This window comes from Bifidobacterium aesculapii (assembly GCF_001417815.1).
Taxonomy (GTDB): Bacteria; Actinomycetota; Actinomycetes; order Actinomycetales; family Bifidobacteriaceae; genus Bifidobacterium; species Bifidobacterium aesculapii.
On sequence record NZ_BCFK01000003.1, the window covers coordinates 1 to 115,343 of the forward strand.

Consider the following 115,343-nt stretch of genomic DNA (forward strand, 5'->3'; position numbering starts at 1 on the left):
TCAGACGGGCGTGCACGCGTGCGCGACGATCATGGGAAGCGAGCCGATTACGGACACGTCCCCGCTGCTGGAACGTACGGACGGTACGGTGACGACCACGTTCGAATACCATACGTGCGAGACGCTGGGCCTGGTGAAGATGGACTTCCTGGGTCTGTCCAACTTGACGGTGATCCAGGACACGCTCAGGAACATCGAGGCGAACGGCAAGCCGGCGATCGACTACACGAAGATCCCGCTGGACGACAAGGCCACGTACGAGCTGCTCTCGCGCGGCGACACGCTCGGCGTGTTCCAGCTTGATTCCGACGGCATGCGCAGCCTGCTCAAGATGCTCAAGCCCGACAACTTCAACGACATCTCCGCGCTTATCGCCCTGTACCGTCCGGGCCCGATGTCGATGGATTCGCACACGAACTACGCCAAGCGCAAGAACGGTCTGCAGAAGATCACGCCGATCCACCCCGAACTGGACGAACCGTTGAAGCAGGTGCTGGACGAGACGTACGGCCTGATCATCTACCAGGAGCAGGTGCAGTCGGCGGCGCGTATCCTCGCGGGCTACTCGCTGGGCAAGGCCGACGTGCTGCGGCGTGCGATGGGCAAGAAGAAGCCGGAGGTGCTGGCCAAGGAGAAGGTGCCGTTCTTCGCGGGCATGAAGGAGCACGGCTATTCCGAGGAGGCGTCGCAGGCCGTGTGGGACGTGCTGGTCCCGTTCTCCGGCTACGCGTTCAACAAGGCCCATTCGGCCGCATACGGTTTGATCTCGTATTGGACCGCATACCTGAAGACCCATTATCCGGTCGAGTTCATGGCCGCGCTGCTGCAGGGCACGAAGGACAACAAGGACAAGACCGCCCTGTATCTGGGCGAGGCGCGCCGCATGGGCATCCAGGTGCTTTCGCCGGACGTCAACGAGTCGCAGTTCGCGTATTCGGCCGTGGGCGACGTGGTGCGTTTCGGCCTGGGCGCCATCCGCAACGTGGGTGACAAGGCCGTGGCGGACATCGTCGCCGAACGTTCCGGCTCCCATGGCAAGTACGTGAACTTCATGGACTTCGTGCGCCGCGTGCCCCTGACGGCGTTGAACAAGCGCCTCGTGGAATCGCTGATCAAGGCGGGCGCGTTCGACTCCATCGACCCGAACCGCCGCGCCCTGTTCCAGATCCACGAGACCGCCATCGATTCGGTCGTCGGGTTGAAGCGCAAACAGGCGGAAGGCCAGTTCGACCTGTTCGCCGACGACGAGGACGGGGGAGCGGACGCCATGGGCGACGCCTCCGTCACCGTGCCCGACATCGAGGACTGGGACAAGAAGACCAAGCTCAACTTCGAACGCGAGATGCTCGGCCTGTACGTCTCCGATCACCCGCTCTCCGGCATGACCGCCGTGCTCGCCGGCCTGCGCGAGATGTCCATCGCGCACCTCATCGACCGTGCGAAGACGATGGGCGAGGGCCAGCAGGTCACCCTCGCCGGCATGATCACGAAGGTCGACCGCCGCGTGTCCAAGAAGGGCAACGCGTGGGCGATCGTCACCATCGAGGATCTGGAGAGCTCCATCCAGTGCCTGTTCTTCGGCAAGGTGTACGAGGCCGCCGCGCCGGACCTCAAACAGGACGACATCGTGCAGATCCGCGGCCAGGTCGAGCTGCGCGACGAGACCGTGTCGCTGCGGGCGACCGAGCTCGAGGTACCGTCGTTGGACGCGGAGGACGAACGCCCGGTCATCATCACGCTGCCCGAGGCGGCGTTGGGCCGTGACCATGTGATGCAGCTCGGCCAGGTGCTCACCAACCATCCCGGGTACTGCGAGGTGAAGCTCGCCATCGTCGGCGACGACGGCACGGCGGAGGTCCTGACGTTCGGTGACCGGTTCCGCGTGAAACGCGACACGTCGCTGTTCGCCGAACTCAAGATCCTGTTCGGGCCGGGCTGCCTGCCTGCGGCGTGAGTGCGGCTCCCCGTTGCGGGGAGCCGGAAGCGATGCGGTGCAGGCAGGCAGCCGATGCGATGCAGGCGTCAGCGGCGTAGCGGCTTGAGCTGGAAGACCTCGTCGGATTGGTCGGCGACGGCAGGCGAGTGCGTCACGATGATGACGCATTTGCCCTCCTCGTGCGCGAGCGAACGGAAGATCGCCATGATGTCGTCCTGCGTGGCCATGTCGAGGTTGCCGGTGGGCTCGTCCGCCAGCACGATGTCGGGATCGTAGCCGAGCGCGCGGGCGATGGCCACGCGTTGCTGTTCGCCGCCCGACAGGTGCAGGATGCGTTCGTTCGCGTATTCGGCGGGCAGACGCACCTTGGCGAGCAGGTCGACGACGAGTTCGTGCTTCGGTTTGCCGAACGGTTTGCCGGACGCCTCCATCGACAGGGTGATGTTCTCCTCGACCGTCAGCGACGGCAGCAGGTTGAAGCTTTGGAAGATCACGCCGATGTCATGGCTGCGGAACCGGTAGCGGTCCGCCTTCGCCAGGTCGTTCCCGTTGTAGAGCACGCGGCCGGCGGTGGGCGAGGTGAGGCCGGAGAGCAGTGAGAGCACGGTGGTCTTGCCAGCGCCGGACGGCCCCACGATGGCGATGACGCGTCCGGCGTGGAAGTCGTGGCTCAGGTCCTTGACGACCTGCTTGCCGCCTTTCGTGTACGCGTAGGAGACGTGGTCCATCGCGAGGACCGGACGGTCGCCCTGCGTGGTGTCGGAGGCTTGCGCCGTGCCGGCCGTTGCCGCAGGTGCGGCGGTCGTGGTGGTTTCGGTGGTGGTTTTTGTGGTGGTTTCGGTGGTCATGATGGTTTCCTCCTTCAGGTCGGGATGATTCAGGAGCGGTCGGCGAGAATCTGCAGCGGCTCGTAGCGGATGATCGCCACGATGCCGGCCAACGCGGAGACGAGCGTGAGCGCCAGTCCGATGAGCGCGAGCTGGCCGACGACCTTGAGGTCCACAGTCGCGTCGATCTCGCTGACGTAGTCGACCGCCTGCGAGAATCCGCCGCGCCCGCCCGAGGGTTGCGCACCGCCCGGAGCGGCGGGCGCACCCGAACCGGAGGCGTCGGATGAATCCGCCGAACCTCCGCCTGGCGCGCCGGGCATGTCGGCGTCGCGGCCGAACTGCGCCTGCCGGCTCGTCGCCTCGGACTGCTGCGAGGAGACCTGCTGGGCGAGCAGCTGGTTCGACACCGGCACCGACGCCGCCGCGCCGCCGGCCACGCCGAGCGCGATGCCGATCATCGTGACGATGAGCAGCTCGATGACGAACTGCGCGGCGACCTTCGACTTGCGGATGCCGATCGCGGTGAGCACGCCCACCTCGTATTTGCGCTCGCGCACGTTGAACAGGTTGATCACGATGAGCACCACCGCGCCTACCGCCAGCACGATGACGAGCAGCGTGAGCGCGAACTTCGCGAGATTGTCGAGCGGCACGAGACTCGATTCGTATTGTTCGACGTCCGCCGAGGAGACCGTGTAGCCGTCTTCGAGCCCCGCCTTCTCGACGTTCTTCGCGAACGTCTCGTAGTCGTCCTTGCCGTTCAGCACGTAGGTGAAGTCCAGCTGGGTGCGGGAGGCTGAGGTCTGCGTGGTGGCGGAATCATCGGAGGAGGCCGTGGAGTCGTCGTCCGTGGAATCCGATCCGGAGGCCAGGCCGAGCTTCTCCAGGGTGGCCACGGACGTGTAGATCGCGTTGTCCGGGTCGGACGAGGTGCCGCCCATCGGGCCGTTCATGCCGGTGTTGGACGAGGCCGAGTTCTTGTAGATGCCGACGATGGTCAGCTCGTACGTCGTGTCGTCGCCGGACAGGTCCGCCACGGTGATTTTGTCGCCCACCGCGAGACCGTTGAAGTCGGCGAGGGCCTTCGAGATGATCACGTCGCCTTCGGAGGATTCGTCGTAGCCGAACACCTCGCCGTCGCTCATCGTGAATGATCCGTTGGCCGCGGCCGCGACGGCCGAATCGGAGGAGAAGCCGACGAGTGAGAAGTCGCCGGAATCCATGCCCATCATGCCGCCGCCCTGGCCGCCCATGCCGCCGGGGCCGCCGCCCTGGCCGCCCTGCGCCGACTGGCCGTCGGAGGACGCCGACGAGTCGGACGAACCGGACGTGCCTGACGCCTCGTTCGACGTGGTCGACTCCACCGGCTGGAACGCGTCGGTGCCGTTGACCGACGTGGTCTGCGTGTAGTACGTGGATACCTCGACGCCGGCCGCCTTGGCGTACTTCTCGTAGTCGGCGAGCGTGAGCGCGTTCTGGTCGAGCGCGTCGCGCATCGTCTTGAAATCAGGCTGGTCCGACGAATCCGAAGAATCGGAGTCGTCTGATGACTGCGCCGCCTGCCGGGCGGCGCTCATCATCGCCTCGCGGTCCACGCCGATCGTCGCCGTCACGCTCGTCGAACTCAGACCGTCGGCGCGTGCGGTCTCGGCGGCGCCGCGTATGGCGAGGCCTATCGTCGCCGCGGCGGCGATGATCGCCACGATGATGACGATGAGGACGTTGCGCCCCTTGTTGCGCGTGACGGACCGCCACGCGTTCTTCAACACGAACATGGATGGTTGTTTCCTTTGCCGTTCCCGTGCGCGGGACCCTGCGCCCCGCGTCATGGCCCCAGCATGAGCCGCCAGCATGGAAGGAGACTTGCCGCACGCTGAAGAGGCCCCGGGGCGAACCGGCGATGAACCGGGGAGGTTCCTGAACGTGGTCTGAAAGCCGCGCGTCACTCGCCGACGCGTGAGATGCCGGTCCGCTCTCCTGGCGCGGTGCTCGTGTGGCCGGGCGGGTGTGAAAGCCTCCCTTCGTAGTATTGGGTCTCCTTGAGCTCGCCGCCTATCGTGTCGGCGAAATGCCGCTCATGCGTGATCATTGGTCTGCCTCCCAGATCGGAGGCGTTGCGGTAGGCCGCCTGATGGTATTTGAGCCAGTGGGTCATCTCCTTCGTCTCGGCGGGGTCGTCCACCACGGCGGCCGCATAGGGGCTGTCTCCCCATACGCCCGAATCGGCGGAGGGCGTGCAGGAGCCGTCGTCGTTGAGCGTGGGCGTTCCCGGACCCGCAGCCGGTTGGAGCGTGCCGCGCACCGTCAGCCAATGGTCGGTGGCCGGGTTCTCCGCGCCGTCCAACGCGGCCACGAGTTCGTCCTCGATCTCGATGCTCGTCACCCACGTGTGTTCCGGGATGGGATGGTTCGCCACCGGGGAGCCGGCCGTCACGATGTGCTGGATGTTGAACCGTTCCGACTCGTCGGAGGCGATCGCGGCCGCCACGATGCCACCCTGCGAGTGGCCGATCATCGCCACCGGCTCGTCCGGCCGGATGCCGGCCTGCTCCATCGCCTCGACCACCATGCGCGCGCCGTCCGCCCTGCGGCGGCGTTCCGGATCGTCGCTCATCAGTTCGATGTTCTGCTCCCATCCGAACGGCGAATCCCATTGGCCGTCCGTGCCGGGGATGGTGACGAGCCACGCGTTCGAGCCGTCCGGACGCTCGTAGCGCTGCACTGCGATCGTGCCGTATTCGAGCCCCGAATCCAGGTCGATCTTGCCGAGCCGCTCCTCGCCGAGCCGGCGCAGGTTCTCCAGCGACTGCCCGACCGACGTGGATGAACGCACCACTTCCGCCCGCGACTGGACCCGCCTGACGGTCAGCTCGTTGCCTTGGTAGATGTCCTTGATGGGGCCGGACCATTTGCCGATCTTGCCGGCGGCCTGGTTCACCTCGTCGGTATGCACCACGCCCTTGCCGAGTTCGATGTCGGTGAGCAGCGCTCCGATGCCGGACATGTAGCCCTCCTGGAACGGTGCGGTCGCCCAGGACGAGTAGCCGGGGGTGAACGCGCGTTCGGCCAATCCACCGTAGATGAGCCCTCCGAGGATGCCGCCGACCATGGCGGACGAGGCCCACAACGGATGCGATTGGGTCACCGCCTGCGTCAGTTCGGTCACGGCCCTGCGGCTGTCGCGTTCGGCCTGCGAGTACAACGCGTTCGCACGTGCGAGCATGTCCGCCATGCCGTGCAGTTTGGCGCTGGTGTCGTTGAGTTCCGCGGCATGCCGTTGGCATGCGGCGATGAGCTGCGCGTAGGGGAGCGTGACGTGTTCGCCGCCGGACGAGGATCGCGTTCCGGAGGAGAGCGTCGTGCACAGGGGCACGCTGGTGCGGTCCGCGGCGAGTTCCATCGCCGTGTCCGTCCATGTGCGCGCGTGGACGCCCAATTCGGTGGCGGCGTCCACAAGCGCGTCGTACGCGGCATGGAACTCCTCCACGGTGGCGGGTGCGGACTGGTGCCCGCCATGGACGCGCGCGACGATCTGCCAGTCGCTCATGGCGACATCACCGCCATACGCGTCACCGTCGCGGCTTCGTCGTCGTGCGCGTCCAACGGCGGACGCAGCGAGGTGAGTCTGTCTCGGAACAGGTTCGCGGCGTTGCCCTCCCAGTCGAGCGAGGCGCATGAGGCGAGGGCGGTGCGGGCCGCTCCGGTCACCCGCACGGTGCCTTGGGCGGCGGCGTCGATGCGTTCGCGGCTGGCCTGCACGGCCTCGTGGCATCGGCATCCGTCGTCTGCGAACATGGGTTTAGGCATCTGGCCGAAGGGGCGGGAGCCCGCGAACGGCGCATAGGTGCGCATCGTGCCGGGAATCGATCTGCGTGTGGTGCTCATGCACCCATTGAACGCGGATTCGAAGGGCGCCGTCCAGCCGGAACGGGGCATGTGGTCGGAGCCCCCGATATCCACATTCTGTAAACCGTCTTTACCAGGGTTTGGTGGACTGCGTCGAGGACTGGTCCTGCTGCGCGGTGTCCTCCTGCTTCGTGGTGGACTGCGACGGCGTGGACTGCTGGTTGGCCTTGAGCAGCTCCTCGACCTGCTGCCGCTGTTTGGCGGTGAGCCCGCCGCCCTTGCCGGACGAGCCCGAACCGGTGCCGGCTTCGGCGGCCTGCTGGTCGGCGTCGGTGGTCGTCTGCCCCTTCTGCTCCGCGATCTCCCGCGTGGTGCGCGTCGTCAGTTTTTTCGACACCTCCGCGTTACGGGAGATGGGCTCCCTGACTTGGGGGATGAGCAGGAAGGAGAGCGCCTGCGCGTCATCGAACTGCGCGTCGACCTGCTGTTGGCCCGCCCCCAACGCGTCGAGATCCACATCGTCGCGTTCCGCGTTCCTGAGGTTCTCGTTCAGCGTCATGGTGGCCTGGTTGAACCGCATGACCGCGACGAGGTTCACGCCGGCTATGCCGGCCACGCCGAGCGCGACCACCGCGATCACCGCGAGCAGCACGCGCACGCCCAGCGCGGCACGCGCCGCCGGGCGTGCCTCGCCGGACCGCTTCACACCGATGCTCATAGCAGCCTCCTTGACAATGCGAACTGCGCTCCGGCCTCCCAGGCCAGCAGCACGACGGCCGCCGCGGCGATCGGCCACACGACCGGCGCCACGCGCGTGCGCTCCTTGCGCGTGTTCGTCATCTTCCACTTGTCGCTCATCTTCGCGGACACGCCGTCGGCCATCGTCCGCGAGGCGTTCACCGGCAGATAGGTGCCGCCCATCTCGTCGGCGATGTCCTTGAGATTGGTCTCATCCATTTTCGAGACCCCCGGCTGGCCGGTGTCCGGGTCGGTGACCCATTCCTGCGTGCCGGCGTCCGCCTGCGCCGAAGCGCCGTCCGCGATCTTCGGGATGTTGCCGCCGGCGGTCGAGCCCACGCCCACCGTGAACGCGTCGTCGAGATAGCTGCGCAGCGACGAGAACGTGCGGCGCTTCTTCGGCGAGGTCTGTTCGCCGTCGGTGATCACGTACAGCACGATCGCGTCGTCAGGATGCCCGTCGCGCAGCTGCTTCAACGTGGTGACCAGCTGGTCGAGCGGCGCGTCCAGCGAGGATCCCGCGGACACGCTCGTCGCCTCGGGCGCCAGAGAGCCCGCCCAACTGCGGATTGCGGTCGTGTCCGGCGTCAACGGCACGTCGAGCGTGCCCGACGCGCCGAACCGCAACGCGGCGAAACTCGAATCCGGGTACAGTCCGGTCAGATCGTCGACGGCCCTGCGCGCCGCCTCGAGACGGGTGATCGCCGTGTCGTCGCCATAGGTCGCGTCCGAGACCGCCATCGAACCGGTCACATCGACTGCGACCACCACATCGGTGGCGTTCACCGCGCGCGACGTGGTTGACGTGACCATCGACGGCATGAGCACGGCAGCGGCCGCCAGCAGGCAGACCAGCACGCGCCGCACGCACGATCCCAGCGTCTCGTCGCCGGCCATGCCGCGCGCGTGACGCACGACGCCGACGACAGCGCACACCGCCAATGCCGCGGCGAGCGCGCCGCCCACCGGCCAGCCGAACACGGGGGAGAGCGTCCATGAACTCATCGCTTCAACCTCCAAACCACCAGCAGCCACAGCATGACGACCACGGCCAGGGCGAGCGCGAACCAACCCGGATCGTCCACCAGCGCCGCCTGCGTCGCCTTGCGGTTCTGCGCGGAACGCCGCCTGTCGATGTCACGCACCAGCTCGTCGACGCTCGCGCCGTTCGACTGCGTGAGGAACACGCCTCCATGCGATTCGATGAGCGTCTTCATCTCGGTGGTCGTCGCGTCGCCCTCGCTCTGCCTGGGGCCGGAGAACAGGCCGTCCACCGTGATCTTCGCCTCGCCGGTCAGGTCGAGCGCCTGCTCAAGCGTGTACGTCGGCGTGCCGGAGACCACGTTGTCGGTGGCGAGCACGATCGACGCGGCGCGCGTGGAACCGTCCGCCCCGGACGAACCGTATGCGAAACCGGGCAGCATGGCAGCGCAGGAGACCACGCCGTCGCCGATGAGCGATGTCGTGTCCTTGCGGTTCTGCGTGCCCTCCAGCCAATCGGAGATCCGCTGGTAGTCGGCGTCGCTCATCTTGTCGATGTCGTCCTGCGACTCCACGCCCTTCAACGCGCGCGAGGCGGCGTCGAGCTGTTCGGTGACCAGATCGTAGTCGTCGGTGAGCGGGAAGACCGTGCGCGACGTCGAATTGAAGATGCTCATGCCGATGCGCTCGCCCTCGAAGCGGGTGACGAGATCCCGGTACGTGTCGATCACCTGACGGTCGTACGGCAGCGTCGAACCGGACACGTCGAGGCACAGCACGATGTCGCGGCTCGACGAACGCTCCTCGCTGCGGTCCACCGTCGCCGGTCTGGCGAGCATCGCGACCGCCAGACCGATCGCGACGACCACGAGCGCCGCGGCGCACCGGTTGAGCAGACGCCAGCGGCGGAACAGCTTCGCGGCGCGTCCCGTGTTGAGATCGTCGTCCAGCGTGAACACGCGGACCGTCTCGATGCGATGCCGCCGCGACGAGAGCGCGACGACCAACGCGATCAGCGCCGCCGCGGCGAGCGCGCCGCCCACGGCCGCCCACGGCCATTGCCATGACAGCTGCATCAGCGTCCCCACCTTTCCACCAGATTCGACACCCAGCCGGCCGCCTCGGCGACATCCGCCTGACGGGCATGCGCGTTGACGGACTCGTCGGCGAACTCGGGCGGGTAGAGCGCCTCGATCGTCATGCGCAGCAGGTCGAGGCCCCGTCTGGACGACGGGTCGCGGCGCTCGCCTCGCAGGTCCGCCAGCGTATGCGTGCTCAGATCGCGCCCCGTCGCCTCCGAAGCGAAATCGCGGGCGATGGCCGCCAGCGCGAGGAACGCCTCCTCACGGTCGATGTCCCCGGCCGCGTGGCGGGACGTCACCTCGTCGATGCGCGCATGCCACGCCGCCTTGCCCGTGGACATGCTGTGCGCGCCGCGCGTGCGCTCCCGACGTGCGCGCGGCGGTCTCGACAGCAGCACCACGCATGCGATCAGCGCCGCCGCCAGCAGCAGGCACGCCGCCAGCGCCGCGACGAGCGGGCCGGTCATGTCGAGCTGCGCCACGGGCGTGAGGTCGTCGTTCTGCACCGCCCCGATCATGCCACACCTCCCCACGGTTCCAACGACGGCATGGACGGCGCGCGCAGCTGGTTCGGCGTATTGCCGGCCAGCGAGCGCGACACCAGACGCACGAACGCGTCGAACATCGCCTCGCTCGATGCGGCGTGCACCAGATGCCCGTGGGCGCGCGACAGTTCGCGCTCCAGCGCGGCCGCCATGAACGCGCGATGCGTGTCCACCTCGGCGGCGGCTCGCGGGTCGGCCAGGAACGCGGGGAGGCGACGCTGGCCCATGCCGTCGAGCACGCCCACGGTGCGGGCCGCGGAGAACGGGTTCACCGTCGCCACGTCGATGACCACCAGCGGGTGCGTGCGTCCGATGCGCCGCAACGCCTGCAGCTGGTCTTCGGTGAGGGCGTGCTCGTCCGTGGCGAGCACGATGAGCGCACGCCGGTCCTTGATGCGTCGGGCGTAGCCGAGCAGGGCGCCGATGTTGCGCGGCTGGGCCCAGTCACGGTCCAACGCCTCGTCCAACGTGCGCCCGAACTGGGCGAATCCGCCATGGAACGGCACGCGCGTGATGCTGGCCGCGTCGGCGAACACCAGCGACAGGTCGTCGAAACGGCGCAACGACAATGCGGCGAACATGCGCAGCGCGTTCGCCGCCACCTCATAGGCGCGTTCGCCGGATTCGCAGGCACCCGTCATCTCGCGGCCCACGTCCATGAGCATCCACACGTGCGAGGTGACGTCGCGCTCGCGCCGGGCCACCATCGGGCGACCCTGGCGCGCGCTTGTCTTCCATTCGATGAGACGCGCCTCGTCGCCGGGCTCGTAGACGCGCACGTCCATCAGATCGTCCGAACCTCCGGGCCTGTGCGAGGCGTGCTCGCCCTCGATCACGCCCAGGGCCTTGCGGACGGTGGGCAGGCTCAGCTGCGTGCCCAGCGCCTCGATCCTGGCCCGGATCGGATCGTCGGTCCTGTCGATCATGGAACGGGAACCGCCTGCACGATGCGGTCGATGACCTGGTCGGCGCCCACGCCGTCGGCCATCGCCTCGAACGTGAGCACGATGCGGTGGCGCATCACCTCATGCACCACCGACTTGACGTCCTCCGGCACCACGTAGTCGCGGCCCTTGAGCAGCGCGTTCGCCTGGCCGATGCGCACCAGCGCGATCGATGCGCGCGGCGAGGCGCCCAGACGCACCAGCGAACCCAATCCCTGCAGCGGGTGCGTGCCGGCGCCGCGCGACGTGGCCGCCAGATCGACCGCATAGCGCATGATCGCGTCGGAGACGTGCACGCGTCGCGCCGTCGCGCGCAGGAACTCGACGTCACGGATGGAGATCTGGTCGGCCGGCAGCTGCGTGGGGTCGAACACGTCCGAACCGCGGCGCGTGAGCAGCGCCAGCATGCGGGCCTCCTCGTCGGCCGTCGGGTAGGTCATCACGGCCTTCATCATGAAACGGTCCATCTGGGCTTCGGGCAGTGTGAACGTGCCCTCCTCCTCGACGGGGTTCTGCGTGGCGATGACCATGAACGGCTTCGGCAGCGCGATGCGCTCGCCGCCGATCGTGGTCGCGCCCTCGGCCATCGCCTCGAGCATCGCCGACTGCGTCTTCGCGTTGGAGCGGTTGATCTCGTCGAGCAGCACGAAGTTCGCGTGGATGGGTCCGATCTGCGTGGCGAACTTCTGCGTGGCGAAGTCGAACACCTGCGTGCCCACCAGATCGGAGGGCATGAGATCCGGCGTGCACTGCACGCGCTTGAACGTGCCGGAGACGGAGGTGGCGAGCGTCTGCGCGGCAGTGGTCTTGGCCAGGCCGGGCACGGATTCGATGAGGATGTGGCCGCCGGCCACCAGCGTGAGGATCAGCGACTCACGCAGGTTGGCCTGTCCGACCAGTGTGTGCGCGAAGCGGGAACGGACCCGTTCCGCCAGCGACGCGGCGAGTTTGACGTCGTCCGGAGCGATGGCGCCGGCCATCGCTCCGGGTCTCGTCTGGGCCGGTTGCGGGGGCATCTGTGGTTTCGGAGGGAAAATTGCCATGCGTTCCACTCTAACCGCGTTGGGTGACGGCTCCCTACGGCAGTCGCCAGTCGATCGGATCGGCTCCCATGGATGCGAGCGCCTGATTGGCGCGGGAGAACGGCCGTGAGCCGAAGAAGCCGCGGGAGGCGGACAGCGGCGAGGGATGTGGGGATTTGATGATGAACGCGTTGGTGAGCAGCGGCTCCAGCGTCTGGGCGTTGCGTCCCCACAGGATCGCGACGAGCGGGCGGGGGCGGCCGGTCGCGGGGTCGACGCGGGCGTTCAGCGCGCGTATCGCCGCCTCGGTGACCTCCTCCCAGCCTTTGCCCTGATGCGAATTCGGCCGGCCCACGCCCACGGTCAGGCACCTGTTGAGCAGCAGCACGCCCCGTTGCGTCCACGGCGTCAGGTCGCCGTTCGAGGGTTCGGGCACGCCCAGGTCGGAGACGAGCTCCTTATATATATTGACGAGGCTCTTCGGCAGCGGGCGCACGTCCGGCGCGACGCAGAAGCTCAAGCCCACCGGGTGCCCGGGCGTGGGGTACGGGTCCTGCCCGACGATGAGCACCTTGATGGAGTCGAAGGGGATGGTGAACGCGCGCAGGATGTTGTGCGCGGCGGGCAGCCAATGCCGGCCCGCGCGGTTCTCCTCGCGCAGGAACGCGCCCATGCGGTGGATCGTCGGTTCGACGTCGGCCAGCGCTTCGGCCCAGCCGGGTTCGACGAGTTCGCTCAACGGTTTGATTTCGCTCATGGCTTCACTCTACCGCCGTATGCGGCCGCGCACCTCGGCGGTCACATGCGGCGCCGGAGACACGGTGGCGTATTCCCATCGGGCGGCCATGACGTTACACTCGTGGGTTAGTGATGATTGGAGGCTCAGTATGGCCAGGAACGACAAGGAAGCAATCGACTCCTACGAGCCGGACTCGTTCGACGATCCGCCGAAGGGCCCTGCGGGCATGCACCGCGGGGCGAGGCCGGTGACGGCACGTCTCGTGCCGTTCGTCGTGGTCGTGCTCGTCGCGGCGCTGTGCGGCGTGGGGGCGTGGGGCGTCCTGTCGGGCGAGCTCGGCAAGGTGCGCATGCCGTGGTCGGCCTCCTCCACCGCGAATGCGTCCGGATCGTCCTCGGATTCCACGCAGAAGCAGAAGACGTCGGACAAGACGTCCGACGATCAGGCCGCCGCCGAGAAGAAGGCCGCCGAAGAGAAGGCCGCCCAGGAGAAGGCCGCGGCCGAGGAGCAGGCGAAGAAGGCCGCCGAGGAGCAGGCGGCCCAGGAGGCGGCCGCCCAGCAGGCCGCGCAGCCGGACAAGACCAAGGCGGTCACCGTCGTCAACGGCACCGGCGTCTCCGGGTATGCGGCAACCAAGCAGGGCGTGCTCAACAACGCCGGGTATACGAACGTCGTCGCCTCGAATCCGACGGGCGCCCTGCCGTCGGCCACCGTCGTGTGGTACGAGTCCGATGCGGACAAGGCCACCGCCGAGGACGTGGCCAATACGCTCGGCATCTCCAACGTGCAGCCGGCCAGTGGTCTGGGAGGCGGCATCGTCGTCGTCCTGATGAACTGACCGATTCGTATCGCGGGATGAAACGTGGTTATGGCCACGTTTCATCCCATTTTCCGGCCGCTGTTGTTGTCGTTGACATGGGGCACGTCTATACTGGCCCTTTAGTCGCGAGGCGGGGGGTGCGTGGTGTTGTGGTTGTTATTCCCTCCGTGTCGGGAGAGATTACAGCTCACACAGCTAAGGGAAGTGCAACATGGCGCAAGGAACCGTGAAGCTTTTCAGTAATGGCAAGGGGTATGGCTTCATCACCCCGGACGGCGGCGGCGACGACGTCTTCGTCCATTACTCGGTGATCTCCGGCGAGGGCTTCAAGACCCTCGACGAGGGGGACAAGGTCGAGTATGAGGCCGAAAAGGGCCCCAAGGGGATGCAGGCGACCAAGGTCACCAAGTTGTGAGCGCCCCGTCAGCCCATCCCAAGGTTCGTGAGGTTGAGGATTCGGACCCCTCAGGTTTGCCCCGGTCAGTACGACGGGGCTGTTTTCATGCCCTGACAGCGGGCGGCGAAGGCGCCGTTCATGCCGAAAGCGCAATCGCGCGGGATGATGTTGGCACTCGGCGGGGTGGAGTGCTAATCTCGTTGCTTAGCACTCGGAGGTCGAGAGTGATAACCGGCGGCTGACGGTCGGTGGTCATGTGCGGCCCGACGGGTGAGCATCGGTACACCAGCCATATGGAGGATGAACACAACCATGGCAAAGATCATTGCTTATGATGAGGAAGCCCGCCAGGGCATGCTGGAGGGCCTTGACAAGCTCGCCAACACCGTGAAGGTCACGCTGGGCCCGAAGGGCCGCAACGTCGTGCTCGACAAGTCCTACGGCGCGCCGACCATCACCAACGACGGCGTCTCCATCGCCAAGGAGATCGACCTCGAGGATCCGTACGAGCGCATCGGCGCCGAGCTGGTCAAGGAAGTCGCCAAGAAGACCGACGACGTCGCGGGCGACGGCACCACCACCGCCACCGTGCTGGCCCAGTCCCTCGTGCATGAGGGCCTGAAGAACGTGGTCGCCGGCTCCAATCCGATCGCGCTGCGCCGCGGCATCGAGAAGGCCGCCGACGCCATCGTCAAGGAGCTCGTCGCCGCCGCCAAGGACGTCGAGACCAAGGACCAGATCGCCGCGACCGCCACCATCTCCGCCGCCGATCCGGAAGTCGGCGAGAAGATCGCCGAGGCCCTGGACAAGGTCGGCCAGGACGGCGTCGTCACCGTCGAGGACAACAACCGCTTCGGCCTGGACCTCGAGTTCACCGAGGGCATGCGCTTCGACAAGGGCTACATCGCCCCGTACTTCGTCACCAACGCCGACGACCAGACCGCCGTGCTCGAAGATCCGTACATCCTCCTGACCTCCGGCAAGGTCTCCAGCCAGCAGGACGTCGTGCACGTGGCCGAGCTGGTCATGAAGACCGGCAAGCCGCTGCTGATCATCGCCGAGGACGTCGACGGCGAGGCGCTGCCGACCCTCATCCTCAACAACATCCGCGGCACCTTCAAGTCCTGCGCCGTCAAGGCCCCGGGCTTCGGCGACCGCCGCAAGGCCATGCTCCAGGACATGGCCATCCTCACCGGCGCTCAGGTCGTCTCCGACGAGCTCGGCCTCAAGCTCGACTCCGTCGACGTCTCCGTGCTCGGCCACGCGAAGAAGGTCATCGTCTCCAAGGACGAGACCACCATCGTGCAGGGCGCCGGCTCCAAGGAGGACATCGACGCCCGCGTCGCGCAGATCCGCGCCGAGATCGAGAACACCGACTCCGACTACGACCGTGAGAAGCTGCAGGAGCGTCTCGCCAAGCTGGCCGGCGGCGTCGCCGTCATCAAGGTCGGCGCTGCCACCGAGGTCGAGGCCAAGGAGCGCAAGCACCGCATCGAGGACGCCGTGCGCAACGCCAAGGCCGCCATCGAGGAGGGCCTGCTGCCCGGCGGTGGCGTCGCCCTTGTCCAGGCCGCCGCGAAGGCCGAGAAGGACGAGTCCGTCACCTCGCTGACCGGCGAGGAGGCCACCGGTGCCGCCATCGTGTTCCGCGCCATCGAGGCCCCGATCAAGCAGATCGCCGAGAACTCCGGTGTGTCCGGTGACGTCGTGATCAACAAGGTCCGCTCCCTGCCGGAGGGCGAGGGCTTCAACGCCGCCACCAACACCTACGAGAACCTGCTGGCCGCCGGTGTCACCGACCCGGTCAAGGTCACCCGTTCCGCCCTGCAGAACGCCGCCTCCATCGCCGGTCTGTTCCTGACCACCGAGGCCGTCGTCGCCAACAAGCCGGAGCCGAAGCCGGCCGCCCCGGCCGCCGGCGCCGACATGGGCTACTGATCGGCTTCGAGACCGATGACCGCCTGAACGGCTGAATCATAGGGGCCCGTCGCCCGGTGCAACCACCGGACGACGGGCCCCTTGCGTATTGCGGCGCCTACTGCGCGAACAGCCGTGCGGCGGCGGACTCGGCTTCGGCGTAGACCGTTGAGGCCTGCGTCAGGGCGTTCTGGATCGATTCCAGCGACGTCTCCATCTGCTGCTGCGCCGCGCGCCACTGTTCGGCCACCGTCGTGAACTGCGTGGCCGCCGTGCCGCGCCAGGCGTCCTGCAATGAGTTGAGGTTCGCGTACATGCCGGCCACGGCCTGCCTGATCTGGCCGACCGAGGCCTGCACCGCCGCGCTCGATGATTGGATCCTCTCGGAATCCACCTGATATTGGGGCATCGTCGTCTCCTTTGCGTCAAGGTATGTGGGTGTTGTCTGTTGGTGCAACCGGTCGCTAAGGTGGAGTCTATGATGTTTGCGCGAATGAGGAACGGAAAAACGGCTCCTGTGGTCGGAGCCCCCCTTCACGGCGTGTCGCCGATGGTGAAATGGCTTGTCTGCTTGGTTCTGGCCCTGATGTGCGCGATGTGGATAACTCCCGCGGCCCATGCCGAGGACTCGATCACCACCACCAACGACATCACCGATACGCAGAATCTGCTGGGCAGCAACGTGTCCGCGGTGAGCGACGCGATGAAGCGCACCGAACAGGAGACCGGCGTGCACGTGCGCCTGCTCTACGTCGATACGTTCGGCGTCAAGAAGGACGCCTCGGCATGGGCGTCGAGCGTGCTTGAATCCACCAGCCCCCAGCCGAACACCGTGCTGCTCGCCGTGGCCTCGGCGGACGGCAATCTCGTGGTGTGCGTCTCCAGCAACTCCGACGAGTGGCTCAACAACCAGAAGACCATCGACGCGTTGAGCGACGCGGCCATGCAGCCGCTCACCAAGCAGGGCGAACAGGATTGGTCCGGTGCCGCCACCGCGATGATGGACGAGATCGTGCAGCAGAAGAAGACCTCCACGAACACCGGCGCCATGACGATCGGCATCGTCGTGATGCTCATCGTGCTGGCCGTGCTGGTGGTCGTCATCGTCGTCGCCATCGTCATGCGCCGTCGCCGCGGAGCGAGGAAGAACGCCGCGCGCGCGGCCGTGGAACAAGACGGGAAGAAGGCCGCCGTCGCAGGGGACGCGGATGAGAAGGCCGCCGCCGCGCCGGACACGGGGGAGTCGGCGCGGGACGCCGAGCCCGAACGCCCGATGACCCGCCGCGAGTTGCGCGAGGCGCGCAAGCGCAGGCGCGGCCCGTTCTCCCGCTGAGAGATTCGACCGCCGGCGGCCCGCTCACGGCCGATACGGCAATAATCCCCAGTCCGCTTTCAGGAAACCCACAGACAGGCGGTACAAGCTGGGAGCCATGAGCAAGCCCATTGAAGCATCGATCGTCGTCGTCGACGACGAACCATCCATCCGAGAACTGCTGGTCGCGTCCCTGCACTTCGCGGGATTCGAGGTGAACACCGCCGCCTCCGGCTCCCAGGCGATCGAGGTCATCGAGAAGGTGCAGCCGGACCTCATCGTCCTCGACGTCATGCTGCCGGACATCGACGGGTTCACCGTCACCCGCCGCATCCGGCAGGAGGGCATCGACGCGCCGGTGCTGTTCCTCACCGCGCGCGACGACACCCAGGACAAGGTCATGGGGCTGACCGTCGGCGGCGACGACTACGTGACCAAGCCGTTCAGCCTCGAGGAGGTCGTGGCCCGCATCCGCGCGATCCTGCGCCGCACGCGCGAACAGGTCGAGGACGATCCGATCATCCGCGTCGGCGACCTGGAGATCAACGAGGATTCGCACGACGTCACCCGCGCCGGCCAGAGCGTCGATCTGAGCCCCACCGAATACAAGCTGCTGCGCTACCTCATGGACAACGCCGGGCGCGTCCTGTCCAAGGCGCAGATCCTCGACCACGTGTGGCAGTACGACTGGGGCGGCGACGCCGCCATCGTGGAAAGCTACATCTCCTACCTGCGCAAGAAGGTCGATGGCGTCATGGTCGAAGGCGAGGACGGTGAGAAGCACAAGGTCACGCCGCTCATCGAGACGAAGCGCGGCATCGGGTACATGATCCGCGAACCGAAGTCATGACCCCGCAGACCCCTCCGAAGGCCGGCACGCAGACCGTCCAGCCGCGCGTGCCCATCGGCAGGCCCCCCAAGGCGACCGGGTGGCGCCGCATCCCGCGGTTCTTCCTCGACCATCTCGACCGCGTGTCGTTGAGCGCCAAGCTCGTCGCCTGCACGCTCGTCGTGCTCATCGTCGGCACGGTGGGCATCTCCGCGTCCATCAGACAGCTCGTCAGCGCCTATCTGCTCGACAAGACCGACAAGCAGATAGCCGCGCAGCGCGACATCGTCATGACGGGCAGCGCGCTGCTCGACAAGACCGACAAGCAGATAGCCGCGCAGCGCGACATCGTCATGACGGGCAGCGCGCTGCTCGACAAGACCGACATGACCAACGGCGGATTGAGCACGTACTTCCTGCAGGTGCGGTATGCGAAGGACGGCAAACTGACCGGCGTCATCGACACGCGCCTCTACCCGGTGCTCGAGGGCAATGTGGTGTCCATCCCCCAGCTGCCCGCCAACAGCGAACTCACCAACGACATGCTCGGCCAGCCGTTCACGACGAGCGCCGTGGTCACCTCCGTGGCGCGTATGAACGCCGAATCGACGACGGGTTCATCCGACGCCTCCGGCGGCGCCGATGCCGGAGCCTCGTCGGACGGCTCGTCGTCGGCGGGCGCGTCGCCGCAATCCGGCACGCCCCCCGACCCCTCCGGCACGCAAGGTGACGGGCAGGCGCCGACCGTCGTGACCACGACGCCCAGCGGGAAGACGATCGCCGCGGCGAAGGCCCCCTGGCGGGTCACCGCGTTCCAGTGGATCGGCAACGACGGCAGCGTCAAAGGCGTCGTGTTCATCGGCCTCTCGCTCGGCGACCAGCGCGACATCATCGACACGCTGACCCGCTACTGCGCGTTCGTCGGCATCGCCATCGTGCTGCTCGGCGGATCCCTGGCCGCGCTCATCATCCAGCGCACGCTCGACCCTCTCAAACGCATCGAGAAGACCGCGGCGAAGATCGCCGCCGGCGACCTCACCCAGCGCGTGCCGTGGGCGCCCGAGAACACGGAACTCGGCTCGCTCGCCGTCTCGCTCAACACGATGCTCGCGCGCATCGAGAAGAGCTTCCACGAACAGGAGCAGACGACGGCGAAGATGAAACGCTTCGTTTCCGACGCGAGCCATGAGCTGCGCACGCCGCTCGCCGCCATCCACGGGTACGCCGAGCTGTACACGATGCAGCGTGGCATGCCCGGCGCATTGGAGCGCGCGGACGAATCGATCGCGCACATCGAACGCTCCAGCCAGCGCATGACCGTGCTCGTCGAGGATCTGCTCTCTCTCGCCCGGCTCGACGAGGGGCGGGGCATCGACATGACGCAGACCGTCTCGCTCACCGGCGTGGTGGGCGACGCGCTCGACGACCTGCATGCGCTCGACCCCGAACGCGAGGTGACGCGCGGCGCCGTCGTCTACCGGCCGGCGACCGACCTCGAGCATCCGGCGTCCGTCGCCATCGAGGACGGCGACATGACGGCGGTCACGCTCACCGGCGACGCCTCGCGCCTGCGTCAGGTGGTGACGAACATCGTCGGCAACATCCACCGGTACACTCCGGCCGATTCGCCCGCACGCGTCGGGCTGGGCGTCATGCCCGCCTCGATCGCCCCCGAACAGCTCGCCATGCTGCCGTCCACCGACGAATCCATGCGGCGGTTCCTCGACGCCGTCGAAGTGGGCCGTTCGATGCGCACCGGCACCAACTACGCCGTGCTGCGCTTCGAGGACCATGGGCCGGGCGTGCCCGAGGAATCACGCGATCAGATCTTCGAACGGTTCTACACCGCCGACCCCTCGCGCGCGAGGGAGAAGGGCGGCACCGGCCTCGGCCTCGCCATCGCGCAGTCCGTGGTCAAGGCGCATCACGGGCTCATCTGCGCCTCACCGACCGAAGGCGGCGGCCTCACGTTCACCATCGTGCTGCCGCTCGGCCCGGTGAACCCCGCGTCTGGGCAGGCTCCGGCGGGAGACGACGCGGACGACACCGTGCGTGTGCTGGTCTCGAAGGGAGCCACGGGCAAGGAACGCACGAAGACGCGCCGTCTGCCCTGGTTCGGCCGCTGACCCTCCGCACGGCCCCCGCCGCTACGCCGAAGGCGAGTGGCGGGGGAGTGCGGTAGAATGAATCGGCTTAGGTTGATTCAGTAGGAAAGCGAGAGTGTACGATGCCCACCGGTCGAGTTCGTTGGTTCGATGCCGCCAAGGGGTATGGCTTCATCACCAGTGATGAAGGCGGGGACGTGTTCCTGCCCGCGGCCGCGTTGCCCACCGGCGCCAACACATTGCGCAAGGGCGCGAAGGTCGAGTATTCCGTCGTGGAGGGGCGCAAGGGCCCGCAGGCGATGGACGTGACGCCGGTCGCCGCCGCCCCCTCGCTCGTCAAGGCCACCCGTCCCAAGCCGGACGACATGGCCGCCATCTGCGAGGACCTCATCAAACTGCTGGATTCCGCCGGCAACACATTGCGCCGCCACCGTTACCCGTCGGCGGCGGAAAGCCGTAAGCTCGCCACGCTGCTGCGCGCCGTGGCCGACAACTTCGATGTGGAGGACTGAGACCGTCCCATGACCGACACCATGCACAATCCCGAACAGTCCGGGCAGGCCGACGACACGGCGTCCGTGCCGGCCGTCGACCCGCGCGAGCTGGCGAAGGCCGTCGCCCGCGAGGTGGCGGAGGATCCCTCCCAGGTGGGCGACGTCGTCGACGCCATCGACCTGGGCGACGGCGTGACCGATTTCCGCATCGCCGCGGCCATCAAGGGCTACGAGGGGTGGCAGTGGTCGGTCACGCTCTACCATGACGCCGAAGTGGGCACGTGGACGGTGAACGAATCGTCGCTCATCCCCACCGACCAGGCGCTGATGCCGCCGGCGTGGATTCCGTGGAAGGACCGTCTCGAACCCACCGATCTGGCCCCCACGGACTCCATCGGCACCGATCCGGACGACCCGCGTCTCGAGGAGGGGTTCCGCCGGACCGAATCCGCCGTCGGGGTTGCGGGCGAGGACGGCGAAGGCGCGCAGGACGTGGGCGCCGCCGAAGAGCAAGCCGGTGCGGACGAATCGGACGCGGATGCCGCGGCGGAGACGACGGATGACGTGAATCCCCAAGGGGACGCCGTCGGCGATACGGCCGTCGCGGATACGTCCGTTGTCGACGATGCGGCCGCCGAGAACGATGACGTGGAGGAGGCCGTCGAGGAATTCGACCTGTCGCGCCGCCACGTGCTCTCCCCGCTCGGCCGCGCCCAGACGGCGCAACGCTGGTACGACGGGCCGCGTGGCCCGAAGGCGCTGTCCACGAAGACCGCCTCCGGCAACCTGTGCTCGACCTGCGGGTTCTTCGTGCCGCTGCAGGGCGAACTCAACCTGCTGTTCGGCGTATGCGCGAACAAGTGGAGTCCGGACGACGGCCGCGTCGTCTCCCTCGACCACGGCTGCGGCGAGCACTCCGAGATCGAGCCTCCCGAGCCGAGCCGCCTGTGGGTGCAGTCGAAGCCCGCCTTCGACGACCTGCACATCGACATCATCGCGCAGAAGCCCCGCGAGGAGAAGGCGCAGATCGAGATCCTCGAACAGGAGGAGCCCGAGAACGTGCCGGAGGATACGCCGGAAGACGCCGACGCGCCGGAAACCGACGAGGTCACGGAACGCGACATCGAGGAGAACACCGAGATCGACGCGGACTCGCCCGACGTGGAGGAGAACACCGTCGACCCCGGCGACGGGCCGGAACTCGAATCGGTCGTGGACCTGACCGAAGACGCGCCGGACGACGCCGGTACGACGGATGCCGACGACACGTCGGATACGGACGATGTGGACGTACCGGATATCGACGACGCGCCGGATACGGATGACGCGCAGGATACCGCCGACGCGCTGGAAACCGACGGTGTGCAGGAAACCGCCGACGCGCCGGATGCCGACGAGACGGACGATGCCGCGTCGGCATCCGGCGCGTCGGACGCGGCCGACCGTCAGTGAACCACGGTGACGTTGCACTCGGCGAAGTTCACGATCTGACGTGAGACCGAGCCGAGGAAATGCGCGTCCAAGCCGCTCAGACCGCGCGACCCGACCACCAGATGGCTCGCATAGCGCGACGCCGCGATAAGCCCCTTCGACGCGGGGATGTGGAACGCGTGCGTGCGGACCTCAAGCCCCTCGGGCAGCGCGGTGCCGGCCATCAGACCGGACAGGATCTCCTCGGCGCGGCGCTGTCCCACCTCGATCGGCGCGACCGCACGCTCATAGCCGGGCACCACGCCCAGATCCTTCAACTGCCAGCAGAACAGGACATGCAACGGCGAATCATGCAGCTGCGCCTCGCGCATCGCGAAGTCCAGCGCGTGGCGTGACGTCTCCGAACCGTCCACGCCCACGACCACCGGACGACGTGACTCCTCCACCACGCCCTCGCTCGGCACGTAGTGGACGGTCTCCTTCACCGGCGTCAGCGCGTTCGCGATGTCGTCGGTGACCGACTCGTCCTCGTTGCCGGCGACGCGCACCACCGTGACCGGCACCTCGGCCGACTCGGCGAGCGAGGCGGACAGCGAACCGAGGAACCAGCGCGCCACACGGCCCAGCGAACGCCGGCCGACGACGATCTGCTGCGCGTTCCTGCCGATCTGCAGCAGTGCCGTCGTGCCGGAGGCCTTCACCGAGGTGAGCTTGAGGCTGTCCGGGTCGAAGTCGACCCCCTCGGACGCCTTGTCCACCCATTCGCGCAGCTGTACGGCGATGTCGTGGCGCATGTTCGTCCACGCCTCCTCGCTGTTCGGCTCGGAACCCATGTCCCATGAATGCGTCCAACCGAACACGGCGTTGACGTGCTGTCCGGTCAGGGACGATTCGCGCATCGCCCACTTGAGCGCCGCGAACGACTCGTCGGAACCATCCACGCCGACGACGATATCGGCATCGGGCTGATATGCCATCATAAACCTCCTTGTTGCTCACGTACCGCTCCCAGCATATCGCCTTTCCATACGTCGAGAGCGGAAATGCGGGACGTGGCGGGGCAAACGTCACCGCGAATCGCTAAAGTGAACTCCAGTGTCACATGAGGAAGGACAATAATGTTCGAACGGTTCACAGACCGTGCGCGGCGCGTGATCGTGTTGGCGCAGGAGGAGGCCCGCTCTCTCCAGCACAACTACATCGGCACCGAACATCTTCTGCTCGGACTGATCCGCGAGGGTGAGGGCGTGGCCGCCAAGGCGCTCGCCGCGAAGGGCGTCGAGCTCGACGCCACCCGCAAGCAGGTCGAGGAGATGATCGGCAAGGGCAACGCGACGTCCAACGGCCACATACCCTTCACCACGCACGCCAAGCAGGTGCTGGAACTCAGCCTGCGCGAGGCGCTGCAGCTCGGCCACAGCTACATCGGCACCGAGCACATCCTGCTCGGACTGATCCGCGAGGGCGAGGGCGTGGGCACCCAGGTGCTCATCAAGATGGACGTCGATCTGGGCGAGCTGCGCTCCACCACGATCGACATGATCCGCGGCAACTCCGGCGACGGCAAGGGCAAGGGCGATCTGGCGAACGCCGGCGGCGTGGCCGACAAGACCAACAAGTCCGGTTCCGCCATCCTCGACCAGTTCGGCCGCAACCTCACCCAGGAGGCCGCCGAAGGCAAGCTCGACCCGGTGATCGGCCGCTCCCAGGAGATCGAGCGCGTCATGGTCGTGCTCTCCCGCCGCACCAAGAACAACCCGGTGCTGATCGGCGAGCCCGGCGTCGGCAAGACCGCCGTCGTCGAGGGCCTCGCGCAGAAGATCCAGGAAGGCGACGTGCCCGAGACCCTCAAGGGCAAGCAGGTCTACTCGCTGGACCTCGGCTCGATGGTGGCGGGCTCGCGCTACCGCGGCGACTTCGAGGAACGACTCAAGAAGGTCCTCAAGGAGATCAAGACCCGCGGCGACATCGTGCTGTTCATCGACGAGATCCACACGATCGTCGGCGCCGGCTCGGCCGACGGCGCGCTCGGCGCGTCCGACATGCTCAAGCCGATGCTCGCGCGCGGCGAACTCCAGACCATCGGCGCGACCACCACCGACGAGTACCGCAAGTACATCGAGAAGGACGCCGCGCTGGAACGCCGCTTCCAGCCGATCCAGGTGCACGAGCCGACCATCGCCGAGACCATCGAGATCCTCAAGGGACTGCGCTCGCGCTACGAGAACCACCACAAGGTGACCATCACAGACGGCGCGCTGCAGTCCGCTGCCGAGCTGTCCGCACGCTACATCCAGGACCGCAACCTGCCGGACAAGGCCATCGACCTGATCGACGAGGCCGGCGCGCGCCTGCGCATCAAGCGTCTCACCACGCCTCCGGAGCTCAAGGAGCTCGACCAGAAGGTCGCCAAGCTCTCCGCCGACAAGGAGCAGGCCGTCAAGGACCAGGACTTCGAGAAGGCCGCCGCGCTGCGCGACGACCTCGAGAAGATGCAGGCCGAGCTCAAGGCGAAGCAGAAGGCCTGGCACGAAGGCGAGTCCGACGTGAAGATGGTCGTGGACGAGGACGTGATCGCCGAGGTCATCTCCTCTACCACCGGCATCCCCGTGTTCAAGCTCACGCAGGCCGAATCCAAGAAGCTGCTCAACATGGAGAAGGAGCTGCACAAGCGCATCATCGGCCAGGACGAGGCGGTCTCCGCGCTGTCCCGTTCCATCCGCCGCACGCGCGTCGGCCTCAAGGACCCGAAGCGCCCCTCCGGTTCGTTCATCTTCGCCGGTCCCACCGGCGTCGGCAAGACCGAGCTGGCCAAGACGCTCGCCGAGTTCCTGTTCGACGACGAGGACGCGCTGATCCGCGTCGACATGTCCGAGTTCTCCGAGAAGTACGCCGCCTCGCGCCTGTTCGGCGCGCCCCCGGGGTACGTTGGCTACGAGGAGGGCGGCGAGCTCACCGAGAAGGTGCGCCGCAAGCCGTTCTCCGTCGTGCTGTTCGACGAGATCGAGAAGGCCCACCCGGACATCTTCAACACGCTGCTGCAGGTGCTCGACGACGGCCATCTCACCGACGGCCAGGGGCGCAAGGTGGACTTCAAGAACACCATCATCATCCTGACCACGAACCTCGGCACGCGCGACATCGCGAAGGCCGCCAACACGGGCTTCAACCTGGGCTCGAACACCGAGTCCAGCTACCAGCGCATGAAGGAGCAGGTGAGCGCCGAACTCAAGCAGCAGTTCCGCCCCGAGTTCCTCAACCGTCTGGACGACATCATCGTGTTCAAGCAGCTCACCGAGCCGCAGGTGCGCCAGATCGTCGACCTCGACGTCAAGCAGCTCAACGACCGTCTGTTCGACCGCCACATGTCGCTCGAACTGACCGACGCCGCCAAGGACCTGCTCGCGCAGAAGGGCTTCGACCCGCTGCTTGGTGCTCGCCCGCTGCGCCGCGTCATCCAGCGCGACATCGAGGACGCGATCTCCGAGCAGATCCTCATGGGCGAGCTCAAGGACGGCCAGCGCGTGGTCGTCGACGCGGAGGGCGAAGGCATCCTCGGCGAGTTCACGTTCAAGGGCGAGGACTTCGACGAGACCGACGGCACCGCCGCGACGGACGGCGAGGGCGGCAAGCCCGAACTCGTCGGCGCATCCGCCGCGTCGGGCGGTGACGCCGCCTCCACGGAAGGCGACGCGCCGGCGGCCGAGTGACGGCCGAGTGACCGCCTGCCGGCTGTTTCCCGGTTCATACGAGCCGTAACGGAGGGGCCGGTCCGTTCCATCTGGAACGGACCGGCCCCTCCGTCGTCGTCGGGGCCGTCGTCGTCGGGGCCGTCGTCGTCGGGGCCGTCGTCGTCGGGGCCGTCGTCGTCGGGGCCGTCGTCGTCGGGGCCGTCGTCGTCGGGGCCGTCGTCGTCGGGGCCGTCGTCGTCGGGGCCGTCGTCGTCCGCGCGCGGCGGCCTTCCGCGACCGCCGGCCGTCAGCCCGAGAAATCGACCTCGCCGAGCTTGGCGATGAGCTTCATGTTCTCCGAATAGTCGACCGGGCAGGCGATGATGTCGATGCCCGAACCGGAGCGGAGCGCCGCGCGCAACGTCGGGTAGAGCTCGTCGGCCGATTCGATGAGATGCCCCTTCGCGCCGAAGCTCATGCCGAGCGCCACCACGTCCGGATTGTTGAAGTCCACATACTCGTGCGCGCCGTCATGCAGGTCCATCTTCCATTTGATCAGGCCGTACGCCTCGTCCACCCACACGAGGATCACGATGCGCGCGCCCACGCGCACCGCCGTCTCGATCTCCTGCACGTTCATCATGAACGACCCGTCGCCCATCACCGCGAGCACCGGGCGGCCCGGATGCTCGAGCGAGGCCGCCACCGCGCCGGGCAGCGTCCACGCCATCGTCGACAGCGAATTGTCGATCACGCACGTGTTCGAGTAGTACGTGGGGTAGAGGCGCGCCATCCACATCTTCAACGCGCCCGTGTCAACCAACGCGATGTCGGTGTCCGTCTCCATCGCGCGGCGCGTGTCCGCGACGATGCGCTGCGGCTTCATCGGGAACGAGTCGTCGCGCGCGTACGACTCGTATTCGTGGGTGAGCAGCTCGTGGATCTTCGGATGGGACACGCCGAACGTGACGTTCCCCTCGCGCAACGCGGCGATCAGCTCCTCCAACGTGGCGCGGATGTCGCCCATGATGTTCAGCGCCGTCGAATAATGCGCGTCCGTGTCCTCGCTGAACGTGTTGATGTGGATGATCGTCTTGTCGTCATGCGGATTGATCTTCTTCGGGTCGAACTGCTGGATGGAGAATCCCACCGAGATGATGAGGTCCGCCTCGTCGAACGCGAAGTTCTCATAGTCGTGCCGCATGAACCCGACCACGCCGAGCGCGAGCGGGATGCGGTCGGAGATCACGCCCTTGCCTTCGAACGTGGTGGCGACCGGCACGTTGAGTTGTTCGGCCAACGCGAGCAGCTCGTTCTCCGCGTCGCCGCGCGCCACGCCGTTGCCGGCGAGGATGATCGGATGCTTCGACGCGCGGATGAGCCGTACCGCGCGGTCGATGGTGTCGCGCGTGGGCGCGAAACGCATGCGCTCCGGCAACGGCAGCGGACGCGCCTCGGCCGGGGCGGGCATGTCGGCCACATCCTCCGGCAGGATCAGGCAGGTGGCGCCCGGGCGGTTGCGCTGGGTGATGGAGAACGCCTTGCGCACCATCTCCGGCACCGACGCCGGTTCGACGATCATCGACGTCCATTGCGTCAACGGGCGGAACACCGAGACGAGGTCGATGATCTGATGCGACTCCTTGTACAGGCGGGTCACGTTGCCCTGCGCGCAGATCGCGACCAGCGGCGTGTTCGCCGTGTTCGCCTGCGCGACCGGCAACGTGAGATTCAGCGCGCCCGGGCCGAGCGTCGCCAGGCATACGCCCGGCTTGCCGGTGAGGCGGCCCTGCGTGGCGGCCATGAAACCGGCGCCCTGCTCGTGGCGGGTGAGGACGAACCGGATGCGCCCGTCGCGGGCGATGGCCTCCATGAGCGGGATGTTCTCCTCGCCGGGAATGCCGTACATCGTCTCGACGCCCTCGTTGACGAGGCATTCGACGAACAGGTCGGCGACGGTGCGCGTGCGCGGCGCGGATTGTTGGTGCTGTTGTTGCTGCTGGTGCTGCGATGCGGTGGTTGCTGCGTTCACGGTAGGGAAGTGTAACAGCGCGGGATTCCGTCTTGTGGAACGCGTATCGCATGTCGTCGCGCCGTCGCCCGGCCCGCGATCGGCCCGCGATCCGTGCGCGGGACCGTGCGCGGCGACGCGCCACCGACAATTCACTTGATGGACGATTCGCGGGCCGTGTCCGTTCAACCGGCCGCCATAGCGTGAAAACGTGAGCAGGATGAAGTGGAGCCGGCGCACGAATGCCGGCGGGCGGCGTGGGGCCGTCCTTGCAGGATTCGTCATTCTCGTGGCCGCGGCTCTGGCGGCTCCCAGCGCGTTCGCCGCAGGCGGGGCCGGACTCGCCTTCCCGAACCAGGCCGGGCAGGATGCGCGCACCGTCACCATCGCGGACATCACCGACTTCCACGGGCATATCGAACAGGGGGAGGCCAACGCCAACGCGTTCGACCTCGCCGAAGCATACAATCCGGGCAACATGGTGCCAGTCTCCGCCGGCGACCTGGTCGGAGGCAGCCCCTACGAATCCGCGTTCGAACAGGACGAGCCCACGCTGAAGATGGCCCAGGCGTGGGGATTGACCGTCTCCGCCGTCGGCAACCACGAATTCGACCGCGGCGTGAAGGACTTCAACACGCGCATCGCCGACCCGTCCAACGGCATCGAATGGCTGTGCGCGAACGTCTCCGCACGCAACAAGTCCGAGCACGGCGCACTCAGCCACGTCAAGGACTACACGATCAGGAACGTCAACGGCAGGCGGGTCGCGTTCGTCGGCGCGCTCACCGACGCGCTCGGCGCCGTCGCCACGCCCGCCATCACACGCGACGCCGAACTGACCGAACGCGCCGTGCACGCCATCAACCGCGTCGCCGACCGGCTCAGCGACGGCGACGAGGCGAACGGCGAAGCCGACGCCGTCGTCGCGCTGCTCCACGCCGATGCGAGCGCCGCCGCCGGAACCGGCGACGAGGCGCTCGACCGCAACGTCGACCTCGTCTACGCGGGCCACAGCCACGCCGTCAAACGACTGAAGACCGCCGCCGGCGCGCCCATCATCGAAGCGGGCAGCTTCGGGCGTGACATGGCCGTGCAGGACCTCGTCATCGAGGGGACCGGACGCGGCGCGCATGTCGACGTGCGCGACGTGGACCTCGGCAACGGCATCGTCGCCGCCGGCGTGCCCGGCGTGTACGATCTGAGCGGCATCGACGCCCGGGGCGGCGTCGGACAGGCCGCGTGGCGCAGCGCGGGGGAGACCTCCGCGAGGGTGCGCCGTGCCGCGGCCATCTACACGCAGGCCACGGCGAAGGCGAAACGCGTGGGCGGCAAGGTCGTCGGCACCATCGCCAAGGGCGCGTACTTCGGCAAGGTTGCCTCGCACGGCACCGAAAGCTCGCTCGGCATGCTCGTCGCCGATGCGCAGCGCGAGGCGGTTCGCCGCGAACTGTACGCGGGCGACCGCATTCCCGTCGTCGGGTTCTCGAACGACGGCAGCCTGCGCACGAACGACCTCGACCTCGACGGCGACGGACGCATCACCCTCAAGGAGGTCGACAGCATGATGGCGCTGCAGTTCCACGTGGCCAAGGTCACTTTGACCGGCAAGGAGCTCAAGGCAGTGCTCGCGCAGCAGTGGCGCGGCAAGGCGGGAAGACTCGCCGTCTCGAGGCTCGGCGTGTCGTCCAACGTGTCCTACCGGTACACGACCGACGGCAGGCAGCCGCTCGTGCCCGGCGAGCCCGTCGAGGACGCGGGCGACGTGACCATCGTGGATCTGAGGATCGACGGCAGGCCGATCGGCGACGACGATCTGGTGATCGCCGCGTCCAACTCGTTCCTGCTGCAGGGCGGGGACCGGTACACCGCATTCCGTTCCGGCACCAACTATCAGGAGTTCGACGAGAAGTACAACGAGGCGCTCGTGCAGTACCTCGGGCGGCACCCGGGCGTGGGCATCGCCGCGCCCGTCACCGGCGTCGTGCTCGTGTGAGCGATGGGCGGCCCCGCCCCGCGTGGCGGGCGTGTGGTCCGCGGCGTGGGCAACGGCGCCCGATAGGGGAGGCCCCCGGTTCCTTGAGGGAACCGGGGGCCTCCTGCGTATGTGACCGTATCAGTACGACCGGTAGACCGGTATCAGCGCGGTGCCGTCGTCACTTCACGGCGTTGAGCCACTGCTCCTTCGTGGCCTTCTCGGCCTCGAGCTTCGCCTTCTTCTTCGGGTCGGACTCGGCGGCGATCTTCTCGTCGAGCTCGGCGAGCTGCGCGTTGAGCTGCTCCTCGAAGCTGGACTTGCGGGCGTCGGCCTCCGGGTCGGACTGCTTCCAGGCGGCGTCCTCGACGGCCTTGATCTGCTTGTCGACCGCGTCCAGACGGCCCTCGATGCGGCGCATGTCGTCGCGCGGCACGTAGCCGATCTGATCCCACTCCTCCTGGATCTTCGCGAGCTCCTGACGGGCGCGCTTGGCGGCCTTCTCGTCGGCGACGGGCACCAGGGCCTCCGCCTTCTTGAGCAGCTCCTCCTTGGCGGCGAGGTTCTCCTTCTCCGAAGAGGAGATCTGGTCGCGGTCGGCCTGGCGCGCGTTGAAGAACGTGTCGGCGGCCTCGCGGAACTGCGCCCACAGGGCGTCGTCCTCGTTGCGGCCGGCGCGGCCCGCCTTCTTCCAGCGGTCCATCAGCTCGTTGAATCGGCGGGAGGTCTCGCCCCAGGCGGTGGAGTCCTTCAGCTCGTTCGCCTCGGCGATGATCTCCTCCTTGATGGTGCGGGCCTCCTTGCGCTCCGTGTCGCGGGCCTGCGCCCACTTGCGGCGGGACTGGTTGAACGTGGTGCGCGCGGCGGAGAAACGCTTCCACAGCTCGTCCGCGTCCTTCTTGTCGATGCGCACGTTGTTGCGCTGGTGCTCCTGCCATTCGTCGAACAGGGCGCGGAACTTGTCCGCCGTGGAACGCCAGTTCGTGGTGTCGCCCAGCGAGGCGGCCAGCGCCTCGGCCTTCTCGACGATCGCGGTGCGGCCTTCGATGGCCTTGGCCATCGCGGCCTTGCGGGCCTCGGCGATCTGCGTCTTCTTCGCCTCGCCGGCCGTCTTCAGCTCCTCGAGCTGCGCCTTCAGGGCGGCGATGTCGCCGACGACGGCGGGGGATTCGGTCTCCTCGGCGAGCAGCTTGAGCGACTCGTCGATCTCGCGCGGCTTGACGTTGCGGGACTTCAGACGCGCGGCGAGCGCGTCGAGCTTGGCCTTGAGGTCCAGGAAGCGGCGTGCGTACAGGGCCAGAGCCTCCTCCTTGGAGACGTCCGGGAACTGGCCGACCTCGCGCTCGGTCTCGCCCTCCTTGACGTACACGGTGCCGTTGTCGTCCACGCGGCCGAACGCCTCGGCCTCGTGAATCGCCGCCTCGGTGTGGCCCTGCGCGGGCGCGGGGGCCGCGACGTGCGCGGCGGCGGGCTTGTGTGCGAACGCGGCCGGGGATGGCGCGTGCGGCTTCGGCATCGCCGAGGGTTTCGGAGCGGCGGCCGCGGCGGGGGCGGTCGGTTCCACCGCAGGCTGCGTCGCCTGCTCGGTGGGCTCGGTGGTGTTCTCGGTTTCGGTGACGTTCTCGTCGGCCATGGCCAGCTCCTTACAGCTTGGAAGTGTGTGCGGTTCGCGTCCCGCACCCCGCGCGGCCGATGGCGGACGCCATGTGCATACGGGTATGGGCATATGGCTTCCCAAGGCTCTCCCATGACGGTTCCCATGCGGAACGACCATTGGGAAATACCCGGTCCGGCGGCGGTGTTTGACGCAACCCTCACCTATTATATTGATTTCGTGGCTAAAGGCGCATCAATTTCAGGATTTCCAGAGTGGCTCCCCTCTGAACGTGTTGTGGAGCAGCGTGTCATCGACACGCTCCGTGAGGTTTTCGAGCTCAACGGCTTCCTCGGCATCGAGACCCGTGCCGTGGAAACCGGGGCTTCCCTGCTGAAGAAGGGCGAGACCAGCAAGGAGATCTACCTGCTGTCCCGCCTGCAGGAGGTCGGCAGCGAGTCCGACACTCCGGTGGAGGACCGTTTGGGCCTGCACTTCGATCTGACCGTGCCGCTGAGCCGGTATGTGGTCGAGCATTCCGGGCAGCTGGCGTTCCCGTTCAAGCGCTGGCAGATCCAGAAGGTGTGGCGTGGCGAACGCCCGCAGGAGGGCCGTTTCCGTGAGTTCGTCCAGGCCGATATCGACGTGATCGGCGCGGGGGACCTGCCCGACCACTACGAGGTCGAACTGCCGCTCGTCATGGTCTCCGCGTTGGAGCGCCTGCGCGCGTTCGGCCTGCCCAAGGCCACCGTGCACGCGAACAACCGCAAGCTGTCCGAAGGGTTCTACCGCGGGCTCGGCCTGACCGACATCGAAGGCGTGCTGCGCGAGATCGACAAGCTCGACAAGATCGGCGCCGACGAGGTCGCGAAGCTGCTCGTCGAAGGCTGCGGCGCCGACGACGCCCAGGCGCGCGCCTGCCTCGAACTGGCCGGACTGACCGCCGCCGACGGCGCCGAGCTCGCCGCGAAGTTCGACGCGCTGTGCGACGCCCACGGCATCGGAAGGGAATCCGAGGCGTACGACCTCGCGAAGCAGGGACTCGACACGCTCGCGATGATCGTCGACCAAGCCGCGGCGATCCGCCCCGGCTCGGTGATCGCCGACCTCAAGATCGCGCGCGGACTCGACTACTACACCGGATCCGTCTACGAGACGTTCCTCGACGGCGCCGACTCGCTCGGCTCCATCTGCTCCGGTGGCCGCTACGACAACCTTGCCTCGCAGGGCAAGCACAAGTACCCGGGCGTGGGCCTGTCCATCGGCCTGAGCCGTCTGGTCAGCTACATGCTGCACACCGCCGGCGCGCACGCCAGCCGCGTCTCGCCCGCCAGCGTGCTCGTCGCCGTGTGGGACGAGGCGGAGCGCGCCGCGTCGAACGCGATCGCGAACACGCTGCGCTCGCGCGGCATCGCGGCCGACGTGGCGCCGACCGCCGCCAAGCTCGGCAAGCAGATCAAGTACGCCGACAAGCTCGGCATCCCGTACGTGTGGTTCCCGGGTCAGGAGGGCGCCGGCGACGAGGTGAAGGACATCGTCTCCGGCGAGCAGACGCCCGCCGACGCCACGTCATGGGAGCCGGATACTGTTAATGCCCGGCAAACCGTTGTCATCGACTGATTTTCCGTCGTTCCGCGCGCCGTGTCGGACGGTGCGCGGGGACCGCCAACATTGAAAGAGGAAGCATGAGCCAGACGGCTTACAGAACACATCATGCGACCGAGGTCACCGAGGCCCTGGTCGGTCAGAAGGTCACCCTCGCCGGTTGGGTCGACCGTCGCCGCGACCACGGCGGCGTCGCCTTCATCGATCTGCGTGATTCCACCGGTCTCGTGCAGGTCGTCATCTACGACGAGGACATGGCCCGCCCGCTGCGCAGCGAATTCGTCATCCAGGTCGTCGGCGAGGTCCGCCTGCGCCCGGAAGGCAACGAGAACGAGCATCTCGCCACCGGCAAGATCGAAGTCGTGGCCGAGTCCATCGAGATCCTCGCCAAGTCCGACGCGCTGCCGTTCCAGGTGTCCACCGCGCTCGAGAACGAGTCCGAGAACAAGCTGCCCGGCGAGGACGTGCGCCTCAAGTACCGTTACCTCGATCTGCGCCGCCCGTCCATGCAGCACAACCTCAAGCTGCGCTCCGACATGACCAAGGCCGCCCGCCACGCGCTCGAGGAGATGGACTTCACCGAGGTCGAGACCCCGACGTTCATCAAGTCCACCCCGGAGGGCGCGCGCGACTTCGTCGTGCCGGCCCGTCTCGTGCCCGGCTCCTGGTACGCGCTGCCGCAGTCCCCGCAGCTGTTGAAGCAGCTGCTCATGGTCTCCGGCGTCGAGCGCTACTACCAGCTGGCCCGCTGCTACCGCGACGAGGACTTCCGCGCCGACCGCCAGCCCGAGTTCACCCAGCTCGACATGGAGATGGCGTACGTCGACCAGGAGGACGTCATGGCCATGGCCGAGAAGGTCATCGCCGCCATCTGGAAGTCCGCCGGCTACGAGGTCCAATTGCCGCTGCCGCGCATCACCTGGCAGGACGCGATGGACAAGTACGGCTCCGACAAGCCGGACCTGCGCTTCGGCAACCCGCTCGTCGAGCTCACCGACTACTTCAAGGACACGCCGTTCCGCGTGTTCCAGGCCCCGTACGTGGGCGCGGTCCTGTTCAAGGGCGGCGCCTCCACGCCGCGCCGTCAGTTCGACGCGTGGCAGGAGTGGGCGAAGCAGCGCGGCGCCAAGGGTCTCGCGTACGTGTCCTTCACCGAGGACGGCGAACTCAAGGGCCCCGTCGCCAAGAACCTGTCCGAAGCGGAGCGCGCGGGCCTCATGGAGGCCGTGGGCGCCGAACCCGGCGACGCCGTGTTCTTCGCCGCCGGCTCGCGCGAATCCTCCCAGCTGCTGCTGGGCGCCGTGCGCGTCGAGCTCGCCTCCCGCGCCGGTCTGCTCGACCCGAAGAAGTTCGCGTTCACGTGGGTCGTCGACTTCCCGCTGTTCAAGCGCACCGACGATCCGGACGACGACGACGTGGCGGTTGGTCACTCCAAGTGGACCTCCATGCACCACCCGTTCACCATGCCGAGCAAGGATTGGATCGACAAGTTCGACCAGGATCCGGAGCACGCCATGTCCGACTCCTACGACATCGTCTGCAACGGCGAGGAGATGGGCGGCGGCTCGGTGCGTATCCACCGCGACGACATCCAGGACCGCGTGCTCAACGTGCTCGGCATCTCCTCCGAGGAGGCCGCGGAGAAGTTCGGCTTCCTGCTCGAGGCGTTCAAGTACGGCGCCCCGCCGCACGCGGGCATCGCGCTCGGCTGGGACCGCACCGTGTCGATCCTCGCGGGTGCGGACACGATCCGCGACGTCATCGCCTTCCCGAAGGCCGGCGGTGGCCGCGACCCGCTGACCGGCGCCCCGGCCCCGATCTCGGCCGAGCAGCGTGCCGAGACCGGCGTCGACTACGACCCGGACGAGGAGGACTGATCCGAGCCCCTTTCCTCCCATGGTGCGGTAAACCCCTCATGGTGCGGTGGTTCAAAACGGCTTGATTCCGCCGTTATGGAGAAAGTGTGTCACCGCACCATGGGTGGGATGAGGGGCGTCGCATGGCGGCTTCGCGGGCGAGTGCGCGGCGGAGATATTCGCCGCGCCGTGCGTTCGGGCGCAGTGCCGGGTCCGCCAACGCATGAAATTCGGGAAGCGGCGCGCCTATGAACGGCGCGCCGATGGCATTCGCCACGGTTCGGGCGAAATCGCGCCGCGCCGTGTCGTTGTTCAAGTCATCGGCAAACACTTCGATGACGTTCCATCCCATCGCGCGCAGGTCGCGACGTTTGCGCTGGTCCCGGACGTACTGGCTGCGGAATCGTCGATGATGGTCGCCGTCATATTCGATGGCGACGCGACTTTTCGGGTACGCCATATCAACCGTGTGACGGGTGCTTCCGTCAGACGCGGCTATGTCGTGATGCATCACGGGCATGGACAACCCGTACCTCAGCAAAGTGAGACGCGAACGTGTCTCCTGTACGGAATCGGATGGGCGCATGAGGGGGAGCGCGGCCTTGCAGCGGGCGCGTCCGACGATACGTTTGAACGCAGACAGACGGTTGCCCAGTTCGTCGGTCGAATGATGGAACCGTCTGATGATGGATTCTCCGAGCACCACGAGTTCCATAAGATCCAGATATCGCGCGTATTGGATCCATGTGTCCACGGGGTGCATGCAGGCCAACCCATTATCGAGCTTGCGCACGGCGAACGCCTGATCCCATGTGCGGAAATCGACTCCGGTGATGCAGGATCGTATGATTCGGTCGCGGACGACGACCCGGAAATCGCACACGCTCAACCTAGGGCAATACGGTGTCTCTACGCCGTAGAGTTCCAGAGCCGTATCGAGAGCGAAACAGATCGTGCGTTCCGTCCTCAATCGGGGCAGGAGTTCCAGGCATTCCTTCGCCTTGATGACGGCGCGCTCGTCCAGACGATGTCGCATGTAGTCGTGCATCTCGCCGTTCTGCGGTACTTCGGTGTAGCCGTGTGTGTTCATGGCGGCAGGATACTCGATGATGATGTGAGAGAAGTGTGAATACAGGGCAATGTGGATAACCCGGATGCCGACATATGCCATGACGGCGTGTCGGATGAGCTCGTCCACAATCACGAGGCCGCCGACCAACCCCTTGCTATCAATCATTCACTACATTAACTATGAACGTACATTCCCCATGGTGCGGTAAACCCCTCATGGTGCGGTGGGTGAAAACGGCTTGATTCCGCCATTATGGAGAAAGTGTGTTACCGCACCATGGGAAAAGATGGGGCGGGTGCGAAGTGCGGGTTATAGGGAAAGGGTATAGGCACGCCGGTGACTCGCCGGCAAGTCACCGGTATGCTGGGCGGGCAAACGAGGTCGTCTGATCGACCCGAACGGTGGCCGATTGTGCTGGATGGCCCGGCTCGTTCGGACGACGTGGGACATGCGGGAAGGGGAGTGCGTATGACGTTGGAGATTCTGGACTGGCATGATGGGGATCTGCTGGCGAAGCCGGTGTTCGACCGGCTCAACGAGTTGGTCGCGTCGGGCGTGCCGGAATCGAAGATCCTCGGCGTGACGATCAATTCGGACGAGGAGTCGGACACCGATCTGTGGTGCCCGAAGTATTACGTGCCGTTCGCGATTACCGGCAACGTGGTCGTCGTGCACACGCACAAGACGCGCAAGGCGCCGCCGCAGTTCGCCGCCGCATTCGTCACGGCGGACACGCGCGCCGATCTGAACGGCGTCGTCAAGCACACGCTCGAGGTCTCCAAGGTGAGCTTCGCGCCGATCGACGCGGCCGTGGAGGCCACCGGCATGGAGTCGGGCGGCATGTCGCCGATCGGTCTGCCGGAAGGTTGGCCGCTGCTCGTCGACCAGCACATCCTGTCCATCCCGAAGCTGTACCTGGGCTCCGGCATCCGCCCCTCGAAGCTCGTGGTCGACGGCTCCATCTTCGCCGACCTGCCCGGCGTCACGTTCGTCTCCGCACTCGGCAAGCCGCGTCCGATTCAATAGATCCCGTACGCATCCTCTCCCATGGTGCGGTGACACACTTTCTCCATAACGGCGGAATCAAGCCGTTTTTAGCCACCGCACCATGAGGGGTTTACCGCACCATGGGAGTGAAGGGGAGGGGATGGTGAACGGTTGGTGTCGGTTTGGTGTGAGCCACGTAACACGGTGCCGTTATACTGACGGGCTATGTCAGAGAAACAAGAAGAAACGCGCCCTGTGGCGCCGCTGGTTCCGGGTACGGAGACCCCTGGCCGCCCGCTCGTCGAGCTGACCCACGTCGAAAAGCATTTCGGCGACCTGCACGTCCTCAAGGACATCAACCTCACCGTCAACAAGGGCGAGGTGCTCGTCATCGTCGGCCCGTCCGGCTCCGGCAAGTCCACGATGTGCCGCACCATCAACCGTCTGGAGACCATCGACTCCGGCGATATCCGCATCGACGGCAAGGCCCTGCCGCAGGAAGGCCGGGAACTCGCCAACCTGCGCGCCGAGGTCGGCATGGTGTTCCAGTCGTTCAACCTGTTCGCCAACAAGACCATCCTCGAGAACGTCACGCTCGCGCCGATCAAGGTGCGTCACATGGATAAGAAGGAGGCCGAGCGCCTCGCCATGGACCTGCTCGCCCGCGTCGGCGTCGACTCGCAGGCCAACAAGATGCCCTCGCAGCTGTCCGGCGGCCAGCAGCAGCGCGTCGCCATCGCCCGCGCGCTCGCCATGCGACCGAAGGTCATGCTGTTCGACGAACCGACCTCCGCGCTCGACCCGGAGATGGTCAACGAGGTGCTCGACGTCATGGTCGAACTCGCCCACGAGGGCATGACCATGCTGTGCGTCACGCACGAGATGGGCTTCGCGCGCAAGGCCGCGGACCGCATCGTGTTCATGGCCGACGGCCAGATCCTCGAACAGAACACGCCGGACGAGTTCTTCGAGCACCCGAAGACCGAACGCGCCAAGGACTTCCTGTCGAAGATCCTCACCCACTGACGCCGCGGGGAGGGATACAGCAATGACATTCACACCATCAGTGAAACGGATCGCCCGCCGCGTCCTCGCCGCACTCGCCGCGGTCGCCTGCACGCTCTCGCTGGCGGCGTGCGGCGCCGACGAGGAAGGCAAGATCCGCATCGGCATCAAGTTCGACCAGCCCGGACTCGGCTTCAAGAAGTCCGGCACCTACGTGGGCTTCGACGTGGACGTGGCCAAGTACATCGCCAAGAAGCTCGGCTACTCCGAGGACGAGATCATCTGGAAGGAGGCCCCGTCCAAGCAGCGCGAGGCCATGCTCCAGAACGGCGACGTCGACATGATCCTCGCCACGTACTCCATCACCGACGAACGCAAGAAGGCCGTCTCCTTCGCGGGCCCGTACTTCGTGGCCGGCCAGGACCTGCTCGTGCGCAAGGACGACACGTCCATCTCGGGCCCGCAGGACCTCAACGGCAAGCGCCTGTGCTCCGTCACCGGCTCCACGTCCGCCGCCACCGTCAAGGAGAAGTTCGCCTCCGAAGTGCAGCTCATGGAGCAGCCGGGCTACGCCGAATGCGCGACCGCCCTGTTCTCTGGCATCGTGGACGCGGTCACCACCGACGACATCATCCTCGCCGGCCTCGCCTCCGCCTCGCGAGGCAAGCTGCGCGTCGTCGGCAAGCCGTTCACGCAGGAATACTACGGCGTGGGCATCAAGAAGGGCGACACCGCTCTCGCCGCGCAGATCAACAACGCGATCGTCGACATGATCCAGGACGGCTCCTGGCAGCGCGCGATCAGCGACAACACGAAGGGCACGGCGTACATGCCGAACGCGGAATACAACCCGCCCACGCCCGACGAGGGAGAGGGGAACGAGTGATGAACGGATTCCTCGAACTGTTCAGCCAGTACGACGTGCCGGGCGCGTTCCTCGTGAACATCGAGCTCACCTTGTGGAGCGCCCTGTTCTCCATGATCCTCGGCGTGATCCTCGTGGTCATGCGCATCTCGCCGATCTCCTCGCTGCGCGCCGTGGCCGGCGCCTATGTGGAGCTGTTCAAGAACCTGCCGCTGACCATCATCATGGTGTTCATGGTGCTCGGCGCGTACGCGCAGTTGAAGCTCACGTTCTCCGACACGTTCGCGACGAACTTCTTCTGGCTGGCGGTCATGGGATTGAGCCTGTACACGGCCGCGTTCGTGTGCGAGTCGCTGCGAAGCGGCATCAACACCGTGCCGCTCGGCCAAGCCGAGGCGGCGCGCGCGCTCGGGCTCGGCTTCATGCAGTCCGCAACGGAGATCATCCTGCCGCAGGCGTTCCGCGGTTCCGTCGCGCCGCTCGGCAACACGCTGATCGCGCTGCTCAAGAACTCGACCGTCGCGGCCGCCGCGTCCGTCTCCACCGAGACGTCGTCGCTGATGAGCCAGATGATCGAGTTCCGCCCGGACGTGATCGTCCAGATCTTCCTGATCTTCGCGTTCGGCTACGTGATTCTCATCATCCCGATCGGCATGCTGACCACGTACCTGTCCAACAAGCTCGCCGTGAGGAGGTGACCGGAGACCATGGCAGACACTTCCAATTCCGTCCTGTTCGACGCCCCCGGCCCGAAGGGCCGCCGCACCATCCGCATCATCAACTGGGTCGCCGGCCTCGTCTTCGCCGTGCTCGTCGTGCTCATGCTCATGCGTCTGCACAACCCGCCGGACGGCGAGAACCAGCTGAGCTGGGAGCTGTGGAAGCCCGCGCTCGAGAAGGAGGCGTGGACCGACTTCTACCTGCCCGGCCTGTGGATGACCGTCAAGGCGACCGTGCTCGCCGTCATCGGCGCCGTCGCCTTCGGCCTCGTCTTCGGCGTCGGCCGTCTGCTGCCGAACACGCTGCTGCGCGGCGTCTCCGCCGTGATCGTCGAGTTCTGCCGCGCCGTGCCGGTGCTGTTGCTCATGATCTTCTTCTGGCGCTGGTTCGCGTTCGCGGGCCTGCCGAGCCCCTCGTACTGGGCGGTCGTGCTCGCGCTCGTGCTGTACAACGGTTCGGTCGTCGCCGAACTCGTGCGCTCCGGCGTCGGCAACCTGCCAAACGGCCAGCGTGAGGCCTCGCTCGCCCTGGGCCTGACCGAAACGCAGTCGCTCATGCAGATCGAGGTGCCGCAGGCCGTGTACGCGATGCTGCCCGCCGCCGTCACCCAGCTCGTCGTCGTCCTCAAGGACACGGCGCTCGGCTCGATCATCATGTACACCGATCTGCTGCAGGAGTCGCGCCGCCTCGGCTCGATGTACTTCAACATCCTGCAGACGCTCGTCATGGCCGCGGTGATCTACTTCATCGCCTGCTGGCTGCTCTCCAGGCTTGCCGAATGGCTGCCGGAACGCATGCAGCAGCGCACCGCCGCCCCGGCCGAACCGGAACCGGTCGCGCCGATCGCCGCCGGCGATGCCTCCAACGTCAACCAGATCGCCGTGGCCAAGGAGGTCGAGGAGCTGCCGCTCGGCGGCGCGCCGCGCAAGTACCACGTGCACCACCGCGGCACCAACGCCTCGATCCGCAACTGGCGTCGCACCCGCTACGAGCAGGGCTACGACGCGACGCAGCCCGAATCGCAGATCGACCCGCTCACCGGCCGTCCGATCCGCGACGAGGAGGCCGAACGCCGCGCGAAGGCCGCGAAGGCCGCGAAGGCCACGCAGGCCGAGCAGCGCCACGACCAGTACGGTCATGGCGAACGGCACGAGCGAGCCGTCTTCAAGCATGATGACGGCATCGGCAAGGGCCACACCGATCTGGGAGGCCGGCCCAGCATCTGAGCACGGCGGCCACACACGGCACCTGGGCGGCGCATCTGACGGCAGGATCCGCAGGGCGCGCCGGGTGCAACGGACTCATTGGACGCTAGTCAGGCACGAAGAGTTCACCATCCGTTAGAACTCAGTGTGCGCTACGTAGCGAAACGGCGGATAGGTTAGGGAACCATGAGACAGTTCCACGACCTATCCGCCGTTTTCGTCCATATGCTCGCCACCGCGCTCATCGTCTCCTGCGCCTTCGCCGCGTCGCTCGTGGCCGCGCCGGTCCCGCCCGCGCACGCCGACCAGCTGCCTAACCCGGACTGGGTGGCGCTGCTCTCCGACTACGAGAAGGACTACTGGCAGGCGCCGAAAGACAAGGCGCACGGCGGCAAGGTCCTCGACGTCGCCACGATGAAACGCGACGAGGACCTCGCCGTCGCCATCAACCACAAAGGCGCGGAGAACCTCGACGGCAACGGCCTCAACGACCAGCGCAAACGCGCGCTCGTCGACTCCGACCTCTACGGCGAGGAGACCATGCCCGACTCGCTCGGCCCCACGCTCGGCAGATACATGAGCGAAGGATTCAAACAAGGCCGGCTCGGCCGCGTCTCCGACCTGTTCAAATTCAACGTCGCCTCCACCTACCAGTCCAAACGCGCCGCCATGCACCCGCGCCCCTACCTCGACCGCGCGGTGAGCACCTATGACGGCACCAACGACCTCGCCGGTCTGCCCGCCACGCTCGACATCAAGGAATCACCGTCCTGGGGCGAGCACATCCCCGGCTACTCCAACCTGCAGAAGAACAGCTCCTACCCCTCCGGGCACACCACCACCGCCTACTCGTGGGGCGTGGCGCTCGCCGGCATGATTCCCGAACTCGCGCCGCAGATCATGGCGCGCACCTCGGAGGCCGGCAACAACCGCATCGTGCTCGGCGTCCACTATCCGCTCGACATCATGGGCGGGCGCATCGGCGGCTCCGCGCAGAACGGCCAATACTGGCACAACGAGTTCGGCACGTCCATCGAACCCGCCGCCCGCCAGCTGCGCGGCTACCTCACCGAGCGATGCCGCGCCGACGGCCACGGCGACACGCTCGCCCGGTGCATCGCGAACCTCAAGGCGAACGGCGAGGGCGGCTACACGAACACGTTCCTGGACCCGGTCGCCGACGAGCCCGTCACCGACCAGGCGTCCGCCGTACGCGTCTATACGAACCGCATGACCTACGGCTTCCCGCAGGTCGCCTCCGAGAAAGGCAAGCCGTTCACCGCGCCGCGCGGCGCCGCCGACGTGCTGCGCCTCGCCTACCCGCAACTGCACGCCGACCAGCGCGCCGAGATCCTCGCACGCACCGCCATCGACTCCGGCTACCCGCTGTGGGAATCGTCGGACGGCTGGCAGCGCATCAACTGGGCCGCGGCGCTGTGCGCCCGCGTCACCCTGGACGAGCGGGGCGACGTGGTCAAGGTCGAAACGGCCGATGAGACCCGTCTCGACGGTCCCGAAGTCGTCAACGCGCAGTACGCGGACCGCGGCGCGCACCCCGCCTCCGACGCGGCGGCCGGCGAGAACACGGCAGGCCCGGCAGGGCCGCGCGCGCTCGCCGCCGCCATGAACGCGCGCGCGGCGATCGCCGTCGCCATCGGCACGTGCGCGGCGTTCGCCGTCGTCGCCGCGCTGCGTGCGCGCGACCGGCGCCGCGCCGCGTAACGCCCGAGTTCAGCGAGCGTTCACGCGGCGGATGCCCGCGCGTGGCCGTGACGGCCCCGGCCCGACACATGACGCCCATACGTTGGAACCGTATACCTGTTCGCGCCAGCGCGAACGACAGGAACGGAAGGGAAGAACAGTGGGAATCCAACATCATGGGACGCGACCGGCAGTGCGCCGTCTGATCGCGCTCGCGACCGCGGCCGCCACGCTCGGCGGACTCGCCGTCACCGGCGCGCCCGCGGCGTTCGCGGCGGACGCCGCCAAGCCGACCGTCGTCATCAACGAGGTGTTCGCCGGCAACACGAAGGAAGTCGGCGACGCCGTCACCGAACGCGACGACTGGGTGGAGCTCGCCAACACCGGCGACGCTCCGGTCGACGTCAAGGGCTGGGGCATCTATGACGAGAAGCAGAAGAAGCACTACACGATCGGCACGGACAAGGAGGTCGTGGCGGACACGACCATCGCGCCGCACGGCTACCTCGTCGCCGCGATCGACTACAACGGCGACCCCGGCCTCGGCTCCGACGCCGACTCCGTGTACCTCACCTCCAATACCGGCGACTCGTACGACGCCTCAGCGCTCGTCGACTCCACCACGTGGAAGCTCGCCGACAAGATGACCGCCAAGCAGTCGTGGTCGCGCGCCGAGGACGGCACGTTCAAGGTGAGCGACAAGCCCACGCCGGGCGCCGCCAACGAATTCCCGACGCCCACGCCGACCCCCGAACCGGGCGAGACGATGACCGTGGACGCGTGGCCGGGACTTGACAAGGTGACGGCCGTCGACGCCGAAGGCGAGTTCGGCGCGAAGGGCCAGTCCGGCGACCACACCGACGGCAACCTCTCCGGCCTGGTCTACGAGACCGGCCGCGCCGGCGCCTCGGACACGCTGTGGGCCGCGGACAACGACCTCAACCCCACGCTCGGCGAGACCGAGGCCAAGGGTCCCGGCTCCATCAACAAGTTCGTGAAGGTCGACGGCAAGTGGAAGCAGGACCCGGCCGACGGCTGGACGTTCACCAAGGACGGCCAGACCAAGGGCGGCAAGCAGCTGCACTTCAAGGACGGCAAGGGCGGCGTGGACTCCGAAGGCATCACGCTGATCCCGGGCGCGGACGGCAAGCCCGACTCCTCCAAGGGCGTGTTCGTCGGCGTCGAACGCGACAACGAGAACAAGAACACGCCCCGCCCGTCCATCCTCGCCTATGACGTCACCGCCAAGACCACGGACGCCAACGACGACGGCGCACAGGACCTGACCGCCACCCACGAGTGGAACCTGACTGCCGGGTTGAGCCAGTTCGATGTGACCCTCGGCAAGGACGACGCCAACCTCGGCGTCGAAGGCGTCGCGTTCATCCCGGACGCCGAACTCACCGCCAAGGGCTTCCAGACCAACCTCGACCCGAAGAACGTGCACGTGTACGACCCGAAGGGCACCGCCAACAGCTACGGCGGCCTGTTCTTCGTGGCGCTCGAGAAGACCAACGCCATCTACGCGTTCGCGCTCGCCACGCTCGACGACGGTACGGACGCCGCCTACCCGGTGGCCCAGATCCCCGTGCCCGAGACCGCCGTGAACGCCGGCTATGACGGCCCGCGCGACCTCACGTGGGACGCCGAGCACGAGCAGCTGCTCGCCGAAGGCGACAACGACAACGGCAAGGGCTCGAAGATCGGCGTGTACACATTCGCCGACGGCGCGCTCCAGCTCACCAAGCTTGTGAACACCCCCGCCGAGATCGCCGGCCAGAACTCCGAAGGCTTCGCGATCACGCCCGACTCCGCCGCGCAGACGGTCGAAGGCGGCGAGGCCGGCAAGACCTACAAGCCCGTGTTCTGGGCGGACGACGGCGTGACCGGCGGCCACTCGCTGCGCCAGGGCTGGATCGAGGCAGGCGCCTCCACGCCGCAACCCACCGGCAAGACCACCATCAATCTGCTCAACTTCAACGACTTCCACGGCCGCATCGACACCGGCCTGACCGTGCCGTTCGCCGCGACCATCCAGCAGCTCAGGGGCGAATACCCGAGCAACTCGCTGCTGCTCTCCGCCGGCGACAACATCGGCGCCTCCCTGTTCAACTCGGCCATCCAGCGTGACCAGCCCACCATCGACGTGCTCAACGCGCTCGACGTGAAGGCCTCCGCGGTCGGCAACCACGAGTTCGACCAGGGCTACGACGACCTGACCGATCGCGTGATCGGCAAGGACGGCGCGCGCAACGCCAAGTGGGACTACCTCGGCGCCAACGTGTACAAGAAGGGCACCGAGACCCCGGCCCTGCCCGAATACAGCATCCAGGACGTGGACGGCGTCAAGGTCGGCGTGATCGGCGTGGTCACGCAGGAGACCAGCACGCTGGTCTCTCCCGGCGGCATCGAGAACATCACCTTCGGCGATCCGGTCGAAGCCGTGAACCGCGTGGCCAAGCAGCTCACCGACGGCAAGACGGACAACGGCGAGGCCGACGTGATCGTGGCCGAATACCACGAGGGCGCCCCCGCCAACGAGGACGACGAGACCGCCAAGCCCACGCTCGACGAGCAGAAGGCCTCCAGCCCCGTCTTCAAGCACATCGTGGACGACACGGACGCGAAGGTCGACGTGATCTTCACCGCCCACACCCACATGAAGTACTCGTACACCGACCCGGCCAGGAACGGCCGCCCGATCATCCAGACCGGCAGCTACGCGGCGAACGTGGGCCAGGTCGTGCTCGACTACGACAAGACCACCGACAAGGTGACTTACGCCAAGTCCGGCAACGTGGCGTCCCTCACCGCGCCGGAAGGCACCAGCAAGGGCGACTTCGACCAGCAGCTCGCCGACGCCGACAAGACCGGCGTCGTCGCCAAGGTCAAGGCCATCGTGGACGCGGCTCTCAAGGTCGCCGGCGAGAAGGGCAACGAGAAGGTCGGCTCCGTCGCGGCGGACATCACCACCGCGTTCAAGGACGGCAAGCGCGACGACCGCGCCTCCGAGTCCACGCTCGGCAACCTCGTCGCCGACTCCCTGCTCGCCTCCCTGTCCGACAAGGACCGCGGCGGCGCCGAGATCGGCGTCGTCAACCCCGGCGGCCTCAGGGCCGAACTGTGCCGCACCGGCGCCAACGCGGCCTGCCCGCTCGCGGCGGACGGCTCGATCACGTACGCGCAGGCGAACGCCGTGCTGCCGTTCCTCAACAACCTGTGGACCACCACGCTCACCGGCGCGCAGTTCCGCGAGGCGCTCGAACAGCAGTGGCAGACCACCGCCGACGGCTCCACGCCGTCCCGCCCGTACCTGCAGCTCGGCCTGTCGCACAACGTGTCCTACACGTACGATCCGGACGCCCCGCAGGGACGGCACATCACCTCGGTGACCATCAACGGCAAGCCGCTCGACCCGAACAAGGAGTACCGCATCGGTTCGTTCAGCTTCCTGCTGCAGGGCGGCGACAACTTCCGAGTCTTCGCCCAGGGCAAGGACATGAAGGACTCCGGTCTGGTCGATCGTGACGCGTGGATCGACTACCTCAAGGCCGAATCCGCGAAGGCGCCGATCACGCCGCGCTACGACCGCCGTGCCGTCGCTGTGACCGGCGTGCCGACCACCTCCGTCAAGGCCGGCGACTCGTTCACGCTGAAGTTCTCCAAGCTCACGCTCACCTCGCTGGGCGTGCCCGCGGAGACCAAGCTCACCGCCGTCATCGACGGCAAGAGCGCGGGCGAGGCGAACGTCGTGAACGGCGACACCGCCGAGCTGACGGTCACCGTGCCGAAGGACGCGAAGGCCGGCGACGCGACGGTCATCGTGACCGGCGCCAAGAACGGCACGACTGCGACGATCCCGTTCGCCGTGGCCGCCGGCAGCGGTGAAGGTGGTCAGCAGACCAAGCCGCAGGATCAGAACAATCCCGGCAGGAAGCCGCAGCTGAGCGCCACCGGCTCGAACGTCGCCGTGGCCGTCGCCGCCGTGCTCCTGCTCGCGGGCGCCGGCGTGACGCTCGCCAAGGTGCGCCGCTGACGGCCGTCGGTCGGATTCTCGCATCCGATTGACGCCCCGCCGCGCCATGTATGTCCCGGCCGACCCGCGTGAAAGCGGGCCGGCCGGGATTGTTCATTCCCCGTACAATGGAAGCCGATACAACCGGACATGCCACGGGCGGGAGGGACCCATGATCATCGCGGTGACGGGGCATCAGCGGATTCCCGCGACGGCCCGGCCGTTCGTGCGGCGAGGCGTTCGGCTCCGTCGACGACGCGTGGAACTGGTGCCATTCCAACACCTACGATTAGGTCGGCTGCCTGCCCGTCGACCCGGGCTGACGTTCCGCGGCGGCGTCCGTGGCGCCTGTGGCGGCGTACAATCGGACGCATGGCCAAGGATGACAGGAAAAGCAACGGCAAAGCCAAGGGCGGCGGCCAATCCAAGCGCATCGACAAGGCGCTCGACCGTGCGGAGGATCTCATCGGCACGGTCGAGGACGCGGACGATGTACGTGAGCGGCTCGCGCGCGCCGCGAAATCCAGTGAGCTCTTAAGCGCGATCTGGTCGCTGCCGCCGGCGCAGCGGCTCATGTTCCATCACGGCGTCGATGTGGGGGAGCTCGCCGCGCACAAGGCCGCCTCGACGCCCGGATTCGACGGTGACAGATTCGACGGCGAACGGTTCATCGACCTGAGCTCCTCGGGCATCGCCCGCTACCAGCGGCTGTTGTATGCGAACGGGGTCAAGGGGTCGCCGCGCAGATTGCTCATCGTCTTGCAGGGCATGGACGCCTCCGGCAAGGGCGGGATCGTGCGCCACGTGTTCCGCCAGGCCGATCCGATGGGCATCCGCTACCACGGATTCGGCAAACCCACCGAGGAGGAGGCGTCCCACGGCTTCCTGTGGCGCGTCGAACGCGAACTGCCCGATCCGGGGTGGATCGGCGTGTTCGACCGGTCCCATTACGAGGACATCGTCATGCCGCGCATCTACGGCACGTTCCCCGAGGACGTGTGGCACGGCCGCTACGATCTGGTCAACGCGTTCGAGCGCAATCTCGTCGCCTCCGGGTGCGCGGTCATCAAGATTTTCCTCGTCTCCAGCCGCGAGGCGCAGCGCGTCCGCTTCCTCGCGCGTCTCGACGACCCCACCAAATACTGGAAGTTCGACGTGTCCGACCTCGACGCGCGCGACCAGTGGAACGACTACATGGCCGCGTGGCAGGAGGTGTTCGAGAGGACGAGCACATCCGAGGCGCCGTGGTACCTCGTCCCCGCCGACGAACGCTGGTATTCGCGCGCCGTCGTCTCCGAACTGCTGCGCACCACGTTGCGCAACATGAACATGTCATGGCCGCCGCTGGAAGCGCAGATCGACCGCGACGAGGCCCGCCGCCGTCTCGCCGACGATTAGCCGCGCCGGATGCGGCGAGACGGTCGCGCTTCGTGGTGAGACGGGGTGGCCTACGATGGGGCGCATGGTGCAGCACACGATGGCCTTCCCCGACGCGTTGGGCACGGGCGTCATCATCCAGTGGACGCCGGCCGGCGATGCTGTCGGCGACGAACCGTCCGTCGAAGCGGCGCGGCGCGACATCGCCGCGCTCATCGACGGCTACGAGTCCGTCCTGTCCCGTTTCCGCGGCGATTCTACCGTTTCGGCGATGCGCGCGGGCGGCGGCGCGTTCGACTTCCCCGACTGGGCGGGCCCGCTGTTCGACCTGTGCGACGTGCTGTGCGCGGCGACGGACGGCGCGTTCGACCCGTGCGTGGGCGAGGACCTCATCCGTCTCGGCTACGACGCGCGGTACTCGTTCACCATGGCTCCGGGCGCCGCCGGCTCGCTCGGCGCGATCCACGGGCGGCCGACCTGGCGCGGTGACGTGGAACGCCGCGGAACGACGACGCTCGTCACGACGCGTCCGGTCGCATTGGATTTCGGCGCGTGCGGCAAGGGGTATCTCGTCGACCTGATCGCGGCGGTGCTGCGTTCGCACGATTCGTTCGCCCGTGGGTTCGTCATCGACGCGGGCGGCGACCTGCTCGTCGAGACCGAAACCCCCATCGCCATCGGACTGGAGGACCCGCGCGACCCGAATGACGCCGTCGGCGTAGCGCATGTCGGTCTCGGCGCGTTCTGCGCGAGCGCGCCGAGCCGCCGCCATTGGACGGTTCCGGGCGTAGGCGCGCCCGTCGCCGTCCACCATCTGATCGACGCCGTAAGCGGCACACCGGTCGACGACGTTGTTGCGACATGGGTCCACGTGCCTGCACCCGGACTCCGCGCCGCGCCGCGCACCACCGATGAGACCGCGCATGCGATGCGGTTGTCAGCGATGTTCCCGACCGCATTGGCCGATGGGTTGGCGACCGCGCTGTTCACCACCGACCCGAACGTGCTGCACGATGGATTGTGCGGCCTCCACGGGCCGCTCGCCATGCGTGGATGGCCGTCCTCGGCGTTCTCGTGCGCCGTGCTCAAGGCCGACCGCACCGCCGTCGTCTCCACCGGATTCCCCGGCACGTTGTTCGCCCACTGACCGAGCATTGCGTGAACCGGTTCCGCGCGATTCTGGTGCGCAAAACCCGCGTTTTGCGCACCAAAATCGCGCGGAGCGAATGGTGGGGGAACGGGGCGGCGCGTCCGGAACCGGGAGCGCTAGTAAGCTTGGGACATATGACCGACGAGAAGGAATACGATGACGCGGAGCGCGGCGACGACGCCCGCGACGCGAACGATGCGGATGCCGCGACCCGATACGGGTCGCTGGGGCGCCTCGCGCCCTCATGGGACGAGGAGGGCGGCGCGCGCAACCTCACGGACGACGACATCTACCAGCGGTTCTTCCAATGGGTCGAGGACGTCAAGGGCGTCGAGCCGTGGCCGCATCAGGAGGAGGCCATCATGGACCTGCTCGCCGGCGACCACGTGATCCTCAGCACGCCCACCGGCTCGGGCAAATCCCTGGTCGCGCTCGGCATGCACTTCGCCGCCCTGTGCACCGGCCGGCGTTCGTATTACACGGCCCCCATCAAGGCCCTCGTCTCCGAGAAGTTCTTCGACCTGGTGGAAGTGTTCGGCCGCGACAACGTCGGCATGATCACCGGCGACAGCCACATCAACGCGGACGCGCCGATCATCTGCTGCACCGCGGAGATCCTCGCCAACCAGGCGCTGCGCGAAGGCGAGCACGCGGACGTCGGGTGCGTGGCCATGGACGAGTTCCACTACTACGGCGACCCGGACCGCGGATGGGCGTGGCAGGTGCCGCTGCTCGCCCTGCCGCAGACCCAGTTCCTGCTCATGAGCGCCACGCTCGGCAACGTCGACGCCATCGCGAACAAGCTCGAGGACCTGAACGACACGCCGGACGTCGACGTCATCGCCGACGCGCCGCGCCCGGTGCCGCTGAGCTACGAGTACACGCTCGACCCGTTGGACAAGACCGTCGAACTCGCCTGCCGCAACGGCGAGACGCCGGTCTACGTCGTCCACTTCTCGCAGGACGCCGCGTTGGAGACCGCGCAGGCGCTCGCCTCCGCTGGCATCTCCACGAGGGAGCAGCGCGTCGCCATCGCCGAGGCCATCAAGAGAGTGAAGTTCACCACGGCGTTCGGCAAGATCCTGCAGCGTCTGCTGCGCATCGGCGTGGGCATCCACCACGCGGGCATGCTGCCGCGCTACCGCCGCCTCGTCGAACAGCTCGCCCAGCAGGGCCTCCTGCCCGTCATCTGCGGCACCGACACGCTCGGCGTGGGCATCAACGTGCCGATCCACTCGGTGGTGCTCACCGCGCTTACCAAGTTCGACGGCACGAAGATGCGCCGCCTCAAGGCGCGCGAATTCCACCAGATCGCCGGCCGCGCCGGACGCATGGGCTTCGACACCGAGGGCCTCGTCGTCGCGGAGGCGCCCGAATACGAGATCGAGAACCACAAGGCCGTCGCCAAGGCCGGGGGAGACCCGAAGAAGCTCAAGCGCATCAAACGCAAGAAGCCGCCGGAGGGGTTCGTCACGTGGAACCAGAACACGTTCGACAAGCTCATCGACGCCGAACCGGAAACGCTCGTGCCGCACCTGAAGATCACGCATTCGATGGTGCTCAACGAGGTCGCGCAGGGCGGCGACGCGCGGGAACGCATCGCGCGGCTCATCGACGATTCGGCGCAGACCCCCGACCAGAAGGAGCATCTGCACCAGCGCGCCGACGAGATTTTCCAGACCCTGTTCGACACGGGCGTCATCGAAGTGCTCGAAGGCTCCGACGGCGGCAAGGACTACGTGATGACGCTCGACATGCCCGACGACTTCGCGCTCGACCAGCCGCTCAGCCCGTTCCTGCTCGCCGCGCTCGAACTGCTCGACCCCGAATCGGAGACGTACGCGCTCGACGTGATCTCCATGGTCGAGGCCACGCTCGACGACCCGAAGCAGGTGCTGCGCGCCCAGGAGCGCGCCGCGCGCGACAAGGCCATGGCGGACATGAAGGCCGACGGCCTCGACTACGAGGAACGCATGGAACGGCTGCAGGAGATCACCTACCCCAAACCGTTGGAGGAGATGCTCGACGCCGCCTTCGACCAGTACCGCCACGACGTGCCATGGGCCAACGACTATTGGCTGAGCCCCAAATCCGTGGTGCGCGACATGGTCGAGACCGCCTCCGATTTCACCGGCTACATCGCCCGCTACAACATCGCCCGATCCGAAGGCACGCTGCTGCGCTACCTGTCCGACGCGTACCGCGCGCTCGCCCGCACCGTGCCGCCTGAGAAGCGCGACGAGCAGCTCGACGACATCATCGCCTGGCTGCGTGTGCTCGTGCGTTCCATCGACTCCAGCCTCGTCGACGAGTGGGAGAACGCGGGCTCCGGCGGCTCCGCGGACGCCTCCGAGGCGGCCGCCTCGCTCGCCGCGCCCGGCCGGCGCGACGAGGTCGTGGAGGACCGCCGCGGGCTCACGGTGCTCGTGCGCAACGCCCTGTTCCGCCGCGTGCAGCTCATGGACCTCGACGACCCGGACGCGCTCGGCGCGCTCGACAAGGATTGGGGCTACGGCGTGCACGAATGGGAGGACGCGCTCGACGACTTCTACGACGAGCACGAATACGTGAACACCGATGCGAAGGCGCGTTCCGCCGACCTGTTCATGCTCGACACGAAGCATGAGCGCGACGAGCATTCGTGGAAGGTGCGCCAGATCATCGACGACTCCGACGGCGACCATGACTGGGCCATCGAAGGCGTCGTCGACCTCGACGCGACGCAGGAGAACGGCGAGGTCGTCTTCTTCGACTACTCGGTGGGCGACGACTGATGGCGTCCAACGACCTGTTCGCCGCCTCCGACGCGCCCGAGGACGTGACGCGCCCGCTCGCCGTGCGCATGCGCCCGCGCACGCTCGACGAGGTGATCGGCCAGTCCCATGTGCTGGGGGAGGGCTCGCCCCTGCGCCGCCTCGCCAATCCGGCGTCGCGCGGCAGCCTGACCGCGCCCAGCTCCGTCATCCTGTTCGGCCCTCCCGGCGTCGGCAAGACCACGCTCGCCACGATCGTCGCCCGCCAGTCCGGCCGCGTGTTCGAGGAGCTGTCCGCCGTGACCAGCGGCGTCAAAGACGTGCGCGCCGTGCTCGACCGCGCGCACGAACGGCTCGTCGCCCGCGGGCAGGAGACCGTCCTGTTCATCGACGAGGTGCACCGGTTCTCGAAATCGCAGCAGGACGCGCTCCTGCCGGCCGTCGAGAACCGCGACGTCACGTTCATCGGCGCGACGACGGAGAACCCCAGTTTCTCCGTCATCAAACCGCTGCTGAGCCGTTCCGTCGTCGTCAAGCTCGAATCGCTGGAACCGGAGCAGCTCGACGAGCTCGTCCGCCGCGCGCTCGCCTCGCCGCGCGGGCTCGAAGGCGAGGTCAAGGCCACCGACGAGGCCATCGCGCAGATCGTGCGTATGGCGGGCGGCGACGCGCGCAAGTCCCTGACCATCCTCGAGGCCGCGGCCGGCGCCGTCACCGGCGACAAGGCGCGGGAGAAGGGCAAACGCAGGCCGGTCATCACGCCCGAGACCGTCTCGGCCGTCATGGACGTGGCCACCGTGCGCTACGACAAGGACGGCGACGACCATTACGACGTGATCTCCGCGTTCATCAAATCGATGCGCGGAAGCGACCCGGACGCGGCCGTCCACTATCTCGCGCGCATGATCCGCGCCGGCGAGGACCCGCGCTTCATCGCCCGGCGCATCATGATCGCCGCGGCCGAGGAGGTCGGCATGGCCGCGCCCCAGATCCTGCAGGTCACCGTCGCCGCGGCGCAGGCCGTCGCGCTCGTCGGCATGCCCGAGGCGCGCATCATCCTCGCCGAGGCGGCGATAGCCGTCGCGACCGCGCCGAAGTCGAACGCAGGCTACACGGCCATCAACGAGGCTCTGGCGGATGTGGACGCCGGGCATGTCGGCGCGGTGCCGCTGTACCTGAGGAACGCCCCCACCAAGCTCATGAAGGAGTGGGGCAACCACGAAGGCTACAAGTACGCGCACGACTGGCCGGGCGCCGTCGCCCCGCAGGAGTACCTGCCCGAGGATCTGCGCGGGCGGCGCTACTACCGGCCCAACGACCGCGGCTACGAGCGCGAGGTCGCCGCGCGCATGGCGCGCATCGAGCCGATCCTGCACGGTGGCGGTGCGGAAGGCGCGCATGGGGATGGCGGCTCCGGCGCGTCCGATGCCGGGCGCTCCCACGGGTAAACGCTTACGGGGTACAATGAAGCGGATGTCTCCCGCCCCGCCCCGATGGGGCCGCAGGGCGGGCGCGATACGGACACGGCGACGTCGGCCACCACCGGCGGGGAAGGAACACAGCGATGACGCAGGACGAAAGCGCGGGGAAGATGATCCTCATCGTCGACGATGACCAGGCGCTCGGCGAGATGCTCTCCATCGTGCTGGAGAACGAGGGATTCCGCACCACCACGTGCCTTGACGGCCTGAGGGCCGTCGAGATGTTCCCCACCGTCAATCCCGACCTCATCCTGCTCGACGTCATGCTGCCCGGCATAGACGGCACCGAGGTGGCGCGGCGCATCCGCGAGACCTCGTCGAACGTGCCGATCATCATGCTCACCGCCAAGTCGGACACGGTCGACGTGGTCGCCGGCCTCGAGGCGGGAGCCGACGACTACGTGCCCAAGCCGTTCAAGGTCGCCGAGCTGATCGCGCGCATCCGCGCCCGATTCCGCATCCGCGCCAAGCTCGCCGCCGCGGCCTCCGGCTCCGGCGAGGACGGCTCCGGCGAGGACCCGCAGCACATCGAGCGCGGCGCCATCGTCATCGACCGCGTCGGGCACACCGCCACCAAGGACGGCGAGGACCTCAACCTCACGCCGATGGAGTTCGAGCTGCTCGCCGTCCTGGCCGCCGGCTCCGGCGAGGCCATCAGCCGCGCCACGCTGCTCAAGAAGGTGTGGGGCTATGACGGCAACGGCGATACGCGTCTGGTGAACGTGCACATCCAGCGTCTGCGCGCCAAGGTCGAGGACGATCCCGAGCATCCGCGCATCATCGTCACCGTGCGCGGCATCGGCTACAAGTTCGTGCCGCCGACGGACGTGCGCGGCGCCACGGCATGAGCGGAGGGGACGCGCGGCGGCGTATGCGCATCGGCCGGCGGTTCAGCTGGCGTCGCCTGCTGCGCAGCGGACGCGCCGAGGTGCGTCGTTCGCTGCAGGCGCGCACCGTGGCGATGGTCGTCGCGGTCACGCTCGCCGTGGCCGTCGTCTTCTCCTTCGTGTCGATGCTGTCCGTGCGCTCCACGCTGCTCGACCAGGTGTCCGGCCAGGCGCGCAGCGACTTCTCCAACATGGTCACGCAGGCCCAGACCGGTCTCGACTCCGCGGACGTGTCGGATTCGATGCAGTACCAGCAGCTCGTCAACAATCTCGCGTCCTCGCTGCAGAACGAAGGCTCCTCCAACCTCGTCAGCGTGTACCTGTGGAGCAAGGGCGACGACAACCGTCTCATCGTGCCCGTCTCCACCGACCCCACCTACGAATCGGTCGTCACCGACGACATGCGCACCGCCGTCGCCTCCGACACGCACAGGCGCGTCTTCTACCAGCCGGTCTCCATCGACATCGAGAGCCGCATGGGCGTGCCCGGCGCGGTGCTCGGCACGACGCTCGACTTCGGCGCGGTGGGAGGCATCGAGTTCTTCGCCCTGTTCTCCTACGAGACGCAGGAGAACTCGCTCACCCAGATCCAGATCAACCTGATCGTCGTGTGCCTCGTGTTGAGCGTGCTCGTCGGACTTGTCGTATGGCTGGTGTTGCACGGCATCATCCGTCCCGTCGGCGTGGTCGCCGCCGCCGCGGAGACCTTCGCCGCCGGCGACCTCGACGCGCGCGTGCCAGTGACGCGCAAGGACGAGATCGGCTCGTTGCAGGACTCGTTCAACACGATGGCCGCCGCACTCAACCAGAAGATCGACGAATTGGAGGAGGCCGGCGCGATGCAGCGGCGGTTCGTCTCCGACGTCAGCCACGAGCTGCGCACGCCCGTCACGACGATGCGCATGGCCTCCGACCTGCTCGAAAGCCGCAAGGACGACTACGATCCGATGACCCGTCGCACCGTGGAGCTGCTCGGCGGGCAGATCAGCCGCTTCCAGGACATGCTCGCCGACCTGCTGGAGATCTCCCGCTATGACGCGGGCTACGCGGCGCTCGACCTCGTCGAGACCGACGTGCGCGAACCCATCCGCGAGGCGGTCGAGCAGGTGTCCGAACTCGCCAAGGCCAAACGCGTGCCCATCCACGTGTACCTGCCGAACGTCGAGGTGCTCGCCTTCCTCGACTCGCGCCGCATCGTGCGCATCGTGCGCAACCTGCTGGCCAACGCCGTCGACTTCGCCGAGGACGATCCCATCGAGGTGCGGCTCGCCGTCAACCGGCGCGCCGTCGTCATCTCCGTGCGCGACCACGGCGTGGGCATGTCGAACGACCAGGTGCCGCACGTGTTCGACCGGTTCTGGCGCGGGGACCCGTCGCGTGCCCGGACCACCGGCGGCACGGGCCTCGGCCTGTCCATCGCCATGACCGACGCGAAACTGCACCAGGGCACGATCCGCGTGCGTTCCGAGCTCGGCGAGGGCACGTGGTTCCTCGTCATGCTGCCGCGCGATCCCGCCCGCGGCGCCGTGCACGACAACGAGCTTCCGGTCGATTTCGAACCCGGCACGAGACGGCTGCGCATCGTCGGCGGGTTCGGCATCGCCGACAACCGCAGCGGCGACTACATCAGACGCGACGACGATGCGGACGGCGCGTCCGGCATCGGCGAGGGGAGGATGCCATGACGCAGGAACGGACCGGGGCGTTCGCCCGTATGATGCGCCGGGCCGCGAGACATGGCGCGCGGATCGCGGCGGCGGTCGCGGCGGCGGCCCTCGTATGCGCAGCCGGCGCATGCTCCAGCCCCATCGGCCTGCCTGTCGGCGGCGGCGTGCAGTCGTTCTCGCCGGTCGAACAGCAGACGCAGCGTGTGTACACGTCGCCGGACGGCCCTACGGACGACGACCAACCGGAAGGCATCGTCGAAGGGTTCTTCAACGCGATGCCCGCCGGCGTGCAGTCGGACGGATACCGCGTCGCACGGCAGTTCCTCACCGCGCAGGCGTCCTCGCGATGGAACGGCGACGCCTCCGCCGTCATCTACGACGGCACGCCCTCGTTCTCGCGCAGGGCGAGCGCGCAGACCGGCTCCCCGGAGGGCGGCGGCGGCATCGTCGTCGAGGCGGAGATCAACGTGATCGGCACGCTGGACTCGCACGGGCTGTACACGCCCGCCGAAACCGATGGCGGGACCACGACGATGACGTTCCAGATGGCCCAGTCCGACGGCCAGTGGCGCATCGCCCGTCTCGACGACGGCGTGGTGGTCTCGCTGGCCGATTTCGAGCAGGTGTTCCGTCAGGTCTCCGTCTATCGGATCGACGCCGCCGGCAGGCATCTCGTGCCCGACGTGCGGTGGCTCAGCTGGCGCAACTGGCGCACGCAGGCCGTGCGCGAGCTGCTGGCCGGCGGGGCCGCATGGCTGGGCGGGGCGGTGCGGGACGTCAACGAGGAGAAGGTCACGCTCGCCGTGGACAGCGTGCCGATGGCGGACGGCATGCCGCAGGTGCAGCTGAGCGGCGAATTCCTCAAGCTCGGCCCGGAGTCCCAGTCCACGCTCGTGCACCTCATCCGGCTCACGCTGGGGGACGGCGTCGCCAGCGCCCAACTGAAGGTCACCGTGGACGGCGCGGACCATTCGCATGCGGATGCGGGATTCGCCATCGACAACGAGCAGCCGAACGTCGGCATCTACACCCTCACGGACGGGCGCGTCGTGTCGCTCGGATCGTCCAGCCCGCTGCGCGTGGGCGAGACCAGCGGGTACCCGGGGGCGAGGGGACTCGCGTTCTCCAAGGATGGGGGAGCGGTGCTGCGCGAGGACGGTGTGGTCGAATGCCTCAAGGCCGACGCCTCCTCATGCGGGCAGATGTTTTCCGGCGCACGCTCGTCGTTCATCTCGGGAGGGCTAGACGGCGAGATATGGGCGGTCTCCGAGGGAGGGCACAGCCTGTATGTCTCGCGCGGCGACACCGAGCGTCATCTGTCGGCAGGATGGCTCGGTTCGGAGACGATACACGCGATCACCCTGTCGCCGGACGGCGCACGTCTCGCCCTCGCGCTCGACGACGGCGTGGTGATGGCCGGCGTGAGCAGGGACGGCGATCTCGTGCCCACCGGCCTGTCCGACCAGTACGCCGAGATCTCCCGGCAGGGCGGCGTCACGATGATGACCTTCTACAACGACCTCAATCTGATTTATGTGACCGGGGTGACGCGCGCCGATGATGAGGACGGCACTTCGGACAGGTCGGGCAGGGGCGTCTCGACGTCGGCGCAACGCGGGTTCCGCCAGATCGCGCCCGGACCCGATTCCCGGCAACGCATGCCGGACACCACCGCGGTGGGGCTCGCCTCCGGCCAGATCGCCCTGTACCGCAGGCTCGCCGTGCTCGACGATCTGGGCGTGGTCCGGTCGGTCTCGGGATCGCTCGACGGGTCGTGGTCCATCGCCGATTCGCAGGTCACCGCGCTGGGAGCCCAATGAGACGGAGCCCAGGCGCGGCCCGTGTCGACGCATGGCGGCGCGCCCGGGAGGGGACGGCGAGGGCCCTCCACCGTACCTTCGGTGGAGGGCCCTCATGCACGCGCCGCCGTGCGGCGCGACGATCGGATGACCGGCCGGTCGCCGGTGCGGACGATCAGATGCCGCCGTATTCGCTCTTGAAGAGCTCCTGCGGAACCTCGGAGTTCAGCGGCACCTCGTAGATGAGGTACTGCATGTTGAACGGGATGTTGATGAGGTGGCGCTTGACGCCGTACACCTCTTCGGTGCCGAGGAAGTTAAAGTTGTCCGGGCACTCCGGCTCCCACTTGGCGAGCAGCTCGGCCGCGTCGCCGATGTTGGCGGCCACGCCGGCGAGATGCTTGACGCCATCGATCTGCTTGATGATGAGAATGACGGTATCCATCGATATCCTTTCGTGTGCGTTGTACGGCTGGCCACCGCACACGCATATGCCTATACGCGGCGGCGGCGCCTCGTTACGGCGTTACCTATGATACCTGAAAACGGCGCAACCGCGCCGATATCCCGAAGTGCGAAAACACTGTTACCAAATCGTTATCAAGGCGTTATCGAAATGTTATCGCCGGAAGTTGAACGCTAACAGTGTTCGGTGCATACTTAAACATGTCGATGACAAAAGGTCATCAGTCAGGGGAAGGACCCTGGCGCTCGTTAACTCGAGGAGGAGTATAAACATGAAGAATTGGAAGAAGGCCATTGCCCTCGTCGCTTCCGCCGCCGCTCTGGTGAGCGTGGCCGCGTGTGGTTCCGCCGACTCCGAGGGTGGCTCGGACAGCGGCAAGAAGACCGTCGGCTTCGTCGCCGTCGGCCCTGAGGGCGGCTTCCGTACCGCGAACGAGAACGACATCAAGTCCGCGTTCAAGGACGCCGGATTCGACCTGATCTACTCGCCGACCCAGAACAACGACCAGCAGAAGCAGATTCAGGCCTTCAACAAGTTCGTCAACGATGAGGTGGACGCCATCATCCTGTCCTCCACCGAGGATTCCGGTTGGGACGAGTCCCTGAAGAAGGCCGCTCAGGCCGAGATCCCGGTCTTCACCGTCGACCGTAACGTCGAGGTCAAGGACTCCGAGGCCAAGAAGGCCATCGTCTCCCACATCGGACCGTCCAACGAGTGGGCCGGTGAACAGGCCGCCGAGTTCGTGAACAAGAACTTCCCGGACGGCGCCAACGGCTTCATCCTCGAAGGCCCCGCCGGCCTGTCCGTCGTCAAGGATCGTGGCGCCGGCTGGGATGCCAAGGTCGCCAAGAATGTGAAGGTCCTCGAGTCCCAGTCCGCCAACTGGTCCACCGATGAGGCCAAGACCGTCACCGCCGGTCTGCTGGACAAGTACAAGTCCGAGAACCCGCAGTTCATCTTCGCCCAGAACGACGAGATGGGCCTCGGTGCCGCGCAGGCCGTTGACGCCGCCGGCCTCAAGGGCAAGGTCAAGATCATCACCATCGACGGCACCAAGAATGCTCTGCAGGCCCTCGTCGACGGCGACCTCTCCTACGTGATCGAGTACAACCCGATCTTCGGCAAGGAGACCGCTCAGGCCGTCAAGGACTACCTGGACGGCAAGGACGTCGAGTCCGACATCCAGATCGAGTCCAAGACCTTCGACGCCACCAGCGCCAAGGAAGCCCTGGACTCCAACTCCCGCGCCTACTGATACGGGCACGAGCCCCAATCAGTGGTGATAACCGACCAAGCATGACAATGTAGTAGATGATGGTGCACGAGGAACGTTCCTTGTGCACCATCATTCATGTGAGGTCGAAATATCACAAAACAGTAACAAATCCCTGTTCAAAGGCAAAGATATGACAGACAAAACCCCTATCGTCGTGATGAAGGGCATCACGATCGAATTCCCGGGCGTCAAGGCTCTGGACGGTGTTGATCTGACGCTGTACCCCGGCGAGGTCCACGCTCTCATGGGTGAGAACGGCGCCGGCAAGTCCACGATGATCAAGGCCCTCACCGGTGTCTACAAGATCGATGCGGGATCAATCACCGTCGAGGGCAAGCCGCAGCAGTTCAACGGCACGCTGGACGCGCAGAACGCCGGCATCGCCACCGTGTATCAGGAAGTCAACCTGTGCACCAACCTCTCCGTCGGCGAGAACGTCATGCTCGGCCACGAGAAGCGCGGCCCGTTCGGCATCGACTGGAAGAAGACCCACGAGGCCGCCAAGACGTACCTCAAGCAGATGGGTCTGGAGCACATCGATCCGCGCACCCCGCTGAGCTCGATCTCCATCGCCATGCAGCAGCTCGTCGCCATCGCCCGCGCCATGGTCATCAACGCCAAGGTGCTCATCCTCGATGAGCCGACCTCCTCCCTCGACGCCAACGAGGTCCAGGACCTGTTCGCCATCATGCGCAAGGTCCGCGACTCCGGCGTGGCCATTCTGTTCGTCTCCCACTTCCTCGATCAGATCTACGAGATCACCGACCGTCTGACCATCCTGCGCAACGGCCACTTCATCAAGGAGGTTATGACCAAGGAGACCCCGCGTGACGAGCTCATCGGCATGATGATCGGCAAGTCCGCCGCGGAACTCTCCCAGATCGGCGCCAAGAAGGCCCGCCGCGCCATCGAGCCGGGCGAGAAGCCGATCGTCGACGTCAAGGGACTCGGCAAGAAGGGCACCATCAACCCGGTGGACCTCGACATCTACGCCGGCGAGGTCGTCGGCTTCGCGGGTCTGCTGGGCTCCGGACGTACCGAGCTCGGCCGTCTGCTCTTCGGTGCGGACAAGCCGGATTCGGGTACGTACGAACTCAACGGCAAGCAGGTCGCCATCAACGATCCGTACACCGCCCTGAAGAACAAGATCGCGTACTCCACCGAGAACCGTCGTGACGAGGGCATCATCGGCGACCTGACCGTCCGCCAGAACATCCTCGTGGCGCTTCAGGCGACGCGCGGCATGTTCAAGCCGATTCCGAAGAAGGAAGCGGACGAGATCGTCGACAAGTACATGAAGGAGATGAACGTGCGTCCGGCTGACCCGGACCGCCCGATCAAGAACCTCTCCGGCGGCAACCAGCAGAAGGTCCTCATCGGCCGTTGGCTGGCCACCCACCCGGAGCTCCTGATCCTCGACGAGCCGACCCGAGGCATCGACATCGGCGCCAAGGCCGAGATCCAGCAGGTCGTGCTCGACCTCGCCTCCAAGGGCATGGGCGTCGTCTTCATCTCCTCCGAGCTTGAAGAGGTCGTTCGTCTGTCCGACGACATCGAGGTCCTCAAGGATCGTCACAAGATCGCAGAAATCGAAAACGGCGACACCGTCTCCCAGTCGACCATCGTCGAGACCATCGCCAACACGAACGTGAAGAACTGAAAGGAGGGATGATGGCTGATAAGAAACAAGCAGAAGAGAAGAACAACGTCTTCAAGAAGCTGCTCTCCTCGAACCTGACCGTCGAGGTCATCGCACTCATCCTGCTGATTTTGCTGTGCACCGTGTTCGACCACGCGTTCCTTGCCCTGTCCTGGAACGACAACACCGGCGGTCTCGCCGGCCCGCTGATCACGATGCTTCAGGAATCCGCGCGTTACCTGATGATCGCGACCGGCATGACGCTGGTCATCTCCACCGCCGGCATCGATCTTTCCGTCGGCTCCGTGATGGCCGTCGCCGGTGCAGCGGCCATGCAGGCCCTGAGCAACGGCACGAACGTGTGGCTGTCCATCCTTCTGGCGCTCGTCATCGGTTTGGTCGTCGGCTGCATCAACGGTGCGCTCGTCGCGTTCCTCGGCCTCCAGCCGTTCATCACCACGCTGATCATGATGCTCGCAGGCCGTGGCCTCGCGAAGGTCATCACCTCCGGCGAGAACACCGACGCCTCTGCGGTCGCTGGCAGCGAACCGCTGCGCTGGATGGCCAACGGCTTCATCCTCGGCATCCCGGCCAACTTCGTCATCGCGGTCGTCATCGTGGTCCTCGTCGGCCTCCTGTGCCGCAAGACCGCCATGGGCATGTTCATCGAGGCCGTCGGCATCAACCCGGAAGCCTCCCGCATGACCGGCATCAAGCCCAAGCAGATCCTCTTCCTCGTCTACGCGATCTCCGGCTTCCTCGCCGCCATCGCCGGCCTGTTCGCCACCGCATCCGTGATGCGCGTCGACGTGGTCAAGACCGGTCAGGATCTCGAGATGTACGCCATCCTCGCGGTCGTCATCGGCGGCACCTCGCTGCTCGGTGGTAAGTTCTCCCTCGCTGGCAGCGCCGTCGGCGCCGTCATCATCGCCATGATCCGCAAGACCATCATCACCCTCGGCATCGATTCCGCCGCCACCCCGGCCTTCTTCGCCGTCGTCGTGATCGTGATCTGCGTGATGCAGGCTCCCAAGGTTCGTAACCTGAGCGCCGAACTCAAGCGTAAGCGCGCGCTCAAGTCCTCTGAAAAGGCGGTGGCAGCATGACAAACGCTACGGCAACTCCGGCCAAGAAGGCCGTGAAGAAGACGCGTCGACTCGACGCTCAGATGATCCCGACCATCGCGGCCGTGGTGATCTTCATCCTGATGATGGTCATGGGCCAGGCGCTCTTCGGCACCTACCTGCGCCTCGGCTTCATCTCCACCCTGTTCATCGACCACGCCTACCTCATCATCCTGGCCGTGGCCATGACCCTCCCGATCCTCACCGGCGGCATCGACCTGTCGGTCGGCGCCATCGTCGCCATCACCGCCGTCATCGGCATCAAGATGGCCAACGCGGGCGTCCCCGCCTTCGTGGTGATGATCGTCATGCTGCTGATCGGCGCCGTCTTCGGCATCCTGGCGGCGGTCCTCATCGAGGAATTCAACATGCAGCCGTTCATCGCGACGCTGTCCACGATGTTCCTCGCCCGTGGTATCGCCTCCATCATCTCCACCGATTCGCTGACCTTCCCGGACAACAACGACTTCTCCGTGATCGCCAAGAGTATCACGATCATCGACAACCCGAAGCTGAGCCACGATCTCTACTTCAACCTCGGCGTCGTGATCTCCCTGATCGTCCTGCTGTTCGGCTACATCCTGCTGCACCACACCCGCATCGGCCGCACCATCTACGCCATCGGCGGCTCCCGCTCCTCCGCGGAGCTCATGGGTCTGCCCGTGAAGCGCGCGCAGTTCACGATCTACATCACCTCGGCGACCCTCGCCGCCCTGGCCTCGATCGTGTACATCGCCAACCTCGGCTCCGCCAAGAACACCGTCGGTGTCGGCTGGGAGCTCGACGCCGTCGCCTCCGTGGTCATCGGCGGTACGATCATCACCGGCGGCTTCGGCTACGTCCTCGGCTCCGCCCTCGGCGCCCTGGTCCGCTCCATCATCGACCCGCTGACCTCCGACTTCGGAGTTCCGGCCGAATGGACCACCATCGTGGTCGGCCTGATGATTCTCGCCTTCGTGGTCCTGCAGCGCGTCGTCACCGCTGTCGGCTCGAAGAAATAGCGATTGGTGGGGGCGTGGTACTTCCCGCGTCCCCACCGGAATCGGCACCATAACCGAATCTCATAACTGAACACATAACTGAACAGGAAGCCGGTGGAACCAACCGCCGGATGCCCCGCACAGGCATTCCTCCTCGCCTGGAGACGATGAGCGTCTCCTGCGGGGCGTGACGGCGGGGTCCACCGGCCTCCAACCTCTCCCTTCCTTCTTTTCCTTCCTTTCATCAAGGGTGTGGGGTGTGGCCGAAGCCGGCCGCACCCCACACCCTTTTTGGTGCGTCTTGGCGCCGGTGCTTTCCTCTGAAGCTTTGTGGGTTGATATGTCGCTGGGAGAAGTACGGTTGGACGATGATGGGCGGGGCGCCCGGGCCTGGCTGACTGACCGTGAGGCAAGGCAAACCTCGCAACGACAATGGAGAACAACGCTGATTTCTCTGAGGCTTCGCCGGTTGGTGTGGAGCGGTATTGCTCCACACGACCATCAACGAATGTCCTGCGGGTCTTGTGTGGCGCAGCGCTGCTCCACATGCCGGGACCTGACGTTTGTGTGGAGCGCCGCTGCTCCACGCGTCGGGTTCAGGCGGGTATTCGTGGCCTGTGTGGAGCGGTATTGCTCCACACTTGTGCCTATATTCGCGTATGCGTCGCGTGTGGAGGGGCCGCTCTCCACACTTCCGTCTCTTCTTCCTTGTTGCGCGTTGTGTGGAGCGGTATTGCTCCACACGGCCCTCGGCGAATGTCCTGCGGGTCTTGTGTGGCGCAGCGCTGCTCCACATGCCGGGACCTGACGTTTGTGTGGAGCGCCGCTGCTCCACACTTCGGGTCCAGGAGGGTACTTGTGGCCTGTGTGGGGCGGGAGCGTTTCCTTGGCCGGGAGAGATCGGTCTCAACGGATCGAGGACGAATCACCCTGTCCCCCCTCGACCTGTTCCTCGACATTGGGGGATCGTTTCCAAGCGGACGGGCGCGGCTCTCATTCCCCGCCGACCCTTCCTCCCTCAACTGAGGGCAACCGGTTTCACCGGGTTGTGTGCGGAAAATCGTCCTCCCTCAACCGCGCAGAGGGCGGTTTCGGGGTTGAGGGAGGAACCCCGTTCCGCCCTCAACCCGGATTCCGGCCGGATCCTGGTTGAGGGCGGAATCCCCGCCAAGCAAGGATCACGCTCAATCGTTGGAAAATGGCGGTTTTGACGATGCCACGCCGAATATGCCACGTCGGCCCCGTGGGCCGGGTTCCTCCCTCAACCCGTAAAGTCAGCCTGCCGCAGTTGAGGGAGGAACCAATCTCCGTCAATCAACGCAGGACCCGTAGCCAAGTCTCAGGACATGCATCAGCCATCCACCCGGCTGGACGGGGCTCCTGTCCTCTTGAAATAGTGGTTTCATCAGGTTGGATGCGGCTCTCTTCCATCCCTTTCCCTCACCAAACTTCGGGCAATCGGTTCATTGGATTGGGGGGAGGAAGGATCTCCGTCGATTCGTGCTGATCATATCCATGTCTCAGACATGCATCAGTTACTCATGAGGACCTGACGGTGGTTCTTTCGCCTTATGCACTCCTGGGAAAGCTGATTCATCGGGTCGTGTGTTTGTGTTCAGGCTCTTCCTTTGTACGCGTGCGGCAGATTCGCCGCGATATGTACGGCCGCTATCGCCGTTTCGCACAGATGCGGAACGCGGCGGCGAGACTCGACCATCCGACCACGCAGATCACGACCATCGTAGCGAACACCCACTGCCCGCCCACGGCCGTCGCATGCATGAACGCGGGGGAGCCCTCCGAGCCGTGCCCGGCCTGGGCGACGGCGAGAATCGTCGAGAACAGCGCGGTGCCCGCCGCGCCGCCGAACTGGAGGGCCGTGTTGAAGATCGCATTGCCGTCGGGGGCGAAGCGGGGCGGAATCGCGCTCAGCGCACTCGTCATCACGTTCGCGTTGCCGAGCGCGTAGAAGAACCCGAAGATGAAATAGAACCCGGCGAGCATCGCGGGGGTGAGACGAAGCGCGAAGGCGAACAGCAGCACCGGGCCGAGCGTGGCGATGCCGAAAGGCACCAGAATCGGCTTCACCGCACCTAAACGGTCGTACAGCCAACCGCCGAGCGGCGCGCAGGCGGCGCCCACGAGCGCGCCCGGCAGCACCAGGGCGCCGGCGAGGAACGCGTTCGCGCCCAAGCCCAGCTGCGCCACGTTCGTGATCACGTAGCCGAAGCCGATGGCCACGATCGGCATGAGCAGATAGGCGACAAGATGCAGCAGCACCACCGGGTCGCGCAGCACGCCCAACCGCAGCAGCGGTGAGAACGCGCGCTTGGACAGCATGCAGAACGCCGCCAGCGAGGCGAGACCCACGACGACGCTCGCCACGGCGACGATCGCGGCGCGTGTCGCCGGCACACCGGCGACGGCATTGCTGACGGCAACGCCCGCCTGATTGAGTCCAAGCACCATGCCGACGAGCGCGATGACGATCGTGCCGACCTGCAACGGGTCGAGATAGGCCGCCTCGGTGGGGGACTTCTGCTCGATGCACTTCAGGCCGATTGCACAGGCGATGAGCATCAGCGGGATCGCGATGACGAAGATCGCACGCCACGGCAGCACCGTCGTGATCGCGCCGCCGACCGTCGGGCCGATGGCGGGCGCGACGGTGATGACGAGCGATCCGACGCCCATGAGACGCCCGATCTTCGAGCGCGGCGACTGTTCGAGGATGATGTTCATCATCAGCGGTGTCGCCACGCCCGATCCGACGCCTTGGATGATGCGCGCGACGATGAGCCACGGGAACGCGTTCGCGACGATCATGATTACCGAGCCGGCGAGCGCGAGCACGACGGCCGCGACGAACACCGTCTTGAGACGGAAACGCCGCTTGAGGAACGACGACATCGGCATCGTCGCCGCCACGGTGAGCAGGTAGATGGTGGTGATCCATTGGACGGTGGCCGTGTCGACGTGGAACTCGCGCATGAGCTGCGGGAAGAGCACCGTCATCACGGTTTCCGTGAGGATGCCGATGAAGGCGAGCGATCCGGTCGCGATGATCGCGCCGATCAGCCTGCCGGGGATGCGCTCGTCGGCCGCGACCGCCGAGTCCGTCTGGTTCGTCTTGTTCGTCGTCGTAGTCGTCTCGTTCGTCATATGGCGCCCGTCGTTCTTATTCGCGCACGAGACGGATGTGCTCGATGTCTCGGCGCTTGGAGGCGCGGTAGAGCGTGAACCGGTTGCCGATGGTCTGCACGACTTCGGCGCCCAGCTGGCCGGCGAGGTTCTCCGAGGCTTCCTTCGCGGTCAGTCCGGAGCCGTCCTGGACGCTGAACTTGACGAGTTCGCGGTTCTCGAGGGTTTCGCTCGACTGCTTGACGAGCGCGTCGGTCACGTCGTTCTTGCCGATGTTGATGAGCGGCTTGAGCGTGTTCGCCATGCCGCGCAGCTGCTTGATCTGCTTCTTGGTCAATGCCATTGTTCCGTCCTTGCTGGTCGTATGTGATCGTAATTTCGTTGAGCCGGTGGGTATTGTACCGGATGGGGTGGGGCGGTGCGGCCCGCCCCGGCGCGGCTCAGGCGAGCGCCTTGCGGATGCGGTTGATGCTGGCGGGGCGCGGGGTGCCGAGTTCCTGCGCCCACAGGCTCACGTAGAACTCCTCCAGCAGCCAGCGTGCCGCCTGCGCCTTGCGGTCGAGCTCCTCGTGGCGCGGTCCGGCCGGTTCGGCCTTGGCCTGGGCGAGCGCCTTGTCGACGAGCTGTTTCGCCTCGTCCGCCTCCCACGCCCAACGCACGTCCCTGTTGCGATCCGTCTTCGCCTTGGCGAGACGCAGCAGGTCGGCGTGCAGGTAGCGTTCGATGGATTTGAGCGAGGCCGGGGGAGCGGCGCCGATGAATCCGGGGAACACGAGGGTGGCGATGTGCGCGCGGATAGACTGGAGCACGGACAGCATCGGCAGGTCGGCCTTGCCGGAGACCGCCCGGTCCACTTCCGCGTAGCGTTTGAGGATCGCGATCACGTCGCGCGCGACCTGGTAGACGGTGTCCTCGAACACTTCGCGCACGTCGAGCACGGCGTTCGCCAGCGCGTCGTCGTCCGGCAGACGGTCCACGTCGGGCAGGAGCCGTTTGACGGCCGCCAGCTGGAGGTCGTCGGCGAGCGCTTTCGTGGTCTTGTAGGGGGCCGAGGCGAGCATGAGCGCCTCCGTGCCGAGCCAGCGCGACGAAATGCGCTCGTCGGGCAGGCGCAGTGCGTCGAGCGCGCCGTGCCACAGCATTGACGCGCGCGATTCGGTGGTCGCGCCGGCCTTGTGCAGCAGGTTCGCCTGTTCGACGAGCCTGCCGCGGTCCGCCGCCTCGTCGGCCTTCCTGCGCACGGCCTTGCGGGCGGAGGCTTTCGCCTCTTCGGCGAATCGGATCTGCAGCGCCTTGAGGTCCTTGCCCTGCCCGAGCGTTTTGACCGCGCCCCGCGCGCGCCGGCGCCCGGGTTTGGCCCCGTCGAGCGTCTGTTCGACGGCGAACGTCACGCGCAGGTACGGCGAGAGCCGGTCGACGAGTTCCGGGCCGAGCACCTGGGGGTGGATCTGCGCGCCGACCGTGGCGATCGCCGCTTTGGTGAACACGTGGGCGAGGTCGGGCCATGCCGTGCCACCCGTCGCGGCGGTCGCGTCGTCGTCCGTGCCGTCCGGCGGCAGGTTCGGTTTGCCGCGCGTGCCGGAGCCCGGCAGGTCGGGGTAGTGTGCGTCGATCCACGTGCGGATCTTGCGCGTGGCGTCCGGCGCGGGCACGAACTGCACGCGCAGTTTCTTCGGCAGCGCCTTGATCATCGCGAGGATGAGCTCGTCGAGCAGGCCGGGCACGTTCCACGTGAACTGTTCCGGGGTGACGCGCGAGAGCGCCTTCAACGGCACGTGCACGGTCACGCCGTCGAGCGGGTCGGCCGGATCGTACACGTAGCTCAGCCGCAGATCGATGGGCTGCCCGTCCGTGCCTAACGTATGCCAGTGGTCCGGATAGTCGTCGAGGCTCACCGATTCCGCCGACTGGAGGCGTTCCACCTTGCTCGGGTCGAAGTCGAGCAGCGTCGGGTCGTCGTCGTGCACGCCCTTCCACCATTTCGCGAGCGCGGCGACGCTCGTCACGTCGTGCGGGATGCGCGCGTTGTAGAAGTCGAACAGGTCCTCGTCGGACACGGTCTGCGCGACGTGGCGCGTGCGGTTCGCGTCGTCGGCCGCCTCCTCGAGCGTCTTGAGGTTGTTCGCGACGAACCCGTCGTAGCCGAACCGCTGCTGGATGTCGCCTTCCACGAGTCCCTGGCGCAGCAGGAAGTCGCGCGCCTCCATCGGGTTGATGCGACCCCACTGCACGGTGCGGTCCTGCACGATCGGCAGTCCGTACAGCAGCACGCGCGCCGTGGCGACGGCCGAGCCGCGCGAACCGGACCAGTGCGGTTCGGCGTACGTGGTGCGGGTGAGCGCGCCGGCCAGCGGCTCCGCCCACGCCGGGTCGATCGCGGCGGAGTAGCGCGCCCACAGGCGCGACGTCTCCACGAGTTCGGTCGACATCACCCAGCTCGGCGTGGCCTTGGCGACGGCCGAGGCGGGGAACAGGGCGAAATGGGTGCCGCGCGCGCCCAGATAGTCGTTCTTCGACATCTTCTGCGCGCGCTTCAACGCGCGTGCCCGCGCTGCACCCTTGAGATGCGCGTAGTCGGACGCCTTCGGTTCGCGCACGACCTGCATGCCCATCATCGACAGCAGGCCGGCGAGCATCGACTTGTGGATGCCTTCCGCGTCCCACGAGCAGCACAGGGCGTGCGCCGCCTGCTGGTTGATCGGCAGCTGGCGTATCTCGAGCCCGGCGCGCGAGGCGGGGAGCGGTTCGCCCACCTTGAACTTCATCTCACGGCACATCTGCTTGAGCTGGGAGACCAGATCCTTCCACTGGCGCATGCGCAGCCAGCTGAAGTATTCGGTCTTGCAGATGCGCCGAAGGGCGTTGTTGCTCGGCTCGCCGTCCGCCTGGAAGACACGGTCCCAGATGTTGAGCGCCGTGAGGAAGTCGGAGGTGGGGTCGGCGTAGCGGTTGTGGATGCGGTCGGCCTCCTCGCGCTTGTCGTCCGGGCGTTCGCGCGGGTCCTGCAGGCTCAGGAACGCGACCACGACGAGCACCGCCGCCAGCGTGTTGGGCGTGGTCGCGTTCGCCGCCTCGATGACCATGCGCCCCAGACGCACGTCGATGGGGATGCGCGCCAGCTGGCGGCCGATGTGCGTGAGCGTCACCTCGCCGCGTTTGCGCGCCACCGCCTTGAGTTCGGTGAGTTCGTTGAAGCCGTCGGAGACGGCCTTCACGTCCGGCGGGTCGATGAACCCGAAGCCGGTCACGTCGTCGGCGGTGCGCGCCACGCCCACGGACAGCATGTGCAGCACCACCGCGCCCAGCGACGTGCGCAGGATCTCCGGCTCCGTGAACCGCGGCCGCGTCTCGAAATCCTCGCGCGAATACAGGCGGATCGCGATGCCGTCCGCCACACGGCCGCAACGGCCAGAACGCTGGTTCGCGCTCGCCTGGCTGATCGGCTCGATGGGCAGACGCTGCACCTTCGCCGTCTTCGAATAGCGCGAGATGCGCGCCGTGCCCGGGTCGACCACGTAGCGGATGCCCGGCACCGTCAGCGACGTCTCCGCCACGTTCGTCGCGATGACGATGCGCTGGTGCGAGTGCGCCTCGAACACCTTGTGCTGGTCCGCGGCGGACAGCCTCGCGAACAGCGGCATGATCTCGATGGCGTCCGCGCGGCGCATGTCGTCGGCGCGCGGCCCGTAATGGTGGCGCAGCGCCGCCTCGAACTCGTGGATGTCGCGCTCGCCGGAGGCGAACACGAGGATGTCGCGCGGGCCGCGCTCATGCGAGGAGTGGATGACCAGTTCGGCGCAGGCGCGCGCCACGGCCGTCGGCATGTCGGTGATGCCCTCGTCCTCGTACGGGGCGTTGCCGCGCCCGCCCGCGGCGCGCGAGCCGTCGTCGGCGACCGCGTTCGCCAGATCGTCGTAGCCGGCGTCGCCGGGCCTCGCGCCCGTCGCGAACCCGGGCACCTCGCGCATGAGCGCGGGGGCCGTGCCGAGCGGCTCGTAGACGACCTGCACCGGGTAGGTGCGTCCGGACACCTCGATGACCGGCACCTTCTCGTGCAGCGCCTGTTCGAAGTGATGCTGGAACTTCTCCGAATCGATGGTCGCGGAGGTGATGACGAGCTTCAGGTCGCGGCGTTTCGGCAGCAGCGCCGTCAGATAGCCGAGGAGGAAGTCGATGTTGAGGCTGCGTTCGTGCGCCTCGTCGATGATGATGGTGTCGTAGCGGCTCAGCTGCGGGTCGCGCTGGATCTGCGCGAGCAGGATGCCGTCCGTCACGACGCGCAGGCGCGTGTTCGGCGAGCTCTCGTCGGTGAAGCGCACCTGATAGCCGATCTCATCGCCTAGACGCACGCCCATCTCCGATGCGATGCGTTCGGCGACCGTGCGCGCGGCGATGCGCCGCGGCTGGGTGTGCACGATCTGCCTGCCGTGCGTGCCGCGGCCGAGCTCCAGCAGGATCTTCGGCAGCTGTGTCGTCTTGCCGGAACCCGTCTGCCCGGAGACGATCACCACCTGCGACGAACGCACGGCCCGCGCGATGTCGTCGCGCGCCGCCGAAACCGGCAGTTCGGATGGATACTCGAAACGCATTGACCCGTCTTCCCGCCCCTGGCCGGGGCCCCGAGGCGGGAGTGAGCCTTGCCCGCCTATCGTTGGTTACGCAAAACCTCTATGATACGGAATCCCTTGGAACTGGCGTATTTGCCGACCGCGTAACCGTCGCCGAGCGCGTCCGCGAGCCACGGGATCAGCGAATCCGAACCGAGGTTGCGCTGCACCACGAGGTACGCGGCTCCGCCCTCCTTCAGGCGAGGCAGCCATGCCATGAGCAGCGTGTGCAGCGCCTCCTTGCCGATGCGGATCGGCGGGTTCGACCAGATCGCGTCGAACATCACGTCGTCGCCCAATGCCTCGCACGTCGCGGAAGGCTGCACGGCGAGCGGCGCGCCGGCGGCATCCGTCGCCGTCACGTGCACGTTGCCGAGCCCGTTGCGGCGCGCGTTCGCGGCCGTCAGGTCCAGCGCGCGCTCGTTGACGTCGACCGCCCACACCCGCGCGTCGGGCGAGGCCTTCGCCAGCGCCAGCGCGACCGGACCCCAGCCGCAGCCCAGGTCGAGCAGGTCGCCTTCGGCCGGCGGTTCCGGCGCGCGACGCAGCAGCACCGAGGTGCCGAGGTCGACGCGCGAGCCGGAGAACACCCCGTTCGAGGTCTCCACGTCCATCGCGTTGTCGCGCAATGTGACGTGCATCGTGCGCCGCACGTCCTTGGACGAGGGTTCTGCGGAGAAATACTGTTCGGCCATCGTTCATACTCCTTGCGTCGCCGGCCATGTCACCTCAATGATGATAATAAGGCATAAGTGAATCAGGGAATCCGACGAGGACGAGGTGACAGTGAGCCGTAGCGCCGCAACCAACGCATCATCCAACGAACCGACGACGGGCGAGAGGGGGGTGCTCGCCGAGGCGTCCGAGGTGCTGATCGACGACGCGACGGAGGCCGAACGTCTCGAACACCGCGACGAGGAATGGCGCGAACGAGAATCGCGCAACCAGCTCAGGCACGTCGCCGGACTCGGCGAGCTCAAGGACGTCACCGAGGTCGAATACCGCAAGGTGCGCCTCGAACGCGTCGTGCTCGTCGGCGTATGGTCCTCGGCGAAGACCACGCAGTCCAAGGCGGAGGAGTCGCTGCGCGAGCTCGCCGCGCTCGCCCAAACAGCGGGCGCCGAGGTGTGCGACGGTCTGCTCCAGCACCGGCTCAAGCCCGACGCGGCCACCTACGTGGGTTCCGGCAAGGCGAAGGAGATCGCCGACATCGTCGCGCGCGAGGAGGCCGACACCATCGTCGTCGACGACGACCTGCCGCCGAGCCAGCGTCGCGGTCTCGAGGACGCCGCCAAGGTGAAGGTCGTCGACCGCACTGCCGTGATTCTCGACATCTTCGCCCAGCACGCCACCAGCCGCGAAGGCAAGGCGCAGGTCGAGCTCGCCCAGCTCGAATACATGCTGCCGCGACTGCGCGGCTGGGGCGGGTCGCTGTCGCGTCAGGCGGGTGGCCGCGCGGCCGGCGCGGACGGCGGCATCGGCTCGCGCGGCCCCGGCGAGACGAAGATCGAGATGGACCGTCGCGTCATCCGCACGCGCATCGCGCGTCTCAAGCGGCAGATTCGCGAGATGGCGCCCGCCCGCGAGGTCAAGCGCGGCTCGCGCCGCCGCTTCGGCCTGCCCACCATCGCCGTCGTCGGGTACACGAACGCCGGCAAGTCGTCCCTCACCAACCGGCTCACCGGTTCCAGCGAACTCGTCGAGAACGCGCTGTTCGCCACGCTCGACACGGCCGTGCGCCGCGCGAAGACCCGTGACGGGCGCCTCTACGCGTACGTGGACACGGTCGGATTCGTGCGTCGCCTGCCCACGCAGCTGGTCGAGGCGTTCAAGTCGACGCTGGAGGAGGTCGCCGAGGCGGACGTGATCCTGCACGTCGTCGACGGCTCCCACCCGGACCCGTTCTCGCAGATCGACGCGGTCAACGAGGTGCTCGCCGGCATCGACGGCGCCGAGTCCATCCCGCGCATCATCGCGTTCAACAAGGCGGACATGTGCGACGAATCCGTTCTGGAGCGGCTCGCCGCGCTCCAGCCCGATGCGCACATCGTCTCCGCCGCCTCCGGGCTCGGCGTGGACGGGTTGCGCGCGGCGGTCGAATCGCTGCTGCCCGTGCCGAACGTCCACGTGGACGCGCTGCTGCCGTACGCGCAGGGCGCGCTGCTGTCGCAGGTGCGCGAATACGGGCACGTCGATGCGGTCGAATGGCGCGACGACGGCGTGCATGTCGTCGCCGACGTCGACGCGCATCTCGCCGCGCGCGTCGTCGCGGTCGCCGTGGACTAGCCGTCCGCACGGCGTGATGTGAGTTGTGCCACATTCGGGCCCGATAGTGCGTGTGAGCGGTAACAACGCTGCATTTGCAAGGTTTTCGTCAATCAGGGTTCGCGTTTTCGTCACATTGTCGGAGTACATTGGGTGCCGTTGGTTGAATGATGCCCGGGAACGGGCATTGACTCTAAGAGAGGTTCATTAACATGGCTGAATTGGTCAACAAGCCCACGAAGCTCGCTGTCATCGGCGCCGGCGCCGTCGGCTCCACCCTCGCCTTCGCCGCCGCCCAGCGCGGCATCGCCCGCGAGATCGTCCTCGAGGACATCGCCAAGGAGCGCGTCGAGGCCGAGGTGCTCGACATGCAGCACGGCTCCAGCTTCTACCCGACCGTCTCCATCGACGGCTCCGACGATCCGGAGATTTGCCGTGACGCCGACATGGTCGTCATCACCGCCGGCCCCCGCCAGAAGCCGGGCCAGTCCCGCCTTGAGCTCGTCGGCGCCACCGTCAAGATCCTCCAGGCCATCATCCCGAACCTGGTCAAGGTCGCCCCGAACGCCATCTACATGCTCATCACCAACCCGGTCGACATCGCCACCCACGTCGCCCAGAAGATCTCCGGCCTGCCCGAGCACCAGGTCTTCGGCTCCGGCACCAACCTCGACTCCGCGCGTCTGCGCTTCCTCATCGCCCAGCAGACCGGCGTCAACGTCAAGAACGTCCACGCCTACATCGCCGGCGAGCACGGCGACTCCGAAGTCCCGCTGTGGACCTCCGCCACCATCGGCGGCGTCCCCATGCTCGACTGGACCCCGCTGCCGGGCCACAAGGCGCTCGACGCCGACACCCGCGAGCAGATCCACCAGGACGTCAAGAACGCCGCCTACAAGATCATCAACGGCAAGGGCGCCACCAACTACGCCATCGGCATGTCCGGCGTCGACATCATCGAGGCCGTCCTCAAGGACTCCAACCGCATCCTGCCGGTGTCCTCCATGCTCAAGGACTTCCACGGCATCTCCGACGTGTGCATGTCCGTCCCGACCCTCATCAACCGCTCCGGCGTCAACACCGCCATCAACACCCCGGTCTCCGACAAGGAGCTCGCGGCCCTCAAGCGCTCCGCGGAGACGCTGAAGGAAACCGCCGCCCAGTTCGGCTTCTGATGAACAATCGCTCTACGGAGCGTCCTCTTCGTTACGGCGGGTTCGACGTACCTTCGTACGCCTTCACCAGCCGCGCCTTGAGGCCGCACGCGTAGAGCGATTCTTCATGTCCGGCAGGAATGGAGCGCCTTCCGCACCGTCTGGAGTTCGGCGTACCTTCGTACGCCTTCACTCCATACGACGCGGAATTCGCACGCATGCGGCGCTCATTTCATATGGATTGCCGCTCGCAGCGGGGTTCGACGTACCTTCGTACGCCTTCCCCTGCCGCGCCTTGAGGCCGCACGCGTAGAGCGATTCTTCATGTCCGGCAGGCGAGCACGCGCATGACAAAGCCCCGATCGATATGATCGGGGCTTTGCCGTTGCCGATGTACTTCAGACTTCCGTCGCCGAATCGGCATCGGGACGATGATCGGCGGCGTGCATCTCGGCGTCGGAGGGGGAGCGGTAGCCCTCCGGTTCGAGCTGGAACGTGGTGTGCGGGACCGACACGGGGAAATGCTCCCGCAAACAATCCTGCAGCTGTTCGAGGATGCCGGCCGCCTGCCTCATATCCAGACCACGATCCACCACCACATGCGCCATCAGGAACGGCATGCCGGTCGACACCGTACTCGCATGCAGGTCATGCACCGCCACCACATGAGGCACGCGCTCCAGATGCTCGCGCACCTTGTCGAGATCCAATCCCTCCGGCGTCTCCTCCAACAACACATGGACGGCATGACGCAGCAGCGTCGCCGCACGCGGAATCATCAGCAGCGCGATCACGCCGCCGGCCACCGCGTCGAACCCCGCCCAGCCAGTCGACATCATCACCAGCGCGGACAACACCACCGCGACCGAACCCAACGCGTCGTTGAGCACCTCGAGGAACGCCGCCTTCATGTTCATGTTGTCCTCGCGTTGCGAAGCGAGGATGAAGATCGACGCGACATTCGCCGTCAGACCGAGTATGCCGACAGCCAGCAGCAGACGCACGTCATCCACATCGTCCGGAGCGCCGCCGAACAGACGCATGCCCGCCTCGACCAGCGCGTACACGCCCACGATGAACAGCACCACCGCGCCGGCCGCCGCCGTCAGCACCTCGAGACGCGCCCAACCCCATGTGCGCGTGCTGCTCGGCTTACGACGCATCAGGAACGCCGTGACCGTCGAGGCGATGAGCACCGACATGTCGGTGAGCATATGCCCGGCATCCACCAGCAGCGCCAGCGAACCCGTCAGCACGGCGCCGACCACCTCCACCACGAACACCGAACCGGTGACCGCCAACGTGGCCATCAGCCGATGCTGATGCGCGGCCGCCCCATTCTCCCCGGCATCGCCCGACTGTGCATGCATGTGTGCCATATGCCCTCCCCACGCGGCCGCAATCGAGACCGCTTATCAATACCATTCGCGTTACGCCGCGAAAACCACAGGACCCCGGCCGAAGGCCGGGGTCCTGATGAACATGATGCACTGTAGCACAGTCGTCGGCGCGATCGCCAGAGCGTGCGGCGGATGCGCCGGGGATTCCGGGACGCTCGTCTACAGCCGGCGCAGCACGGTGACCACGCGCCCCATGATCGTCGCATGCGTGCCGTCGATCGGCGGATAGGCCGGGTTGTGCGGCATGAGCCATAGGTGACCGTTCTCGCTGCGGTAGGTCTTCACCGTGGCCTCGCCGTCCAGCAGGGCGGCGACGATGTCGCCGTTGACGGCGTCCTGCTGCTCGCGCACCACGACGAAATCGCCGTCGCAGATCGCCGCGTCGATCATCGAGTCCCCATGCACCTCCAACATGAACAGGTTGCCTCCAGGGCCCGTCAACCGTTCCGGCAGGCGCATGACGTCCTCCACGTGCTGTTCGGCGGTGATCGGCACGCCCGCCGCGATGCGCCCCACCAGCGGGACGTCGCGCGACTCGCGCACCGATGCCGGGGCGGGTGAAGGGAACGGCACGACCGTCGCCACCCCGGCCCGTGTCTCCTCCGGCGTCTGCCCGGCGCCGGATGGCGCCGCGGCCGATGCCGGAGCGATGCCGGCCTGCGACGGGAAGAGTATCTCGATGGCGCGGCCCTTGTTCGCATTGAGCCGGACGAAACCCTTCTCCTGCAACGTCTGCAACTGGTGCTTCACCGACGAGGGGCTTTTCAGGCCGGTCGCCCTGCCGATGTCGCGGAACGACGGCGAGAACCCGCGTTCGTTCTGGTACGAGCTGATGGCTTCCAGAATCATGCGCTGGCGTTCCGTGAGCTGGCTGACGTCCGGCTCGCCGGTGCCCTGTGGTCTGAACGGTATCGTGCTCACGGAGTGCTCCTTTCTGGCGTTCATCCAAGGATAACGCCCTGCGGCTTGTGTGGCAAAACAAATGTTCGACACGGCGAGTTGCACGAATCGAACAAATGTGCCACACTTACAACAGGTGTTCGATGTACATATGTTCGAAAGGATGTGGTGGTCATGGGTGGAAGCATGTCCCGCGTAATCATGCGCGTGGCCGTGGTGGCCGTCGCGGCGGTCCTGATCGCTCTGGCGGCGGATTGGATGATGCCGCAGGGCGCATCAGGCGCCGGCACGCCTATGGAGGTGACGAGCTATACGGTGCAGCCGGGCCAGTCGTTGTGGACGTACGCGGAGATGATCACCCCAGAAGGAGGGGACGTGGCGGCGTCGGTGGACGAACTGATGCGGATCAACGGCATGGAGGATGCGAACCTGCGCGCCGGGCAACGCATCGTGGTCCCGGAACAGTGAGGCCGGCGCGTCGAAACCCCGTCGTCGCCGCGAGCGCCGTAGGTGACGGTATGGTGGTAGACATGCATTGCCCGTATTGTCACCATGCCGAGACCAAGGTCATCGAGACCCGCGTCAGTGAGGACGGTTATTCGATTCGCCGCAGGCGCATGTGCCTGCATTGCAGCAAACGCTTCACCACATTGGAGACCACCATGTTGCTGGTGGAGAAACGCTCGGGGAGCCTCGAGCCGTTCAACCGCGACAAGGTCATCTCCGGTGTGCGCAAGGCATGCCAGGGCCGTCCGGTCCGGGAGGACGACCTGCGCAAGCTCGGCCAACGGGTCGAGGAGTATCTGCGTTCCACAGGCCAGGCGCAGGTCACGTCGGACGAGGTGGGCAAGGCCATCCTCAAACCGTTGAGGGAGTTGGATCAGGTGGCCTATCTTCGTTTCGCCAGCGTCTATCAGAACTTCGAGGATCTGTCCGACTTCCAGCGTGCCATCGACGCGTTGAAGGGGCAGTGAGTCGGCGGATGTACGTAAAGCAATACGGCAGGCCCGCGATGCCATCGTGAGATGGTATCGCGGGCCTGCCGTATGTCGTCGTTCGGCGTGGATCTGCGGTCGGGAACCACCGGTCATGCCGAACGGTGTGGCCCGCGCGGCATGACGCCCAGCCGGACCACGTGCGGAATCGTCAGGAGATCACGCGCATGCGGATCGTGCCTTCGATGGATCGCAACGCCTCCAACGCCTCCTTGGACGGGCGCTGCGCCACATCGGTCACCACGTAGCCGAGTTCGCCCTCGGTGCCGAGGGACTGGGCCGCGATGTTGATGTTCTCCTCGCCCAGCACGCGGTTCACCCGCGCGAGGACGCCCGGCAGGTTCGCATGAAGGTGCGCGATGCGCACCGTGCCGCGGTTCGCCCCCAGATTGATCTGCGGAAGATTCACCGACAGCGAGGTCGATCCCTTCTCCCAGTAGTCCTCGAGGCGCTGCGAGACGAAGTGGCCGATGGACTCCTGCGCCTCCAGCGTCGAGCCGCCGATATGCGGCGTCAGGATCATGTTGTCCTCGTCCGCCAGCGGCGTCTCGAACGGGTCGCCGGTCTTCTTCGGCTCCACGGGGAACACGTCGACCGCCGCGCCGGACAGATGCCCCGAATCGAGGTGCCTCTTGAGCGCGTCCAGATCGGCGATGAAGCCGCGCGAGGCGTTGATGAAGATCGCATCCTGCTTCATGTGGGCGAACTGGTCGTCGCCGAAGAAGCCCGTGTTCGACTTGCGTCCGTCGACATGGACGGTGACCGCGTCGGACTGTTCGAGCAGCTCGTTCAGGGTCTCGCAGCGCACCGCGTTGCCCAGCGCAAGTTTCTCCTCGACGTCGTAGAACAGCACGCGCATGCCGAGCGCCTCGGCGAGCACGCTCAGCTGGGAGCCGATGTTGCCGTATCCGATGATGCCGAGCGTCTTGCCGCGCACCTCGTGCGAGCCGCTGGCGGACTTGTCCCACATGCCATGCTTGAGATGATGGGTGTGCGCGGGGATGCGGCGCATGAGGCAGATGATGTCGCAGATCACCAGCTCCACGACGGAGCGGGTGTTCGAATACGGGGCGTTGAACACGGCGATGCCGCGCTGCCCCGCGTAGTCGAGATCCACCTGGTTGGTGCCGATGCAGAAGCATCCGACCGCGGACAGGTTCGGCCGGGCGTCAAGGACACGGCGCGTGACGGTCGTCTTGGACCGCACGCCCACCACGTCGACGCCGTCCAACGCGTCGATGAACTCGTCCTCGCTCAAGGCCCCCTTCATGGTCTCGACTTCGAACCCATGATCGCGCAGCGACTTGGCCGCATCCGGGTGAATGTTTTCCAATAACAGTGCTTTAGGCATGTTCCCTACCTTAGAGTTCCAGATCCTTTTCGTCCATCGCGGTCCGAACGATGGTCAGACGCTGCGTCGGCCTCGTCATCGCCACATACAAGTCGGAAGCCGCCACCAGACGGCTCGGGGCCTCGCCGTCGATGAGCCCCGGTTCGACAAGCACCACCGCATCGTATTCGAGGCCCTTGACCGTCTCCGTGCCGCACACGTCCACCTGCCGCTCCCACACGTCCTGTGCGGCGAGACGTTCCGCCTCGTCGGCGCCGAGCGTGCCGGGGAGCGCGGCCGACACCGCGTCGCGCAGACGGCCGATCATCGATTCCGGCGCGATCACGGCCACGCGGCCCGTGCCGTCCTTCGCGACGAACCGTGACGCCAGCGCGCATGCCTCGGTGGCCACGGCGTCGGCCAGATCGTCGCGGGAGGGCACCGTGACGCGCGCCACGGAGTCGGGGATGCGCCGCACCGCGTGCACGGTGGAGATGTACAGTCCCTGCGATTCGGCGAATCGGCCCGCCAGATCGGACACCTCCTGCGGGTTGCGGTAGTCGATGGTCAGCTCGTTGAGGTCCCAGCGGCCGCGCCCGAAGAGACGGTCCATCGTCTTCGGCCACGAGCGGGTGCCGCCCAGGGCGCTCGTCTGCGCCACGTCGCCCACGATCGTGAACGAGCGTGACGGGCACCGGCGCAGCAGCATGCGCCAATCCATGGCGGTGAGCTCCTGCGCCTCGTCTACGACGATGTGCCCGTACGTCCATTCGCGGTCGCGTCCCGCGGCCTGGGCCGTGGCCTCGCCGTCCGGCCCGTTGATCTGGTCGAGCAGCATCTGGGAGGTGACCAGCCCGTTGCCGATGCCGTTCTGTTCGAGCGTGTCCTGCGCGAACCGCAGCTGCTCGGCCTGGGCCGCCTCCTGCTGGCGGCGTTTCGAGGAGAGCTTCGGGTCGTCGCCGAGCAGCTCCAACGCCTCGTCGAGCAGCGGCACGTCCGAGCGGGTGAGCAGCGCGCCCTTCGCGCGCGTCAGCTCGGCCACCTCGTCCTCGTCGAGCCACGGGGCGTATCGGCGCAGCTTCGCCGGCTTGGAGAACATGTCGTCGATGAGCCACCGTCCGGTCATCGGCAACCATGCGAGGTTGAGCGCCACACGCACCTTGTCGTTCATGCGCAGCAGCGAGACCGCGCGGTTGACCTCTTCCTGGTCGGGCGTGTAGTCGAGCTGCTCCTCGTAGCGGATGCGCATCGCGGAGATCATCGATTTGACGAACGTCTCGCGCGCCTTGTTGTGCGGCTGCCGCGTGCGTCGCGCGTCGGCGATGGCCTGTTCGACGTCTGCCGCGAGCATGGGCACCGTGATGCCGTTGACCTGCACGGTCGGCAGATCGGCGGGGACGCGTTCGCGTGCGGCCACGGCGTTGCGCACCGCGTCCGCCATGCGGCGCTCGCCCTTGATTTTGGCGGCGAGCGGGGAGTCCGCGGCATCGGCCTCGACGCCGGGGATGAGGTCGCCGATGGTGCGCGACACGACGCCGGTCTCGCCCAGCGAGGGCAGCACCTGGTCGATGTAGTGCAGGAACGTCGGGCTCGGGCCGACCACCAGCACGCCGGAGCGTTCCAGCGTGCGCCGGTGCGTGTACAGCAGGTATGCGGCGCGGTGCAGCGCGACGGCGGTCTTGCCGGTGCCGGGGCCTCCCTGCACGACGACCGCGCGGTCCATCGCCGAACGGATGATATGGTCCTGCTCGGCCTGGATGGTGGCGACGATGTCGGTCATCTTGCCGGTGCGCCGCGAGCTCAGGGATGCGAGCAGCGCGCCCTCGCCGGTCAGGGTGCCCGAGGCCGACGCCTCGCCGACCTGGTCGGAGTGGATGTCCAGAACCTCGTCCTCGAGCGCGACGACGTCGCGGAAGCTCAGGGTGATGTGCCGGCGCATCACGATGTCGCCGTGATGGGAGGGGGTCGCCTCATAGAACGGGCGGGCGGCGTCGGCCCTCCAGTCGGTGAGCATCGGCACGTGGCGTTCGTCGGACAATCCGATGCGCCCGATGTAGCGCCTGCCGCCGGAGCGGTCGTCGAGACGGCCGAACACGAGGCGGTCCTCCACCGCGCGCAGCTGCGTGAGACGGTCCTCGTACATCGTGGCGAACGAGTCGCGCTCGGTGCGCTGGGTGGGCGAGCCATGCGACCCGGCCGCCCGTACGGCGTCGAGACGCTGCCTGGCCTCAGCGCGCAACGCGTCCAGACGATCGTATGCGCGGCCGACCGCGCGCTGCTCCTCCTCGATCTGAGAGGCATAACCCGACATGTGTTGCGTTTCCCCTTGTTTCTCGTCTTGTGGTGGTCTCTTGAAAACTCGAGTATTCCAATCTACCCCCCGCCCCCAACGAGGCGACGCCCCCGACCGGGTGCGCGAGGTGAATTTCGCGTGAATTCGCGCGTCGGGGCGGCGACTGCTCCGCGAGCGGCATCCCTCGCGGCCGCCCGTAAAAGCGGGAATTGTGTGATTGCGTGGGGAGGAATGGGGGAAAGTGGGGTAGAGTGGGGAAGCAGTGTGGACGTGGTGTACCCGAGTGTGGCGCGAAGGAGGTGGGGCGGATGACCGGCGAGACCATGAACGGCATGGCGGACAACGGATTCGACCCCTCGACTGCGTACCCCGGGTACGGCATGGCCGGGGCGTACATGCCCATGGGCCAGCAGCCCATGGGCGTCCCCTCCGCCCAACCTCAATCCCAGCCGCAGGCGCAGCCCATGCCCGCGGCGATGCAGGCGCAGCCCCAGATGGCCCCCATGGCGCAGATGGGGCTGCCTCCGCTCATGCTCGGCACCTACACGCCCAAGATCGACGCGAAGGGGCGCATGGCCCTGCCCGCCAAACTGCGCTCCCAGCTCGGCACCGGACTGGTCATGGCGCGCGGCCAGGAGCGTTGCGTGTACCTGCTGCCCGCGATGGAGTTCCGGCGCATCGCCATGCAGATCCAGCGCACCTCGATGGGCGACAAGGCGGCGCGCGACTACCTGCGCGTCTTCCTGTCCGGCGCGGTCGACCAGGATCCGGACAAGCAGGGGCGCGTGCTCGTGCCGCAGATGCTGCGCGACTATGCGAACCTCGGCGATGACATCGTCGTGATCGGCGTAGGCACCCGCGCCGAGATCTGGAACCGCGAGGCGTGGGAGGCGTATCTCGCCGACAAGGAGCAGGGCTATGCCGACATCGCCGATGACGTCCTGCCGGAAGTGGGGCTGTGATGGCGGCGACCACGAACGACACCGATACGAACGACATCAGGGAAACGACCGACACGAACGACATGACCGACGCGAACAACAGCATGACCACCATGACCAGGCACGAGCGAGGCGCGGCGAATACGGACGCCGAACGCGTCAGACAGCTAGGAGGCATCCACCAGCCGGTCCTGCTCGACGAGTGCGTGCGTCTGGTCACCTCCGGACTGGCGAAGACCAAGGCGCCCGTCATCGTCGACTGCACGCTCGGACTCGCCGGGCACGCCACGGCCTTCCTCAAAGCGGCGCCGCACGCGCGTCTGGTCGGCATCGACCGCGACGCCGAGGCGCTGGGGCTCGCCACCGAGCGCATGGAGCGCGAGGGGCTCGCCGAACGGTTCGTCCCCGTGCACGCCGCCTTCGACGGGTTCACGGACGCCCTGGACGCCCACGGCATCGGCCGCGTGGACGCCGCGTTCATGGATCTGGGTCTGTCGAGCCTGCAGATCGACGAGACCGACCGCGGCTTCTCCTACTCGCACGACGCGCCGCTCGACATGCGCATGGACGTCGGCCAGCCGCTGACCGCGGCCGTGGTGCTCGAACGGTACGACGAACGCGCCCTGACGCGGATCTTCCGCACCTACGGCGAAGAGCGCTTCGCCCGGCAGATCGCACGCCGCATCGTCGAACGCCGCGCGCAGGAAGGGCCGCTGGCCACGTCCGCGCAGCTCAACCAGCTGGTCGACGAGGTCGTGCCCAAGGCCCACCGCCCGGCGGGCAACCCCGCGAAACGCGTGTTCCAGGCCCTGCGCATCGAGGTGAACGGCGAACTCGACAAGCTCGCGCGCACACTGCCTCAGATCGCGTTGCGGCTCGCTCCCCATGGGCGGATCGTCGTCGAGTCCTACCACTCGCTTGAGGACAAGACCGTCAAATCGTTCATGGCGCAGGGCCTGACCGCCGACGTCCCCCCGGACATGCCCATCGTGCCGGTCGAGGCCCGTCCGTTCTTCCGCGCGCTCACGCGTGGCGCGCTCAAGGCCGATGCGGACGAGATCGCCGCCAACCCGCGTTCCGCGTCCGTCCGGCTCAGGGCGGTGGAACTGGTCAGACCATTGCCGCAACACGTCGTCGAGCGGTTCGGCGACGCGGCGCTCGCCCGGGAGCGGAACCACCGCAGGCAGGGAAGGAGGAACTGACATGACGTCTCCAGCACGTACGTCGCGCTCCAGCGCCTCCCGTAGGCCGGAACCCGCATCGAGGCCCGCGCAGCGGCCTGAGCTGCGCGTCGTGAACGGCGGTGCCGACGCGGCGGGGAAGAGCCTCACCGCCGGTTTCGGGCGGATGCTGACGTGGATGCGCGCGCGTTCCGCCCCCATGGTGCACATCGTCGTCGCGGTGACGTTTCTCGTCGCCACGCTCTTCGGCGCGCTCATGCTGCGCACGCAGATGGTGAGCAACGCCTTCGAGACCTCCAAGCTGGAGAACTCCATCAGCCGTCTCACCCAGGACGTGCAGGACAACCAGGCCAGACTCGACCAATTGGAGGCGTCGTTGCCCCAGAAGGCCAGCGACATGGGCATGGTGCCGCAATCCGGCTCCGTGACCATCGACCTCAACGGGTACCAGGAACCCAAGGAAGGCGGACGATGATGGGCAAACGGCTCAAAGCGTTCCAGCAGGCCCATGGGCTGGACGGCTTCGCGGTCAAATCCCTCGCCATGGGACTCGTGTTCGCAGTGATTGCGGCGGCATGCCTCGGCCAGCTCGCCCTCGTCCAGCTGCTGGAGGGCAAGGCCACCGCGCAGGCCGCCACCAACGCCCGCACCGTCAAGGTCGTCACCACCGCCAACCGCGGCAGGATCCTCGACGCGAACGGCACCGTGCTCGCCCAGAGCGTCGAACGGTACAACATCATCGGCGTGCCGGACGCCGCCACCGCGTTCACCCCCGTGGCCTGCGGCTCGAAGCAGGCCGAGACGCTCGGATACTGCCATCAGATCGACGGCAAGCCGGTCGGCGCCACCGGCGCCGCCGCCGTGGCCAGGCTTCTCGCGCCCGTGCTCGACATGGACGCGATGGAGCTCGGCGCCCGGCTCAACGGCACCGGCCAGTACGCCGTCATCAAGAAGGACGTCACGCCTCAGGTCAAACGCCAGATCGACAAGATGGGCCTGTACGGCATCGTATACGGCGAACTCAGCAGCGAGCGCGTCTACGCGGAGAACACGCTGCTCGGCGCGCTTCTCGGCGGCGTGAACTCCGACGGCCACGGAGCCGCCGGACTCGAACAGACCTTCGACAAGACGCTCAGCGGCACCGACGGCTACACCGTGTACCAGCGCGGCGGCGGCGGCCAGGTCATCCCCGGCACCGTCACGGAATCGAAGGACGCCGTCGACGGCAAGGATGTGACGCTCACCATCGACGCCGACGTCGACTGGTACGTCAAGAAGGTGCTTTCCGAAGGCGTCGAATCCAGCAACGCGCAGTGGGGCATCGCCGTGGTCATGGACACGCAGACCGGCGGCATCGTCGCGCTCGAGGACTCCGACCAGATCAAGGCCGGCTCCGACGAGGCCAAGCTCAGCGTCTCGCGCGCGGTCAGCCAGACCTTCGAGCCCGGCTCCATCGGCAAGGTGCCGGCTCTCGCCGCCATCCTGCAGAACGGCGCGCACAAGATCACCGACAAGTTCACCGTGCCCTACGAGTACACGAAGAGCAACGGACAGAAGTTCCATGACGCCGTCGAACACGGCAACGAGCATTGGACGCTCGCAGGCATCCTGCAGAACTCCTCCAACGTCGGCATGGTCATGGCCTCGCAGAACGTGAGCTCCCAGCAGCGCTACGACATGCTCACCAAGTTCGGCATCGGCCAGCCGACCGGCTTGAACCTGCCCGGCGAGTCCAAGGGCGTGCTCGGCACGCCGGAATCCTGGGACGGACGCACCCGCGACACGGTCCTGTTCGGTCAGGGCTACACGGTCAACGCGCTGCAGCTGACCCGCGCCGTCTCGGTCATCGCGAACGGCGGCGTCATGCGTCAGCCGTCCATCGTGAAATCCGTCACGGACGCCGACGGGCACGTGACCGGGAAGACCGGCGACGCCGGCACGCGCGTCATCGACGAGAATGTATCGAACGAGATCAGGAACGCGATGGAATCGGTCGCGGAGGAATACCGGAAGACGGCGGGCGTCAACGGGTACCGTGTGGCGGCGAAGACGGGCACCGCGGAGGTCGTCGGCGCGACCGGCCAGCTCACGTCCATCATCGCGGACTTCTCCGGCATCATCCCCGCCGACAACCCCCGCTACGTCGTGACCGTCGTCATGCTCGACCCGGACGGCATGTATGGTGGAACCACATCCGGCAAGCTGTTCGCGCAGATCGGTGAATTCCTCATGCAGAAGTACGAGGTGCCGACCTCCGCGCCGCGCACGGATGCTATTCCGGTTGACTGGTGACGGTGGAACCGCCGATGCGGCACGGGTGAAAGGGAGACTATGAGCGTAGTGAGCGAATCCATCATGCAGCGTATGACGCTCGGCCATCTCGTCGAGCATTACGGGTGGGAGCTGGTGCCGCCGTTCGCGGGGGACGTGACCGTCACCTCGCTCGCCGACGACATCGATTCCGTCGTGCCGGGCGCGCTGCTGTGGTCGTCCTCGGACGTGGACGTCGACCTCCTGCGCCGGGCGCGCCGCCGTGGCGCCTACGCGGCGATCGTGCCGGAGCACTCGCGCGCCGCGCTGCCGGCGGAACCCGACATGCCGGTCCTGTTCGCCTCGCCTACCGACGAGGAGCTCGGCACGCTCGCCGCGCAGATGGCCGGCAACCCGGCGAACACGCTTGCGGTGTTCGCCGTGAGCGCCGGAACGCCGCAGGAGAGCGTCGCCGTGGCGGACAAGCTCGCTCGGTTCCTGCACATGCTCGGCAACCCGGTCGGCGTGGTCAGCGTGGGCGGATCGTATTCGCTGGAACGGGAACTGGACCTCGACTACCCGCTCGGCGTGCTTGACCTGCAGCGCACGCTCGCCGTGTGCGCGGAGGACGGAGCCGCCGCCGTGGTCATCGCGCTCGACGACCTGACCGTCTCCGCGCACGCGCTGGAGTCGGTCAGCGTGGACGTGTTCGGCTCGTCGACGCCCGCGCCGGCGAACGCCGACCACGCGGTGATCGAACGGATGCAGCGTGAATACGGGTTCCGCTGCGACGAGCAGATGCGCGTCACCAGCAGGACCGAGGAATCGGACACGCTCACGAAGCTCGCGCCGAACTCGGACGATCCGCAGGAGCGTTCGAGGCTGTCGCTGGCCATCGCGATGGTGCTCGCGGCGGGCGTGCGGCGCAACAACATCCGCAACGCGCTGCGCGTGGCGAACGACCTCGGCTGACGGATGGCCGACGAGGCGCGGGCGACGGGCGCATCGCGTGAGACATACGAATGGAACCGGATACATGACAATGAGGAGTGGAATTTGACGGACAGCACTGACGGCACGATGATGCCGATGACCATCGCACTGATCGCCGAGGCCACGGGAGGACGCATCGTGCCCCCGACGGGCGGCGCGCAGGTGCCTCAGGCCGTCGCGACCCATACGGTCAGCGATTCGAGGCTCGTGGGGCCCGGCGGCGTGTTCGTCGCCATCAAGGGCGAGCGCGTCGACGGGCACGACTTTGTGGCGGGTCTCGGCGCGCGCGGCGCCGTGGCGGCGATCGTCGACCATGAGGTCGCCGGCTCCGACGTCACGCAGATCGTCGTGGCGGACACGGTGGCCGCCCTCGGCGACCTCGCCCGGCGCGACATCGAACTGCGAAGGGAGTCGGGGGAGCCGTTCACGCTCATCGGACTGACCGGTTCCGTCGGCAAGACCACCACCAAGGACCTGCTCAAGGCGCTGCTGTCGACGATGGGGCCGACCGTCGCGCCCGTCGGCTCGTTCAACAACGACATCGGCCTGCCGCTCACCGCGCTCAAGGTGGGGGAGGGCACCCGCTACTTCGTGGCGGAGATGGGCGCCAACCACGTCGGCGAGATCGCGGGTCTGACGTCCATCGCCCCGCCGGACATCGCCATCGTGCTCAAGGTGGGCGTCGCGCATCTCGGCGAATTCGGCTCCGTCGAGCGTATCGCGCAGGCGAAGTCCGAGATCGTGCGCGGTCTGCGGCCCGAAGGCGTCGCCGTGCTCAACGCGGACGACGCGCATGTGGCCGCCATGGCGTCCATCGCGCCCGGCGAGGTGCTGTGGTTCGGCGCCGACCCCGCCCATGCCGGCGAGGATGCGCTCACCGCGCGCAACATCGTGACGGACGACGCGGACAGGGCGTCGTTCGACCTGGTCGCCGCCGACGGCTCCACGGCGCACGTCGCCCTCGGCATCCCCGGCGCGCACAACGTGATGAACGCGCTGGCCGCGGCCACGGTGGCCCGCCGTCTCGGCATGGCGCTCGACGACATCGCCCGCGTACTCGGCGAGCAGAGGCGCATCAGCCCGCACCGCATGGCCGTGTCCACGGTCGACGACGCCGGTGCGCGGTTCACGCTCATCGACGACTCGTTCAACGCGAACCCCGATTCGATGAAGGCGGGTCTCGACGGTCTTGCACGATGGGGCTCCGGCGCCGCTACGGCACCGTACCGCATCGCCGTGCTCGGTGCGATGCTGGAGCTCGGCGGCGACGAGGATGGGCTGCATCGCGCGATCGGCGCATACGCCGCCGGTCTGGGCGTCGACCATGTCATCGCCGTCGGCAGCACCTCCGACCCGAGACTCGACGAGCTCGCCGGCGCGTTGGCGCAGGGTGCGCTGCAGTCCGGCATGGACGGCGCCGACGTGGACCACGTCCACGACACCGCCGCCGCCGAATCCATCGTCGGCAGGCTCGCGTCGGAGCATCCGGTCGCCGTCGTGCTGCTCAAAGGCTCGCACGCCTCGGGACTGAGCGCGCTGGCCTCGCGCTGGGCGCCCGGCGAATAGCGCATACGCCACCGGCAACAGGCCAATGGAAGGACGTCGGACGCCATACGGCGCCGCAGACAGGTAGGAGAAGGAACAGCAAGTGATCGCGCTCATCATTGGAATCCTCGTGTCGCTGATCGTCACGATCGTCGGCACGCCGATGCTCATCAGACTCGTGCACAAGCTCCACTACGGGCAGTACATCCGCCAGGACGGACCGCAGTCGCATCTGGTCAAGCGTGGCACGCCGACGCTCGGCGGCGTCGTCATCAACCTCGCCATCCTGCTCGGCTGGGGCGCCTCCGCGCTATACCGGTACCTGCGCAACGGCGACGTGCCGTCGTGGTCGGCGGTGCTCGTCCTCTTCGCCATGCTCTCGATGGGTCTGCTCGGCTTCATCGACGACTTCGCCAAGGTCCGCAAGAAGCAGAACGAGGGCCTGACGGTGCGCGGCAAGTTCATCGGTCAGTTCATCTTCGCCACCATCTACGCGGTGCTCGCGCTCATCATCCCCACCAAGAACGGGTTCCCCAGCGCACAGGCCGGCATGAGCTTCATCGAGAAGCCGTTCCTGAGCTTCGACTTCGCAGGGCGCGCCGTCGCCATCGTGATCTTCGTGATCTGGGTCAACTTCCTCATGGCCGCGTGGACGAACGCCGTGAACCTCACCGACGGTCTCGACGGCCTGGCGGCCGGCTCGTCCATGATCGCGTTCACCGGCTACGGCGTCATCGCGTTCTGGGAGAGCTACCACCTGAAGGGCGCGGGCCACTCCGGATTCGCCTACGGCGTCTCCGACCCGCTCGATCTGACCATCATCGCCGTCTGCGCGGCCGTCACCTGCATCGGGTTCCTGTGGTACAACACGAACCCCGCGGAGATCTTCATGGGCGACACCGGCTCGCTCGCCCTGGGCGGCCTGTTCGCCGCGCTCTCCATCGCCACCCACACCGAATTCCTCGCCGTCATCATCGGCGGCCTGTACGTCATCGAGGCGATGAGCGACGTCATCCAGGTCGGCTACTTCAAGGCGACGCACAAGCGCGTGTTCAAGATGGCCCCCATCCACCACCACTTCGAGCTGTGCGGATGGCAGGAGTCGAAGGTCGTCGTGCGGTTCTGGATGATCGAGCTCATGTTCGTGCTCATCGGCCTCGTCGTCTTCTACGGGGACTGGGTCACCCGTTCCGGACTGCTCTTCAGCTGAACCGGCGTAACATTCGCTTGGAACAATTGCGTCCGGTCATGCCGCGTCGGCACGGCATGACCGGACGGACATCCTAAGGGGGTCACATCATGGACATCACAGGCAAGACGGTCGTCATCGCGGGGCTCGGCGTCTCCGGCACTTCGCTCGCCGAAGTGCTGCGCGAACGCGGGGCGAAGGTCATCGGCGTCGACGAGCGCAAGCCCGAGGCGGACCTGCACTCCTTCGACGACATCGACTGGAGCACGGTCGACTACGTTATGTCGTCCCCCGTGTTCAACCCGCGCACGCCGTTCATCCTCGAAGCGCAACGGCGCGGCATCCCGGTGATGAGCGAGGTCGAATTCGCGTGGCGGCTGCGCGTGCCCACGGCGCGCACCGGCGCTCCGGCCGGCTGGATCGGCATCACCGGCACCAACGGCAAGACCTCCACCACCGAGATGACGTCCGCCATGCTCACCGCATGCGGCCACGACGCGCCCTGCGCCGGCAACATCGCCTCCGGGAACATGGCCATGTCGCTGTCACGCTGCGCCACCAACCCCGAACACGACGTGCTGTGCGTCGAACTGAGCTCCTTCCAGCTGCACTTCACCGATTCGCTCGCGCTCGACTGCGCCGCGATCACCAACATCGCCGACGACCACCTCGACTGGCATGGCGGGCGCGAGAACTACGCCGCCGACAAGGCCAAGGTGTTCCACGGCGTCAGGCGCGCCCTCGTCTACAATGCGGACGACGCGCTCGTCACCGCCAAGGCGGAGGCGGCGGAACCCGCACCCGGGTGCAGGAAGGTCGGCTTCACGCTGCACGAGCCCAAGGCCGGCCAGATCGGCGTGTCCGACGGCTGGATCGTCGACATGAGCGGCGTCGCCGGAGGTGAGCCCGGACAGGCCGTCCGTCTTGCGCCGATCGCCGGGTTCACGCACCTGACCGAGCCGGATGGCACCGTCTACCCGCATCTGCTCGCCGACGCACTGACCGCGCTCGCGCTCGTGCTCGGCTACGGCGCCGACAAGGACCAGGCGCTCGCCGCGCTCAAGGCGTTCCGTCCGGGCGGCCACCGCATCGAGACCGTCGCCGCCACCGAGCCGGACGCCGATGGGCGGACCATCCGCTTCGTCGACGATTCGAAGGCCACGAACGCGCACGCCGCCAACGCCTCCCTGACGAGCTTCGCGGACGGGTCCGTCGTATGGATCGCCGGAGGTCTCGCCAAGGGGAGCCGCTTCGAGCATCTCGTCGCCGACCGCAGGCATACCATCAAGGCGGCGGTCATCATCGGCGTGGACCAGCGGCCCATGCTCGACGCGTTCGCGGCGTCCTCGCCCGACACGCCGCTGACGGTCATCGAGCCGGAGCCGAAGGCCACGGTGATGGACCGCGCCGTCGAAGCCGCCGGCGCCTATGCGCGGCCCGGCGACGTGGTGCTCATGGCCCCGGCGTGCGCCTCCATGGATCAGTTCGTCTCCTACGCCGATCGCGGCGACCGGTTCGCCGACGCCGCACGACGTTGGGTGAAGGCGCATGGCGCGCACTGACGGCGAGCCGAGGGGCCTGCGCGCCCTGTCCAATCCGTTGTGGTGCTACCACGGCTTCCGCACGGCGGTGATAGCGCTGAGCTTCTTCGGCGTGATCATGGTGTTCTCGTCGTCCGCCGCGTCGTCGGCGTCGGAGGGCAGATCGCCCTTCACCGCGACGATCAGCCAGACCATCGTGTGCGTCGTGGGTCTGGCCGTCGGCATGGCGTTGAGCGCGGTCCCGGTGGACGTGTACCGCAGGAAGGGCTTCTTCATGGTGATCGCGGCGATCGTCGGCCAGGCGCTCACCTTCACGCCGCTGGGCGTCGGCCAATACGGCAACCAGGGATGGATCCAGATTCCCGGAACGTCGCAGACGTTCCAGCCGGCCGAGCTGACCAAGTTCGCGTTGTGCATGTGGATGCCTTCCGCCCTCGTCGTCGCACGGCGCAGGCTCCGCGACGCGAAGGGCTTCAAGGCGACCGTCAAGTCGATATGGGCGGCGTACAAGGCGGTCTTCATCGTATACGGGCTGTGCCTGGCGCTCGTGATAGGCGGCAAGGATCTCGGCACCGCCATGATCGTCATGCTCATCGGCTTCGTGGGTCTGCTCGTCTCCGGTTTCCCCCTCGGCGCGCTGGGCGTCATCTCCGGCGCCGGCGTCGCCTGCGTGGTCGCGCTGGTGGCGTCGAGCCCCAACAGGCGCGAGCGCGTGCTCGCGGCCTACATGCAATGCTCGGCGGCGGACGCGCAGGACATCTGCTACCAGTCGACCCACGCGCGCTACGCCATCGCCTCCGGCGGGTTCCTCGGCGTCGGACTGGGCAATTCGCGCGAGAAATGGAATTATCTGCCCGCCGCCCACAACGACTTCATCTTCGCGATCATCGGCGAGGAGCTCGGTTTCGTCGGCTGCGCGATGGTGATCCTCATCTTCGTCATCCTCGGATGGTGCCTCCTGTGCAGCGCGATACAGGCCAAGGACCGCTACAACGCCATCGCGCTCATGTGCGTCGCCACGTGGTTCGTCGGGCAGGCGCTCGTCAACATCGGCGTCGTCGTGGGATTGTTCCCCGTGTTCGGCGTGCCCATGCCGTTCATCTCATCGGGCGGCTCGTCGCTGCTCATGTGTCTGATGGCCGCCGGATTCGCGATGCGGTTGATGCGTCAGCAGCCCGAGGTGAAGGCGGACTCGTCACGACTGTAGCGTCGTGGCGTCATAGCGCACCGGGCGCATGTCGGTGACGCGCCCGGACCACGCGCGTGACTATGCTCGGTACCCATGAAGCATATCGTCCTCGCCGGCGGCGGCACCGCCGGACATGTCAATCCGCTGCTTTCCGTCGCCGACGCGATCAAGAAGCTGGAGCCGGATGCGCGGGTGAGCGTCATCGGCACCGCCGTCGGACTGGAGAAGGACCTCGTTCCCGCAGCCGGTTTCGAACTCGACGCCATCGACAAGGTGCCGTTCCCGCGCAGGCCGAACCTCTACATGCTGCGGTTCCCGGGCAAATGGCGTGCGGAGACGCGCAAGGTCCACGGCATCCTCGAAGCGCGCGAGGCCGACGTGGTCGCCGGCTTCGGTGGGTACGCCTCCGCCCCCGTGTACGCCGAAGCCCACCGCATGGGCCTGCCGATCGTCATCCACGAGCAGAACGCGCGCGCCGGCATGGCGAACAGGCTCGGCGCTCGCTGGGCGGACTACATCGGCACCGTATACGAGGGCACCGGACTCAAGGCGCACGGCGACGGGCGCATCGAACGGGTCGGTCTGCCCCTGCGGCCCGCCATCGCCGCGCTCGTCGGCGCGCTCGAAACCGACCGCGCCGCCGCACGCCGCAAGGCCGCGGCCGAACTCGGCGTCGACCCGGACCGCCCGCTCGTGCTCGTCACCGGCGGTTCACTCGGCGCCGCCAACGTGAACCGCGCCGTGGCGGCCGTCTCCGGAGACATCCTCGCCCACGCGCAGGTCGTGCACCTGACCGGCAAGGGCAAGGCGGACGAAGTGCGCGAGCTCGTGGGCGTGAACGCGGGAGCGGAGCATCTCGCCGGTCTCGGCGGGGGAGCCGCGTCCAACGGGGAATCCAACGGAGAAGACGGCGTGGACGGCCTCCACGGCGACTACCACGTCGCCGAATACCTGGAGCGCATCGACCTCGCGTTCGCATGCGCCGACCTCGTGATCTGCCGTTCCGGCGCCGGCACCGTCGCCGAACTCACGGCGCTGGGACTGCCCGCCGTCTACGTGCCGCTGCCCATCGGCAACGGCGAACAGCGGTTCAACGCGCAACCCGTGGTGGAGGCCGCAGGCGGCGTCATGGTGGCCGACGCGGAACTCACTCCCGCGTGGGTGCGCGAACACGTGCCCGCGCTGCTCGCCGACACCGACGCGTTGCACGGCATGGGCGCCAAGGCCTGGCGATACGGCATCCGTGACGCCGCGGACACCATGGCGCGGCGCATACTCGACCTGGCGGACGGCCGCACCCCGGTCGAATCGTGACGACGGCCATGCCGGCAGCCATAATGAATGAGGCCCGATTCCGCAACGGCCCGACAATCCCTGACAAGGAGCACGTTTCGTGAGCGCAGACACCACATCATCCATCATCCTCGACCCCGCACGCGCGGCCTTCCAACCGGAAGAGACCACGGACGTGCTCGGGGCCACGCACTTCATCGGCATCGGCGGCGCCGGCATGTCCGTCCTCGCCGAAATGCTGCACGAGCGCGGCGTCGCCGTGACCGGCTCCGACAGGGAACGCAGCGCCAAGACCGACCGTCTCGTCGAGCTCGGCATCCCCGTGGCGTTCGGGCAGCGCGCCGAAAACGTCGCCGACGCGGACACCATCGTCTACTCGAGCGCCATCAAGCCCGACAATCCCGAGATCGTCGCCGCCCACGGCTCCGACAAACGCGTCGTGCACCGCAGCGACATCCTCGCCCTTCTCATGCACGGCAGGCGCGCGGTCACCGTGGCCGGAGCGCATGGCAAGACCACCACCAGCTCGATGCTCGCCCACGTGCTCGGCCGGTGCGGGCAGGACCCCAGCTACGCCATCGGCGGAAGCATCCAGGGCCCCGACGGCACCACCATCGACGGCGGCCACGTCGGTGCAGGCGCGGCGCTCGTCGCCGAAGCCGACGAATCGGACGGCAGCTTCGAGAAGTACCATCCCGAAATCGCGGTCATCACCAACTGCGAAGCCGACCATCTCGACCATTACGGCGACGAGACGCACTACCGCGCCGCATTCGTCGAACACGCGGGCCACGCCACCGGCCACGTCGTCATCTGCGCCGACGACACCGACGCGCTCGCCGTGCTGCGCGCGCTCGACCCCGCCGTCGCCGCGCACGCCATCGCATACGGCACCGCCGACCCCGCCACGTTCGGCGATGACGGCCTCAACGGCGCCGCATACGTCCACATCGAATCCGAACGCGAAGCCGCAGAGACCGGCGCCGAACACTTCACCCTGCACCTGCCGGCCGAAGCGACCGGCGGCGAGGCGCTCGACCTGCCGGTCACGCTCGCCGTGCCCGGACTGCACAACGCGCGCAACGCGGCCGCCGCGCTCACCGCCGCCGTACTGCTCGGCGTTGCCCCGTCCGACGCGGCCGAGGCGATCGCCTCGTTCCGCGGCGCCTCCCGCCGCTTCCAGATCCGCGGCGTCGTCAAGCAGGTCACCGTCGTCGACGACTACGCGCACCATCCCACCGAGATTGCCGCGCTGCTCGACGCGGCCCGCCGGCGCTACCCGCACAGCGTAATCCGCGTGCTCTTCCAACCGCACCTGTTCAGCCGCACGAAGTTCTTCGCGCACGAATTCGCCGAAGCGCTCGCCAAGGCCGACGACGTCATCGTCACCGGCGTGTTCCCTGCGCGCGAGAAGCAGGAGGATTTCCCGGGCGTCGGGCCTCTCACCATCGTGCGCGAATCGCAGGGCATGAGCGGCGTCGAATTCCGTGCCGTCGACGACATGAACCTCGCGGCGCGCATGATGGCCATGCGCGCGCATCACGGCGACGTCGTGTTCACCGTCGGCGCCGGCGACATCACCGACATGGACGAGGTGATCCTGCACGCGCTCGAAGCCCACCGCGAAAGCTGTGATTGATGGGCGGACGGGTCGTCAGGTCCGACGGGTCGGGCAGGAGCGGGCGCATCGGACGGGTCGGCGGCCACACCGACGCCCGCGGTGACACGCGCGGTGACGTCCAGGCCGGCACACGAGACCGTGAGGCGACGGCGCGCAAGCCGCGGCGCGCAGTCGGGGGAGCGGACCCGCATGAGGCCGTCTCCCGTTCCGAACCCGGGCAGTTCGTCGACGCGCGTCGTCTCGCCAGCGAGGACATCCTCGCCCGCACGCTGCAGGAGAACTCCGGCACGCTGGGTCTCGCCACCCGACCGAAGGTAGTGGATTTCGCCGAACGCGCCAAGGAACGCAAACGCGTGGGCGTGCGCATCGTCGCATTGCGCGTGGCCGCCGTGGTGGCCGTGGTCGCGGTGCTGGCGGGGCTTGGATGGCTGCTGTTCCTCTCGCCCGTGCTGAGGCTCGAATCCGGGCAGGTGGGCGTGTCCGGCGCCAACGAGTGGGTGAGTGAACGACAGGTCCGGCAGATCGTGGACGAGCAGACCGGCAGATCGCTGCTGCTGGTGGACACGCGGGGCCTGACCGACCAGCTGACCGGCATCGCCGGCGTGAGCCAGGCCGAAGTGACCAAACGGTTCCCGCACGGGCTGTCCGTGAGCATCACGGCGCAGCGGCCCGCGGCCATGCTCAAGGAGAGGGGCTCCGACGCGCTGACCGCCGTCGACGAGAAGGCGAGAGTGCTCAACTCGGTGGATTCGGACGCCTCCGTCTCCGGCGTGCCGGTAATCGAGGTGAGCGACCTCAACGCGGGGCTGAACAGCAGGGCCGTCAAGGAGACGCTCACGATATTGGACTCGCTGCCCGAATCGCTGCGCGCACGGATCACGAAGGTGAGCGCGAAGACGCAGGACTCCGTCACCACCGAACTGGACGGCGGCAAACAGGTGATCGTCTGGGGTGACTCCTCGGAGCTGAAGCTCAAGAAGGCCGTGGTCGACAAGATCCTGTCCGATCCGAACGTCATCGGGGACAAGACCCAGGTCGATGTGTCCGCGCCGTTGCGGCCGGTGCTGCGGTGACACGGGATACGCGGCATGTGGCGTGGCGACGTGCGGCGGGCGCGCGGGTGCGCAGGTGTGCAGGTTTCGCTGTGAATGAACGCGCGGATTCACGGTTGCGATTCCTGCTTTGGGGTTGTACTCTGAAAAGTCCGGTCAAGGTGAGCGCCATGGCATTGACATTGTGACGCCGAGGTCGGAGGCTTGATAATTCAAGAATGGGGTCGATCGGTTTCGACGGTGACCTGTTCGTCGCAGGGAAGCGTGCCGAGAACGCCGGGTCCGCTCGTGGATGCCCCCGGCAAAAGAATAAGTGCTAAATCTAACCGCACTGAGTTCGCTCTCGCTGCCTGAGCTTCGCGCCAGGATTAACCAGTGAGCAGCCGCTCCGTTCACTCTCCTTCGTCCTTGGGGAGAAGTTGAGCGTCGTTTAAAGGACTTGCTGATGTGATTGAGTCTCAGGGTCGCATCGGGACTTGTACTGCGAATATGCCCGCCAACGGTTGTCCGCGACATAGTTGGGAGCAGAAAAACCGCCGCATGGCCAGCGGACTACGCACGTAGAAGACTGAGGGTACGGTCACCGGACCGGGGTTCAATTCCCCGCGACTCCACCAATCCGCGCACGCGGGAAACAGCCGTTTCGCCTTACGGGAGTAGGGCGGAGCGGCTGTTTCGTTTATGTCGTTTTATATGGTTTTATGCCCGGCAGGAGAGCCGCTACGCCGCCTGGAGGTCGTGGTAGCGGTGTTCGAGGCCTTCGCGCAGGACTTCGCTGTAGTTGATGCCATGCTGTTCGCCGAACGTGTCGAGCCATGCGGGGATGGTGACGTTCTTGCGGACGCTGCGTTTGCCGTATTTGGCGGCGTATGCGTCCATGTCGAGGCTGATGAGAGTGACGATGCCGTCGGGCTCGTCGGGCTTGACGTCGGCGATGTTGGTGGCATGCGGGGCGTGGCGGCCTTCCTCAAGTTCGCCGAGCACCCAGCCGCTGGCGGCGTCCACGGCCATGTCCAGCGCCTCGGGCAGGTCGCGGCCTTCGGTGACGAGGCCGGGCATGTCCGGGCAGAGCACGGTGTAGCCGCCGGGGACTCCGGACGGGTAGAGGACGACCGGGTAGACGAGTTTCATTTGATCCTTCTTTCGTTGATGCCGGCTTGCTTCCATATTGATTTGACGGTGAACGGCGCAAGGTCTCCGTTGTGCTTTGGGACGGTGACTCTTCCGGGCTTGTCGGGGTGTGTGTACTGGCAGTGGCTTCCACTCTGCGAGTAGAGCCGCCACCCGTCCCTGCGGAGTATCTTCTCGATTTTCCTTGAACCTCACACCACGCATTATACGCACTGTGCGCATTTCATGCAGGTCGGCGAGCGCGCTCGTATCCGGCGAGGCGGGTGTGCGCCTGCCGGACGTCCCAGATGAGATAGACGGGGGCGGTGCCGCGTACGTCCCGGTCGACTGGACGATGCCGCGTTGCCCCCATTTTGTCAAGCCGGCTGCCGTATCTCAGGCTTCGACGAGCGGGTGGATGTCCCCGAGGGCGCTGGGGTCGAAGGTCAGGAGGTCGTAGTCGGTCTGGAGGTTCGCCCAGAAGTCGGGCGTGGTGCCGAGCGCTTTGCCCAGACGCCATGCCATGGGGGTGCTGATGCGGCGTTTGCCGTTGACGATCTCGCCGATGGCGGTCTCGCTCACGCCGATGCTTTTGGCGAGCCGGTAGCGGCTGATGCCGAGCGGCTGGAGGAACTCCTCGTCGAGGATCTCGCCCGGGGTGCTGTAGTAGTCATTTGTGGTAGTCGTCGAAGTAGACATCGGTGGCCTCCTTGTTGTCGTCGTCCCACTCGAACACGAGACGCCATTGCTGGCTGACGCGGATGCTCCAGCAGCCCTTCGGGTCGCCTTTCAGGGGTTCGAGTCGGTTGCCGGGCGGCACTTTGAGGTCGCGCAGCTCGTGGGCGGCCTTGAGCATCTGGAGCTTGCGCATGAGGACGCGCTCGAGTCCCGCCGGGTATGTCTTGGGGTAGCGGCCGCCGTAGAGGAAGTCGTTGAGCTCCCCGTCTCTTGTTCTCACGCGACGATACTAACACGATGCGTTAGTATCGTCAAGGGGCGGAGGCTTCCTGCGTCAACATGCATCGGCCCACCGCCGTACCGTGCACTACCGCGTTCTATCCGTCCTATCGGCTTTCTCCCGGTCTGATGTGGCGCGTGTGCTATGTCGGCGTGCGCGCTCGTATCCGGCGAGGCGGGTGTGCGCCTGCCATACGTCCCAAATCAGGAACACCGGCGCGTTCCCGTCGTGGTCTATGGGGGCGATGACGCCGCGCTGCCCCATTTGGCTATGGTCTTCCTGTCGATGCGAATGCCCCACGGCTCCAATAGTCTGGACAGTTGCGCGGGCGTACCCTTCACTCCGCTCAACCGCAGGCGGAGCATGTCGAGCTGGTGGACCCTCTTGATGCTGTGGGTGCTGTGGTTGGTGGTGATGTGCCGGTCGGCGATCTGAGTGAGGGGCCTCATGCGTTATGGAGGGTTATGGAGGAACGTGAGGTCTGTTTGGAGCGTTTGTTCGAGTGCGCGCATGGTTTTCCCGCCAGCGGTATGATGATGGGTGAAGGTGCACAAAGCCTTCGGTCTCCTCTTTCTAAGGGGCTGATCCTTTCGACGATGCAGGATCGACCTCCGCCGTTGGTACGAAACCACTGGTTTCCCGAAATGTTCCCGGAATGTGGGCAAGAGCAACTTCGCTGACGGTATGACGGCCGGGAAACCACGGCGGCACCTGCCGGCTAGATGCCGGCGAGCTCCTCGCGTAACGCGGGTCGGTTCGGATGCCGTCTGATGATAAGATCGGCGATCCGCCTTGCCGAGATGTCGTCGAACACGTCGGCGTAGCGTTGCAGCTGTTTCGCGATTCGCCGGTAGGTGGCGCGGGTGGTGTTCAATCGGGGCGCGTTCGACCGAAGCGTGTTCGTGTGCGGCGCGTTCGTCTGCGTTGCATATCCGTCGCCGCATTGCCCGGGCGAATCGGCGGTTCCGGCGTGCAGGACCAGTGCGATGTCGTCCTCGGAGAGCGCACCCTGCGGCATCGCGTTCAGAATCGTCTCCCTCGCCTTGTCTGGGTGGCCGATGGCCAGGGTTTTCAACAGGGGCAGCGATGGGTGGGTGATGGCCGCGCAATAGGTGACCGCGTCGTCGGTCAGTCGTTCATCCACGATGAGTTTCTCGTACGCCGGATTGCGCCAACTGCTGCTGCGCTCCGTGGCACGCCCGCCGTAGGTCGCGGTCGTCTCGGACCGCGAGGTGATGCGTTCCGTGATGTCCATCGCGCATCGGCGGGCGAGCCGCATCGTCTCGTCGTGCCATGACGCATCGGACTCGCCGCACGAACGCAGCAGACGACGGAGCCGGTTCACATACGCCGCATCCCTCTTGTCGTTGCCGTCGACGATGTATCCGCGGTACAGTTCGGCCAGATGCACCACGTCACCCGACCCTTCCGCACAACATTCCAGTATCGTGCGCCAGCCGTGCGGCAACGCTTCCGGCAGCAGCCCGTTGTGCATGATGTACGCATCGGCCTGAGAACGGTCCGTCACCGTGCGCAGGAATGATTCGGTCGCGTCGCGCGCCTCGCGGAACGCGCGTGCGTCAAGCAGCGTGACGACGCGCATCAGCGCGAGAGGCGCCTCATCGGGATGCTCGCGCCACAGCGCGGCGCATCCCGCATCGTCGCCAGCGAGACGACGCCCATCGTATGCGACCATGAGCATGTAGCGGCGCAGCACGCGACGCGACGCGACCAGCACCTCATGCGGAAGATCGGCGTCATGGCGCTCGCCGAATCGTTCGAGCGCCGTGTCGATGACGTCGTACGCCCATATCGTCTTGTCGTCGTGACGGGCGAACGCGGTGGCGGACGCGAGCAGCATGGCCGCGTTGACTGGATCGTAGAACTGGATATCCGGCTCGTATGCGGCCTTCACGATCTCATCCAATGCGATGCTCGCCGTCGCCGAATCGGCGTATCGCGCGACATTCTCCATGTAGCAACGGATTTCGCTGACGAGCATGTCGTTTTCGTTGGACAGCTCGTGACGCTCGTCCTCGACGGAATTCGTGAACGCCGCCAACGCGGCCGCGCAGACCGCCAGATTGCGGCAGGCGCGCTCCCAATCCGTGGAGTGAAGTGCGTTGTCGACGACGGTGCGCAGCCCGGAAAGCGCCTCGTCGAGTGTGGGAGCGCCCGGCATGATGCCCGACGGCCCGTCGTGATGGTGGATGCCGTGCGCCCGATGATAGGCGTCCATCGGACCGAGAATCATCCGTTCCGCCTCCTGCGCAGGGAGCAGCGGTTCCGGCATGCCCGTATGTGTAAGGTAGTCGGCGTATTCGATGCAGCGGTTCGACCAGAAGAACAACACGTTACGTCCGTCCGCGTCCCGCTTCTCCGCTTCGATGCGGTTGAGGATCGCGTCGAGGACGTGGGTCGGCGTGCTTCGGCCCGGTGATGTGCGTTGCGACGGTACGGGCGCGGAGCGGTCGCCGCGAGGATCATCGAACTTGTACGGCAGGGGTTTCGCGGGAAGACTCATGCTTCGAGTCTAGCCGCGAAACCCGTTTCCGGTTCAGTCCTCCTCGTGCCAGTGGGGGTTCTGACCGAACGTGTAGCCCTCCGGATTGTCCATGGCGGCGATGTCGCGCATGTCCTGCTCGTCGAGCGTGAACCCGGTCAGGTCGAGGTTGGCGAGCTGGCGTTCGCGGTTCGTGGACTTCGGAATCGCCACGTCGCCGAGCTGCACGTGCCAGCGCAGGATCGCGGCGACGGGGGAGACGCCGTGCTTGGCGGCGATGCGTGTGATGGTCGGGTCCTTGAGCATCTGGTTGGCGCGTCCCAGCGGGCTCCACGCCTCGGTGATGATGCCGTGCGCGTCGTCGTAGGCGCGTTGCTCGTTCTGCTGGAAGAACGGGTGCAGCTCCACTTGGTTGACGGCGGGCGTCACGCCGGTGGCGCGGATGAGCAGGTCGATATGCCCGGGCAGGAAGTTGCTCACGCCGATATGCCTGACGACGCCCTGCTTCTGCGCGTCGACCAGCGCCTGCCAAGCTTCGACGAACTGGCCCTGCGAGGGGTTCGGCCAGTGGATGAGATACAGGTCGATGTAGTCGAGTCCCATGCGCGCCACCGATTCCTCGATGGTCGTGCGCGCCTGGTCGTACTGGTGGTGGCGTCCGGGCAGCTTCGACGTGACGATGATCTCCTCGCGCGGCACGGCGGATTCGCGGATCGCCTTGCCTACGACGCCCTCGTTCTCGTAGTTGAACGCGGAGTCGATGAGGCGGTAGCCGACCTCCAGCGCGGAGGCGACCGCATCCGCGCCGGCAAAGCCGTTGAGCTTGTAAGTGCCGAAGCCGATGGCCGGCAGTTCGAGTCCGTCATGCGCCTTGCGCGTCGGGTTCGCGGGCGGTTGCAGCAACGTTGTCATGGTATGGTCCCTTCGTCGGTGTCATGGGCGCGCTCGTCGTGGATCCCGCCCACGCTCCACTGTACGGCAATTCCACGGTCCCGCTATGTCCCGGTCCGCCCTGCATGTCTCTTATTCCGTGTGGTCTTCTTCGATATGCGCTATTTGCGGCGTCCGAATGGAATCGTCGACAGCTGGGGCCTGTGAACGTGTTGCCTGCGTGGTCTTATCGTGAGGGAGTGGGCATGTGGACGCCACGACACGCCGATGGCCACACGGTTTCCGGTATACATGTACCGTTCCGCACTCGGGGACTCGAAGATGATTCCCAAGGAGGTGCGGACAATGGAACGTTTGATCGATGATTACTACCGACTGTTCGATCCCAAGGTGTTCGAACGCGGCCAAGCCTATTACGATGCCGGCAGGGTGGATTTCCCCGAGGAGATTTCCGCTGGGCTGTGGCATGCCGTGGTGCGCGGCACCGAGGATTATCAGGTGGATGTGCGGTTGAGACACGGGAGAGTGGTTTCCGCCGCATGCACCTGCCCGTATGGGCAGCGGGTCAGCTACTGCAAGCATGTCGCCGGCGTGCTGATCGCGATGGAGGAACGTTCACGCCGTGAACGCGAGGACACGGATGCATTCCCACGTGAGGCGTCGTTCTGCGTCGACTGGTACCTGAGGAAGGAATTCCCGACGCGGAAGAAACTCAAGGAGATGGACTGGCGTACGGTCCGGATTCTTCTGGAGCGTCTGTACCGCCCACAGGATTTGGACGGGATGCTGGTGCATATCGAATTGGAGCTGCTGAGTATGCGTTCCGAGAGTGACGGCAGCGCATCGGACAGGGCCCGTTCGGCGGAGGAACGTCATCGTGAGTGGATGGAGTACCGGAAGAGCGCCCATAAGCCGAGAGCCAAGACGCTGTACGAAGAGCGCGACGACAGCCTCCGTGGGAAGGGCGGCGGTCGCCGCCAATCGGCGGACACCATGGCGAATATGCGTTTGCTGGTTCCTTTGGCGATGCCGACGAGATTGAACGAGCTGCCGCATACCTGGCTGACTGTGCTAGAAGCGGCCTATGAGCATCTTCACGATGAGAATGGGCTGCGACGGCTGTATGTGTTCTACATCCTTATCGCCCAGACCGATCCGGAGGCTGTGTACGTGGACAGGTTGCGTCGCGTCAGCGGACGGCATTGGGCCGAGGATCGTGATCTGATCGTGAGGATGCACGAACGGCGCGACCGGATGCTGATGTGGCCGTCGGTGAATCCCGCGTATGAGCGGTTGCTGCGGGAGGAACGGCTGTCGGAATCCGCGTTCCGGTATGCCGGGGTCGGAGGCAAATCCGCGGATATGACGGTTCGTCTGTTGGATGTGATCGCCAAGGACCCCGAGTGTGCCCGGAAGGCGAAGGAGCGGCTGCTCACCGTTCTGCGCGACCCTGATTCGTTCCTATACGAGTCCGATACCGTGGAATCGGCCGGGCACGTGGGCGCATGGATACGCAGAATCGAAACCGTATACGGGTTTGGCTCCGCGTGCGACATCAGCATGGAGATCATCGGCATGTTCCCCAGGCGCAAGGCACTGCGGAGCGAACTGGCCGAATATCTGACGGAGCGGCGTGAACCCAGGGACGGGGCTGCGCAGATGTCGCGGAACGACGGCATGGCATCAGGGAGGTGACTGGAATGACCGAACATACGGACACGGAAGATCCGACCATCATCGGTGACGGCAGTGCGGGACGTGAAATCTATGCATACGTATATGACCACTTCGGAGGTCAGGCGCTGACCCATGATGAGACATCCGACTACGGCATGGTCACCGACGTGCAAGGGTGGCGGTGGATACGCGATTTCATGCAGCGTCTGCTGGCCATGGACAATCTCGAAAGTGCCGTCAATATGCGGGTCGCTCGGGAAAGAGAACAGTTTTCCAGAGAATGCACCTGTGGTCGCAGCGACGACGACGTGTTGCCTCCGGTGTTGTTCCCTCCGCGCATCTGCTGGATCTGGCTGGAAGCCGCATATGAGCGTCTGGGAGATGCCGAAGGGCTCTGTCGGCTCTATTCGTACCGCATTGTCACCAATGGACTCGGCGCCGAGGTGAAAACCTCCGAACAGGCCGCGCGAATCGGCGCGTACCATATCGGCAAGCTTCGTGAGCTCTCCGGAGATGATTGGGGCGGATACGTCAGCCAAATCGTCGACCTGCAGCAGCGATATCACAGCGATCCCATGTTCTATGGAAGGAACTACGCATACGAAGCGCTGCTGAAACAGGAACGAATGAGCGACGAGGCATGGAAGTACTGTGAGGCACGTTGCCTTGACCGACGCGACGAAGAAGTCATCCGCGATTTGTTCGACGTGATGGTGCGTGGCCGGGTCGAAGAAGCATGCGAACTGCTGCTGGAACCGTTGCATGACGCCGACTCGGAGGTGCTGCAAGGCGACACGGAGAAGAACATCGACCGCATCTGTTCCACACTGCGTCTCGTGGCGGAAACGGCGGGGCCACACAGCATGCGCATGGAGGCCGACAGGCTGCGGCGGATGTACCGGAACAGACAGGCATTGCGCGATGCGCTGGAACGCTTGCTGAACGAGTATGGCGACGAGACGGCGGCCAATACCGACGGAACCGAGCGGACTTGCCCGAGGTCGGCAGGCCGCGCAGGATGATGAGCTTCGCCATGTCATCGGCTCCCTTCCATATGAGAATCCGTATGTATACCGGCGCCCGGTTGGCCGGACACGGTGTGAGGTTCGTTTGCGGTCGGTCGTGGCACCGGAGCCGGCTCCTGGCCGGGGAATGTGGGCATGTCGAGCGTCGCGGCGCGCGGTGCGTCCGCCGCATGGGCGCGGAACCATTCCGCGACGCGCGTTTCGCTCACCGGTTCGAGATCCCACGCGTCGAGTCCCACGTTGAGGGCCTCGGGCCGGGCGCCTTCGGGCGAAAGCTGATGCGTGTGCCCGTACAGGAGCCTGCGCCCGTCGAACGGCAACGCCTGATCGTGGAATCGCGCCGCGTCGTCCGGCCACCCGAAGGCGAGGTCCTCGCGGTACGGGAAGTGCGACAGGTTCACGGTTTCCGTCGCCTCCGGATGCGCGGCGTCGAGCCCGGCGAGCTCGACCGTGCCGTTCGCCTCGATCGAGGCGAACAGGTTGCGTGCCGGCTTGTTCTCCAGCCACCAGTCGTCGTGGTTGCCGATGACCGCGCGCAGATTGCGGCAGTTCAGCCGGCGCAGGCAATCCTTGAGATGCTTGACGGATGTGCGGAAGCCGATGTCGCCGAGGATCCACAGCTCGTCGTCCTCGCCGACGATGCGGTTGATGTTCGCGACAATCGCCTCGTCGTGGGCGTCCGTGTTCGCGGTCGTGCGGAAGCTGAGTCGTGAATCGTCGAGTACGACGCCTTTCGCCCAATCCTCGGCGGCCTTGCGGCCGTGCGTGGCGAGCAGTTCGTTGTAATGGGCGCGCTCCGGGTCGAACGTGGTGTATCCGCGCAGCACACTGACCAGCGGATGCCCGAAATGCGTGTCCGTGGTGAAATACCTCATCGTATGGTCTCCTTTCGTTCTTTCCTCTCCATGGTGCTCCCTCATCGGAACGGACATGGTTCGTCGGAATCCCGACCTTCCATCCTCTCATATGGTCATGTCGGCGCATGTCCTCCGTCGGCGGAATCCCCATCCTTTCCGGATACCAGTCATTCATCCTCCCGACGCGGGACTCCGGCCTTGAGCAGCTTCACCACCAGCGGCGCACGTTTGATGACGTCGTCGTAATTGAAATGGACGATCTCGTGCGCGCCTGCGCGCTTCAACGCCTCATCCCGTTCCCGTTCCTTCGACACCACTTCCTGTATCGTCCGGTTATCGGTCATTTCCGGGTCGACGTATTTGCGTGTGCCGTCATACTCTCCGACAATCACCTTGCCGTCCTGAAGCGTCCATACGAAATCGGTTCGGTATTCATCTCCGGTCTGCGGGTCGCGTACCGACACCTGCACGCGCGGCGGTCGGAAACGTTCCTCGATCATCGTGCCTCGGGCCAACGACTCGCCGCCGTTCTCGCTTTTCGTATTCACATGGCGCAACAGTCGGGACAGCGTCGCCTGATCGACACGCATCCGGGAGCACGCGGCGAACACGTCGTCGGCGGTGACTCCTTTGGCGAACGCCGAATCGAAGAACGGGAGCGCCTACCGGAAGTCGAACGATGCCGCGCAGTCGATCAGCGTGTAAGCAGGCGGCAGCAGCATCAATCCCGTATCCTCATGCGTGACGGCCACCGCTTTCACCTTCGGAACGTATACGCGCTTCAACTGTCTGCCGGAATGATGCGTGCCATGATCGGTCACCGCAATGGACACCGTGCCGTCATGCAGACGCCACTGGTGCTCGAACCCGTAGGCGACCGCGGCAACCAGTCCTCCGAACACCCAGCTGTCGTGCTCCTTCGCCAACGAGCGGGCGATATGCATCGTGCGTTGGGGAGGCGTCAGCTCGCTCCAATACGAGGTCGCGGCATACAATGACGGCTTGCCGGAATAGACATGCGACAGTTCACCTGCGGCGGCGCGTCTGCGCAGCGCCGCCTGTTCGGAGGGGCGGCCTGGCGGTGCTGGCCTGACGGGGAAGGCATGGCTCCCGATGCGGCCGCCGGTATGGCAGCCGGGATAAGCCGGCGCATCCGCCGGCATGGCCGTCGATACGCCTTGACCGAAAGAAAGGGCGGGCGTTCCCGACCGCGGCATGCAATCGGCTATCATTGTGTGGTTTGGGCACCAGCACCAGCAGCAATATCATCAGGGAGCGTAGAGCGAACATGTCATTCGAGCATCCGAACAGGAACAACGAAAGCATCAGGGACGTCGAACTGGACATCATGAGCCGTCCGCCGGAGCACAACACGACGAACCTCGACCTCGACCGCATGGAGATGATGCTCGACTTGCTGGGCGACCCCCAGGACTCGTTCCGCGTGATCCACGTGACCGGCACCAACGGCAAGGGGTCCACCGCGCGCATGGCCGAGGCGATCTGCCGCGCATACGGCATGCGCACCGGCCTGTACACGTCGCCGCATCTGGAGAAGGTCAACGAGCGCATCGCCATCGACGGCCAGCAGCTGTCCGACGACGACTTCATCGACGCATGGGACCAGATCAAGGACCTCGTCGCCATGGTCGACGCGAAGATGACCGAGCAGGGCAAGCCGCGCATGAGTTTCTTCGAGGTGCTCACCTCGATGGCCATCTGGAAGTTCGCCGACGCCCCCGTCGACGTCGCCATCGTCGAGGTCGGCATGGGCGGCGCATGGGACGCCACGAACGTGCTCGACGCCGACGCGGCAATCATCGGCCCCGTCGACATGGACCACATGAAGTGGCTGGGCGACACGGTCGAGCAGATCGCCACGGAGAAGGCCGGCATCATCAAACCCGATTGCACGGCCGTCATCGGCCCCCAGCCGCACGCCGAAGCTGTCATGCCCATCATCGAGGCCGCCGCGGAACGCAATCACGCCACGCTCGTGCGCGACGGCTACGAGATGGAGGTCACGGGCCGCATGCCCGCGGTCGGTGGCCAGGTCGCCACCCTGTCCACGCCGCTCGGCACGTACACGGAGGTGCCGATCGCCAAGTTCGGCGAGCATCAGGCGCACAACGCGCTCGCCGCGCTCGCCGCCTGCGAGGCCGTGATCCCGGTCTCCGGCGCGCTCGACGGCGACATCGTCGCCGAAGCGCTCTCCGGCGTGAGAATCCCCGGCCGCATCGAACAGGTGCGCACTTCGCCGACGATCATCGTCGACGGCGGCCACAACGTGAACGCCGCCGAATCACTGCGCGCCGCCATCGAGGAGAACTACCACTTCGAGCAGCTCGTCGGCGTGGTCGCGATGATGGAGGACAAGCAGGTCGAGGAGTATCTCGGCGTGCTCGAACCCATCCTCAGCCAGGTGGTCGTCACCGAGAACTCGTGGCGCGACCGCGTCATGCCGGCCGACGAGTTGGAGAAGATCGCCGTCGACGTGTTCGGCCGCGACCGTGTCATCAAGGAACCGGAACTGCCCGACGCGATCCAGGCCGCCGTCAACCTCGTCGACGAGGCGGACGATCTCGGCGTCGGCTATGGCCACGGCGTGCTCATCTGCGGCAGCTTCGTCACCGCGGGCGACGCGCGCGAGATGCTCAAGGAGCATATGAGCCCCGTGATGAAGAAGGCGATGAGCATCCACCAGCCGGTCGTCGAACCGGACGACACCGAACCGGCCGACACCGACATCGAAGACCCCGCCGACCCCACCATCGCGGAAGGCGGCGACACCCCTGCCGGGAAAGGCGAGTAACGGTTGTATCTCAAGGAACTGACGCTGCGCGGCTTCAAGTCGTTCGCCACGGCGACCACGCTGCGCTTCGAGCCCGGCATCACCGCCGTGGTCGGCCCGAACGGCTCCGGCAAATCGAACATCGTCGACGCCCTGACCTGGGTGATGGGCGAACAGGGCGCACGCAACCTGCGCGGCTCCTCGATGGAGGATGTCATCTTCGCCGGCACCTCCACGCGGCCCGCGCTCGGGCGCGCGCAGGTGAGCCTGACCATCGACAACACAGACCACGCGCTCGACATCGACTATACGGAAGTCACGATCTCGCGCACCCTCTACCGCAACGGCGGCTCCGAATACGCGATCAACGGCTCGCCATGCCGTCTGCTCGACATCCAGGAGCTTCTGTCGGACACCGGTCTCGGCCAGCAGATGCACGTGATCGTCGGCCAGGGCAGGCTCGACTCCATCCTGCACGCCGACCCGTCCGGCCACCGCGCGTTCATCGAGGAGGCCGCCGGCATCCTCAAGCACCGCAAACGCAAGGAGCGCGCGCTGCGCAAGCTCGCCAACACGGAGACGAACCTTCATCGCCTCGACGACCTTCTCGGCGAGATCCGCCGCCAGATGGGGCCGCTCGGCCGTCAGGCGCGCATATCCCGCCGCGCCGACGCCATCCAGATCACGTTGCGCGACGCACGCAGCCGCCTGTACGCCGACGATGCGGTCGCCGCCATGCACCGCCTCGCGGACGTGCGCGCCGAACTCACGCAGGTGCGCGGCGCACTGTCGTCGGCACGACGCGAACTCGCGCAGGCGAGAATCGGCATCGAACGCGCGGAGGAGCAGACCGGACGCACCAGCCCCGCCATCGACGAGCTCAACCGGTCATGGGGCACGCTCACCCAATTGAAGGAGCGGTTGGAATCGCTGTCCGTCATCGCCGGCGAACGCCATGACGCGCTCATGGGCTCCCTCGCCGACGCGCCGGGCGAGGACCCGGACGTCTACGAGCGTCGTGCGGAGGAACTGGAACGTCAGGCGGCCGCGCACGTCTCCGCGCGCGACGAGGCCCGCATCGCGCTTGATCAGGCCATCGAGACGCGCGCCGGCGACGAGCAGCGTCTCGCCGCGGTCCGCCGCGCGCTCGCCGAATCGCGGCGCACCACACAGGAGCGCGACATGCGCGCGGCGAAGCTGCGCGAGCGGATCGCCCGGGAGGAGTCCGCGGTCGAGCTCGGCGCGACGCGCGGCCGCGACCTCGCCGCCGAACACGAGGCGCTGAACCGTTCGCGCGACGAGGCGGCCGCGAAGGCGGCGCGTCTCAAGGCCGAATCGGCGCGGTTGCGGGTGTCCGACGGCACCGCGTTGGAGGACGCGCGTGCGACGCTCGCGCAGCGCCGTGACGTGCTGGAATCGTTGACCGCCGAACGTGACGGGATCCGTTCGCGCGTCGTCTCGCTCAATGCCAAGGCCGACGCGCTCGAGGACACGTTGCACACGCGCAACGCCTCCGGCGCGTTGCGCGACGAGGCCGACGTGCAGGTGCTGGGCGCGCTGTCCGACTTCATCCGTGTGCGCGACGGATGGGCGGAGACCGTCGCCCACACGCTCGGCCGTTACGCCGGCGCCATCATCGTGCCGGACGGCGAAAGCATGGTGCGTGCGCTGGAACATGCGCGCGACGACCGTCTCGGCAAGGCCGTGGTCATCAACGCCGGTCTCGCCGATGGCGCCCCATCCGCGGCGCATGATTCCGCGGAGGAGGGCGACCGTCTCGCCGCGTACGTCGAAGCGAACCCGGACGCGCCGGATACCGTGCTGGCGCGGCGCGTCGTCGCGGCGGTGCGTGACCTGTTGCGCGACACGATCGTCACGGATTCGGCCGATGAGGCGCAGCGGGTCGTCGTCTCAGGCGGGCACCGGCGCGCCGTGGCACGCACGGGCGAAGTGTTCGAGGCCGGATTCGCGGCTTCGGGCGGTTCGTCGGCCTCGCAGAGCGACCTGTCGCTGGCGGCGCGACGCGACGAGGCCCTGCGACGGTCGGCCGCGCTCGCCGAACGGCTCCATGACCTCGACGCGCGGATCGGCAAGGCCCGGATTGCGCTCGACGAGGCCGCGGCCATGGTCGACGAGCAGTCGCGGCGCCATACCGAACAGCAGGTGCTGACGGAGCAGACTGCCCGGTCGCTCGCCGAGGCGGAGACTCTCGTGCGCGACATCGACTCACGCATCGCCCAGACCGTGGACCGCATCGCCCGGGCAGAGGAGGAACGGGCCGCGCACGTCGCCAGACTCGACGAGCTCAACGCGTCGTTGACATCGCTGGCACAGGGACGCGACGGCCGGGCGGATGCCGCCGGTCTCGACGAGCAGGAGCGTGGGCTGGAGGCCTCACTGGCCACGGCGCGCGATCAGGAGGTCGCCGCCACCATCGCGTGGACGGAGGCGAAACGCAAGGCCGAGTCGTTTGGGCGGCAGGCGGCGATGCTGCGCGACAACGCCCGGCAGACGCGAGAGCGCGCCGCACGCGTGGCGGCGCTCAACGAGGAACGGCGTTCGCGGGCGGCGAAGGCCGGTGCGGTGGCCGAATCCGCGCGAGACGTCGCCGCTTTGGCCGCGCGTGCCGTCGAACGGGTGGAACGTCGACGCGACGAACTCCAGTCCGCGGCATCGGCCCACAGCGAGACGCTGAAGGCCATGCGCGCGCGGCGCGACGCCGTCGAACCGCAGGTCGCAGAACTGTCCGCACGTGAACATGATCTCGACGTGCGTCGCGAGCGCGCCGACGCCGACCGTGCGCGCATCGTCGACACGGTCCGTGACGAGCTCGGCATGACCATCGACGAGCTCATCGGCGAATACGGGCCCGACAAGCCGGTGCCGCCGGTGGGCGGCGAGGGCGAGCCCGTGCCGTACGTGCGCGCGGAGCAGCAGAAGCGCCTGGAACGGGCGCGGCGCGACCTCGCCGGACTCGGCAAGGTCAACCCACTGGCCATCGAGGAGTTCGAGGCGCTGGAGACCCGCAACCGCTACCTCAACGAACAGCGCGACGATGTCGCCCGTTCGCGCGACGACCTCATGCGTCTCATCCGCGACATCGACGCGACGATGACGGACGTGTTCCGCACCGCCTTCGAAGACACGGCCAAGGCGTTCGAGACGGTGTTCGCCACATTGTTCCCCGGCGGCTCCGGGTGCCTTCGTCTGGAGGATCCGGACGACATGCTCTCCACCGGCGTGATCGTGGAGGCGCGTCCGGCAGGCAAGCGCGTGCGTCGGCTGAGTCTGTTGTCCGGAGGGGAGCGTTCCCTGACCGCGTTGGCGCTGCTGTTCGCTATCTTCACCGCGCGCCCCAGCCCGTTCTATGTGATGGACGAGGTCGAGGCGGCGTTGGACGACGTGAACCTGACGCGACTGCTTGACGCGCTCGATGACCTGCGCGAGCACGCCCAGCTCATCGTCATCACGCACCAGCAGCGCACGATGTCCATCGCGGACGCGCTCTACGGGGTGACGATGCGCGCCGACGGCGTCACCGCGGTCGTAAGCCAGAAGCTGGTAGACGAGGCGTAGCGGCGGGGTTCGTGGGAGTTGCCCTCCGGGCTCTCCCTCGGCCCCTCCTGCGGCGGGCCGGCTCCCTTGTCAGAGGGAACCGGGTGGAGGTGGCCCGCGTTTCCGCCCACAAACAAAACGGCTCCCTCATCGGAGGGAGCCGGGGTCGGGCCAGTGGTTCTCTCCAATGGGGGAGCCGTGACGGAGGCGGCGGTTGGTTATGACGCGCGCAGCGCCTTGGCGCGCGCTATCGTGTCGTCGACGAGCACGGCCTGCGCGTCGACGAGTGGCAGCTGCGGCATCGGGAACGCCTCGTTGAGCACGGACAGTTCCGTGCAGCCGAGAATCAGCGCGTCGGCGCGCACCGGTCCGGACGGGTCGAGCATGTCGCGCAGCACCGACTCGTAGCGTTCGAGGTTCAGCCCGCCGGTGCCCTTCACATCGTCGTAGATGAGCGACGTGATGCGGTCCTGCAGCGCGTCGTCCGGTTCGACGAACTCGTACCCGGCCTCCTCGACGGCCTGCCGGTACACGCCCGCCGCGCGCGAACCCATCGTGCCGAGGAACCCGACGCGCCCGCATGTACCCGAAGGCGCGTGCGGGTACAGCGTGGAGAGACGCCTGACGGCGCCGCGCGGCATGTGCAGAATCGGCACCGGCGTGAGCGCCTGGAAATGATCGTAGAAGTAGTGGGCCGTGTTGCAGGTGAGCACGATGAAGCTCGCGCCCATCGCGGTGGCCTTGGCGATGTCGTCGGCGATCACGGGGAACGGGTCGTCGTCCGACTGCCCGGTGATGAACGCGGTCCTGTCCGGCACGGACGCGTCGTTGAACACGACGTAGTCGAGGTATTCCTGATCGTTGCGTGCGTGCGTGCCCTCGTTGACGAGACGCACGTAGCTTTCCGTGGCGAGCGAGCCCATGCCGCCCAGTACGGCGAAGAACGGTCGGCGCATGCGGTCAGCGCCCCTCGATGTGCTCGTCGATCGCCGGCTTCTCGCCGTTGTGGACGAAGTAGATGTCGTACCAGGTGAGGAACGAGTACACGGTCCAGATCTTGCGACGCGCGTTGTTCCTGCCCGCGTAGTTGTCGTCGAGCATCTTGAGCAGCGTCGGCTGGTCGAAGAACTCGGAGACGAAGTCGCGGGAGAAGAGCTCGCGCACCAGACGATAGTAGGGCTCCTGACGCAGCCACTCCTTGATGGGTACGGGGAATCCCATCTTCTCGCGGTTGTACCAGGCCTCCGGCAGATGGCGCGCGGCGGCCTCACGGAACGCGTACTTGCTGTTGCGCCAGTTGATGAGGTACTTGGTCGGCACCGTTTCGGCGACGTCCATGACCTCGCGGTCGAGGATCGGCACGCGCAGCTCAAGCGAGTTCGCCATGGACATCTTGTCCGCCTTGAGCAGGATGTCCTTGACCATGCCCTGATGCATGTCGGCGTACTGCTTCTTCTTGATGTCGCTCACGTTGCGCAGCTTCGGCGTGCGCAGCAGCTGGCGGATACGCACCCACTGGCTCGTGCCGTTGCGGTACGCGGGCTTGAGCAGTTCGTCGGCCTCCTGCTCGGTCATCACGCGCGAGCAGCCGTGGAAGCATTCCTCAGGTGGAGCCAGATGCAGGTACATGTGCAGTTGGCCGTGGAAATGCTTGTCGCGGATCGCATGCGCCAGAGCGGTGCGCATCGGACGCGGCAGCTTCTCCAACGCCGCCGTGAGCAGGCGGATGGCCTTCGATTTCGTGTAGAAGCCGTAAGGCTGGTAGCCGGCGAACAGCTCGTCCGCGCCCTCGCCGCTCATGACGACGCGCACCTGGGAGGCGGCGAGTTTGGAGACGAAGTACAGGGGCACGCAGGACGGGTTGCCGTCCGGTTCGTCCAGATGCCATTGGATGCGGCGGAAGTGGCTGAACGCGTCATGCGGGGTGACGGTCTTCGCCTCGTTGTTGAGCCCGATCATCTCGGACAGTTCGTGCGCCTGCCTGGCCTCGTTGAACTGGCCGGTGTCGAAGCCCACGGAATACGTGTGGTCGGGGCGTGCGACCGCGGCGACATAGCTGGAGTCCACGCCGGCGGAGAGGAAGGATCCCACCTCGACGTCGGCGACCTGGTGGGCGGCGACGGAGTCGCACACGGCCTTGTCGATGTCGTCGACGACCTTCTTCAGGCTCTGCCGGGACTCGCGCTGGTTGGGATCCCAGTACTGATGCTGCTCCATCTTCCCGTCGCGGTAGGTGAACCAGTGGGCGGGCGGCAGCTGGAAGACTCCCTTGAAGAAGCTCTGGTCGGTGATGTTGCACTGGACCGTCATGTAGGCCTTCAGCGGGTCGGGATTGAACTCCTTGACGAAGTCGGGATGCTGGATGAGCGACTTGATCTCGGACCCGTACATGAACGTGCCGTTCATCCTCGCATAGTAGAACGGCTTGATGCCGAAGCGGTCGCGGGCGCCGAACAGCTCGCGTTTGGCCTTGTCCCAGATCACGAAGGTGAACATGCCGCGCAGGCGGTCGAGCAGCTTCGGCCCCCACTCCTCGTAGCCGTGCAGCAGCACCTCGGTGTCGCCGTGGGTGGCGAACGTGTGGCCGGCGGCGATGAGTTCCTCGCGTAGCGGCTGGTAGTTGTAGACCTCGCCGTTATAGGTGATGACAAGGTTGCCGTCCTCGTTGGTCATCGGCTGCTTGCTGCCCTCGAGGTCGATGATGCTCAGGCGGCGGTGGCCCAGGGCCACGTGTTCGTCGACGTACTTGCCTTCGGCGTCGGGCCCGCGGTGGGCGATGATGTCGGTCATGCGTTTGATGACCGGGCATTTGACGTCGACCGGATCGTCGTTGACGAAACCTGCGATGCCGCACATACTGTGTTCTCCTTCACGTGTCGTGGAAACTCCGGGAATTATAGCAGTGGGAGACGTCGGCGGGACGACCGCGCGACGGCTCCGCCGACGTCTCCGACGCGCCAGCGACGTTCAGCGCCGGGGTGCGTAGCGCTTGAAATCGCGGGCGACGGCCATCTGCCAGCGCAGCAGTTCCAAGGCGCGCCGGAGATTCGTGTCGTGGGCGTCGTGTGCGGAACGGCTCCATTCGCCTCGTGCGATGAGGTTCATCGCCTCCTGCTTGACCGGACCGTCCGGCGCGTACCTGCGGAACACGTCCTTCGAGGTGCCGAGCCAGAGATGGCGGGTGAAGCACAGTTCGGTGGGACGGCGCTCGCCGAGGATGAGGTCGCGGCCGATGTACGCGGCGAGATTATACCCGGCGCAGGTGGTGAAGTCGCTCGACCCGCCCATGCGGGGGTTGATTTCCAGGAACCGGTAGGAGCCGTCGCGCGGGTCGCGCTTGATGTCGAAGTTGGCGAATCCGGTGTAGTGCAGCGTCTCCAGCAGCTTCGCGCATTGGCGGTACACCTCGTCGTCGCCTTCCGACATGATCGCCGCGTAGTTGCCGATGCGGCTGGGCGCATACTCCTCCATGATCGGATGCCCCATGCACATCATGGCGATGGTGCCGTCCATGTTCACGTAGGCATTGAGCGTGCGCATCTCGGTGTCGTCGCCGGGGATGAACTCCTGGATGACGAGGTCGCCGTCGTATCCCGCCGTATAGATGGCCTTCGCCACCTGGTTCAGCTCTTCGCGCGTGCGGATCGTGTACGCCTTCTTGCGGCCTTCGAATTCGATGCCGAGATACTGCACCGAGTCGGCGGCCTTGAGCTCGAGCGGGAAATCCGAAGGCTCGGGCACCGGTCTTCCGGCTTTGAAGTCGGCGGTCGAATAGGCGGCGGTGGCGGGTGTGTCCACTCCGGCCTCGTCGCACAGCCTCCAGAATGCGACCTTGTCGACGGCGCGTTCGAGCGTGGGGCCGTCGACGGTGGCGGTCGCGTAGCGTTTGCGGATCGCGTCGCGGTGGCGGGCGAGCAGGGCGGCGGTCGTGTCGCCGCAGGCGATGAGCAGCAGACGGCGGCCCGGCACCGTGGCCTCGAGGTCGTCCGCGAGACGCATGAGCCGCAGCACGAACCGGTCCTCGTCGGTCAGGTCCGGAATGACCCGCGTATCCACGTATCTGGAATACCGGCATTGCAGAAGGATGGCGGGGCCGACGGCCAGCGAGGCGACGCCGAACTCCTTATGGAAACCGCGGGCCAGACCGTAGGCGTTGGCTCCGCTGCCGAGTAGGACGGGAAGGAACGACGGCGCCTCCCCGACCGCACCGGCGGCCTCGTTGCTCGTGGTATGGGCGGGGGATAATGTGC

Annotated in this window: 87 protein-coding genes, 1 other RNA gene and 1 pseudogene (1 of these 89 running past the window's edge); 52 read left to right on the forward strand and 37 right to left on the reverse strand. The window is 66.7% G+C overall.

Features of this window, described 5'->3' with window-relative positions:
• A partial coding sequence (dnaE, locus tag BFAL_RS00205) for a DNA polymerase III subunit alpha (protein WP_152973435.1) occupies positions 1-1,954 on the forward strand: 1,954 nt, incomplete at its 5' end.
• Positions 1,955-2,022: 68 nt separating this feature from the next.
• Here the strand turns inward: dnaE and BFAL_RS00210 are convergent.
• The 11 genes from BFAL_RS00210 to BFAL_RS00260 form a co-directional block, all read right to left on the reverse strand.
• Positions 2,023-2,784, reverse strand: a complete 762-nt coding sequence (locus BFAL_RS00210) for an ABC transporter ATP-binding protein (protein WP_082440214.1) — start codon at positions 2,782-2,784, stop codon at positions 2,023-2,025.
• Positions 2,785-2,813: 29 nt separating this feature from the next.
• A complete protein-coding gene (locus tag BFAL_RS00215) occupies positions 2,814-4,541 on the reverse strand; it encodes an ABC transporter permease (protein ID WP_055426452.1) in 1,728 nt (575 codons plus the stop codon).
• A gap of 167 nt (positions 4,542-4,708) precedes the next feature.
• Positions 4,709-6,313, reverse strand: coding sequence for a PGAP1-like alpha/beta domain-containing protein (locus tag BFAL_RS00220; RefSeq protein WP_055426453.1), 1,605 nt, complete (start codon positions 6,311-6,313; stop codon positions 4,709-4,711).
• Positions 6,310-6,651: a hypothetical protein gene (locus tag BFAL_RS00225; RefSeq protein WP_152973436.1), complete on the reverse strand. Its 342-nt coding sequence runs from the start codon at positions 6,649-6,651 to the stop codon at positions 6,310-6,312. The genes BFAL_RS00220 and BFAL_RS00225 overlap by 4 nt, the downstream gene beginning before the upstream one ends.
• Positions 6,652-6,742: 91 nt before the next feature.
• Positions 6,743-7,330 (reverse strand): DUF6466 family protein, encoded by a 588-nt coding sequence (locus tag BFAL_RS00230; RefSeq protein ID WP_055426455.1) that lies wholly within the window; start codon positions 7,328-7,330, stop codon positions 6,743-6,745.
• The gene (locus BFAL_RS00235; RefSeq protein ID WP_055426456.1) at positions 7,327-8,355 is read right to left on the reverse strand and encodes a VWA domain-containing protein; all 1,029 of its coding nucleotides are present in this window, start codon (positions 8,353-8,355) and stop codon (positions 7,327-7,329) included. Before BFAL_RS00235 ends, BFAL_RS00230 begins: the two co-directional genes overlap by 4 nt.
• Positions 8,352-9,407: a vWA domain-containing protein gene (locus tag BFAL_RS00240; RefSeq protein ID WP_055426457.1), complete on the reverse strand. Its 1,056-nt coding sequence runs from the start codon at positions 9,405-9,407 to the stop codon at positions 8,352-8,354. Before BFAL_RS00240 ends, BFAL_RS00235 begins: the two co-directional genes overlap by 4 nt.
• Complete coding sequence (locus BFAL_RS00245; RefSeq protein ID WP_055426458.1) at positions 9,407-9,931, reverse strand: hypothetical protein; 525 nt, start codon at positions 9,929-9,931, stop codon at positions 9,407-9,409. Before BFAL_RS00245 ends, BFAL_RS00240 begins: the two co-directional genes overlap by 1 nt.
• Positions 9,928-10,884 carry a DUF58 domain-containing protein gene (locus tag BFAL_RS00250; protein WP_055426459.1) on the reverse strand — a complete coding sequence of 319 codons (957 nt, stop codon included), beginning with the start codon at positions 10,882-10,884 and terminating at the stop codon, positions 9,928-9,930. Before BFAL_RS00250 ends, BFAL_RS00245 begins: the two co-directional genes overlap by 4 nt.
• Positions 10,881-11,945 carry an AAA family ATPase gene (locus BFAL_RS00255; RefSeq protein WP_055426460.1) on the reverse strand — a complete coding sequence of 355 codons (1,065 nt, stop codon included), beginning with the start codon at positions 11,943-11,945 and terminating at the stop codon, positions 10,881-10,883. Before BFAL_RS00255 ends, BFAL_RS00250 begins: the two co-directional genes overlap by 4 nt.
• Positions 11,946-11,979: 34 nt before the next feature.
• A complete protein-coding gene (locus BFAL_RS00260; protein WP_055426461.1) occupies positions 11,980-12,681 on the reverse strand; it encodes a uracil-DNA glycosylase in 702 nt (233 codons plus the stop codon).
• Positions 12,682-12,811: 130 nt separating this feature from the next.
• Here BFAL_RS00260 and BFAL_RS00265 point away from each other — a divergent pair, with 130 nt between their 5' ends.
• The 3 genes from BFAL_RS00265 (at position 12,812) to groL (ending at position 15,818) form a co-directional block, all read left to right on the forward strand.
• Positions 12,812-13,501, forward strand: coding sequence for a LytR C-terminal domain-containing protein (locus BFAL_RS00265; RefSeq protein ID WP_055426462.1), 690 nt, complete (start codon positions 12,812-12,814; stop codon positions 13,499-13,501).
• A gap of 193 nt (positions 13,502-13,694) precedes the next feature.
• Positions 13,695-13,898: a cold-shock protein gene (locus tag BFAL_RS00270; protein WP_055426463.1), complete on the forward strand. Its 204-nt coding sequence runs from the start codon at positions 13,695-13,697 to the stop codon at positions 13,896-13,898.
• A 294-nt stretch (positions 13,899-14,192) separates the two neighbouring features.
• Positions 14,193-15,818, forward strand: a complete 1,626-nt coding sequence (gene groL / locus BFAL_RS00275) for a chaperonin GroEL (RefSeq protein ID WP_055426464.1) — start codon at positions 14,193-14,195, stop codon at positions 15,816-15,818.
• A 97-nt stretch (positions 15,819-15,915) separates the two neighbouring features.
• Here the strand turns inward: groL and BFAL_RS00280 are convergent, their stop codons facing one another.
• The gene (locus BFAL_RS00280; RefSeq protein WP_055426465.1) at positions 15,916-16,206 is read right to left on the reverse strand and encodes a WXG100 family type VII secretion target; all 291 of its coding nucleotides are present in this window, start codon (positions 16,204-16,206) and stop codon (positions 15,916-15,918) included.
• 141 nt (positions 16,207-16,347) lie between these two features.
• Here BFAL_RS00280 and BFAL_RS00285 point away from each other — a divergent pair, with 141 nt between their 5' ends.
• The 5 genes from BFAL_RS00285 (at position 16,348) to BFAL_RS00305 (ending at position 21,989) form a co-directional block, all read left to right on the forward strand.
• Entirely contained in the window at positions 16,348-17,130 is a 783-nt protein-coding gene (locus BFAL_RS00285; RefSeq protein WP_160319006.1) for a TPM domain-containing protein, read from the forward strand.
• A gap of 97 nt (positions 17,131-17,227) precedes the next feature.
• Positions 17,228-17,959 (forward strand): response regulator transcription factor, encoded by a 732-nt coding sequence (locus tag BFAL_RS00290; RefSeq protein ID WP_055426466.1) that lies wholly within the window; start codon positions 17,228-17,230, stop codon positions 17,957-17,959.
• A gap of 269 nt (positions 17,960-18,228) precedes the next feature.
• Positions 18,229-20,064, forward strand: a complete 1,836-nt coding sequence (locus tag BFAL_RS00295; protein ID WP_370696042.1) for a sensor histidine kinase — start codon at positions 18,229-18,231, stop codon at positions 20,062-20,064.
• A 101-nt stretch (positions 20,065-20,165) separates the two neighbouring features.
• The gene (locus tag BFAL_RS00300; protein ID WP_055426468.1) at positions 20,166-20,555 is read left to right on the forward strand and encodes a cold-shock protein; all 390 of its coding nucleotides are present in this window, start codon (positions 20,166-20,168) and stop codon (positions 20,553-20,555) included.
• Between the two features lie 21 nt (positions 20,556-20,576).
• Complete coding sequence (locus BFAL_RS00305; protein ID WP_152973439.1) at positions 20,577-21,989, forward strand: DUF3027 domain-containing protein; 1,413 nt, start codon at positions 20,577-20,579, stop codon at positions 21,987-21,989.
• Here BFAL_RS00305 and BFAL_RS00310 read toward each other — a convergent pair.
• Positions 21,983-22,948: a universal stress protein gene (locus tag BFAL_RS00310; protein ID WP_055426469.1), complete on the reverse strand. Its 966-nt coding sequence runs from the start codon at positions 22,946-22,948 to the stop codon at positions 21,983-21,985. The two genes, BFAL_RS00305 and BFAL_RS00310, sit on opposite strands and share 7 nt — an antisense overlap.
• A 138-nt stretch (positions 22,949-23,086) precedes the next feature.
• Here BFAL_RS00310 and BFAL_RS00315 point away from each other — a divergent pair, with 138 nt between their 5' ends.
• Complete coding sequence (locus BFAL_RS00315; protein WP_055426470.1) at positions 23,087-25,678, forward strand: ATP-dependent Clp protease ATP-binding subunit; 2,592 nt, start codon at positions 23,087-23,089, stop codon at positions 25,676-25,678.
• Between the two features lie 268 nt (positions 25,679-25,946).
• Here the strand turns inward: BFAL_RS00315 and BFAL_RS00320 are convergent, their stop codons facing one another.
• Positions 25,947-27,671 carry an acetolactate synthase large subunit gene (locus BFAL_RS00320; RefSeq protein WP_082440215.1) on the reverse strand — a complete coding sequence of 575 codons (1,725 nt, stop codon included), beginning with the start codon at positions 27,669-27,671 and terminating at the stop codon, positions 25,947-25,949.
• A 199-nt stretch (positions 27,672-27,870) separates the two neighbouring features.
• Here BFAL_RS00320 and BFAL_RS00325 point away from each other — a divergent pair, with 199 nt between their 5' ends.
• Positions 27,871-29,643: a bifunctional metallophosphatase/5'-nucleotidase gene (locus BFAL_RS00325; RefSeq protein ID WP_055426471.1), complete on the forward strand. Its 1,773-nt coding sequence runs from the start codon at positions 27,871-27,873 to the stop codon at positions 29,641-29,643.
• A 160-nt stretch (positions 29,644-29,803) separates the two neighbouring features.
• Here the strand turns inward: BFAL_RS00325 and BFAL_RS00330 are convergent, their stop codons facing one another.
• Positions 29,804-31,255, reverse strand: coding sequence for a DUF349 domain-containing protein (locus BFAL_RS00330; protein WP_055426472.1), 1,452 nt, complete (start codon positions 31,253-31,255; stop codon positions 29,804-29,806).
• A 201-nt stretch (positions 31,256-31,456) separates the two neighbouring features.
• Between BFAL_RS00330 and hisS the strand changes: the two genes are divergently transcribed.
• On the forward strand, positions 31,457-32,836 hold the full coding sequence (gene hisS / locus BFAL_RS00335) for a histidine--tRNA ligase (protein WP_055426568.1): 1,380 nt from the start codon (positions 31,457-31,459) through the stop codon (positions 32,834-32,836).
• A gap of 65 nt (positions 32,837-32,901) precedes the next feature.
• Positions 32,902-34,698, forward strand: a complete 1,797-nt coding sequence (aspS, locus tag BFAL_RS00340) for an aspartate--tRNA ligase (RefSeq protein ID WP_055426473.1) — start codon at positions 32,902-32,904, stop codon at positions 34,696-34,698.
• A gap of 73 nt (positions 34,699-34,771) precedes the next feature.
• On the opposite strand, the gene BFAL_RS00345 is transcribed toward aspS, so the two are convergent.
• On the reverse strand, positions 34,772-35,914 hold the full coding sequence (locus BFAL_RS00345) for a putative endonuclease domain-containing protein (protein WP_236691600.1): 1,143 nt from the start codon (positions 35,912-35,914) through the stop codon (positions 34,772-34,774).
• A 303-nt stretch (positions 35,915-36,217) separates the two neighbouring features.
• Here BFAL_RS00345 and BFAL_RS00350 point away from each other — a divergent pair, with 303 nt between their 5' ends.
• The 14 genes and pseudogenes from BFAL_RS00350 (at position 36,218) to BFAL_RS00415 (ending at position 57,382) form a co-directional block, all read left to right on the forward strand.
• The gene (locus tag BFAL_RS00350; protein WP_055426474.1) at positions 36,218-36,775 is read left to right on the forward strand and encodes a YbaK/EbsC family protein; all 558 of its coding nucleotides are present in this window, start codon (positions 36,218-36,220) and stop codon (positions 36,773-36,775) included.
• Between the two features lie 186 nt (positions 36,776-36,961).
• Positions 36,962-37,762, forward strand: coding sequence for an amino acid ABC transporter ATP-binding protein (locus tag BFAL_RS00355; protein ID WP_055426475.1), 801 nt, complete (start codon positions 36,962-36,964; stop codon positions 37,760-37,762).
• A 22-nt stretch (positions 37,763-37,784) separates the two neighbouring features.
• A complete protein-coding gene (locus BFAL_RS00360; protein ID WP_055426476.1) occupies positions 37,785-38,627 on the forward strand; it encodes a glutamate ABC transporter substrate-binding protein in 843 nt (280 codons plus the stop codon).
• Entirely contained in the window at positions 38,627-39,304 is a 678-nt protein-coding gene (locus BFAL_RS00365) for an amino acid ABC transporter permease (protein WP_034529877.1), read from the forward strand. Before BFAL_RS00360 ends, BFAL_RS00365 begins: the two co-directional genes overlap by 1 nt.
• A gap of 9 nt (positions 39,305-39,313) precedes the next feature.
• Positions 39,314-40,369, forward strand: a pseudogene (locus BFAL_RS00370) (amino acid ABC transporter permease); the annotation flags it as partial.
• A 348-nt stretch (positions 40,370-40,717) separates the two neighbouring features.
• Positions 40,718-42,253 (forward strand): acid phosphatase, encoded by a 1,536-nt coding sequence (locus tag BFAL_RS00375; RefSeq protein ID WP_055426477.1) that lies wholly within the window; start codon positions 40,718-40,720, stop codon positions 42,251-42,253.
• A 139-nt stretch (positions 42,254-42,392) separates the two neighbouring features.
• The gene (locus BFAL_RS00380) at positions 42,393-46,268 is read left to right on the forward strand and encodes a 5'-nucleotidase C-terminal domain-containing protein (protein ID WP_236691602.1); all 3,876 of its coding nucleotides are present in this window, start codon (positions 42,393-42,395) and stop codon (positions 46,266-46,268) included.
• 351 nt (positions 46,269-46,619) lie between these two features.
• On the forward strand, positions 46,620-47,645 hold the full coding sequence (locus BFAL_RS00385) for a PPK2 family polyphosphate kinase (protein WP_082440217.1): 1,026 nt from the start codon (positions 46,620-46,622) through the stop codon (positions 47,643-47,645).
• A 64-nt stretch (positions 47,646-47,709) separates the two neighbouring features.
• On the forward strand, positions 47,710-48,771 hold the full coding sequence (locus tag BFAL_RS00390; protein ID WP_306345415.1) for an FAD:protein FMN transferase: 1,062 nt from the start codon (positions 47,710-47,712) through the stop codon (positions 48,769-48,771).
• Positions 48,772-48,908: 137 nt separating this feature from the next.
• Positions 48,909-51,548: a DEAD/DEAH box helicase gene (locus BFAL_RS00395; protein WP_082440218.1), complete on the forward strand. Its 2,640-nt coding sequence runs from the start codon at positions 48,909-48,911 to the stop codon at positions 51,546-51,548.
• A complete protein-coding gene (locus BFAL_RS00400; RefSeq protein ID WP_055426479.1) occupies positions 51,548-52,975 on the forward strand; it encodes a replication-associated recombination protein A in 1,428 nt (475 codons plus the stop codon). The genes BFAL_RS00395 and BFAL_RS00400 overlap by 1 nt, the downstream gene beginning before the upstream one ends.
• Before the next feature lie 116 nt (positions 52,976-53,091).
• Positions 53,092-53,856, forward strand: coding sequence for an MtrAB system response regulator MtrA (gene mtrA / locus BFAL_RS00405; protein WP_082440219.1), 765 nt, complete (start codon positions 53,092-53,094; stop codon positions 53,854-53,856).
• Positions 53,853-55,580: an MtrAB system histidine kinase MtrB gene (gene mtrB, locus BFAL_RS00410; protein ID WP_236691603.1), complete on the forward strand. Its 1,728-nt coding sequence runs from the start codon at positions 53,853-53,855 to the stop codon at positions 55,578-55,580. Before mtrA ends, mtrB begins: the two co-directional genes overlap by 4 nt.
• Entirely contained in the window at positions 55,577-57,382 is a 1,806-nt protein-coding gene (locus BFAL_RS00415) for an LpqB family beta-propeller domain-containing protein (protein WP_236691604.1), read from the forward strand. The genes mtrB and BFAL_RS00415 overlap by 4 nt, the downstream gene beginning before the upstream one ends.
• A gap of 154 nt (positions 57,383-57,536) precedes the next feature.
• On the opposite strand, the gene BFAL_RS00420 is transcribed toward BFAL_RS00415, so the two are convergent.
• The gene (locus BFAL_RS00420) at positions 57,537-57,806 is read right to left on the reverse strand and encodes a hypothetical protein (protein WP_055426481.1); all 270 of its coding nucleotides are present in this window, start codon (positions 57,804-57,806) and stop codon (positions 57,537-57,539) included.
• Positions 57,807-58,098: 292 nt separating this feature from the next.
• On the opposite strand from BFAL_RS00420, the gene fruE reads away from it, so the two are divergent.
• The 4 genes from fruE to fruG all read left to right on the forward strand — a co-directional run bounded on the left by fruE (position 58,099) and on the right by fruG (position 62,867).
• Entirely contained in the window at positions 58,099-59,082 is a 984-nt protein-coding gene (gene fruE / locus BFAL_RS00425) for a fructose ABC transporter substrate-binding protein FruE (protein ID WP_055426482.1), read from the forward strand.
• A 151-nt stretch (positions 59,083-59,233) separates the two neighbouring features.
• The gene (fruK, locus tag BFAL_RS00430; RefSeq protein ID WP_055426483.1) at positions 59,234-60,763 is read left to right on the forward strand and encodes a fructose ABC transporter ATP-binding protein FruK; all 1,530 of its coding nucleotides are present in this window, start codon (positions 59,234-59,236) and stop codon (positions 60,761-60,763) included.
• Positions 60,764-60,774: 11 nt separating this feature from the next.
• Positions 60,775-61,848, forward strand: a complete 1,074-nt coding sequence (gene fruF, locus BFAL_RS00435) for a fructose ABC transporter permease FruF (RefSeq protein WP_055426484.1) — start codon at positions 60,775-60,777, stop codon at positions 61,846-61,848.
• Positions 61,845-62,867, forward strand: a complete 1,023-nt coding sequence (gene fruG, locus BFAL_RS00440) for a fructose ABC transporter permease FruG (RefSeq protein ID WP_055426485.1) — start codon at positions 61,845-61,847, stop codon at positions 62,865-62,867. Before fruF ends, fruG begins: the two co-directional genes overlap by 4 nt.
• A gap of 1,647 nt (positions 62,868-64,514) precedes the next feature.
• Here the strand turns inward: fruG and BFAL_RS00445 are convergent.
• The 4 genes from BFAL_RS00445 to BFAL_RS00460 form a co-directional block, all read right to left on the reverse strand.
• Positions 64,515-66,008, reverse strand: coding sequence for an MFS transporter (locus BFAL_RS00445; protein ID WP_055426486.1), 1,494 nt, complete (start codon positions 66,006-66,008; stop codon positions 64,515-64,517).
• Positions 66,009-66,024: 16 nt separating this feature from the next.
• On the reverse strand, positions 66,025-66,330 hold the full coding sequence (locus tag BFAL_RS00450) for a YhbY family RNA-binding protein (RefSeq protein ID WP_055426487.1): 306 nt from the start codon (positions 66,328-66,330) through the stop codon (positions 66,025-66,027).
• Positions 66,331-66,427: 97 nt separating this feature from the next.
• Positions 66,428-70,576 (reverse strand): DUF3418 domain-containing protein, encoded by a 4,149-nt coding sequence (locus tag BFAL_RS00455; protein WP_055426488.1) that lies wholly within the window; start codon positions 70,574-70,576, stop codon positions 66,428-66,430.
• Positions 70,577-70,632: 56 nt separating this feature from the next.
• Entirely contained in the window at positions 70,633-71,289 is a 657-nt protein-coding gene (locus BFAL_RS00460; protein WP_055426489.1) for a class I SAM-dependent methyltransferase, read from the reverse strand.
• A gap of 91 nt (positions 71,290-71,380) precedes the next feature.
• Here BFAL_RS00460 and hflX point away from each other — a divergent pair, with 91 nt between their 5' ends.
• Positions 71,381-72,880 (forward strand): GTPase HflX, encoded by a 1,500-nt coding sequence (gene hflX / locus BFAL_RS00465; RefSeq protein ID WP_055426490.1) that lies wholly within the window; start codon positions 71,381-71,383, stop codon positions 72,878-72,880.
• Between the two features lie 191 nt (positions 72,881-73,071).
• Positions 73,072-74,034: an L-lactate dehydrogenase gene (locus tag BFAL_RS00470; protein WP_055426491.1), complete on the forward strand. Its 963-nt coding sequence runs from the start codon at positions 73,072-73,074 to the stop codon at positions 74,032-74,034.
• Between the two features lie 377 nt (positions 74,035-74,411).
• On the opposite strand, the gene BFAL_RS00475 is transcribed toward BFAL_RS00470, so the two are convergent.
• The gene (locus tag BFAL_RS00475) at positions 74,412-75,392 is read right to left on the reverse strand and encodes a cation diffusion facilitator family transporter (RefSeq protein WP_055426492.1); all 981 of its coding nucleotides are present in this window, start codon (positions 75,390-75,392) and stop codon (positions 74,412-74,414) included.
• Between the two features lie 180 nt (positions 75,393-75,572).
• Positions 75,573-76,334 (reverse strand): transcriptional repressor LexA, encoded by a 762-nt coding sequence (gene lexA / locus BFAL_RS00480; RefSeq protein ID WP_055426493.1) that lies wholly within the window; start codon positions 76,332-76,334, stop codon positions 75,573-75,575.
• Positions 76,335-76,487: 153 nt separating this feature from the next.
• Between lexA and BFAL_RS00485 the strand changes: the two genes are divergently transcribed.
• Entirely contained in the window at positions 76,488-76,781 is a 294-nt protein-coding gene (locus tag BFAL_RS00485) for a LysM peptidoglycan-binding domain-containing protein (protein WP_055426494.1), read from the forward strand.
• A 62-nt stretch (positions 76,782-76,843) separates the two neighbouring features.
• On the forward strand, positions 76,844-77,287 hold the full coding sequence (gene nrdR / locus BFAL_RS00490; protein ID WP_055426495.1) for a transcriptional regulator NrdR: 444 nt from the start codon (positions 76,844-76,846) through the stop codon (positions 77,285-77,287).
• 172 nt (positions 77,288-77,459) lie between these two features.
• Here the strand turns inward: nrdR and serA are convergent, their stop codons facing one another.
• On the reverse strand, positions 77,460-78,659 hold the full coding sequence (gene serA / locus BFAL_RS00495; protein WP_055426496.1) for a phosphoglycerate dehydrogenase: 1,200 nt from the start codon (positions 78,657-78,659) through the stop codon (positions 77,460-77,462).
• Positions 78,660-78,669: 10 nt separating this feature from the next.
• Positions 78,670-80,949: a HelD family protein gene (locus BFAL_RS00500; RefSeq protein WP_055426497.1), complete on the reverse strand. Its 2,280-nt coding sequence runs from the start codon at positions 80,947-80,949 to the stop codon at positions 78,670-78,672.
• Between the two features lie 446 nt (positions 80,950-81,395).
• Here BFAL_RS00500 and mraZ point away from each other — a divergent pair, with 446 nt between their 5' ends.
• From mraZ to ssrA, 13 genes are all read left to right on the forward strand, one after another.
• The gene (gene mraZ / locus BFAL_RS00505; protein WP_055426575.1) at positions 81,396-81,893 is read left to right on the forward strand and encodes a division/cell wall cluster transcriptional repressor MraZ; all 498 of its coding nucleotides are present in this window, start codon (positions 81,396-81,398) and stop codon (positions 81,891-81,893) included.
• 92 nt (positions 81,894-81,985) lie between these two features.
• The gene (rsmH, locus tag BFAL_RS00510; RefSeq protein ID WP_082440234.1) at positions 81,986-83,074 is read left to right on the forward strand and encodes a 16S rRNA (cytosine(1402)-N(4))-methyltransferase RsmH; all 1,089 of its coding nucleotides are present in this window, start codon (positions 81,986-81,988) and stop codon (positions 83,072-83,074) included.
• 1 nt (position 83,075) lies between these two features.
• Positions 83,076-83,528: a cell division protein FtsL gene (gene ftsL / locus BFAL_RS00515; RefSeq protein ID WP_055426498.1), complete on the forward strand. Its 453-nt coding sequence runs from the start codon at positions 83,076-83,078 to the stop codon at positions 83,526-83,528.
• The gene (locus BFAL_RS00520; RefSeq protein WP_152973441.1) at positions 83,528-85,345 is read left to right on the forward strand and encodes a peptidoglycan D,D-transpeptidase FtsI family protein; all 1,818 of its coding nucleotides are present in this window, start codon (positions 83,528-83,530) and stop codon (positions 85,343-85,345) included. The genes ftsL and BFAL_RS00520 overlap by 1 nt, the downstream gene beginning before the upstream one ends.
• A 39-nt stretch (positions 85,346-85,384) precedes the next feature.
• A complete protein-coding gene (locus tag BFAL_RS00525; RefSeq protein WP_055426500.1) occupies positions 85,385-86,275 on the forward strand; it encodes a hypothetical protein in 891 nt (296 codons plus the stop codon).
• Between the two features lie 108 nt (positions 86,276-86,383).
• Complete coding sequence (locus BFAL_RS00530) at positions 86,384-87,862, forward strand: UDP-N-acetylmuramoyl-tripeptide--D-alanyl-D-alanine ligase (RefSeq protein WP_055426577.1); 1,479 nt, start codon at positions 86,384-86,386, stop codon at positions 87,860-87,862.
• Between the two features lie 82 nt (positions 87,863-87,944).
• Positions 87,945-89,051, forward strand: coding sequence for a phospho-N-acetylmuramoyl-pentapeptide-transferase (mraY, locus tag BFAL_RS00535; protein ID WP_055426501.1), 1,107 nt, complete (start codon positions 87,945-87,947; stop codon positions 89,049-89,051).
• 89 nt (positions 89,052-89,140) lie between these two features.
• A complete protein-coding gene (murD, locus tag BFAL_RS00540; RefSeq protein ID WP_055426502.1) occupies positions 89,141-90,592 on the forward strand; it encodes a UDP-N-acetylmuramoyl-L-alanine--D-glutamate ligase in 1,452 nt (483 codons plus the stop codon).
• Entirely contained in the window at positions 90,579-91,778 is a 1,200-nt protein-coding gene (locus BFAL_RS00545) for an FtsW/RodA/SpoVE family cell cycle protein (RefSeq protein WP_082440221.1), read from the forward strand. Before murD ends, BFAL_RS00545 begins: the two co-directional genes overlap by 14 nt.
• A gap of 75 nt (positions 91,779-91,853) precedes the next feature.
• Positions 91,854-93,074: a UDP-N-acetylglucosamine--N-acetylmuramyl-(pentapeptide) pyrophosphoryl-undecaprenol N-acetylglucosamine transferase gene (locus BFAL_RS00550; RefSeq protein ID WP_055426503.1), complete on the forward strand. Its 1,221-nt coding sequence runs from the start codon at positions 91,854-91,856 to the stop codon at positions 93,072-93,074.
• A gap of 79 nt (positions 93,075-93,153) precedes the next feature.
• On the forward strand, positions 93,154-94,692 hold the full coding sequence (murC, locus tag BFAL_RS00555) for a UDP-N-acetylmuramate--L-alanine ligase (RefSeq protein ID WP_055426504.1): 1,539 nt from the start codon (positions 93,154-93,156) through the stop codon (positions 94,690-94,692).
• Positions 94,692-95,747, forward strand: a complete 1,056-nt coding sequence (locus BFAL_RS00560) for a cell division protein FtsQ/DivIB (protein WP_082440222.1) — start codon at positions 94,692-94,694, stop codon at positions 95,745-95,747. Before murC ends, BFAL_RS00560 begins: the two co-directional genes overlap by 1 nt.
• A 199-nt stretch (positions 95,748-95,946) precedes the next feature.
• Positions 95,947-96,343: a transfer-messenger RNA gene (ssrA, locus tag BFAL_RS10500) on the forward strand.
• 103 nt (positions 96,344-96,446) lie between these two features.
• Here the strand turns inward: ssrA and BFAL_RS00565 are convergent.
• From BFAL_RS00565 to BFAL_RS00590, 6 genes are all read right to left on the reverse strand, one after another.
• On the reverse strand, positions 96,447-96,857 hold the full coding sequence (locus tag BFAL_RS00565; RefSeq protein ID WP_055426505.1) for a type II toxin-antitoxin system HicB family antitoxin: 411 nt from the start codon (positions 96,855-96,857) through the stop codon (positions 96,447-96,449).
• Positions 96,854-97,036 (reverse strand): type II toxin-antitoxin system HicA family toxin, encoded by a 183-nt coding sequence (locus tag BFAL_RS10505; protein ID WP_169787180.1) that lies wholly within the window; start codon positions 97,034-97,036, stop codon positions 96,854-96,856. The genes BFAL_RS00565 and BFAL_RS10505 overlap by 4 nt, the downstream gene beginning before the upstream one ends.
• Positions 97,037-97,232: 196 nt before the next feature.
• On the reverse strand, positions 97,233-97,535 hold the full coding sequence (locus tag BFAL_RS00570) for a HigA family addiction module antitoxin (RefSeq protein WP_055426506.1): 303 nt from the start codon (positions 97,533-97,535) through the stop codon (positions 97,233-97,235).
• Positions 97,507-97,794, reverse strand: a complete 288-nt coding sequence (locus BFAL_RS00575) for a type II toxin-antitoxin system RelE/ParE family toxin (RefSeq protein ID WP_055426507.1) — start codon at positions 97,792-97,794, stop codon at positions 97,507-97,509. The genes BFAL_RS00570 and BFAL_RS00575 overlap by 29 nt, the downstream gene beginning before the upstream one ends.
• Before the next feature lie 718 nt (positions 97,795-98,512).
• On the reverse strand, positions 98,513-100,318 hold the full coding sequence (locus tag BFAL_RS00585; RefSeq protein ID WP_055426509.1) for a hypothetical protein: 1,806 nt from the start codon (positions 100,316-100,318) through the stop codon (positions 98,513-98,515).
• A gap of 33 nt (positions 100,319-100,351) precedes the next feature.
• The gene (locus BFAL_RS00590; RefSeq protein ID WP_152973442.1) at positions 100,352-101,200 is read right to left on the reverse strand and encodes an aldo/keto reductase; all 849 of its coding nucleotides are present in this window, start codon (positions 101,198-101,200) and stop codon (positions 100,352-100,354) included.
• A 333-nt stretch (positions 101,201-101,533) separates the two neighbouring features.
• On the opposite strand from BFAL_RS00590, the gene BFAL_RS10510 reads away from it, so the two are divergent.
• Positions 101,534-102,883 carry an SWIM zinc finger family protein gene (locus tag BFAL_RS10510; RefSeq protein WP_082440223.1) on the forward strand — a complete coding sequence of 450 codons (1,350 nt, stop codon included), beginning with the start codon at positions 101,534-101,536 and terminating at the stop codon, positions 102,881-102,883.
• 5 nt (positions 102,884-102,888) lie between these two features.
• Positions 102,889-103,887 (forward strand): hypothetical protein, encoded by a 999-nt coding sequence (locus BFAL_RS00600; RefSeq protein WP_055426511.1) that lies wholly within the window; start codon positions 102,889-102,891, stop codon positions 103,885-103,887.
• 14 nt (positions 103,888-103,901) lie between these two features.
• Here BFAL_RS00600 and BFAL_RS00605 read toward each other — a convergent pair whose 3' ends face one another.
• The 3 genes from BFAL_RS00605 to BFAL_RS11465 all read right to left on the reverse strand — a co-directional run bounded on the left by BFAL_RS00605 (position 103,902) and on the right by BFAL_RS11465 (position 105,910).
• On the reverse strand, positions 103,902-104,765 hold the full coding sequence (locus BFAL_RS00605) for a metallophosphoesterase family protein (RefSeq protein WP_236691605.1): 864 nt from the start codon (positions 104,763-104,765) through the stop codon (positions 103,902-103,904).
• Between the two features lie 149 nt (positions 104,766-104,914).
• The gene (locus BFAL_RS11460; RefSeq protein WP_236691606.1) at positions 104,915-105,358 is read right to left on the reverse strand and encodes a hypothetical protein; all 444 of its coding nucleotides are present in this window, start codon (positions 105,356-105,358) and stop codon (positions 104,915-104,917) included.
• Between the two features lie 51 nt (positions 105,359-105,409).
• On the reverse strand, positions 105,410-105,910 hold the full coding sequence (locus BFAL_RS11465) for a hypothetical protein (RefSeq protein WP_236691607.1): 501 nt from the start codon (positions 105,908-105,910) through the stop codon (positions 105,410-105,412).
• A 125-nt stretch (positions 105,911-106,035) separates the two neighbouring features.
• Here BFAL_RS11465 and BFAL_RS00615 point away from each other — a divergent pair, with 125 nt between their 5' ends.
• Positions 106,036-107,559 carry a bifunctional folylpolyglutamate synthase/dihydrofolate synthase gene (locus tag BFAL_RS00615; RefSeq protein ID WP_082440224.1) on the forward strand — a complete coding sequence of 508 codons (1,524 nt, stop codon included), beginning with the start codon at positions 106,036-106,038 and terminating at the stop codon, positions 107,557-107,559.
• A gap of 3 nt (positions 107,560-107,562) precedes the next feature.
• Positions 107,563-111,114, forward strand: coding sequence for a chromosome segregation protein SMC (smc, locus tag BFAL_RS00620; protein WP_055426512.1), 3,552 nt, complete (start codon positions 107,563-107,565; stop codon positions 111,112-111,114).
• Between the two features lie 197 nt (positions 111,115-111,311).
• Here the strand turns inward: smc and BFAL_RS00625 are convergent, their stop codons facing one another.
• The 3 genes from BFAL_RS00625 to BFAL_RS00635 form a co-directional block, all read right to left on the reverse strand.
• Entirely contained in the window at positions 111,312-112,049 is a 738-nt protein-coding gene (locus BFAL_RS00625; protein ID WP_055426513.1) for an aspartate/glutamate racemase family protein, read from the reverse strand.
• A 4-nt stretch (positions 112,050-112,053) separates the two neighbouring features.
• The gene (gene asnB / locus BFAL_RS00630) at positions 112,054-113,949 is read right to left on the reverse strand and encodes an asparagine synthase (glutamine-hydrolyzing) (RefSeq protein WP_055426514.1); all 1,896 of its coding nucleotides are present in this window, start codon (positions 113,947-113,949) and stop codon (positions 112,054-112,056) included.
• A 111-nt stretch (positions 113,950-114,060) separates the two neighbouring features.
• On the reverse strand, positions 114,061-115,343 hold the 3' portion of the coding sequence (locus tag BFAL_RS00635; protein WP_055426515.1) for a carboxylate--amine ligase. The gene runs 10 nt beyond the window's last position; only the last 1,283 of its 1,293 coding nucleotides appear in the window; the start codon falls outside the window, past its right edge; the stop codon is at positions 114,061-114,063.

Coding starts and splice junctions, on each gene's coding strand:
- BFAL_RS00210 (WP_082440214.1), bottom strand. CDS start 2,784: ATGACCACCGAAACCACCACAAAAACCACCACCGAAACCACCACGACC.
- BFAL_RS00215 (WP_055426452.1), bottom strand. CDS start 4,541: ATGTTCGTGTTGAAGAACGCGTGGCGGTCCGTCACGCGCAACAAGGGG.
- BFAL_RS00220 (WP_055426453.1), bottom strand. CDS start 6,313: ATGAGCGACTGGCAGATCGTCGCGCGCGTCCATGGCGGGCACCAGTCC.
- BFAL_RS00225 (WP_152973436.1), bottom strand. CDS start 6,651: ATGAGCACCACACGCAGATCGATTCCCGGCACGATGCGCACCTATGCG.
- BFAL_RS00230 (WP_055426455.1), bottom strand. CDS start 7,330: ATGAGCATCGGTGTGAAGCGGTCCGGCGAGGCACGCCCGGCGGCGCGT.
- BFAL_RS00235 (WP_055426456.1), bottom strand. CDS start 8,355: ATGAGTTCATGGACGCTCTCCCCCGTGTTCGGCTGGCCGGTGGGCGGC.
- BFAL_RS00240 (WP_055426457.1), bottom strand. CDS start 9,407: ATGCAGCTGTCATGGCAATGGCCGTGGGCGGCCGTGGGCGGCGCGCTC.
- BFAL_RS00245 (WP_055426458.1), bottom strand. CDS start 9,931: ATGATCGGGGCGGTGCAGAACGACGACCTCACGCCCGTGGCGCAGCTC.
- BFAL_RS00250 (WP_055426459.1), bottom strand. CDS start 10,884: ATGATCGACAGGACCGACGATCCGATCCGGGCCAGGATCGAGGCGCTG.
- BFAL_RS00255 (WP_055426460.1), bottom strand. CDS start 11,945: ATGGCAATTTTCCCTCCGAAACCACAGATGCCCCCGCAACCGGCCCAG.
- BFAL_RS00260 (WP_055426461.1), bottom strand. CDS start 12,681: ATGAGCGAAATCAAACCGTTGAGCGAACTCGTCGAACCCGGCTGGGCC.
- BFAL_RS00265 (WP_055426462.1), top strand. CDS start 12,812: ATGGCCAGGAACGACAAGGAAGCAATCGACTCCTACGAGCCGGACTCG.
- BFAL_RS00270 (WP_055426463.1), top strand. CDS start 13,695: ATGGCGCAAGGAACCGTGAAGCTTTTCAGTAATGGCAAGGGGTATGGC.
- groL (WP_055426464.1), top strand. CDS start 14,193: ATGGCAAAGATCATTGCTTATGATGAGGAAGCCCGCCAGGGCATGCTG.
- BFAL_RS00280 (WP_055426465.1), bottom strand. CDS start 16,206: ATGCCCCAATATCAGGTGGATTCCGAGAGGATCCAATCATCGAGCGCG.
- BFAL_RS00285 (WP_160319006.1), top strand. CDS start 16,348: ATGGTGAAATGGCTTGTCTGCTTGGTTCTGGCCCTGATGTGCGCGATG.
- BFAL_RS00290 (WP_055426466.1), top strand. CDS start 17,228: ATGAGCAAGCCCATTGAAGCATCGATCGTCGTCGTCGACGACGAACCA.
- BFAL_RS00295 (WP_370696042.1), top strand. CDS start 18,229: ATGACGGGCAGCGCGCTGCTCGACAAGACCGACAAGCAGATAGCCGCG.
- BFAL_RS00300 (WP_055426468.1), top strand. CDS start 20,166: ATGCCCACCGGTCGAGTTCGTTGGTTCGATGCCGCCAAGGGGTATGGC.
- BFAL_RS00305 (WP_152973439.1), top strand. CDS start 20,577: ATGCACAATCCCGAACAGTCCGGGCAGGCCGACGACACGGCGTCCGTG.
- BFAL_RS00310 (WP_055426469.1), bottom strand. CDS start 22,948: ATGATGGCATATCAGCCCGATGCCGATATCGTCGTCGGCGTGGATGGT.
- BFAL_RS00315 (WP_055426470.1), top strand. CDS start 23,087: ATGTTCGAACGGTTCACAGACCGTGCGCGGCGCGTGATCGTGTTGGCG.
- BFAL_RS00325 (WP_055426471.1), top strand. CDS start 27,871: ATGAAGTGGAGCCGGCGCACGAATGCCGGCGGGCGGCGTGGGGCCGTC.
- BFAL_RS00330 (WP_055426472.1), bottom strand. CDS start 31,255: ATGGCCGACGAGAACGTCACCGAAACCGAGAACACCACCGAGCCCACC.
- aspS (WP_055426473.1), top strand. CDS start 32,902: ATGAGCCAGACGGCTTACAGAACACATCATGCGACCGAGGTCACCGAG.
- BFAL_RS00345 (WP_236691600.1), bottom strand. CDS start 35,914: ATGATTGATAGCAAGGGGTTGGTCGGCGGCCTCGTGATTGTGGACGAG.
- BFAL_RS00350 (WP_055426474.1), top strand. CDS start 36,218: ATGACGTTGGAGATTCTGGACTGGCATGATGGGGATCTGCTGGCGAAG.
- BFAL_RS00355 (WP_055426475.1), top strand. CDS start 36,962: ATGTCAGAGAAACAAGAAGAAACGCGCCCTGTGGCGCCGCTGGTTCCG.
- BFAL_RS00360 (WP_055426476.1), top strand. CDS start 37,785: ATGACATTCACACCATCAGTGAAACGGATCGCCCGCCGCGTCCTCGCC.
- BFAL_RS00365 (WP_034529877.1), top strand. CDS start 38,627: ATGAACGGATTCCTCGAACTGTTCAGCCAGTACGACGTGCCGGGCGCG.
- BFAL_RS00375 (WP_055426477.1), top strand. CDS start 40,718: ATGAGACAGTTCCACGACCTATCCGCCGTTTTCGTCCATATGCTCGCC.
- BFAL_RS00385 (WP_082440217.1), top strand. CDS start 46,620: ATGGCCAAGGATGACAGGAAAAGCAACGGCAAAGCCAAGGGCGGCGGC.
- BFAL_RS00390 (WP_306345415.1), top strand. CDS start 47,710: ATGGTGCAGCACACGATGGCCTTCCCCGACGCGTTGGGCACGGGCGTC.
- BFAL_RS00395 (WP_082440218.1), top strand. CDS start 48,909: ATGACCGACGAGAAGGAATACGATGACGCGGAGCGCGGCGACGACGCC.
- BFAL_RS00400 (WP_055426479.1), top strand. CDS start 51,548: ATGGCGTCCAACGACCTGTTCGCCGCCTCCGACGCGCCCGAGGACGTG.
- mtrA (WP_082440219.1), top strand. CDS start 53,092: ATGACGCAGGACGAAAGCGCGGGGAAGATGATCCTCATCGTCGACGAT.
- mtrB (WP_236691603.1), top strand. CDS start 53,853: ATGAGCGGAGGGGACGCGCGGCGGCGTATGCGCATCGGCCGGCGGTTC.
- BFAL_RS00415 (WP_236691604.1), top strand. CDS start 55,577: ATGACGCAGGAACGGACCGGGGCGTTCGCCCGTATGATGCGCCGGGCC.
- BFAL_RS00420 (WP_055426481.1), bottom strand. CDS start 57,806: ATGGATACCGTCATTCTCATCATCAAGCAGATCGATGGCGTCAAGCAT.
- fruE (WP_055426482.1), top strand. CDS start 58,099: ATGAAGAATTGGAAGAAGGCCATTGCCCTCGTCGCTTCCGCCGCCGCT.
- fruK (WP_055426483.1), top strand. CDS start 59,234: ATGACAGACAAAACCCCTATCGTCGTGATGAAGGGCATCACGATCGAA.
- fruF (WP_055426484.1), top strand. CDS start 60,775: ATGGCTGATAAGAAACAAGCAGAAGAGAAGAACAACGTCTTCAAGAAG.
- fruG (WP_055426485.1), top strand. CDS start 61,845: ATGACAAACGCTACGGCAACTCCGGCCAAGAAGGCCGTGAAGAAGACG.
- BFAL_RS00445 (WP_055426486.1), bottom strand. CDS start 66,008: ATGACGAACGAGACGACTACGACGACGAACAAGACGAACCAGACGGAC.
- BFAL_RS00450 (WP_055426487.1), bottom strand. CDS start 66,330: ATGGCATTGACCAAGAAGCAGATCAAGCAGCTGCGCGGCATGGCGAAC.
- BFAL_RS00455 (WP_055426488.1), bottom strand. CDS start 70,576: ATGCGTTTCGAGTATCCATCCGAACTGCCGGTTTCGGCGGCGCGCGAC.
- BFAL_RS00460 (WP_055426489.1), bottom strand. CDS start 71,289: ATGGCCGAACAGTATTTCTCCGCAGAACCCTCGTCCAAGGACGTGCGG.
- BFAL_RS00470 (WP_055426491.1), top strand. CDS start 73,072: ATGGCTGAATTGGTCAACAAGCCCACGAAGCTCGCTGTCATCGGCGCC.
- BFAL_RS00475 (WP_055426492.1), bottom strand. CDS start 75,392: ATGGCACACATGCATGCACAGTCGGGCGATGCCGGGGAGAATGGGGCG.
- BFAL_RS00485 (WP_055426494.1), top strand. CDS start 76,488: ATGGGTGGAAGCATGTCCCGCGTAATCATGCGCGTGGCCGTGGTGGCC.
- nrdR (WP_055426495.1), top strand. CDS start 76,844: ATGCATTGCCCGTATTGTCACCATGCCGAGACCAAGGTCATCGAGACC.
- serA (WP_055426496.1), bottom strand. CDS start 78,659: ATGCCTAAAGCACTGTTATTGGAAAACATTCACCCGGATGCGGCCAAG.
- BFAL_RS00500 (WP_055426497.1), bottom strand. CDS start 80,949: ATGTCGGGTTATGCCTCTCAGATCGAGGAGGAGCAGCGCGCGGTCGGC.
- mraZ (WP_055426575.1), top strand. CDS start 81,396: ATGCCCGCGGCGATGCAGGCGCAGCCCCAGATGGCCCCCATGGCGCAG.
- rsmH (WP_082440234.1), top strand. CDS start 81,986: ATGACCAGGCACGAGCGAGGCGCGGCGAATACGGACGCCGAACGCGTC.
- ftsL (WP_055426498.1), top strand. CDS start 83,076: ATGACGTCTCCAGCACGTACGTCGCGCTCCAGCGCCTCCCGTAGGCCG.
- BFAL_RS00520 (WP_152973441.1), top strand. CDS start 83,528: ATGGGCAAACGGCTCAAAGCGTTCCAGCAGGCCCATGGGCTGGACGGC.
- BFAL_RS00525 (WP_055426500.1), top strand. CDS start 85,385: ATGAGCGTAGTGAGCGAATCCATCATGCAGCGTATGACGCTCGGCCAT.
- BFAL_RS00530 (WP_055426577.1), top strand. CDS start 86,384: ATGATGCCGATGACCATCGCACTGATCGCCGAGGCCACGGGAGGACGC.
- murD (WP_055426502.1), top strand. CDS start 89,141: ATGGACATCACAGGCAAGACGGTCGTCATCGCGGGGCTCGGCGTCTCC.
- BFAL_RS00545 (WP_082440221.1), top strand. CDS start 90,579: ATGGCGCGCACTGACGGCGAGCCGAGGGGCCTGCGCGCCCTGTCCAAT.
- BFAL_RS00550 (WP_055426503.1), top strand. CDS start 91,854: ATGAAGCATATCGTCCTCGCCGGCGGCGGCACCGCCGGACATGTCAAT.
- BFAL_RS00560 (WP_082440222.1), top strand. CDS start 94,692: ATGGGCGGACGGGTCGTCAGGTCCGACGGGTCGGGCAGGAGCGGGCGC.
- BFAL_RS00565 (WP_055426505.1), bottom strand. CDS start 96,857: ATGAAACTCGTCTACCCGGTCGTCCTCTACCCGTCCGGAGTCCCCGGC.
- BFAL_RS00570 (WP_055426506.1), bottom strand. CDS start 97,535: ATGTCTACTTCGACGACTACCACAAATGACTACTACAGCACCCCGGGC.
- BFAL_RS00585 (WP_055426509.1), bottom strand. CDS start 100,318: ATGAGTCTTCCCGCGAAACCCCTGCCGTACAAGTTCGATGATCCTCGC.
- BFAL_RS10510 (WP_082440223.1), top strand. CDS start 101,534: ATGGAACGTTTGATCGATGATTACTACCGACTGTTCGATCCCAAGGTG.
- BFAL_RS00600 (WP_055426511.1), top strand. CDS start 102,889: ATGACCGAACATACGGACACGGAAGATCCGACCATCATCGGTGACGGC.
- BFAL_RS00605 (WP_236691605.1), bottom strand. CDS start 104,765: ATGAGGTATTTCACCACGGACACGCATTTCGGGCATCCGCTGGTCAGT.
- BFAL_RS11465 (WP_236691607.1), bottom strand. CDS start 105,910: ATGCCGGCGGATGCGCCGGCTTATCCCGGCTGCCATACCGGCGGCCGC.
- BFAL_RS00615 (WP_082440224.1), top strand. CDS start 106,036: ATGTCATTCGAGCATCCGAACAGGAACAACGAAAGCATCAGGGACGTC.
- BFAL_RS00625 (WP_055426513.1), bottom strand. CDS start 112,049: ATGCGCCGACCGTTCTTCGCCGTACTGGGCGGCATGGGCTCGCTCGCC.
- asnB (WP_055426514.1), bottom strand. CDS start 113,949: ATGTGCGGCATCGCAGGTTTCGTCAACGACGATCCGGTCGACGTCAAA.